The following is a 98,516-nucleotide window of genomic DNA, read 5'->3' on the forward strand; positions in this document are numbered from 1 at the left end:
GAATCAAAATTCTCCGAAAACTGGCCATAACCAAGCATGGAAAATAATGACAGTAAAATTAACAATGTAATTTTTTTCATAATTAGTATTTAGGTTTGTTGTATGTATAATTGTCAAATATAAATGAAATTTAGCGATTTGTTAACACTGTCTGTTAAAATTCACAAAAAATCGACCATTTGTTTCTATTTTTCATAAATCTACTCTCTAATTTGAATTTATTTTACTTATATTTTATTCCTATTTTTGCAAATCAATTGTAAAGAATGTTAGAAAAAGAATCACATAATTTTGAGAAAACTGTAATTGTAGGAATCGTTACGCAACTTCAAAATGAAGACAAACTAAACGAGTATCTTGATGAATTAGAGTTTCTTACGTTTACCGCTGGCGGCGAAGTAATCAAACGCTTCTCTCAAAAAATGGACAAACCCAACCCAAAAACTTTTGTGGGAACGGGAAAATTGGAGGAAATCAATGTTTATATTAAGGAGAACGAAGTAAGCACCGTTATTTTTGACGACGAATTGTCTCCGGCCCAGCAAAAAAACATCACTCGGGAATTAGATTGCAAAGTTTTAGACCGAACCAACTTGATTTTGGACATTTTTGCCCAACGAGCAGAAACGTCTTATGCCAGAACCCAAGTCGAGTTGGCACAATGTCAATACTTACTTCCGAGGCTAACGGGAATGTGGACACACTTAGAACGTCAGCGTGGAGGTATCGGAATGCGTGGTCCTGGAGAAACGGAAATCGAAACCGACCGCCGTATTGTTCGCGACCGAATCGCCTTACTGAAAGACAAAATCAAAACCATCGACAAGCAAATGGCAGTACAGCGCAGCAACCGTGGCGCCATGGTTCGTGTGGCTTTGGTTGGTTATACTAATGTTGGGAAATCAACTTTGATGAATGCAGTTGGGAAAAGCGATGTTTTTGTGGAAAACAAATTGTTCGCAACACTCGACACGACCGTCCGTAAAGTGGTGATTAAGAATTTGCCTTTTTTACTTTCCGATACGGTAGGTTTCATCCGAAAATTACCAACTCAGTTAGTCGAATCCTTCAAAAGTACTTTGGATGAAGTTCGCGAAGCTGATTTATTGTTGCATGTCGTTGATATTTCCCATCCGGATTTTGAAGACCATATTGAATCGGTGAATCAGATTTTAAAAGACATTAAAAGTGATGATAAGCCCACCATCATGGTGTTCAATAAAATCGATGCGTACAAACATTTGCATCTTTCTGAAGAATTTCCGGAAGAAAAAACGACCAAGCATTACACCTTAGACGAATGGAAAAATACCTGGATGTCGAAAGTAGGTGAAAACAAAACCTTATTCATTTCGGCAACCAACAAACAGAATTTTGAAGAATTCCGTGAAAAAGTATACGAAGCCGTGCGTGAAATTCACATTACGCGTTTTCCGTACAATAAGTTTTTATATCCCGATTATAAAGATGCCGTTGATAACGAATAAAAAAAGCCCAACTGAAAGTTGGGCTTTTACTTTTATAATATTCAGATTAGAATCCGTAGTTGAATCCTAAACCGATAACCTGACGCGTTTGAAACCCTCGGAAGGCATTGTCGTCATAAATCGTCTGGAATGCAAAATTCGTTGTCAAATACTTGTTGATTTTCATCACAATGTTCAACTGATAGTCCAAATCTACGTTTTGAGGATCTTCTAAATAATTAGAATACAAGTTCAAGATGTTTTCCACCGAAACATTTTCCATGATATTGAATTTGTAATAGCCGTTCAACGCCGCTCCAAATTCGTAACGTGTAGTTTCGTTTCCTTTAACCCCGAAATAGGTTACTCCATCAGGAAGCCCATCCGTAAAGTGTCCGTGAACTACAATCAGTTTCGAGGTAGCCGGAGCGATGTTTACTTTTAAGTTGTCGCTTTTCTTCCACAACAAACCGGGTCCCGCCTGAAAATAAGCTGGTGAAAAGAAGTGCGAAATGGTTGTTACCTTATCCACAGGATCTACACCGGCATCCATTTGGGTTTTGAAGTTAAAAAACATCGAGTAATACCAATATTTCCCGAATGCTTTACGCCCCGCTAACGAGTTGATTTCAATTCTATCGTCTGTTTTTTGGGTATCAGCGCCTTTGATTTTAGTAATACCATAAGCCGCGATGAACTTGTTGTCCCAAGTCCAGGTAGAATCTTTGTAGTTAAGATCGTAGTTCAAACTCGCGTTACCGGCAAAATTGTCCTGTCCACCCGCTAACCAGTTGTCAAATGAAGATTGACTAGCTAAAAGTGTAAAGTTTCCTTTTTTAAGCCATCCGTTAGGACGTTCTTCTCCCGCTTTTTTAATGGCTTCTTCGTTCTTTTTCAGATTTTCCTTCTCCGTGTCTTGTGCGTTTGCATTCCATAATCCGAAGGAGCAAACCAAAGCAAAAACAATTTTTCTCATCTCTATCCTTTTTAATTTGTTACAAAGTAACGAAATTTCTGAGAAATAGACCGATTTACTGTTTTCGTTTGAAAAGTGGCACCGACGAACAAGCTTCGCCAAACATGATGCTTTTAGCAAATCCCATCAGTTTTTGAGTCGCCAAAACATACGCTTCTTGAGGAACCGGTTTATTAGAACAGCCTTTTAAAATAACCGGCTTATCTTGAAATTCGGAATAATCCAATTGATTCAGAACATCCTGATAATACGAAAGCAACAACTCCTTAGAAGTGCCATTCACCACTTTTAAAGCGTTTGGCTGCAAGTAAACCGAAACCAAAGTATAGGCCCAAGCCGGCAATATCGCATCTTCGGAACAGTACAAAGCAACATAACTGTTCTGGTATTGTGTCCAGTCGTGTTGTTTTAAACTGTCACGGAATTCGGTTTCCTTTAGAATGAATCCACCAAAAAGCCATTGCGATATGTCTAATGCAATAATCTTCTGCTTCGGAAAATAATCTTCCAAATCAAATACTTTTAAGGCACTGTTGGCTACACGGTTTACGATTTCGTCCATAGTTAGTGGTCAGTATTCTGTGGTCAGTATTCTGTAGTTGATAGCAATTCTTCTCCTTAAGAGAACTGCTTACTGAATACTAAAAACTGCTTACTGAAATTAAAGCATTCCTAATTCCAATTTGGCTTCTTCACTCATCAAATCTTTGCTCCAAGGCGGATCGAAAGTGATTTCCACTTCGCACGATTTTACGGCGTCAATCGATTTGATTTTTTCTTCCACTTCCTGCGGTAAAGTTTCGGCTACCGGACAGTTCGGTGAAGTTAAAGTCATTAAGATTTTTACATCGTTGTCTTCGTTGATCATCACGTCGTAAATCAACCCTAATTCGTATATGTCAACAGGAATTTCCGGATCGTAAATGCCTTTCAGCACTTTTACTACGTCTTCTCCTAAATTGATGGTGTCGTTAAATTCTTCCATTGTAATTCTTATTCTGCCTTAGCCTGAAAAGCCAAAGCGTACATTTTAATTTGTTTAATCATAGATACCAATCCGTTGGCGCGGGTAGGCGACAAATGTTCTTTCAAACCGATTTCATCCACAAAATCAGTATCGGCTTCCAAAATCGCTTTCGGTGACTGATTGGAAAACGCTCGGATTAAAATCGCAATAATCCCTTTGGTCAAAATCGCATCGCTGTCGGCGGTAAAAACCACGTTGCCGTTTTGTTCTTCTGCATGTACCCATACCTTCGACTGACAGCCTTTGATGATGTTGTCTTCGGTTTTATATTGTTCGTCAATTATTGGTAAACTCTTTCCCAACTCGATGATGTATTCATAGCGCTGCATCCAGTCGTCGAACATCGAAAACTCGTCTACTATTTCTTCTTGTATGGCTTTTATGGTCATCTTATTCAACTTTACTGCCTATGGCAATAATTTTATTTACTATTTTTTCAATTTCTGCCGGCGGATATCCTCCATCAAATGTAGCAGATTCATAGGTTCTTTCTTTGGTGATTACTCTGAAATTAGCCATAGGCGCACCATCATAAAAACGCTTTTCCGTTGGGGCTTTCAAATTCGCCAAACCTTCTTTATTTACCGTTTGAAACAAAACGTTCAGTTCGTTCCAATCCGCATCACTTATCGCAACCTCAACCGCTTTTCCATCACGTACCGGAATTACCCAAGCTTTCTTATCAGCTATAGTCGTTTTTCGATAAAAGCCTCTTGTGTTTAGCTCATATTCTAATGTTGAAATTGACTTTTCCTGCATGTTAACCGCTTTCGAAGCCAACTCCTTTTCTTCAGCTGCTGTTTTCTGACAATTGCAACTGCTAAGCGTTACAATAACTGAAGCTAGTAATGTAAATACTTTCATGATTTCTAGGTTTTAGGATAACATCATTTGGGCTTTTTTAACCGCTTCCACAAAGATATCAATTTCTTCCTTGGTATTGTAGAACGCAAAACTCGCTCGTATGGTTCCCGGAATATTGAAATAATTCATGATAGGTTGCGCACAATGATGACCGGTTCTGACCGCTACTCCTAACTTATCGATAATTGTGCCAATGTCGTACGGATGAATGCCATCGATGTTGAAGGAAATTACCGAAGCCTTGTTGTCACTGGTTCCGAAGATTTGTAATCCTTCTATTTGTAGCAATTTTTCGGTAGCATAGGCTAACAATTCTTGCTCGTAACTGGCGATGTTGTCAAATCCGATGCCGTTCAAATAATCAATAGCTGTTCCTAAAACGATACCGCCGGCAATATTGGGCGTTCCTGCTTCAAATTTATGAGGCAAATCGGCATAAGTCGTTTTTTCGAAGGTTACTTCTTTGATCATTTCGCCACCTCCTTGATAGGGCGGCAATTGGTTTAACCAGTTTTCTTTTCCGTATAAAATCCCTACTCCGGTTGGTCCGCATACTTTATGGCCGGAAAACACGTAGAAATCACAATCCAATTCCTGTACATTTGGACGTAAATGCGGTGTAGCCTGAGCGCCGTCGATTAAAACCGCTGCGCCAACTTTATGGGCTTTTACAATAATCTGTTTGATCGGATTGATGGTTCCCAACGCATTGGAAATATGATTGACAGCAACGATTTTGGTTTTAGTTGAAAGTAATTTTTCAAATTCTCCCATTATCAATTCCCCTTTCTCATTCATGGGAATTACCACTAATTTCGCTCCGGTTTTTTCACACAAAAACTGCCAAGGCACAATGTTACTGTGATGTTCCAAAGCCGAAACCATCACCTCATCACCTTCCTTAACAAATTTAGCAAAGCCGTTCGCAACCAAATTGATTCCTGCCGTAGTTCCGGAGGTAAAAATGATTTCGTGATTGTGTTGCGCATTCAAATGGTTTTGAATCGTGTTACGCGCCACTTCATAGGCATCCGTAGCCAATTGACTCAACGTGTGAACACCACGATGGATATTCGCATTGATTTCACTGTAATACTGAGCAATTGCATCAATAACCACTCGCGGTTTTTGTGCAGTAGCGCCATTATCGAAATAAATTAACGGTTTTCCGTTTACACTTTGGGACAATATTGGGAATTGTGCTCTTACTTTTTGAACATCAAACATTTTCGTACTTCTAATTTTGGCAAATTTACGGCTTGTTATCTGAAATTGATATAAATAAATGATAAAATATCATTCTTCAGGCAGTTTCTAATACTAAAAAAACCGCCAAAGTGACGGTTTTTTTAATCTTATATTTTACAAATCAAAGCCCATGTTCACATTTAGCTTCGTAGCGATGATTTTGGCAATTTTCGCCTTTAATTCCGGTATTTTGATACTCGCGGTCACTTCGCTGGTAAACGCATACATCAACAGCGCTTTTGCTTCTTTTTTTGGAATTCCGCGTTGTTGCATGTAGAACATCGCGTTGTCATCCAACTGACCAATCGTACATCCGTGAGAACATTTCACATCGTCTGCAAAAATTTCCAATTGCGGTTTCGCGTTGATGGTCGCTTTCTCGCTTAGCAAAATGTTATTGTTCTGCTGGAACGCGTCGGTTTTCTGCGCTTCTTTCTCCACGAAGATTTTACCGTTGAACACGCCTGTCGATTGTCCGTCCAGAATCGTTTTATAGTTCTGGTGGCTTTCGCAGTTCGGTTGTTCGTGATTCACTAAGGTATAATGATCGACGTGTTGTTTGTCGCCGATGATGGTAATTCCTTTCAGCGTAGAATCAATTCGTTCCCCGTGATGGTAGAAATTCAGGTTGTTACGCGTTAAGTTTCCTCCGAAAGAGAACGTATGCACCGCAACACGGCTTTCCTGTTTCTGGGAAATATAAGTGTTGTCGATCAAATTCGCGGTTTGCTCGTCGTTTTGTATTTTGTAATAATCGACAATCGCGCGTTTTTGTGCAAAAATTTCAGTAACCGAATTCGTCAGTACCGGATTGTTGTTCAAACTCTGATGACGCTCCACGATTTGTACGTGTGCGTTTTCCCCAACAATTACTAAATTTCTAGGTTGCACCATCAATGCATCTTCTTTTCCGGTCGAGAAATAGATGATTTCGATTGGTTTTTCCACCACTTTGCTTTTCGGGATGTTGATATAAGCTCCTTCGTAAGCGAAAGCCGTATTCAAAGACGTCAAACTTTCTTCTTTGTTGGCTACTTGGTTGAAATACGTATCAATCACCATTTTATACTTGGGTTTGGTCAATGCCGAAGACATCAAACAAACATCCAATCCATCATGCGTAGTGGACGATAAAAACGTACTGAAAATCCCGTCGATAAAGATCACTTTGTAAGTATCGATATCGTTCAGGAAGTATTTTTTCACATCTTTAATGTCGATGTTGTTTTCCTTTTTAGGAAAGATGCTGAAATCGTTCTTCAAAACGGCATTCAGCGAAGTATATTTCCAGGCTTCCTCTTTTTTGGTTGGGAATCCTTTTGTTTCAAAGTTTTTTAAGGCTTCGGTGCGAAGGTCGTGCAGTTCAGTACCGACGTCGACTTTTTCTTCAAAAGCCATGAACGATGAAATCAGTTTGTCTTTCAATTCCATTGTTTAGCTTTTTAACCAGTCGTATCCTTTTTCTTCTAACTCAAGCGCCAATTCTTTACCGCCCGATTTAATGATTTTTCCGTCCATCAACACGTGTACGAAATCCGGAACAATATAATCCAACAAACGCTGGTAGTGCGTAATTACCACCACCGCATTGTCTTGACTTTTTAATTTATTGACACCATTGGCAACGATACGAAGCGCATCGATGTCTAATCCTGAATCGGTTTCATCTAAAATCGCCAATTTCGGGTTTAGCATCGCCATTTGGAAGATTTCGTTACGTTTCTTCTCTCCTCCGGAAAATCCTTCGTTTAAAGAACGCGACAAGAATTTACGGTCGATTTCCAATAATTCGGATTTCTCACGGATTAACTTCAACATTTCATTCGCCGGCATTTCCTCTTCACCTCTGGCTTTACGACTTTCATTAAGCGCAGTTTTCATGAAGTTCGTTACCGAAACTCCTGGGATTTCCACCGGATATTGGAACGATAAGAATACGCCTTTGTGCGCTCTTTCTTCCGGAGCCAATTCAGAGATTTCCTCTCCGTCAAGGATGATTTCGCCATCGGTTACTTCGTACGATTCGTTTCCGGCAATGATGGAAGATAAGGTCGATTTCCCAGCACCATTCGGTCCCATAATCGCGTGTACTTCTCCCGCTTTTACTTCAAGGTTGATTCCTTTTAATATTTCTTTGTCCTCTACTGAGGCATGCAAATTCTTTATAGTTAACATGCTATCGCTTTCTTATTAATTTTTGTAATGATTATCCAACCGAACCTTCTAACGAAATCTCCAACAATTTCTGTGCTTCCACAGCAAATTCCATTGGCAACTTGTTCAACACGTCTTTACTGAATCCGTTTACGATTAGCGCGATGGCTTTTTCGGTTGGGATACCACGTTGGTTGCAATAAAACACCTGATCTTCTCCAATTTTAGAAGTCGTTGCTTCGTGCTCGATTTTGGCTGTTGTGTTTTTCGATTCGATGTACGGAAATGTGTGCGCTCCACAATTGTTTCCCATTAATAACGAGTCACATTGCGAGAAGTTACGCGCGTTTTCGGCTCTGGATGAAATCTGAACCAAACCACGGTAGCTGTTTTGCGATTTTCCGGCAGAAATCCCTTTGGAAATAATGGTCGATTTGGTGTTTTTACCCAAATGAATCATTTTCGTTCCGGTATCGGCTTGTTGAAAATTATTGGTTACGGCAATCGAGTAGAATTCTCCGATTGAATTGTCGCCTTTCAATACACATGATGGATATTTCCAGGTTACAGCAGAACCGGTTTCTACCTGCGTCCAAGAGATTTTTGCATTTTTCTCACACAAACCTCTTTTGGTCACGAAGTTGAAAACCCCGCCTTTTCCTTCTTTATTTCCTGGATACCAGTTTTGTACGGTTGAATATTTGATTTCCGCATCGTCTAAAGCGATTAGCTCTACCACAGCGGCGTGTAATTGGTTTTCGTCACGACTTGGTGCAGTACATCCTTCTAAATAGGAAACGTAGCTTCCTTCATCGGCAATAACTAACGTTCTTTCGAACTGTCCGGTTCCGCCTTGGTTGATACGGAAATAGGTTGATAATTCCATCGGGCAACGAACGCCTTTCGGAATATAACAGAAGGACCCATCAGAGAAAACTGCCGAATTCAAAGCCGCGTAGAAATTATCTTTCTGTGGCACAACCGTTCCTAGGTGCTTTTTCACCAATTCCGGATGTTCCTGAATCGCTTCGGAAATTGAGCAGAAAATAATGCCTTTTTCCGCTAAGGTTTTCTTGAAAGTTGTGGCAACCGAAACCGAATCCATTACGATATCTACCGCAACACCTGCCAGTTTCTTTTGCTCATCTATGGAAATCCCTAGTTTTTTGAAGGTTTCCAGTAATTCCGGATCAACCTCATCCAAACTTTCGTATTTGTCTTTTTTCTTCGGTGCCGAATAGTAGGAAATCGCTTGAAAATCAGGTTTTTCGTAATGTACGTTCGCCCAATCCGGCTCTTCCATTTCGGTCCAGGCGCGGAAAGCTTCCAAACGCCATTCGGTCATCCATTCCGGCTCGTTTTTCTTTTTGGAAATGGCACGAACAATATCTTCGTTTAATCCCGCAGGAAACGTTTCCGATTCAATATCCGTATAAAAACCGTACTCGTATTCTTTGTTTTCGAGTTCGACTTTTAAATCGTCTTCTGTATACTTTGACATTGTTGAAATTTAAATTATAAAGAGAAAGATTCTCCGCAACCGCAGGTTCTCTGTGCATTCGGATTGTTAAATACAAATCCTTTTCCGTTCAATCCTCCGGAATATTCTAAAGTGGTTCCCACCAAATACAGGAAGCTTTTTTTGTCTACGGCAATTTTTATATCGTTGTCTTCGAACACTTTATCATCTTCACCTAAAGCTTTGTCAAACTTCAAATCATACGACAAACCGGAACAACCGCCGCTTTTCACGCCCACACGAACGTAATCGGTAACTGAATTGAAGCCGTCATCCTCCATCAAAAGTGCAATACGCTTTTTAGCGCTTTCTGAAACTTTAATCATAACGTTAAAACAGATTAATTCTAATTTAGTGCAAAGATATTACATAAAACGGTTATTACCTAACTACTAACATTTTTATAACTTATTCAGGCATAGTCTTTTCTTATCAAGGGATTTAGATTGCGAATTCCCTTAAGATTTAGTAATTTGCCAACACATTTTTAGAACACAAATCATGAAAATTTACCCGATAGAATCCGGAAACTTCAAATTAGACGGTGGTGCCATGTTCGGAGTTGTGCCGAAAACCATCTGGAGCAAAACCAATCCGGCCGACGCCAACAATTTAATCGATATCGCTGCACGCTGCATGCTAATTGAAGACGGCAACCGCCTGATTTTGATTGATACCGGCATGGGCAACAAGCAATCTGAGAAGTTTTTTGGCTATTATTCGCTTTGGGGCGATCATTCGTTAGACAAATCCTTGGCGAATCATGGTTTTCATCGCGATGATATTACTGATGTATTCATGACGCATTTGCATTTCGACCATTGCGGCGGAAGTGTGATATGGAACAACGACCGAACCGGCTACGAAGTAGCTTTCAAAAACGCTACTTTCTGGACCAACGAAAACCATTGGAAATGGGCGACGAAACCGAATCCGCGTGAAAAAGCGTCTTTCCTTGCTGAAAATATTTTGCCGATGCAGGAAAGCGGGCAGCTGAAGTTCATCAACCGTCCGGATACCGATTTTGGAGTTTCAAAAGAATTAAATTTTGACATTTTCTATGTCGATGGCCATACCGAAAAACAAATGATTCCGCACATCAACTACAACGGAAAAACAATTGTTTTTTGTGCAGATTTATTGGCGACGGCGGGACATATTCCGATTCCGTATGTGATGGGTTATGATACGCGTCCGTTACTGACCATGCCTGAAAAAACTAAATTTTTGCATGCTGCTGCTGATAACAACTACTTTTTGTGGCTGGAACACGATGCTCACAATCAAATTGTTACGGTGGAGCAAACCGAAAAAGGCGTTCGCTTAAAAGAAGTGTTTCGTTGTGAAGATATTTTGTAAATTGTAACTGTTTTTCATTCTATAAATTAGTGTGCTGTTAATTTTATATTAATATTTATTTGATATATCAATTATTTCAAAATCCTTTGTACATTTGATTAAATAAAAGTCGTGGAGAAATTAAACAACATCATTTTTTACAACATCGATCACAGTATTCGTTTGTACCGAATGTATGCGCAGAAAAAATTACGGGAACACGGTTTTAAGATTACGATTGACCAATGGCTGGTAATCAAATCCATTTTGGAAAACCCAACCATTACCCAACATGAATTGAGTGCTTTGGTTTTTAAGGACAATGCATCGGTAACCCGAATTATCGATTTATTAATCAAAGCCGAATACTTGGAGAAGGAAATCAACCCGGTTGACCGCAGGAAATTTATGCTGCACGTCACTAAAAAGGGAGAAAAAATTATAAAAGACGTTCAGGAAATTGTGTTGCAGAACCGAAGCGTAGCTTTAAAAGGCATCGATGCTAATGAACTCGAAATTGCCGACAAAGTCTTGCAGCAAATCATCAAGAACTGTAAATAGTATCATCAATCAAAATCATCAATCAAAAAACGAACTGTTATGATTAAGCTTGTTTTACTTCTTATCACAATTGTGATTTCCGCTATCAGCTATATCTTCATTTAAGGAGTATAGCTTTTTCTTTCTTCTGCTAATCTTTACCGATTAAAAATAGTATATTGCTATAACCTAAAACAGTTTTGGTACAAAACTTGTAACATATTGAAAATGTTACGACTAATCTCAAAATAAAAATGCGTATGAACATGTTTAAACCTTATTATTTATGTGCTGCTTTAGCCTTAGCCCTAGCTAGTTGCGGAACTCAGAAAATGGTAACCACACCGGCTGAAAATATTGATAATATGCCAATCAAAGTTGGCAAAATCGCCGATAAAGATTTAAAACGCTGGAGTCACTTAGACTTAGGAAAAGACACCATTCCAGGAATGAGCGTTGACAAAGCCTATTCACAGCTATTAAAAGGAAAAAAAGGAAGTACCGTTATCGTTGGTGTTGTGGATTCCGGTATTGATATCGAACACGAAGATTTGAAACCAGCCATCTGGAATAACCCGAAAGAAATTGCCGGCAACAAAAAAGACGACGACAACAATGGTTATGTGGATGATGTTCACGGTTGGAACTTCTTAGGTGATTCCGATCACGAAAACATGGAGTATGTTCGTATTCTGAAAAAAGGCAACGATGGTTCGGCTACATATTTGAAAGCAAAAGCTGAGCATGAAAAAGATATGGCGGAAGCCAATCAAGGTAAAATGCAAGTAGATTTTATCATGGCAGGAGACAAAGCCATTGCCGACCATTTGAAAAAGAAAAATTACACTTTGGAGGATGTGAAGAAAATCGAAACTACCGATCAGACTTTGTTGCAATACAAAGGCATGATGATGCAGATTTTATCCCAAACTTCGAAAGAAGAATTCGACAAAGAAATTGGTGAATTTAAAGATCATATTTACGGTCAGTTGAATTACCATCTGAACTTGGAATTCGACGGAAGAAAAGCAGTTGGAGACAATCCGAACGATATCAACGATAAAAAATACGGTAACAACAACGTAATCGGTCCTGAGAAAAAAGGCGCCAAACACGGAACACACGTAGCCGGTATCATCGCTCAAACCCGAAGCAATAACAAAGGAGGCGACGGTGTAGCCAGCAACAATGTAAAAATCATGGCATTGCGAGCAGTTCCAGACGGTGACGAATACGATAAAGATATTGCTTTAGCAATTCGTTATGCCGCTGATAATGGCGCGAAAGTCATCAACGGTAGTTTCGGAAAATACTATTCCACACATCCGGAGTGGGTGCACGATGCGATTAAATATGCCGCTTCAAAAGATGTGTTAGTAATTTTCGCTGCCGGAAATGATTCTTACGATTTAGATGTTATCAACAAATATCCGACAGATTCGTACAACGGACAACCGGAAGTAACAGACAACGTACTGATTATTGGGGCAATCACACCACATTACGGTTCTGAAATGGTAGCCGGTTTCTCTAACTACGGAAAAACCAGTGTAGACATTTACGCTCCAGGTGAAGAAATTTACGCAACTACGCCAAGTAATACGTACCAGTATTTACAGGGAACGTCGATGGCTTCTCCGAATGCAGCTGGTGTTGCGGCGTTAATCCGTTCGTACTATCCAAGTTTGACGGCGGCTCAGGTGAAGAAAATCATGATGGATTCCGGAACAACCTTAACGCAAAAAGTTACTGTTGGTGAGGCGAAAGATGTGAAAGGATTCAATGATACCTCAAAATCAGGGAAAATTGTAAATGCTTATAATGCTTTGTTAATGGCAGAGCAGATGGCAAAAAAATAAGTATCTTTGGCTACTGATGTATAATTCGGAAGGGATTTTTCCCTTCCTTTTTATTTAACTACTAATGAAAAAATACTTTTTACTGACGCTGAGCATTTCTTTCGGATTGTTCGCGCAAAACAACCCAAATCCTGGTTATTGGCAGCAACACGCTGATTACAAAATGGACGTTTCCATGGATGTGAAAACCTACCAATACAAAGGAAAACAAACTTTGTTATACACCAACAATTCGCCGGATACCTTACGTCGCGTGTACTATCATTTGTTCAACAACGCTTTCCAACCCGGGAGTGCGATGGATGCTCGCTTGAAAACCATCAAAGATCCGGATGGCCGCATGGTGACCAAAGTAAAAGTAGGCGACAAAGAAGTAAAAGAAAGCCGAATTGCCTCCTTAAAACCGAACGAAATCGGCTATTTAAAAATTACAAACTTCAAACAAGACGGAATTGCAGCCACCAACAAAACCGTTGGAACTATTTTAGAAGTGACTCTGGCTAAACCTTTATTACCAAAAGCTTCCACAACGTTTACATTAGATTTTGACGGACAGGTGCCGGTTCAGATTCGTCGTTCTGGACGCAATAACAAAGAAGGGGTGGAATTGTCAATGGCGCAATGGTATCCGAAATTAGCCGAATACGATTTCGAAGGTTGGCAGGCCGATCCGTACATCGGACGTGAATTTCATGGCGTTTGGGGGAATTTCGACGTAAAAATTACCATTGATAAAAACTATGTTTTAGGTGGTTCGGGTTATCTGCAAAACGGCAACCAAATCGGGTATAATTATCAGGAGGAAGGCATAAAAGTTACTATTCCGAAAAAACAGAAAACCTTAACTTGGCATTTTGTAGCGCCAAACGTACATGATTTTACTTGGGCAGCCGATAAAAATTACATCCACGACAAATTACAAACGGAAGAAGGTGTAACCCTGCATTTCTTATACAAAAACAAACCGGAAATTCTGGAAAACTGGAAAAAATTGCAGCCAAAAACTGCACAATTACTTTCTGTCTACAACAAAACGGTTGGAAAATATCCTTACCAACAATATTCCGTGATTCAAGGCGGCGATGGCGGTATGGAATATGCTATGTGTACTTTAATTTTAGGCGAAGGCACATTCGACGGCTTATTGGGCGTAACCGCTCACGAAATGGCCCACTCATGGTTCCAACACGTTTTGGCGACCAATGAAGCGAAACACAGCTGGATGGATGAAGGTTTCACCACTTGGCTGGAAAACTATGGCTTGAACGAAATTGCCGAAAATAAAGTGGACAATCCGCATAAAGATTCCTACGCCGGTTATTTATCGTTAGTCAAATCGGGGAAAGAACAACCGCAAGGCACACACGCTGACCGTTACGACGAAAACCGTCCGTACAGCATTCAGGCGTACAGCAAAGGAAATATCTTTTTATCGCAGTTGGAATACCTCATCGGAAAGGAAAATCTTTTAAAAACATTAAAACGCTATTATTCCGATTATAAGTTCACGCATCCGACGCCAAACGACATCAAAAAAACAGCGGAACGCGTTACGGGAGCGAATTTAGACTGGTATCTAACCGAATGGACGCAAACCACCAACACCATCGACTACGGTATCAAAGCTGTGGAAGAAAGTGGTGCAGACACTAAAATCACTTTGGAACGCATCGGAAGAATGCCAATGCCTGTTGAATTTTTGGTGGTTTATGAAGATGATTCAATGGAAAGTATTTATGTACCACAAACTTTGATGCGTTGGACAAAAGACAATCCGTTTCCGAACATCAAACGAACTGTAACCGATGCTTGGGATTGGGCCTTCCCTACTTTTGACATTACACTCAAAAAACCAAAATCGGCTATCAAAGTAATTGTCATCGACCCAACGGAACTGATGGCAGACATCAACAAAGCCAACAATATTTACAAGAAATAAAACCAAAGCTGTCTGAAAAGGCAGCTTTATTTTTTGGGCACAAACTTTTCCACTTCCGCCCAAGTAGCCCAAATTTTGGCCAACTGTTTTTTAAAAGCAACGGAAGCGTCACTTTGCTCCAACTGTTTGAAAAGCACATGCATTTCGCCTCGCATCGCCGGAAATTGATCCGTAATCGGAAGCATGTCGATCCAGGCTTTTCGATGAGATTCGTATGCCACAACAAACGCATCCGGACAAGCGTCAGCAGAAATACTTTTCATGGCTTCGGTATAGTTCAAAATGGTCTGACTCAAGGAAAGGGTTTCGCATTGCTTGTTGCGGATTTTTCCAATCTTATCATCTTTCTCAATCAGTCGTGTAATACATTTTAACTGACTCCTGGAAGCAAATTCGTCCGTTTTACCACTTGAACAAGATAAAAGAAACATGGTGAATCCGAATATGAAAAATTTCGAAAATAAACTCATAATACAAGTTTTATAAAGGTAAAGTCAGTACCACTTCAAGGTTTTTAGAATTCAATCCGGCATTGGAAGGTTGCAAACCACCGTTGGAAACGTGTCGTAAACTAGGACGCAAGTCAAAATGAATTCCATCCGATATTAAACTGAATCCTAAAGCTATCACATCTGAAAACGCAAAACCTTTGGTCAGCCGTTCCGTTTCAGTATCCGTCAACATTGACCCAACACTGCCCAAAAGATAAATGTTGAATGACTTACTAATGGCTTTTTCAACCTTAATTCCAACGTTCAAAACATACTGATGCATCGTTTTGTATTTACCAAATTCATTCCGTAGCGCTTCATAATTACTTTCATGAGGTTCTACAAAATACAGATTCAATAGTTGATGTCGTGAGAAATTAATCTCTGGTTCCAAAACTACTGAGAAATCAAACCCTTTGATCTTCTTTACATGACGTTGCAGGTGTACTTTCACAAACTGATTGGCAAGCGAATAATCCTTCTCCCGGATTTCATCACCAAATCCGAAACCTAAACCCAAACGAAAAGACTTCTCTCCTTCTTGTGCAAATGATGGCTGAAAGACAAACCAAAAAACAAAATATTTTAAAACCTTCATCTTCGATTGGTTTGATTACTCCGACAAAAACTTTGTACCTTTGCCGCAACAATGGAAAACACTTACCCAAAACACGAAAAGCTGAAAAGCAAAACGACTATTGACTTACTTTTTTCCGAAGGAAAATCGGTGTCTAAATTTCCGTTGCGTTTGGTTTATGTTCCTGTTCCTGATTCGGATTCGCAAATAAAAATCGGGGTTTCCGTTTCTAAAAAATACTTCAAAAAAGCAGTAGACCGCAATTACTTTAAGCGGGTTCTGCGTGAAACTTACCGTTTAAACAAGGAAATCTTGCTTCAAAACAACCCACAACCGTACGCTTTCATGTTGCTTTATCAAACTAAAGATAAGCTTTCTTTTTCGGAAATTCAGGAAAAGACAGGGCATCTGTTTCGAAAATTCGCCGAAGCGATTGCAAACGATAAATAATTTCTGAATAAAAGACACTTTTTTGACTCACATTTGCGTTATGGGTTTAAAACCAAAAGCTTATGAAAATTCTTGTTGCTCTTTTTTCGTTATTCGTAATTCCGTTGGCTTGTAATTCGAAAGCGGAAGATTCCCAAGCTGTAACCGAAACCACTGAAGCCTATGCTCCGGCTATGAAAGCTGAAGCCAACTATGAAATGGTTGATTCCGCTGCTGCTGCCGTTGAAGAAGGCGAATCCGAAGCAAAAATTGAATCCAAAATCATCAAAACCGGTTCCTTGCGTTTTGAAACGGAGAACCTCAACGAAACCTTTGCGACGATTCAAAAATCAGTCAGCAAACACAAAGGGATTATCCAAAACGACAATTCGGGCAAAGATTACAATTCTTCCTATCGCAATCTGACCATTCGGATTCCGAGTTCATCGTTTGACGCTGTAATTGCTGACATTAGTCAAGGCGTGAAACATTTCGACCGCAAAGAAATTTCCGCACAGGATGTCACCGAAGAATACGTTGATTTGGAAGCAAGAGTTAAAGCTAAAAAAGTGTTGGAAGAACGTTATTTGGAACTTCTGAAAAAAGCCAATAAGGTTTCTGAAATGCTCGAAATTGAACGAGAACTTTCTAATATCCGCGAAGAAATCGAAGCAAAAGAAGGCCGAATGAAATACCTGCAACATCAGGTTTCGATGAGCACGATTCATCTGGAAATGTACACCAACAATCCGTCCGAAAGCGGCGCTACAGTTTCTTATTTCGGCAAAATGTGGAATGCAATTCAAGACGGCTTCAACAATATTGCAACTTTCTTCTTAGGGCTACTGCATATTTGGCCTTTTATTCTTATTTTCGTAGTACTGATCGTTTTCATCAGAAGAAAATTGAAGAAAAAAACGGCTTAACACCATGTTGTCATTCCTTAAAAAAAGATATATTATTCCGGTACTTGCCGGAGGATTTTTGTTTGTAGGCGCGAGTTTTAAACAGGATTTTTTTGAAATCGCCAAACAGCTGGAAATATTCACCACCATGTTCAAAACGGTGAATCAGAATTATGTGGATGAAGTCAATCCAGGCGAAATGATGGACAAAGCCATCAAAAGCATGCTCGCCGATTTGGATCCGTACACTAATTATTTCAACGAGCAGGATGTCGTTCGGTTTAAAATCAACTCGACAGGCGAATACACCGGAATTGGCGCGATGATTAACCGCAAAGAAGGCCGTTTGATTATCGTCGAACCGTACAAAAACTTCCCAGCCGATAAAGCCGGATTAAAAGCGGGTGACGAAATTGTTCAGATTGGCGATGTGAATCTGGTGGATTTTAAAGAAGATGCCGGAACCCTATTGCGCGGTGCGAAAAACACCAAAGTTGACATCAAATACAAACGCCAGGGCAAATTGCTAAGCACACAGCTTGTTCTGGACGAAGTGGAAGTGAAAGCCGTGCCGTTTTACACGATGCTATCCGACAAAACCACAGGTTATATCGTGTTGACGCAATTCAACAGTAAAGCCTCTTCCGAAACCAAAGACGCATTATTAAAATTAAAAACGGAAGGCGCCACCAAAATTATTCTCGATTTGCGCGGCAATCCGGGCGGATTGTTACATGAAGCGGTAAACATCTGCAACTTATTTGTGCCGCAAAACGAGATTATCGTTACGACAAAATCGAAAAACGAGAAACACAACAATACTTATAAAACCCAGAAACAACCGGTAGATTTAGACATTCCTTTGGCGGTTTTGGTTGATGGAAAAAGTGCTTCCGCCTCTGAAATTGTGGCTGGTGCATTGCAGGATTTAGACCGCGCTGTTATCATCGGAACCCGTAGTTTTGGGAAAGGATTGGTGCAACGTCCGTTAGATTTATCCTACGGAACGCAAGTAAAAGTCACCATTTCAAGATATTACACGCCTTCCGGACGCTGTATTCAAGCATTGGATTATGCCCATAAAGACAAAGACGGTAAAGCGACCCGCACCGATTCTAAAAATTACAACGCTTTCAAAACCCGAAAAGGCAGAACCGTATACGATGGCGGAGGAATTCAACCGGATATTGAATTGGCGGAAGCGAAACAAAGTACAGTAGCTTCGGCTTTGGTGAAAAGCGACGGTATTTTCAATTTCGTAACGGAATATTATTATAAAAATCCGACGCTTGGAACGACAATTCCTGCACTAACCGATACTGATTTTGCAAATTTCAAAGCCTTCCTGAAAAAAGAAAACTTTCAGTTGGATACCGAAACCGAAGTGGCGCTGAAAAAAACCATGGAAGCTGCCAAAAAAGAAAAAATCGACGAAAGCATCACGGTTGAATACCAACAGTTGTTGTCTGCACTGCATAAATCAGAAGAAAAAGAACTGGAAAAAAACAAAACCGAAATCAAAAACTTAATACTGGACGAAATTATCAAACGCTACCAATACCGCGAAGGCTTGTACCTTTACTATTCGAAAAGCAACCCGGAAATTACAAAAGCACTGGGAGTTTTGAGCAATACTTTGGAATACAATAAAATACTCAAAAAATAATTGCTGTATTTTGACCGTCGCCCGTTTTTTATGATAATTTTGTGATTTAAAATTTTACAAAAGTGAGTTCAACCCACAACAATCTGAATAAAGTTACCCTTGGAAGTCTAATGGTTACCCTTGGAATTATCTATGGGGATATCGGAACTTCTCCGCTCTACGTAATGAAAGCCATCGTTGGCAAACAGGCGATTGACCATGATATCGTTTTAGGCGCTATTTCCTGTATTTTCTGGACCTTAACCCTTCAGACCACTTTCAAATATGTTATCTTAACGCTTCGTGCTGATAACAAAGGGGAAGGTGGAATTTTTTCCTTATACACCTTAGTCAAAAAACTGAAGAAAAAATGGCTGATTGTACCCGCCATTATTGGGGGAAGTGCCTTGTTGGCCGATGGAATCATCACGCCGCCGATTTCCGTTTCTTCGGCTATTGAAGGATTGAAAACCTATAATCCGGAGTTGAACACGATTCCGATTGTAATTGCGATACTCTTTGTATTGTTCTTCATTCAGCGTTTCGGAACCAAGTTGGTTGGAAAATTCTTCGGACCAATGATGTTGCTTTGGTTTGGAATGTTGGGAACTTTGGGAGTGGTTCATTTGGTAGGCAATATTGAAATTTTAAAAGCATTCAATCCGTATTATGCCATTCATTTGTTGCAGATTCACCACGAAGGATTTTATGTTTTAGGATACGTTTTCTTGTGTACAACCGGAGCAGAAGCGCTGTACAGTGACTTAGGCCATTGTGGGATTAAGAACATCCGCATCAGTTGGATTTTCGTGAAAGCGATGTTGGTGTTGAATTATTTCGGACAAGGCGCCTATTTAATTTCACATCAAGGAAGCTCGTTAACTGATTTAAGTGGTAACGCCAGCAACCCTGGAAACCCATTCTATTTGGTAATGCCGGAATGGTTTTTACCGTTCGGAATTGCTATTGCAACAGCGGCTGCGGTAATTGCATCGCAAGCGTTAATCAGTGGTTCGTTTACTTTGATTTCGGAAGCAATGCGTTTGAATTTCTGGCCAAAAGTGCGCGTAAAATACCCAACCGACATGAAAGGACAGTTGTATATTCCGTCCATCAACTGGTTGTTGTTCATTGGTTGTGTGTTCATCGTATTGCATTTTGAAGAATCCGGAAACATGGAAGCCGCTTACGGTTTAGCGATTGTATTGTGTATGATCATGACAACCATTTTATTAGGGTTCTTCATGGTGTTAAAGCGTTACAATCCGATATTCATCATCTTGGTATTGCTAATGTATTTGTCGATTGAGATTTCGTTCTTCATGGCCAATATTGAGAAATTCTCGCATGGCGGATACGTTTCTGTTTTCATTGCCGGTTTCTTGGCTTTCATCATGGTGATTTGGTTCACGGCGAAAAAAATCAGAAAAGATTATACCGAATTTGTCAAACTGGACAACTTCAAAACCGTTATTGCCGAATTAAGCAACGATCTTTCCATTCCGAAATATGCTACCCATTTGGTGTACATGACCAATGCGAATATTAGTGATGAAATCGAATCGAAAGTCGTATACTCCATTCTGCAAAAACGACCAAAACGTGCTGATATATATTGGTTTGTTCACGTCAATGTAACCGACGAACCGTATGAAATGGAATACCGCGTTCGCGAAGTAATGAAAGACGACATCATCCGTGTGGATTTTTATTTGGGCTTCCGTGTGGCACCGCGTATTAATTTGCTGTTCAAAAAAGTGGTGCAGGATTTGGTAAAAAACGGCGAAGTGGATATTACCAGCCGTTACGAATCTTTAAACCGAAACAACGTTATTGGAGATTTTAAATTCGTTTTAATTGAAAAAATTCTGTCGTACGATAACGATTTCCCTTGGTACGAACGCATCGTATTGGATATTTACTACTTCCTGAAAAAAATCAGTTTGTCGGAAGAAGCGGCTTTTGGTTTGGACAGCAGTTCGGTAAAAGTAGAGCAATATCCGATTGTGATTCACCCGCCAGATGAAATCAATTTGAATCGTATTAACGAACCAAAATCTCATTAAAGTCATGAGAAAATTAGCCTTTATCTTTTTATTTGCTTTCAATTTACTGAGTGCTCAGGAAGAAGTCGTGCATTCTGTGTATTTTGAGTTTGATAAATTCAATTTAGATGACAAACAAGCCAATGATGTCTATTCCTTTGTTAAAAACATTGACACGACCCGAATTGAAAGCATCCAGATTTATGGCTATTGTGATGATCGCGGTAAAGACGCGTACAATTACAAACTCTCAAGCAACCGAGCCAATACCATCAAAACCAAATTGATTGAAAAGGGCATCAAGAATAAAATCATCGTAACTATTGAAGGCAAAGGCCGTATTTTGATTGAAGATGATATTGTGGAAAACCTTCCGGAAGTTCGTCAAAAAAACAGACGTGTTGACGTTGTGATGAACTTTAAACCGGCGCCAATCATCCCAATTCCTGGAGTTTACAATGATTTGAAAAACGATATGGTGGTAGGGGACCGCATTTGTTTTGATAAAATTTTATTCGAAAAAGGACGCAGTGTTTTAACACACAAAGCCCGAGTAGAATTAGACCGAATCGCAAGATTTTTACACAAATACAAAAACATTCATTTTGAGATTCAGGGGCACATTTGCTGTACGCCAACTTTTCAAAAAGAAGCTATTGATAAAGACACTAAAAAAAGAGCTTTGTCGCACAATCGCGCACAAGCTGTATACAAATATCTGATTGCCAAAAGAATTGACAAACGCCGTATGAGTTTTAAAGGCTACGGGAACACCCAGCCTTTAGGCAATGGCTCCGAACAGGACCGAAGAGTAGAATTTTTGATTACCAAGATGTAAAAGCCAATGAAAAAATTACTTACCCTAGTATTGCTTTTAACCCTATCAATGAGTTTTGCTCAGGCGGAATTAACGAAAGTCAAAACGGATAAATATTCTGTGTATTTTGATTTCGACAAGCACAAGCTGACCGATATCGAAGATCAGAAGCTAAAAGACTACGTAGCAAGTTTAGGGGATATCGTAATCCTTTCTATTGGTTTGGAAGGCTTTTGCGATGACCGAGGTTCTATCGAATACAACCGTTTACTTTCCCAACGTCGCGCCAAAACGGTTGAAGATATTTTGGAAGAAATCGCTTCTAAACAGAAAAACGTCGAAGGAAAAGGAAAAATCGATTTGCGTATTACCGAATTGAATGCCGACGAATTGGACGCAACCAGAACCTTAAACCGTCGTGTAGATATTTATTTAGAATACTTCCACAACGATTATATCGACTTGAGTAAACCAAAGGATTCCTTGCCGACGAAAGTCGAATTGGTGAACCGTCAGTTGCGCTTGAAAACCTTTCAGGACAAACCTTTGAAAGTGGGCGATATCATCAAACTGAAAGATTTATATTTCGAAGGCGGACGTGCCGTTTTGTTGCGTAAATCAGAGAAACAGCTTGAAAAATTACTAAAGGAATTACAGGACAACCCGAATTTTAAATTTGAGATTCAAGGCCATGTGTGCTGCATCGATACCGATTATTTTCGTGATGCAGTCGATGAAGATACCGGCATCAACAACTTATCGGAATCCCGTGCCAAAGCTATTTACAAATATTTACTGGCCAATGGAATTCCCGAAGAGCGCATGACCTTTAAAGGTTACGGTCGTGATTTCCCATTGGAAGGCGAAAAAGAGCGCAACAACAAACGCGTAGAAATCGCCATTACGAGCATCAATTAACTAACCACGTCGCATTTCGATGTGCGGAATATCATCTTCCAGATACATTTCGCTCGTTTGTACAAAGCCGTGCGTTTCATAAAATTTTTGCAGATACAATTGGGCTGAAATCGTAATTTTGGTTTCATTAAAACGAGATACAATTCCCTGTATTGCTTCTTCGATTAACAAATGCCCCCACTTTTTATCGCGATGTTTCAGACTCACCACAACTCTACCAATAGACGTTTGTTCAAAATAATCGCCTGCGTCAAATAAACGTGCATAAGCCACAATTTTACCATCAAACACGCCAAGAAGATGAAGTGCTTTCTCGTCTTTGCCATCAATATCCTGATAAACGCAATTCTGCTCCACTACAAACACTTCAGAACGCAATTGCAGTATTTGATACACTTCAACCGAAGAAAGTTCTTTAAATCGCTTTATTTTAAATTCTATTTCTTGATTCATTTTAAAAAGTGTATGGATTTAATGATGGCTTCCAATTCAAAAACAAAATCTCGTTTCGCGCTGGAAGGATTATAAACGAAACCGTCAGCGATAAGATAACACTGATTCGTTGGGTCTTCAATCACATAATTGAGAAAAGGGCCGTTCATAAAACCATTTTCCAATTCCCAGGTTCCGCGTGTTTCGTAAGTAGTTTTGTGGTCTAATCTGATTTTTTGAAAATAAGGCGCATAACTTTCTTCGGTAATCATGCCGGCATTGTTGTACAGGCCTTTTACATATTTTCGTCCGACAGAATCTCTGATGTCAATAATTTTTTGAGCCAAATTATCGTTCTCAGAAAAGGAAGAAAACGGAATTTTATACAACAACAGGTTCAAATTCCCGGAAGGTACATCTTTTTTCAGCCAACAGAAATCCTTATTCCGGATTGCATACTGAAACGTGTTGGGCAATTGCAAAGTAATTCCGAAAGCTTCTTTTATCGATTTATCATTGAACGGAGTAATGGCATTTAAGCGTTGATTTTCGATGATTTCATAATATTTCAGACTTGAAACCAAGGTGTTCGCGTGCAATTCTATCGTGCGGATGATTTCGGAAGACGTATATCCGGAAATATAAAACACATTCTGCGGAAAGGCATATTGATTTTCGACATGTTTAAACTGTGGAATATCGGATTTCGATACAACAATCAGCGTACGACTATTTTTAACCGAGGCATCAAAAATTTTTGGGGAATACTGATTAATGGTAAACAACGGTTCTTCGTCCTGAAGCCCATCGACCGGAGCGGCTAGTTTTTTGCGTAACGTATCCCCGATTTCGCCGTTCCAAAGCACATCGTCCATGATGACAGAAATCGTATTGATTTTCCCGTGGGCTTCCGGCAAACGCAAATCACTCTGTTTCTCGTTAGAAGTACACGACAAACAAAAAAGCAACAGCAACAGCCCGAAAAAAAAATTCGCTTTTCTCACAAGTAACGTTTGAAAAGCGAATTTAAGAAATTATCCTTGAATCTTCAGTTTCTGACCCGGTTGGATGTTGTCTCCTTTGATGTTGTTGAGACGTTTAATCTCCGCAACAGAACTTCCCGGATGTTTTTTAGAGATGCTCATTAAAGAATCGCCTTTCTGAACAACATATTCTTTGATTCTTTCGTATTCTTTTTTACGCTGTTCTTTGGCTTTAGCTTCTTTCGCAGAAGTCTCGGCAACGGCTTCTTCTTTTTCAATGGTTTTAACCACTAATTTTTGCCCTAACTGAATGTTGTCGTTTTCCAACTTGTTCAACTCGCGCAATTCCGCCACTGTTAAATTGTTTTTTACAGCGATTTGGGTAAGATTATCTCCTTTTTGAACCACATAAGTAGTTTCGGCTACTGCATTTTCAACGTCAGCTTCTTTTAACTGATCCACTTTAATTTTAGGTTCCGAAGGTTTAAGGGTATCGGCTTTTTTCTTCTTAATCACTTTATCGACAACTGCTACCTGAACTTTGCTTTCGTATTGGATTTTAAGTTTCTGACCCGCGTTGATTCCAGAACCTTTGATACGGTTCCACTTTCTCAATTCACCGATGCTTACATTGTACTTATCCGCAATTTCCGAAAGATTATCACCGCGTTTTACCGTATGGTATTTGGTACGCATTTTTGTGATGGTACGTGTTTCCACATCTTCATCAGTTGCATCGTTGAAAGCTACAGCGGTAGAATCAGAAGAAAGAACTGCTTTTGGTTTTCTGGTGTAATAATCTTGTCTTTCGCGTTTGCTGTCTTCAAAATCGATATAAGCGTACACTTTTTGTTCGTTAGAAGTAAAAACAGCTAATTTGTCTTTTGGCAAACGCAGGAAATGTGGCTTATCGGATACGAATGGCACTACATCTCGCTTGTAAATCGGGTTTAAAAAGCGCAGTTGTTGTTCCGGCATATCCAATAAATCGGAAATCTGCTTGAACGACATTTGTTTTTTCACCATCACCGTATCGGTTTCGAAATAGGTTAATGGCGCTCTTTTTGGAGTAATTCCGTGTTCTTTTTTGTATTCGTACACATACATCGTTGCATAGAAAGCCGGCAAATAACCTTGCGTTTCTTTGTACATGTATTTGCGGATGTTCCAGTAATTGGTATGTCCGCCCGAACGGCGAATCGCTTTGGCAATGTTTCCAGGACCGGTGTTATACGAAGCTAAAACCAAATCCCAATCACCAAAAATTTTATACATGTTCGTGAAGTACTGACACGCCGCTTCCGTCGATTTTAACGGATCGTAACGCTCATCCACATACGAATTCACTTCTAAATTATACTGCTTTCCGGTTTGGTACATGAACTGCCACAAACCACTGGCGCCAACTCTCGATTTTGCCAACGGATTCAAAGCCGATTCCACAATCGCCAGATATTTAATTTCTAACGGCAAATCGTACTTCGCCAAATGCGTTTCGAACATTGGGAAATAGTATTCGGATAACGCCATCAAACGCTCGAAAGCATCAGAACGGTTTTTCAAAAATGATTTGATAACACTCTCAACAGTCGGATTGTATTCCACATTGAAAGGCGATTTCTGGTTCAGTTTTTCCAGACGGTCTTTTAAAAGCTGAGTGTCTAAATTATAGGAAACCAATTCATCGGAATCTACTTTGGCAATATCAGCCTGCATGTTGTCATACAATTCCTGATTGCTCAATTCCTTCATCCACATTTCATCAATGCAGTTGCTGGTTTCGTGATTTACGAACGTTGCTTTAATAGAGTCGAGATACGATAGCTTTGGGAGCTGTTGAATTTGCTCTTGGTTTTCTGCCGTTTCCTGAGCCGTCATGGCCAAGGATAAGAAGCCGAAAACAAAGGTAAATACTTTGGTTTTGTTCATTCTTAGTTGTTTAATCCGTTATCATTCAATCTCTTACGTCGGTTGCAAACATAATAGCTAATAACTGATAATGTTTAAAAATATTGTTAAAATATAAAATTTTAACGTAATATCGCTGCGATACCTGGTAAAGTTTTTCCTTCCAACATCTCCAACATCGCGCCACCACCTGTAGAAACGTAACTCATTTTAGGTTCTAAACCGAACTGTTTCACCGCGGCCACAGAGTCGCCACCACCTACTAACGAAAACGAACCGTTACTTGTTGCTTCGGCGATAAAATTTCCTAAAGTAATTGTTCCTTCGGCGAATTTTTCCAATTCGAAAACACCCAGTGGACCGTTCCACAAAATGGTTTTACATCCCTTAACAATTGGTTTTAAAGCTTCTAACGTTTTTGGCCCAACATCCAAACCTTGCCAGCCGTCCGGAATATTATTTACATCAACGATTTGAACATTGGCTTCGTTGGAAAAAGCATCCGCAGCAACCACATCCACCGGTAAATGAATCTGAACGTTTTTAGCTTTGGCTTTTTCTAAAATTTCAAGAGCCAATTCCATTTTATCGTCTTCACAAATGGAATTTCCAATCTTACCGCCCAACGCTTTGATGAAGGTAAAAGTCATTCCGCCGCCAATGATCATGTGGTCTATTTTATCTAAAATATTTTCAATTACCGTGATTTTAGAAGACACTTTAGAACCACCTAATACGGCTAAAACCGGTTTTTCAGAATTGTTCAAGACTTTATTCAAGCTCTCAATTTCTTTGGCCAACAACGCTCCAAAGCATTTGTTTTCCGGAAAAAACTGTGCAATAATTGTAGTGGAAGCATGTGCTCGGTGCGCTGTTCCGAAAGCATCATTTACATAGATATCACCTAATTTGGCTAATTTTTGAGCAAAGGCTACATCGCCTTGTTCTTCTTCTGCGTAAAAGCGTAAGTTTTCTAAAAGTAATACTTCTCCAGGTAGTAAAACTCCAGCGTTTACTTCGGCAACTTCTCCGATACAATCGGAGGAAAATTTAACCGGAACGCCTAACACTTCCATCGTTTTGGTAACGATGTGTTTTAACGAATATTTCTCTTCAACCCCTTTCGGACGTCCTAAATGCGACATTAAAATAACACTGCCTCCGTCTTTTAAAATTTTATCAATCGTGGGTTTTGCGGCTTCAATTCGGGTCGCATCGGTAACGTTGAAATTTTCGTCTAACGGCACGTTGAAATCGACGCGAATGATGGCTTTTTTACCTGAAAAATTAAAATCGTTAAGAGTTTTCATTGGTGTTATTTTGTTGAATAGTTATACTTTAATCCGCAAATATACTATTTTTCTGTTTTTGGCATTTTTTTGACTTCTTTTTTAGCAAATTCACAATTTAGAATCCGTTTTAATCTTTGGAACTTTCTGTTATCTTTGCTTTATGCTATTTCAGGAAATTTTAGGGCAACACCATCTTAAAAGTCATTTGACCAAAAGTGCCGATTCGGGTCGCATTCCACATGCTCAATTGTTTGTGGGGCCGGAAGGTTCAGGGACATTGGCAATGGCAATTGCGTATGCCCGTTACCTGTTATGTTCGAATGTTTCGGGAGAAAATTCCGGTGGCAACCAAGCCTGCAATCTAAAATTTGAACATTTTTCACACCCTGATTTACATTTCGTTTATCCGGTAGCCACTACCAGCGAAGTGAAAAGTCATCCGGTAAGTGATAATTTTCTTCCGTTATGGCGGGAATTTATTTCCAAAAATGTTTATGGTAGTTTATTTGAATGGCTGAAATTCTTAGGCGTAGAAAACAAACAAGGTCAGATTGGCGTTGATGAAGCGCAGGACATCGTCAAAAAACTTTCCCTGAAAGCCTACGAAGGCGGTTACAAAGTCATGATTATTTGGATGGCCGATAAAATGAACATCGCGACTTCTAATAAACTTTTGAAACTTCTTGAAGAACCGCCGCAGAAAACCGTTTTTCTACTGATTACCGAAAATCCGGACGACATCATGCAAACAATTTTGTCGCGTTGTCAAGTTTTGGATTTCAAAGGTTTACCCGAAAGTGAAATCGCCGAAGCTTTGCTTTCCCGTGAACAGCTGGACGAAAAGCAGGCTATGAAAATCGCACATCAGGCACAAGGGAATTACAATAGAGCGTTGCAACTTATCCAAAAAGAACAAAACGATTTTCCGTTTGAAGAATGGTTTGTACAATGGGTTCGCGCGGCGTTTCGTGCCAAAGGAAATGCAGCTGCCATTTTAGATCTGACTTCTTGGAGCGAAGAAATTGCCGGCATCGGTCGGGAAGCGCAAAAGCAGTTTTTACATTTTTGCGTGGAAATGTTCCGTCAGGCCTTGTTGCTGAATTACCAATCGCCATCTTTAGTGTATATTGAACCGACAGTCGATAAATTCAAGTTGGAAAATTTTGCACCTTTTGTGAACGGCAACAACATCAACGAGATTTTTCAGGAATTGTCCGATGCAATTTACCATATCGAACGCAACGGCAACGCGAAAATTATTTTAACCGATTTATCCATCAAACTAACCCGTTTAATTCATAAAAAATAAACTTATGTTACCGAATCAAATTTACGCAGTATCGATTATTCTGATTTTTTTAGCCATCACGTTTTTACAATCCGGATACGATAAAATAGCCGATTGGAAAGGCAATGTAGAATGGTTGAAAGGTCATTTTTCGCAAACCTTCATCCGTAATCAGGTGCCGGCTTCATTGGCACTAATTTTAATTACCGAAGTGATTTCTGGCGTTTTATGTGTGGTAGGTGCGCTTCAAATTTTCTTTACAGAAGGACACCGCAGCGAGTTCGGTTTGTACGGCGGTGTAATGTCGTGTGTAACATTGCTTTTCCTTTTGTTTGGACAGCGTATCGCCAAAGATTATGATGGCGCCAGAACGATTGTAATTTACTTTATTCCGGCTGTTTTGGCGGTGTATTGGTTGTAATCTATTTATCCTATGAAGATTACCTTTTTAAAAATTTTACTTTTCTTTTCGGTTTTGGGATTTTCGCAACAACAAACCCTTATAAAAACATTGAATGATGCGTTGAAAAAAGAAGTGGAAGCTCAAAAAAAATTAGGTGATGATTATTACGGAACCCAATTCGAGGTCGTTGAGTATTACACGATTCGCGACAGTGTTGTACGAGTTTATGTTCAACCTTCCAATCCAAATGATCCAACAGAAATTGCCGAAACCAAATTGCCTATTTTAAGCGTTACCATCAAAAAGAAAGATCCTTACGGTTCCGAATATTTTATTGAAAAACAGGAAGTGGATATCCGAAACATCAAAACCATTATCAAAGACATCAATATTATTTTTGAAACCGAGTCGGACGACCAAGTACATACCATAACTACTGATGCGCAAGGAAATGTAGACTACCATCGTAACGATATGTTTTTCCTGCATCTAAGCCATGAGAAAAGCAACGAATACTTTCAAAAAGAATTGGCTACTATCTTTAAAAAAATGAAAATTGAGGTAGAAAAAGGCATTTGGGCAGATTAAATCTTCTTAGGGATTGAACATAAAGTAATAACGTTTGGTTTACTTTCCCAAACTCGCCTTATACAATCGCAATTCGTCCCAGGTAAACGCATCGCCGTGTTGATCTTTGAGTTCACCTAAACTTTCACCTTCATAGTTTTTAAACGCTTTCTGTAAGGCCGACAATTTTTCTTCCGGAAGTAAATCGGACAATTCGACCATATCTTGCTGAATGAGTTTCGTAAAATGTGAAAAAATCGTACCCGCTGTAAGTTTGCGTCGTTTTGCAATCTCATGTATGGATAAGTTTTGTTTCCAAAGTTCTAACGTTTCTTCGATGGTGGCTTTTTTGGGCGCTTTTGGTTTTTTTATAGCGTCTCCGTAATAGGACGCGTCTTCCTCTGCTTCCACTAAAGTAGCGTGTTCTTGACGAAAACGTTCGGCTACGGTAACCAATTTATTGATTTTGTAATAGTTCGCTTCTTCCAGTTTTAAATTGTCTTTGGAAATGGTTTTACCTTCCGAAACAATTTGAATGAGCAATTTGATTTTCTTCAGCTGTAAAACGGTTTTAATCTGCCATTCTTCCAACACCAAAAGTTCTTCATAGAAGGTTTTTACTTTTTTGGTCCGTTTGATTTCTTCCAGTTTCAGCAACAATTCTTCCACCAGTAAATCTAAAGGTTTGAAAAAATAATCGTAGGCCGCCTCAACACGCTGACGAATGAACTCAAAATCGATTGGATCCGTTAAAAACAATTTATACAGCTGACTCTGAAACTTCTCAGACGGATTTTCCAATGCTGCCAAACTTTCGTAATTGCTCTTCGCCCATTCCTGATGTTTGCGTTTTGGCGATTTTGGTGCTTCCTGATTGTAACTGTAGAGATGATTACGCCATTCCTGAGTTACATTTTTAAAATCGAAGCTGAAAATCAAACTCTTAAGAATAAATTTTTTGGTTTCTACCGATAGTGACTGCTCCAAAACAGCCGTAGTCGCTTTCTGATTCGCATATTGCAACACTTCTTCATCGGAAGCAATGCCATTCAATTTGAGCGGAGAGAGCAAAATAAGCCCTTCTAACGAACGTAAACGGGAAAGTGCTACGTAGGCTTGTCCGGGGGCAAAAACCCGGCTTACATCTAACACAGCTTTATCGAATGTCAAACCTTGGCTTTTATGAACAGTTATCGCCCAGGCCAGTTTAATTGGATAGTGCGTAAAAGTGCCTAAAAGCTCTTCTTCGATTTCCTTCGTATTCTGATTGACTTTGTAGCGGATGTTCTGCCATTCGTAGCGCTCTACTTCGATCGATTGGTTCTCTTCTGGAAAGAATACAATGATTTCTTTTTCCGATAAAGTTTTAATTACGCCCATTTTTCCGTTAAAATAGCGCTTCTCAAACGACAGATCGTTTTTGACAAACATGACTTGTGCGCCTACTTTCAATTCCAGTTTTTCATCAATTGGGAAAATTTTCTCGGGAAAATCATCTACAATTTCTGGCAGAAAGGTGTATTTTTTTCCGTTCAATTCCTGCAAAGCATCGGCATTCATCGCATCGGCTTTGGCATTATGCGTCGTGAGTGTGATATAACCTTTGTTAGTTTTGAAATCGAAATCCGGCTGTACAAATTGATTTAAAACAGCAACATCTTCTTTTGCAATCTGATTGTTCCGAAGGTGATTCAAAACCGAAATAAATCGGTCGTCCGTTTGTCTGTAAATCTTATCCAATTCAATATACAACGGCGGAAAACGCTGCACCACATGCGAATGAAAGAAAAACATTCCGGCGTAATATTTTTTGAGATGGAACCATTCTTCCGGCTTCACAATGGGTGGTAATTGTAATAAATCCCCTATAAATAAAACCTGTGCGCCACCAAAAGGCTGTTCGTTATGACGTACTTTCCGAAGCATAAAATCCATGGCATCCAACACATCGGCTCGCAGCATACTGACTTCGTCAATAATCAATAATTCAAGGTTTCTTAACACCGAGCGCTTGGTCGCATTCATACTAAAATGTCGGGTTAAAGACACCTGATTTTCAAACCGTAAAGTATCTGTGAAAGCGGGAACATCTTTGGCATCTGGAAGAAAAGTGGCAAACGGCAACTGAAACATCGAATGGATGGTTACGCCACCGGCATTCAGCGCTGCAATCCCAGTTGGAGCTACAACAATAGTATTTTTATGCGTCGAGCTAAGGATTTCTCGCAGTAAAGTGGTTTTTCCAGTACCGGCTTTTCCGGTGAGAAAAATAGATTGATTGGTTTGGTTGATGAACCGTAAAGTGTAATCGGCGGGTGATAAAATTTGTTCCACGTGGCGTATAGTTTAAAAAGTAAAGGTATAAAAAAAGCCCTCGGTTGAGGGCTTTTCATTATTTTTTTGCTTCTTCTTTCGGAGCTTCTTCTTTCTTTTCAGAACCTTTATACTTGTCGTTCAGTTCTTTAGAAATGGTTGTTGTGATATCGTAAGCTTCTTTAGCATATAAAACCGTAGCAGCATCTCCTGTTCCGTAGATGTAATCGTAACCGTTTTTCTTACCGTAATCTTTTACGTAATCTTTGATGCGTTTTACCAAACTGTCCATTTCTTTACCGCTTTCTTGCTGTAAAGTTTGTAACATCGCTTGTTGTTTCATGCCTAATTCCTGCTCGCGTTTTTGCAATTCAGCACCTTTTGCCTGAGCCCAAGCCTGACCTTTTGCCATAGCATTTTGTTGGAAAGAAGCAGCTTCATTTTGAAAACGACTTGCTTCGGCACGCAATTCGCGACCCATTTCTTCGGATTTCACTTTGTATTTTTCTTCGATATCTTTCGCTTCGTTATTTTCTTCCAACAATTTTGAAGTATCGATATAAGCCGTTTTAACTTTTTCAACAGCTTGTGTTTCTTTATTACAAGAAATCATGGCTAAAGTAACCATGGAAAGTAAAATCACTTTTTTCATTTTCATTAAAATTTATTTGTAAAAATTCAATTTTTTAAACAAGAAGTCAAAGATGCTAATTTTCAGCAGAATTTCACAACTTTATCCTCTTATTTTATATAATAAATATTATTTATCGTTTAAAAATATAATATAAAATTCGATTATTAAAACAAGCGTTCATAAATTCGATTTAAGCCATTCTAAAAAACAAGCATTATTATCTGATGTTTTAGTCTAAAATCATTTAAAGAATCGTTTTATTTTACTTTTTAGCGTTTTCTAATACATAAATATGCGAAGAAAACTCTAAATTTTGCTTTGCTTTTATATTAGAGCGCAAACCGATCCAAAATCCGGCAAAGAAATTCATTTTTCCAGTTTTGTATTTTTCGGATAAAAGCGATACATAAAAACTATCAAAAACCATCGGTAAAACTTTCTTCAATTCAATATCTTCTTTATTAAAAAGTTTTTCAATGGCCGTTTTAGAGAAATGCCATAAATGACGAGGCACATCATAAGCCGCCCAAAATTTTCCGTAATGTTGCGCGTCAAACGATATGAAATTAGGAACGGCGATAATAATTGTTCCTGAGGGTTTCAGCAATCGTTTCAATTCCTGAATTTGTTTTTCCAAATCCGGAACGTGTTCTAAAACGTGCCACATCGTAATCACATCGAACGAATGGTTTTCTAAAGCTTCTAAATTTGCTGCAAAATTAACTCCTTTTGCAATGGCGCTTTGCTTGGCTTTTTCGTTAGGTTCGATTCCGGTAATTGACCAACCTTGATTTTTGGCTTCGGATAAAAAATCTCCGGTTCCGGCTCCGATATCTAATAAGCTTCCTTTTTTTGGTTGCTGTTTGGTAATTAAAGTAACTTTATCACGGATGGCTTTCCGTTTGATAATATGGTACACTTTTTCAAACAACGAACGTTTTCCATCGGTATGTGAAATATAATCATCGCTTTCGTAATAACTCGGAAGTTTTTCCAAAGTGGGCTGCGGATGGGTTTTCAGTAATTGTAATTCTTCATCCAAAAGCAATTCAAACTGCTCGCCAGATACGGAATGATCTTTAACTTGGATAAAAACGTTTTCGGTTGAAAATTGCATTAATATATTTTATTTTTTTACTAATCGCTTTATTGATAAGGCTTCGCACCGTAGTTTCACGTGGAACATTTCTAATATTCAGTGTTCAGTATGCAGTAAACAATAAAAATCAGCTCACTGAGACTGGGACTGTAAACATATTATCTTCCCATGTGAATTAGAAGAATTGAAATATCCGCTGGTGAAACTCCGGAAATTCTCGATGCTTGCGAAATGGTAACCGGTTTGATTTTTTTCAGTTTCTCACGGGCTTCATGCGAAATGGATTTGACCAAATCATAATCGAAGTCCGGACGGATTTTTAAATCTTCCAGCCTATTTAATTTATCGGCGTTGTTTTTTTCTTTTTCAATGTACCCCGAATATTTCACTTGAATTTCGGCTTGCTCTATTACTTCTTCCTCTAAGTTATTTTCCTGAATGTATTTTTGAACCTCTTCGAAACGCAAAATATCTTCCAATTCCAATTGGGGTCTGGAAAAAACTTTGAACATTTTATCGGGTTGAACCATAGGTGAAGAACCTTTTTCTTCTAAAATTGGATTAGCCTCTTTCGGATTCACACTAGTTTCTTTGAAGAATGTTACAAAAGCATCCGATTCATCGCGTTTCTTTTCCATGGTGCGCAAACGGTCTTCTTTGGCTAAACCAATTTCATATGCCATTGGTGTCAAACGGAAATCCGCATTGTCCTGACGAAGTAAAGTTCTGTATTCTGCTCTGGAAGTAAACATACGATAGGGTTCTTCCGTTCCTTTGGTAATTAGGTCGTCAATTAAAACACCGATGTAGGCTTCGTTTCTTTTCAAGATGAAAGGATCACGGCCTTGTACTTTTAGCGAAGCATTGATTCCGGCCATCAAACCTTGGGATGCCGCTTCTTCGTAACCAGTGGTTCCGTTAATCTGTCCCGCGAAATATAAACCTTCGACTAATTTCGTTTCTAAAGTATGTCTCAATTGCGTCGGTGGAAAATAATCGTATTCAATCGCATAACCAGGACGGAAGAATTTTACTTTTTCAAAACCAGCCACAGAACTCAAAGCTTTGTATTGCACATCTTCTGGTAACGAAGTAGAAAATCCGTTTACGTAAACTTCAACTGTATTCCATCCTTCCGGTTCTACAAACAACTGATGACGTTCCTTATCTGCGAAACGATTGATTTTATCTTCGATAGACGGACAATAACGTGGTCCTAAACTTTTGATTCTACCGTTGAACATCGGCGAACGATCAAAACCTTCACGTAATAAATCGTGGACTAATTCCGAAGTATAGGTCATATGACAATCGCGTTGCACCGAAAGCGGTTTGGTAAGTCCTAAATAAGAGAATTTATTTGGATTTGTATCTCCCGGTTGTGGTTCCATTTTAGAATAATCCAACGAACGACCATCAACACGTGGTGGGGTTCCGGTTTTCATACGTCCGGCTTCGAAACCTAATTTTACTAAATCTTCCGTAATTCCATACGCGGCACTTTCTCCAGCTCTACCTCCACCGAATTGTTTTTCTCCGATGTGAATCAAACCATTTAAAAAAGTACCGTTGGTTAATACCACCGATTTAGCTTTTATTTCAATTCCCAACGAAGTTCGAATTCCAGTAACTTTTCCATTCTCGGTTAAAAGACCGGAAACCATTTCCTGGTAAAAATCAAGATTGGGAGTTTGCTCCAACATGGTTCGCCATTCCTCAGCGAACCGCATACGATCCGATTGCACTCGTGGCGACCACATCGCAGGACCTTTGGATTTGTTCAACATCTTGAATTGAATCGCTGTTCTATCGGAAACAATTCCGGAATAACCACCCAACGCATCAATCTCACGAACAATTTGTCCTTTTGCAATTCCTCCCATAGCAGGATTACAAGACATTTGGGCAATGTTCTGCAAACTCATTGTAACCAATAATGTTTTTGAGCCCATGTTGGCAGCAGCAGCAGCAGCTTCCGAACCAGCATGACCCGCTCCCACTACAATTACATCATATACATCTTGAAATAAACTCATTGTTCCACGTGAAACATTTTACTGTTTCAAACTTTATTTTTTAATTAATGTTCCACGTGGAACATTGTAACTTTTTCATCTTCTTTGCTACGCATTAATTGCGCATCTACATCTGACTTATCCTTGTATCCACAGTAATGCAAAATACCATGAATGATAACACGTTTTAATTCGTCATCGAAAGCAACTTTAAAATCAGTAGCATTATCCTTAACTCTTTCTATAGAAATAAAAATATCTCCATGTAAGATATTACTTTCAGAATAATCAAAACTAATGATATCAGTTAAATCATCGTGATTAAGGTACTCCACGTTGATTTTATGTAAATATTCATCGTCGCAGAAGATATAACTTATCTCACCCAATTCTTTGTTCTCAGAGTCAATTACGCGTGAAATCCAATTTTCATACGCAGCTTCATTCTCCAACGCAAAGTCGGTTTCGTAATTAAAACTAATCATTTGATTTAAAATAGGTTTGCACCTTTTGATTAAAATTCGGGCGCAAAGGTAAGCTTTGTCGGTTTAATATTTCAACACTGTTTAAATATTCTTTTAAAGCAGGTGAAATTGGCAATCCTTGACTTTGAAAATCCTTTTTATTGGTTTGCGATTGTCTTTTGTTTTCTTCCCCTTGTTGTTGAATGGCTTTCTCTAATTTTAAAAGTTCATGTTTTAAATTCAGCATCTTCTGAAGGGTTTCATTTTTAAAACCCTTATTCAACAATTGCTTTTCGATATCTTTCATCTGTTGTAAAGCATTCTGACCACTTCCGCCCATGCCATTTTTCTCAAGAGACTTTTGTAAAGCATCGCGTAATTGTTGCTGTTCTTTAAGGATTTCTAATAAGCGACCAGCATCCCCTTCTCCATCCTCACCATTTTGCCCTTGTTGACCCCCTTTTTGTCCCGGATTCTTTTCGCCAGGTTTATTACCTTGTTGCTCTCCAGGTTTCATCCCGTCTTTCATTTTTTGAGACAAACCTTCTTGTTTTTTAATAATGTCCGGTAACTGCATTCCTTGACCTTGACCAGGTTTTGGTTTTCCTTTCCCTTGGCCCTGACCTTGCATCTGCATCATCATTTCCGATTGCATCTGATTCATTGCATCACTTAAAAAATCGGCTAATCTGTTGGAAGAAGTTATCGTATATTGCTGATGTGAAACCCCTTTACCGATGTTATTATCCGCAAAATTATCAATGGATTTATCGACGTTGTATTGCACGTTACCCACTTCTTTCGTAATAGATTCTGATATTTTAGGATTGCGAAGCGAGATAGCAAAAAGACTGTCATCAATATGTTTGAACTGATTTTTTAAATCTTGTTGTTTCTTTAAAAACTTATTAAAACCAACGGCGCGATTCGTAGTTGATTTAAAATTATTCATCAAATCTTCCTGACTGAAAGAAAACGCTAAAAGGTTATCTAAAATCTGACGTAACATTTTGACATCTTCCTGCATTTGATCCATATCGCCACTTTCCATCGAAGCTTGCATTTTCTGACTCATTTGCTGCATTTTTTGAGCAGCTGATTTTTGCTTCGGTTTGGCTTTTGAAGCATTTTGTTTTTGTAATTCGTCGGAAGCTTTTTCTAAATCTTTCTGAATATCTTCTTGCTCTTGCTTATCATTCGGAATATCCATCGGAGCTTTTAACTCTTCGTTTTCCTTATCCAACTCCTGCAACTCTTTCTGAATATCCTCAAATTGTTTGTTGATCTCGTTTTGTTCTTTAGCATTGTTGTCTTTGCTTTCAGAAAGTTTATCTTCTTTCTTAGATAATTCATCCAACTTATTGGCGATTTGTTCCGCTTTTTTATCTACATAAAAACGCTTGGTCAACTCTACCAATTGCTCTAAACTTTTAGTTTGATCTTTAGTATTTTGCTTCAGTTTATCAACATTTTCAAAGAGTTCTTCTTCTTTTAGTTTCTTGGTTAATTCATCCAATTCTTTTAAAAGCTTCTCGTTCTTTTCAATTTCCTTTTCGTTTTTATCCAAACGTTTTAAAAGTTCGTCTTTGAATTCGTCTTTCTTTTCCGGATTGAATTGCTCTAAATTTTCTTCTAATTTTATAGAAAACTCTTTCATCAACTCATCCTGCTGTTTCTGACGGTTGATAAAATCCTGTACTTTTTTCTGATCTTTAAAATCTAAATTCGTTTTCTCTTTTCCCATCTTTTGCAGTTTATCCAATTCTGATAACTGCTTGTCTTGATTCTTAATCGATTTTTCAAGACTGTTGATATTCGAATTCTGCTCTTGTAAATTCTGTTGTTCTTGCTCTTGTTCCGTTAATTCGCGATGTGAAAACACCGATGATTTAGCACTTTTGAAATTATGAATTGCATCATTGTCGAAAATTTCAAAATAATAATCATAATCCACACCAGGCTGAATTTGCAATCCACTTGGAAAAGCATAGACAAACTGATCGAAAGCAGCATTTTTAACAGCTATAGAACCACGTCGCAACTCGTTAGGTTTGTCTTTCGGAAAAAAGACAACATGTAATTTCGTCAAACCGTAATCATCTGAAACTTTTCCAATAATTACATTGTTTTTTAAACGAAGCGAATCCGGAGCAGTTTCAACGGCAATAGTCGGATACTGATCTTTTACAATACTCAACTGGTATTGTAATTTTTCATAATTCTTTACTTTAGAATTGGAAGTAATAATTTGATAATCAGTATTTTGTAAAATAGTTTTAGCTAATTCAAAACCTGTTTCGGATGGTTTGAAATTCATGATTGTTTTATCCGATGCCAACTGAACGGAACTGGTAGCCAAAGCTTTCATTTTCCAAATCACTTGTGTTCCTTCGGGTACTATAGCATTTCCCGTTCCTTGAATGATTTCACTTTTTTTATGTAAATAAGAAGGAAAACGCAATTCCATTTCAAAATTAACGATGGTAGGAACGGCAACTACTTCCAAGGTATACTCTTTGGAACTTACAGAATTGGCTTCCAAATGAAAAGCAACATCTTTCACCGGTTTCTCAAAACGATATTGAAACACTCCGGGTTGAACGGATTCTAAATAGTAACTTTCTTCGCCAATTCGAATCAGTGCATTTTCCGGGATTACTTTTCCAACCGTTTTTACTTGTAATAAGTAGTCTTTTCCTTGTTCTGAAGTTAAAATAGGATTCACCAGTTCGAACGAAAAAGGAGCTGGCGGAGAAAATTGGGTTTGATAATGCACAACTCTACTGAAACTTTGAGTAATCACATTCGAATTACCACTAAAAAGAAAAGCAGAAAGTACTAAAAGTGGAAAAACTGCATACGGAAGATACTTCGAATTTTTCTTATAATTAATAGCATTACTAAATGGAATTGGCTTTAAATTAGCGGCTTTCTGTTCAATAGAAGCTACCAAAAGTTCCGAAGGATTTTCCTGGGAATTCAATTGCAGGAAATTCGTCAGTTTGTCGCTTACTTCTGAAAAGTGATTTCCGATGATTTGAGAAGCTTCGGTATAATTGATTCCTTTTTGTAATTTGAACAATTTAAAAATCGGAAACAAAATAAATCGGAACAACAGAAAAACTTCTACACCAACAAAAAGCCAGAACAGCACGGTCCTCCCTTTGGGTTGTAGCCATAGAAAATGTTCCACGAGCAAAGTGGCCAGAAAATACAATAAGCCTAAACCAATAAAAAGCAACGTACCTTTGAGTAATTCGTTGGTATAGAACTTCTTGATAAAGGCTTCCAGTTTCTGAAAGATGACATTTTTGTTTTCCAAAATCTGCTGTTTAGCTTATAACCGATAAAATTACAATTTTAAAGCCAATCCAAAACTTTAAAATTCGTTAAACTCCAAATTAATTTTTGGAAGACACTTGTTTTCAACAATCATTAAATAAATAAAAAAGAAGAAATTTAAAATTTAATTTTTTTGTTGATTATTATTAGCTGTTAATAGTAGAAATAACTTTATTGAAAACCAGTAGGAAGTTTACTTATGCTTTTTTATACCGAATTATCAACAGGTTTATTTAGCACTAATTTATTGTAAATCAAATGTAAATTTTAAGTTATCAACAGTTGTTTACAATTCGGTTTAAGCGGAAAGTATGAATAAGTAAACTCTAAATTTTATGTTAATAAATCCAAAAATACATTTGATAAATTCTAAAGAAATTTTAAAAACATCCCTTGCTTTTTTCAATCTCATTTTTGATTAGTAAAAAAAGAATAGTAACCCAAAAACAGTTGTCAGATTCTATCCAAAGTTGTTAACAAAAGTTGTTAATCGGTAAAAGCCTGTATTTCAGCGATTCTTTATTTTTAATTAACATTCCTAATTATTGCTGTTAAATTAGTATCAGTTTTTTAAATTTTACTGTTAATTTTTCCATTATTAGAATTCCTTTTTAAAGCTAAATATGCAGCATCTCTTTTAAAATGAAGCAGTTATACAACCTTTACGAAAATTAACAATTGTTGATAATAGCAAATCTTTTAAAAAAACTGTAATCCTAAAAGGTGTAACTCTAAACTTAAAAGTATCTTTGCTTAAAATTTTAAAAAATGGCCAGACCTGTACGTGTGCGTTTTGCACCTAGTCCAACCGGACCTTTACATATTGGTGGTGTTCGTACTGCTTTATTTAATTATTTGTTTGCTAAAAAACACGGCGGAACTTTTTATTTGCGAATAGAAGATACCGATCAGAACCGTTTTGTTCCCGGAGCCGAAACGTATATTATGGAAGCTTTGGAATGGTTAGGCATCGCACCGGATGAAACTGTAGGTAAAAACGAAAAATTCGGACCATACCGTCAGAGCGAGCGCAAAGACTTGTACAAACAATATGCCGACCAGTTGATTAATTCCGGTTGGGCGTATTACGCATTTGATACCGCTGATGATTTGGATCAGTTGCGAAAAAATGCAGAAGAAGAAGGAAAAACATTCATTTACAATCATACGGTTCGCGAACATTTAGACAATTCTTTAACAGTTGCGGCTGATAAAGTAGCTGAACGTATCGCTAACGGTAAAGAATATGTAATCCGCTTCAAAACACCTGTGAATGAAACTTTACATTTAAAAGACATCATTCGTGGCGATATTAAATTCGATACCAATTTATTAGATGATAAAGTATTGTTTAAAAGTGACGGGATGCCAACGTATCATTTGGCGAATATCGTTGATGACCATTTAATGGAAACTTCCCATGTAATTCGCGGGGAAGAATGGTTGCCTTCTCTCCCATTACATGAATTGTTATACAAAGCTTTTGGTTGGGAAGCTCCGGAATTTGCACATTTACCATTAATTTTAAAACCGGTAGGCAACGGAAAATTATCCAAACGCGACGGTGATAAATTAGGATTCCCGGTATTTCCATTAGATTGGACCGATCCGATTTCTGGTGAAACATCATCTGGTTATCGTGAAAAAGGTTTCTTTCCGGAAGCAGTGGTCAACTTTTTAGCGTTATTAGGTTGGAACGACAGTACCGATCAGGAATTATTTTCGTTGGAAGAATTGGTACAAAAATTCGATTTGAACCGCGTCCATAAAGCCGGTGCAAAATTTGATCCGGAAAAAAACAAATGGTTCAACCAACATTATCTGAAACTACAATCGGATGTTTCGTTGGCTGAAAAATTTCTTCCGATGCTTCAGAAACAAGGAATTACAACTGATATGACTTATGTAACCAAAGTAGTAGCTTCGGTAAAAGAACGCGCTACTTTTGTAACGGATTTCTATGAATTGAGTGATTTCTTTTTTGTAGCGCCAACTTCTTATGATGAAAAAGCCGCTAAAAACTGGAAAGAAGAAACGCCAGGTTTGATGCAGCAATTGATTTCGGTAGTAGAAAATATTGATGATTTCACTTCCGTAAACATCGAAACCATTGTCAAAGACTGGATGACGAAAAATGAAATTGGAATGGGGAAAGTGATGCAGCCGTTCCGTTTGAGTTTGGTTGGCGCTTTGAAAGGACCACATCTTTTTGATATCGTAGAAATGATCGGAAAAGAGGAAACGATTAAGCGATTGCAAAAAGCGATTGCAAGTTTATAAAAAAGAAAAACGCTCCATTTGCGGAGCGTTTTTTATTATAAGTTGAATAACACCTGACCCGTTATCACGCCAATATTACCTTTGAAACTTCCTCCGTTTAAAAGTTTTAAATCATCTTCTTTATTCAGATTATTCAAAATATTGTTGACACCATATTGGTAATTGATCAAAGCACGAACACGTCGGTTTCCGGCAGCTATACCTACATAAATATTACCGTTGATTTTGGTAATCTCTTTAATTTGATCAACCGTTAAAGCAGATTCCGTCAAGACATTGTTTTTATATTTGTCCTGAAATTTTATCTTGTCGTTGATTTGCAACACCGGACCAAAATCTAACGAAACATGGTCTTTCACTAAATTATAACTCAATAATAAGCGAATTTGAGCACCCATGATTTTACATTTCACGTCTTCTTTTTGCAATAAAGGTGAAGTTGTTTCCACTGAAAAATTATTTTCCGAAAACTGCATTCCGAAAATCATGCTGAAATCGTTGTAGTAATTTCCTCGAACCTGCATTCCGGCAGACCAGCCTAATTCGGGTTTGGTATTGAAATCCGAAGTAAATAAAGACGTATGATTAACACCGCCGTAAATTCCAATACGGTTTCCGTCACGATAGCCGTGTTGTGCGATTGAAACCATTGAAAATAAAGCAAATAGTAAACTGAGGGCTTTTTTCATTTGTTTAAAAATTTCGGCAAATGTAAACTTATTTTTAAAGTATTTGTAACAATTTTAGCAATCTTGCGTATAATCTTATAAAATCTATAAACTATTTTTTATGATAGCATTTCCAATTTTTATCGTTTTCGGACTTTTTATTTTGTTCGCAGCCTTTTTTACCGTGAAACAGCAAACTGCTGTGGTGGTAGAGCGTTTCGGAAAGTTCAACAGTATTCGTCAATCGGGTTTACAACTGAAGATTCCGGTTTTTGACCGCATCGCCGGACGCGTGAATTTGCGTATCCAACAGTTGGATGTCGTAATTGAAACCAAAACCAAAGACAACGTTTTCGTGAAAATGAAAGTATCGGTACAGTTTAAAGTAATTCAGGAGAAAGTGTACGATGCGTTTTATAAATTGGAATATCCGCACGATCAGATTACGTCGTATGTATTTGATGTAGTACGTGCCGAAGTACCAAAATTAATCTTAGACGACGTTTTCGTTCGTAAAGACGATATCGCAATCGCTGTAAAACGCGAATTAAACGAAGCGATGATGACGTACGGTTATGATATCATCAATACTTTAGTAACCGATATTGATCCGGATACGCAGGTAAAACACGCGATGAACCGTATCAACGCCGCAGACCGTGAAAAAACCGCTGCTGAATACGAAGCAGAAGCACAACGTATCCGTATCGTTGCGAAAGCCAAAGCTGAAGCGGAAAGTAAGCGTTTACAAGGTCAGGGTATTGCCGATCAGCGTCGTGAAATTGCACGTGGTTTGGTAGAATCGGTGAATCAGTTGAATGATGTGGGGATCAATTCTCAGGAAGCTTCGGCTTTAATTGTGGTGACTCAGCACTACGATACGTTACAAGCTGTTGGTGCCGATACGAATTCTAACTTGATTTTATTACCGAATTCCCCGCAAGCAGCCAGCGATATGTTGAACAACATGGTCGTTTCATTTGCAGCGAGTAATCAGGTAGGAGAAGCTATGAAAAAAGCAAGTTCAACTAAGAAAAGCAACAAAGCGCAACAGGCTAACGAAGGTTTTGGTATTGAAGATACGCCAACCAATCCGGAAGCATAATAGTAAAAGAAAGAGGTCGAAAGTCCTCTTTTTTTATTTCATAAAACGACGTACCAAAAAAGGAAGTACAATTTTTTGCAACAAATCATACTTGTTTATCGCATTACCTACATTTCCGATTACATTTTGTAACATGGTTCCGGGTGTAAAACTATCCACGGTTTTTTCTACCGATAGGGATAATTTTTTATAATCGATATCTTTCTGGAGTTTCAGAATCTCCAAATCGCGGTCGATTTCTTCGTACGAAGTATAGATTTTCTTTTCCATGGTTATTCGTTAAAAAAGATTTTGGAAAATTTTTCAAGGATGCTTTTCTCAAACAGCGTATCTTTCAACAGATAAATCAGTAAGGCCAACAACAAGTAAATACCGCTTACCGCTAAAAAGCCTAAGCTGTAACTCTGGAAAATGTCACTCAAAAACATAGCGAAAGCCACTGACGCAAATAGCAGGAACAACGTCAGAAACAAGCCAACCAAAAGAATTTTCAAGGTGGTAACCGTAGATTTTGTAGCAACTTTAAACAACCATAGTTTGTAGTATGCCACATTACTGTCGACGACATTCTTTAATTTTTCCTGTAATTCTTCGGTATTTTCTTTAAGATGATCAAATGGCATAGGCTATTTGGTTGCAGCCGATTGTTTTTTCAGTTCGGCTAGTTTTTTTTCCAAAGCTTCGATGACTTCTTCTTTTTTATGATCGGTTTGGGTAATCAGATGTTCGAATTCTTTTTCCAAATCGACTTTGGCTTTCGAAAATTTTGATTTCAACTGATCGGAAGCTTCGTTGAATTTTTCTTTCAGATGTTCTTTCTCCTGATCAAAACCATCCTTAATTCGCTTTCTGGTTTTCGAACCTTTATCCGGAGCAAACAAAATTCCGATCCCTGCTCCTACTGCTGCACCGGCTAAAAGTGCCAATAAAGTATTTCCCGTGTTGTTTGACATAACGTTGTATTTTTAAATTAATACTTATAAACTTACGAAAACAAAAACCGGTTTTCCGTTAAGATCTCGTTAATACTTTCTTTAAAAATCTTAAAACGGCTTTAAAATCCATTTAAACCATGTTCTTTTAAGAATGATGAGTTTAGTTGTAGTTGGAATTATTCTTCATTTAAATTAAAATATAAAAGACGATTTCAATAAGCAAAAACTATGAATTTAAAATAATCGATATTTAAATTAAATAATAAAAAAATCCGCGGTGAAGCGGATTTTGTATTGATAAGAACTATGGTGTTTTTATTCTTCTTTAGATTCAACTTTCGCCCAAGTATCACGAAGGCCAACCGTTTTATTGAAAACAATTTTAGCCGAAGTCGAATCGCGATCCACACAAAAATACCCTAAACGCTGAAACTGAACTTGGTCACCATCCTGAGCGGTTTGCAAACTCGGTTCTAAATAGCCGGTGATAGTTTTCAAGGAATTCGGGTTGATGTACGTTTTGAAATCCACTTCTTTATCTCCATCCGGATTTTCGTGCGTGAACAAACGGTCGTATATACGAACTTCTGCTTCAATGGCATGCGGTACCGAAACCCAATGAATCGTTCCTTTTACCTTACGCATGCTGGCTTCGCTTCCGCTTCCGCTTCGGCTGTCAGTGTCGTAAGTCGCGTGAATTTCTATAATGTTTCCGTTAGCATCTTTTACTACCGATTCTCCTTTGATGATGTAAGCATTTTTCAGACGCACTTCCGTGCCCAACGTCAATCGGAAAAACTTCTTGTTTGCTTCTTCCTGAAAATCTTCTCTTTCGATGTACAATTCTTTTGAAAAAGGGACTTGACGATACGTCATTACTTCTTCTTCCGGATTGTTTTCCGCTTCCAACCATTCGGTTTTATCTTCCGGATAGTTGGTAATCACCAGTTTTACCGGATCTAAAACACCCATTACACGGGGAGCAGTTTTGTTCAATTCTTCCCGAACACAGAATTCTAACAACGAAACGTCGATTAAATTGGTACGTTTTGCAATTCCGATCGTATTCGCGAAGTTACGGATTGCCATAGGCGGATACCCACGACGACGCATGCCGGAAATCGTACTCATACGCGGATCGTCCCAGCCCGTAACATGTCCTTCCTGAACCAATTGTAACAATTTACGTTTGGAAACAACGGTATGGGACAAGTTTCTACGGGCAAATTCACGCTGCTTCGGACGAACCTTACTTGTGTCGTAAATGTTATCCAAAAACCAATCGTACAATTCGCGGTGTGGCAAAAACTCCAACGTACAAAGCGAATGGGAAATCTGTTCCATATAATCACTTTCACCGTGCGCCCAGTCGTACATCGGATAGATACACCATTGGCCACCGGTTCTGTGGTGATGTTCATGCATGATGCGGTACATAATCGGGTCACGCATCAGCATGTTGGGAGAAGCCATATCGATTTTAGCACGCAAAACGTACGAACCGTTAGGAAATTCTCCGTTTTTCATTTTACTGAAAAGTTCCAGATTTTCTTCCACGGAACGGTCGCGGTTCGGGCTGTTGGTTCCGGGTTGGGTTGGCGTTCCTTTTTGTTTGGCCATTTCTTCGGAAGACAAATTGTCAACATAAGCCTTTCCTTTTTGAATTAAAACCACAGCCCAGTCGTACAACTCCTGAAAATAATCCGAAGCGTAACATTCTCTATCCCATTCAAAACCTAACCAAGTAACGTCGCGTTTGATTGCGTCAACATATTCCTGCTCTTCTTTGGAAGGATTGGTATCGTCAAAACGCAGATTAACCGGCGCCTGATAATCAATTCCCAAACCGAAGTTCAAACAAATCGCACTCGCGTGACCAACATGTAAATACCCATTCGGTTCTGGCGGAAATCGGAAACGTAATTTATCGTTCGGCAAACCATTTTTTAAATCGTCTTCAATGATTTGCTCTATAAAATTCAATGATTTTTCTTTCGTTGACATAGATTTTATGTAATTTTAGCAAAGATAAGTTTAATTAGTCAATTTGAAAATCTGAAATTTTGAAAATGACTGTAAAAGAGTTGTATGGGCGTTATTAAGTTGAAAAATATCAGAACTTTTTCCTACCATGGTTGTTTGTTGGAAGAAGGCAAAATAGGCAGTGATTATACAGTAGATTTGGAAATTAAAACCGATTTGCGCAAGTCGTCCTTTTCGGATGAACTTTCCGATACGGTAGATTACGTCCATCTGAATACCATCGTAGTGGAAGAAATGGCGATTCGCTCTAAATTACTCGAGCATGTGGCCCAACGCATCATTGCGCGTATTTTCAAAGAAATTCCGGCCGTTTCCAGAATCGTGGTTGGTGTTTCGAAAATCAATCCGCCTATTGGTGGTGATGTTGAAGCAGTTACCGTTCAAATGGAGGAATACCGCAGTTAAAAGAATACATTTCTTTAAAAACTTTACAACTCTGCGGCTTTGCAACTATAAAAAAATATTCTATATTTGCCGTCCATAACAATGGCATCGTGTCCGAGTGGCTAGGAAGCGGTCTGCAAAACCGTCTACCCCGGTTCGAATCCGGGCGATGCCTCGAAAAGAGTTACTTGAAAAAGTAGCTCTTTTTTTATGTGGTAATTTTAAGAAAAACTACTTAGGCGATGCCCTAAAAGCTTCAAGTTTCCCTGAAGGTTTTTGTTTTTATGGTTTTGAGAAAATAAAAAAAGCAACCTTTCGGCTGCTCTATTGTGCTTTTTCTTCAATCTTTTCAAGCGTATCTTTTACAAACTCTTTTTCTTTTGGGAACCAGCCTTGCAGCATCAGCACCAATCCGAAAATAATCAATAAAATACTGCTGATCTTTTTGACTTTGATAATGTTGGTTGGCGTTAATTTACTGCGCAATTGTTTCGCCAAAAGCACTTTACCAATATCGGTTACCAAATAAGCACCCAACACTGCCGAGAAGAAAATAACCATTCTTGACGTTTCCATATCGAGTTTCGGACCGAAAGCAATGATAATCGCCAGCCAAAATCCCAACACCCCAATATTGATAAAATTCAGTAAAAAACCTTTGATGAACAAGCTGAAATAATCTTTCTTAATCAGTTCCACTACTTCTTCGTCCGGATCGATGTTTTTATGCGCTTTACGGAGTTTTAAAAAGGTAATCAAACCGTACGTAAACATGATGATGCCGCCGAAAATAAACAAAGCCGGATCATCCTTGATACTCTGAATCAATCGGTAACTACTGAAGTACGCCACAGCAATGAAGAAAATATCCGCCAGAACTACCCCAAAATCAAACGACATGGCCGCACGGAAACCTTTGGTAATACTGGTTTCTATGAGCACAAAAAAAACGGGTCCGATCATAAAACTGAGAAAGAACCCTAATGGGATACCGGTCAGGATGTCTTCAATCATTCAAGAGGTGTTATTCTTACAAAGGTACTCTTTTAATTGGAAACTTTCCCTAAATTATGCTGACGGATGTTCCCACCAGCCACGGTTTTGGTGTTAAGCTGCTTCGGATTTCCGTACACGGTAATGGTTCCGCCGGCACGGGTTTTCGCATCGACTAAATCGGTAGCGGTTACATCGGCTTCGCCTCCGGCATTGACTACAACTACAGTTTGTTCGCCTTCCAAACTACTCGCTTTTACAATAGCTCCTGAAGAAACCACAATATCCTGATTTTGCGCTTTTCCGGTTAAACGCACAACAGCGCCGGAACTTGCTTTTACAGTAGCTCTTTTGGTGTCTAACGTTAATCGGATTTCGGCACCTTCTTTGGCATTTACGTCAAAAGCTATCGCATTAAAAGTAGCCGGGCTCGACACATAAGCGCCTTCACTGGCTTCTACACCTTCCAAACGTTTGTAATATACGATAGCCGTAACTTCTTCACCTTTAAGCAATTTTGGAAACGGCATGCGGATTTTTAATTCGCCGTTTTTGTTGACCAATTCGACGTCACTGCTTCGAACTCCGGACAATTCCACTTTGGTTTCGGAAGCTTCGATTAACTGTACCGATATTTTGTCAAATACTTTTACAGTAGTGAAATCACCAACATTTCGGGTTGTTTTTTCCTGGGCAAATCCGAAAGCGGTGATTAATAAAAAGGCTGCAACTATTTTTTTCATGGGTAAATTTAATTTCGTTTGTTATTCGTTTCTTCTGATAAAATGATAATCCAATTGTTTTTTGACCAAATCGGCGTTTTTAACTTTTACGTAGACTTCATCACCTAATTGTAAAAGGTTGTGTGACATTTCACCGACCAAAGCATATTGTTTTTCATCAAACGTGTAATAATCGTCTTTTATTTCACGGATGCGCACCATGCCTTCACATTTGTTTTCGATGATTTCCACATAGATGCCCCATTCGGTTACTCCGGAAATTACACCCAAAAACTCCTGATCTTTATGGTCTTGCATGTATTTAACCTGCATGTATTTTACCGAGTCGCGCTCAGCATTGGCGGCCATGTTTTCCATTTGCGAGGAATGTACGCATTTTTCTTCGTAATCTTCTTCGCTCACACTTTTACCGCCGTCTAAATAATGTTGCAGCAAACGGTGTGCCATCACATCAGGATATCGACGGATTGGAGACGTAAAATGCGAATAATAATCAAACGCTAAACCGTAATGTCCGATATTTTCTGTGGAATATACCGCCTTACTCATACTTCTGATGGCAAGTGTGTCGACTAAATTCTGTTCTTTTTTACCATTAACATCTTCCAACAACGTATTCAACGATTTGGAAATACTGTCGCGTGATTTAAAGTTTAAGCTGTAACCGAATTTTGAAATCACGGTTTGCAGGTTAATCAATTTGTCTTCGTTCGGTTCGTCGTGAATACGGTACACGAAAGTTTTTTTCTGTTTTCCGATGAATTCTGCTACTTTTCGGTTCGCCAACAACATGAATTCTTCAATCAAATGATTCGCATCTTTCGCCACTTTGAAGTAAACACCGGTTGGTTCATCGTTGTCGTCCAGTTTGAATTTCACTTCCACTTTATCAAAGGAAATCGCGCCGTTTGCCATACGTTTTCTTCGCATGATTTTGGCCAATTCGTCTAATTTCAACGTAGCATTTACAATTTCAGCAGGTACTTGATATGCGGCACCGGTTAAGGAGATTTCATCCGGTATTGTATCGGATTTGGTTTCGATGATGTGCTGTGCTTCTTCATACGCAAAACGCTGATCGGAATACGTTACTGTTCTTCCGAACCATTGGTTTAAGATTTCCGCTTTATCGTTCAGTTCAAAAACTGCTGAAAACGTATATTTTTCTTCATGCGGACGCAGTGAACAGGCGAAATTACTCAGTACTTCCGGTAACATCGGCACTACTCTATCGACTAAATAAACCGAAGTAGCACGCTTATAAGCTTCTTCTTCTAAGATAGTTCCTTCCTGCACATAATGCGACACATCGGCAATGTGAATCCCGATTTCGTAGTTGCCATTTTCCAACACTTTGAACGAAAGCGCATCGTCAAAATCCTTCGCATCTTTCGGGTCAATGGTGAACGTTAAGGTATCACGCATATCGCGACGTTTGGCAATTTCTTCCGCAGTAATCGAAGTGTCTAATTTTTTGGCATAAGCCTCCACTTCAATCGGGAAATCGTATGGCAAACCGTATTCGGCTAAAATCGCATGAATTTCAGTATCGTGTTCGCCCGGTCTTCCCAGTACTTTAACTACTTCACCAAACGGACTGTCGGCTTTTTTCGGCCAATCATCCATACGAACCAAAACGACATCACCGTCTTTTGCTTCTCCGATTTTGTCTTTCGGAATGAAAATATCAGTGTACATTTTAGCATTGGCAGTGGTTAAAAAAGCGAAGTTTTTCTGCACGTCTAAAACGCCTACAAATTCAGTTCGGGCGCGTTCCAGAATTTCCAAGACTTCGGCTTCCGGTCGACGGGAACTTCTGCGGTTGTACACATAAGCACGTACTTTATCGCCATCCAACGCATGGTTAAGGTTTTGAAACGGAATGAAAACGTCGTGCTCCAAATCTGGTGAAATCAGATAACCGGTTTTACGGCTGGTCATGTCGATGGTTCCTTCGTAATATTCGGTTTTCGCGATGATTTTGAATTTGCCGCGCTCGACTTCCTGAATTTTTTCTTTGGAAGTTAAATAACCTAATTCTTTGATAATTTCGTTGCGGCTTTTGGTGTCGTTCAGTTCTAACGCTGCCGCTATTTGTTTGTAATTGAAGGTTTTATTAGGGTCTTGGGATAAAATCTTAAAAATCTTTGCGGAAAAATCTTTTTGTTTTTTTCCGGCTTTGTGGAATTTCTTACTCATTTCGTCATTTCTATAATTGCTGAAAATTACGAATAACAAATCACAAATCAGAATTTAGCTCTAAGATTTATACAAAAAATAACTTTCGTATCTTTAACAAAAGCATTTTAATGAACGACTTTATAACGGTAGCTATTTTTGATTATCCGCATGAAATTACCGTGCTGAAACATTTATTGGAACAGCAAGAAATTCCGTATTTCTTTGAAAATGAAACCATGATGAACATCGCACCGATGTATTCGCAAGCTTTAGGCGGGATTAAACTGAAAGTGCATCAGAATGACATTGAAATCGTTAAAGAAATTATGAAAAAGTTAGACGACGATTCGAATTTAAAAATCGTTTGAACTACCTTTGCTGCAAACAAAACAAACACAACATCATGATTATCTCCATCGGAAACGACCACGCCGGCCCAGACTACAAAGCCGCGATTGTGAAGCATTTAGAAGCACAAGGACATACTGTTATCAACCATGGCACAGACACATTTGACAGTGTGGATTATCCAGATTTTGGACACGCAGTAGCCAACGATGTGGAAACCGGAAAAGCCAACTTCGGCATCATCATCTGCGGCAGCGGTAACGGAATTGCTATCACCGCTAACAAGCACCAAGGCGTTCGTGCGGCACTTTGTTGGATAAACGAGATTGCGGCTTTGGCTCGTCAACATAACGATGCGAATATTATCAGTATTCCGGCGCGTTATACCAACATCAAACAAGCGGTAGAAATGGTGGAAACCTTTTTATCTACAGATTTTGAAGGCGGAAGACACGCCACTCGCGTAAACAAAATTGCCTGTCAATAAGTATAGTAAATCCGGTTTCGAAAGAATCGGATTTTTTTAACCTTTTTTCATGGAACATTCACACGACCACAACCATCGGATTCACAAACACAACGTAGAAGGAAAGAATTTGGTCATTTCTATTTTACTGAACGTACTGATAACTTTAGCGCAGGTTGTCGGTGGAATTATTTCCGGTAGTTTAGCTTTGATTTCCGATGCTTTGCACAATTTCAGTGATGTATTGTCTTTAGTGTTCAGTTATGTGGCGCATAAATTGTCCCGAAGAAAAGCCTCCATCAGTCAGACTTTCGGGTACAAACGAGCGGAATTGATTGCGGCTTTTGTCAACGCTTTCACTCTAGTTTTAGTCGCGATTTACTTGATTTACGAAGCTGTCCTGCGTTTTTTTGAACCTACCGAGATTGCTTCCGGAATCGTTATTTGGCTGGCATTGTTAGGCATTGTAGCCAACGGAATTTCAGTTTTGCTATTAAAAAAAGATGCCGATCACAACCTGAATATGAAATCCGCTTATTTACATTTATTAACTGACATGATGGCTTCCGTAGCCGTTTTGGTGGGCGGTTTATTGATGAAATTTTTTCAGATTTACTGGATTGACAGCGTGATGACGTTAATCATTGCGGTATATCTGATTGTTGTCGGAATCGATTTACTGATTAAATCTACTAAAATGCTGATGCTCTTCACTCCGGAACATATTGATATTAAGGAAATTGTTCGAGAAGTGCATAAAATTCCGGGCGTTAATAAGTTGCATCACATTCACGTTTGGCATTTGAACGAGGAAGAGTTGCATTTGGAAGCCCATTTAGATTGTTCTGACGATATTCGTATGAGCGAGTTTAATAATTTACTACATTTGTTAGAAGAAGTTTTATATGAAAAATTCGGGATAAACCACGTCAATATCCAACCCGAGTTTCATAAAGAAGATCCCAAAGACTTTATTGTTCAAGACTAATTGAATCCATTATCATTGTGATTTTACAGATTGTGTACCTGTACAACAATCCGTAGAAGTTGTTTTTTATTTTAATTTAATATGCATGCATAGTAAATTATTTAATACCTTTAGCTTTTCCACTAACCAACAACAACACAACATTTTATGGAGAATACAACTATTACCAAGCTTTTGGTGGCCAACCGAGGCGAAATTGCCATTCGCGTTTTTCGTGCCGCAACGGAATTGAAAATTCAAACCGTCGCAATTTTCACGTTTGAAGATCGCTATTCCCTGCACCGTTTTAAAGCCGATCAGAGTTTTCAGATAGGCGACGAAACCGAAGCCTTAAAACCTTATTTGGATATCGAAGCCATTATTAAAGTAGCGAAAGCCAATCAGGTAGATGCGATTCATCCCGGCTATGGATTTCTGTCGGAGAATGTAGATTTTGTGCGTCGCTGCCAAGAAGAAGGTATTATTTTCGTCGGTCCGAAACCGGAAGCCATGGAGCGTTTGGGTGATAAAGTAGCCGCCAAAAAAGTAGCTACAGCTTTAAACATTCCAGTAATTACCGATTCCAAAATCGATTTAACAACAGTGGAAATTGCCTTATCCGAAGCCGAACGCATCGGTTATCCGGTTATGGTAAAAGCCGCTGCCGGTGGTGGTGGTCGCGGGATGCGAGTGGTGCGAACGTCCGAAGACATGAAAACCGCTTTTCAAAACGCAAAAGGAGAAGCCTTGAAAGCCTTTGGTGATGATACCATTTTCATTGAAAAATTTATCGATAACCCGAAACACGTTGAGGTTCAGATTTTAGGAGACAATCACGGAAATATTGTGCATTTGTACGAGCGCGATTGTTCGGTGCAGCGCCGTTTTCAGAAAGTGATTGAAATTGCGCCGTCCATACTTCAGCCAAAAACGAAACAGCAGTTGTATGGCTATGCAGTGCGCATTGCCAAAGAAGTGAACTACAGCAATGCCGGAACCGTAGAATTTCTAGTCGATAAAGACGAAAACATTTATTTCATCGAAGTCAATCCGCGTATTCAGGTGGAACACACCATTACTGAAGAAATTACCGGAATCGACATCGTGCGTTCGCAATTGATTATTGCTGCCGGACATCCGCTTACTCACAATCAGATTTTTATCCACAAACAGGAAGACATCAAATGCAACGGTTGGGCGATTCAATGTCGCATCACCACGGAAGATACCGAACACGATTTTAAACCGGACTACGGCACCATCATCGCTTATCGAAATGCCGGTGGTTACGGAATCCGATTGGACGAAGGAAATTGTTATACCGGTGTAACGGTTTCTCCCTTTTTTGATTCGATGCTGGTAAAAGTTTCCTCTAGCGGACGAACCTTAAAAGGCGCTTCCGACCGTTTGCGCAGAACCTTGGAAGAATTCCGAATCCGAGGTGTGAAAACCAACATGCCGTTTTTGTTAAATGTTTTGTCCAACGATATATTTCGCAACGGAAAATGTACCGTGAATTTCATACAAGAGAATCCACAATTGACGATTCCTGATCCGGAATATTTCAACGATCGCGGTACTAAAATGCTGAAATATTTAGCCGAATTGAAAGTAAACGGTCATCCGGATGTTACCAAATTCGATGTCGATAAAGTATTCCGAACCCCAATCATTCCTGAAATAACCAAAAAGGAATATCCAAAAGGAACGAAAGACTTATTAACGGAATTGGGTCGGGATAAATTCATCGACTACATCAAAAACGAAAAGAAAATATTTTATACCGATACGACCTTACGGGATGCACATCAATCGCTATTTGCTACGCGTTTGCGCAACTACGACATTTTAAAAGTTACTGAAGGCATTGCCAAAAATTTTCCAGAATTGTTTTCTTTGGAAGTTTGGGGTGGCGCGACCTTTGATGTGACGATGCGTTTTCTGCACGAAGATCCGTGGGAGCGTTTGCGTTTGATCCGAAAAACCGCGCCGAACGTATTGTTACAGATGTTATTCAGAGGCAGTAATGCGGTGGGTTATGCTGCTTATCCCGATAATGTTTTGGAACAGTTCATCATCAAAAGTGCCGAAAACGGAATCGATGTCTTCCGAATTTTCGATTCCCTGAACTGGATTGAAGGCATGCGTTTCAGTATCAAAACCGTTCGGGAGAAAACCAATGCGATTGCCGAAGCCTGTATTTGTTATACGGGTGACATTCTCAACCCGGAAAGACAGAAATTCAACCTGCAATATTATGTCGATTTAGCTAAAGAACTGGAAGCGGCCGGAGCGCATATGTTAGCCATCAAAGACATGGCAGGTTTATTGAAACCTTTAGCAGCCGAAGTTTTGATTACCGAATTGAAGAAACATATTTCCATTCCGATTCATTTGCATACACACGACACATCTTCCATCCAATCCACAACCTATTGGAAAGCCATTGAAGCTGGTGTAGATGTGGTTGATGTTGCCTTAGCATCTATGAGCGGTTTAACCTCACAACCGAATTTTAATTCTTTGGTGGCTGCCATGCAAGGTTCGGAAAGGGAAAACCCGATGAATCTCAAAAAACTGAACGAATATTCCAATTATTTTGAAGCCGTGCGTGAATATTATTATCCGTTTGAAAGTGAACTCAAAGCCGGAACGGCTGAGGTTTACGACCACGAAATTCCCGGCGGACAGTATTCGAATTTGTTGCCGCAAGCCCGTTCGTTAGGTTTGGAAGACAAATTTGAAACCATTAAACACAATTATGTGGTGGTGAACGAATTGTTTGGTGATATCGTGAAAGTGACACCATCTTCCAAAGTAGTGGGCGATATGGCTTTGTTCATGACCTCGAACAATTTAACGGCGGCCGAAGTGTTGGAAAAAGGCGATACGCTGGCGTTTCCGGAATCGGTGAAGCAGTTGTTCCGAGGAGATTTAGGACAGCCGTTTGGTGGTTTTCCGATAGCACTTCAAAAACTGATTTTAAAGAATGAAATCGCCTATACCGAAAAACCAAACGCACATTTGAAACCGATTGATTTCGAGTTGGAATTGCAATTGTTCCATCAGAAATTTGACGACAAACTTACAGTAGAAGATTTGTTATCCTACATCATGTTTCCAAAAGTTTTTGAAGAGTTTTACAAATTCCGACAGTATTTCGGTAAGGTGGAAAAATTACCAACGCCAAGTTTCTTCTATCCGATGAAAACCAACGAGGAACTCATCATCAATCTGGAAGAAGGCAAAAACATGATGGTTAAATTCCACCACATGGGCGAACCGAATGAAGACGGTTTCCGCGAAGTTCATTTTCAGATTAACGGGCAGATGCGAAACATTGTCATTAAAGATCTTTCCGTAAAATCAACGAAAGAAGCCAACCTGAAAGCTTCCGGAGCTAATGATATTGGCGCGCCGTTACAAGGCAGATTGTTAAAACTAATGGTTACCGAAAACGAAGAAGTGGAAAAAGATACGCCGCTTTTTGTCATCGAAGCCATGAAAATGGAAACCACGATTTGCGCCAACAAAAAAGGCATCATTTCTAAAATTCTGCTCAAAGAAAATTCGATGATTGAACAAGACGATTGTGTCTTACAGATTACGTAACTTTAAGGCTTTTAAGGATTAAAAATGGATGCAGACAAACCATTGCTGAAAAAGAAATACTATCCGATAAACGAGGTGTTGTCGGACTATCTTCATAAGTACAAAAGGGTAACGAAAACCACTATTTTTTATGAAGATTTACTTCGTTTTCAAGGTTCGGTGGTGGTAACAGACAAAAACGATGAAGACACACTTTGGGTACGGGTTTTTCATAATGAATTCGAGCGCAAGGAAATCGATTTGAGTCTGAAGAAGATATACACGTTGCTGCATTCTGACGGAGACGAAAGCAATCTGAAGTTTTTAACGGTGGATTATATCGATTTTTGCACCTTTGGCAATTCGAAGCCATTTCGGATTAAAATTCGGAATACTTTGAATGATAATTACACACATTTTTATGTAAAGAAAGCCGATGCTTCGCGGATATTCGGATTGGAATTAGAGCATATTTTATCTCCCAACAGCATCAACTTTTTGGTTTTCAAAGAAACGTTGATTGAAGAACATATTGTTGGCATTCCAGGGGATGTTTTTCTGAAGCATCATCTCCACAATTGTACCGAACACGAAAAGGCGCAAATCGCCAAAGAGTTTGTGAAATTCAACGAGCGCTGCATGATTGGACTTTTGGGCGACATGCGTTCGTATAATTTTGTGGTTATCCCGATTTACGATTACGATCACATCGTCTTTAAAATTCGTGCGATTGATTTTGACCAGCAATGTTACGAAGGCAGTTTCAAATTGTACAAACCGCATTTATACAAGGAAAATTTTCTGTTTACCCAATTGGTGCACGACAAACTGAAGGAGAATTCCATTGAGCAGTATCAAAAGGAAGAGCGTTCCATTATGGTGCGTCGTCTGGCCGGTTCCGAAGAACGCTTGAAAGATTTACTATTCGCTATGAAATCCAATGAATTGTCGCCAACCTTAAATTTAGAATTACTAAAGAAAGAAACGTTTGAAGTCACTAAAGATAAATACTTCAAAAATGCCAAATCGATGGGCGAACTGGTCGAAGCTGCTTTGAATTACATCAAAAGAAATTACCATCATCTCGAAGATGATGAATAAAAGAGAACTCTAATTTTCTATCAATTATTCCTCAAAATCCAAGTTCATCGGTTCGTCTTTTACTTTAACACGATCGGTTTTTTTACCGGTAGTTGGTGTATTGGTATCCACAACATCAAAATTGAGTTTATCAAACCATATTTGACCCGTTCCACGCAATAGCGCACCATACGAAATTTGGGAAGCGCCTTCGGGAACATCCAATACAATGTCATATTTTTTCCAATCGGTAGTTCCGGTAACGGCGCGATCCATCATGTTGTCGAAAGCCAAAAAACTTTGGGAATTAGGCTGACCGACGCGCAGCCAAAAACCAGCTTTTTCCGAAACATTGGCACTTTTGATATAACCGCTCAAACGGATTCGTTTCCCAATGAACTTTTCGGCGTTTGCACTTTGCATTAAAGTTCCGTAACCTTCAATGGTTTTGTCCATCGATTTGATGCTGGCCGCGTTTTTACCGTCCATCCCGGATCCTTTATCGATGCCCATGTCGTAACTGTCCGATTTGCTTCCGGCTTTAAACCAGCCCGCAGGAATTTCAAAGGAAATCAGAAAGGCGGCAAGGAAAAGCAATAATAAAATTTTAAGAGTAGTGGTTTTCATACGCTAACGAATTAATTCATATTCACTTGAACACTAATAGGTTAATTCGTTTATAATGAAGCAATTATAAATTTACAAAAAATTGAAGGAATGGAATTTATAAGTCTTAAATTCTCTTTCAGCTGCACGATTAATCAGATGAAAAGTAAAATTGATGACAAAACCGTATTTTAGCCTTTTAAATGATACGAATGACCACAACCGAATACATCCTGAAGTTTGTTCCGACCGCTTCTAAAAATATTGAGGCAACCTTACAATTATTAGCCGAAGATTGCACCATTCCCTTCATCGCTCGTTACCGAAAAGATAAAACCGGGAATCTCGATGAAGTTCAGATTGAAAATATTGCCAAATACCACAAACAGTTTGAGGAAATCATCAAACGAAAAGAAAGTGTTTTAAAATCGATAGAAGAGCAAAACGCCTTGTCTCCGGAATTGAAAGCGAAAATTGAAAACAGTTTCGAGTTGCAGGAAATTGAAGATTTGTATCTGCCGTACAAAAAGAAGAAAAAAACCAAAGCCGATACTGCTCGTGAAAATGGTTTAGAACCTTTAGCGAAAATCATCATGGCGCAAAATTCAGACGATGTGGAGTATATCGCTTCCAAATATTTAAGCGATAAAGTAGTCAACGAAGATGAAGCGCTTCAAGGTGCCCGCGACATCATCGCCGAATGGATTAACGAAAACCTATTCATCCGTAAAAACCTGCGCCGAATGTTTCAGCGTCAAGCAGCTGTTACAACTAAAGTAGTGAAAGGCAAAAAAGACGATGAAGCCGCCAAAAAATTCGAACAGTATTTCGAATGGAGCGAACCGGTTTCCAAAGCGCCGGCGCATCGATTATTAGCGATGTTGCGTGCTGAAAATGAAGGATTTGTGAAACTTTCCGTTGAGGTGGAGAAGGAGGAAGCTATTGGTTTTATCGAAGACAATATTATTAAAAACAATAACGAAACCGCCGATCAATTGCGATTGGCGATTAAAGACAGTTACAAAAGATTACTGGAACCCGCAATTTCCAACGAAACCTTGCAAGAAGCCAAAACCAAAGCCGATATCAATTCCATTCAGGTTTTTGCGGCAAATTTGAGTCAGTTGTTGTTGGCGTCACCGTTGGGCGAAAAACGAATTTTGGCGATTGACCCTGGTTTCCGAACGGGTTGTAAAGTAGTGTGTTTGGACGAAAAAGGCGATTTATTGTACATCGAAACTATCTTTCCGCACGCGCCACAAAACGAAACGACTATGGCGATGAAGAAAATCAAGTCGATGGTTAACGCTTACAACATTGAAGCGATTTCCATTGGAAACGGAACGGCAAGTCGTGAAACCGAATTCTTCATCAAGAAAATTGCGTTTGACAAGCCGGTTCAGGTTTTTGTGGTTTCCGAAGCAGGCGCATCAGTGTATTCTGCATCTAAAATTGCAAGAGAAGAATTTCCGAATTATGACGTGACGGTTCGTGGCGCGGTTTCTATCGGCAGAAGATTGTCTGATCCGTTGGCGGAATTGGTAAAAATCGATCCAAAATCCATCGGAGTAGGCCAGTACCAACACGATGTCGACCAAACCAAATTGAAAGAAGAATTGGACACAACAGTAGTTCGTTGCGTGAATTCCGTCGGTATCAATATCAATACAGCAAGCAAAGCCTTGTTGAGTTACGTATCCGGAATCGGGGAGAAGATGGCGGAAAACATCGTGACCTATCGTTCCGAAAATGGTCCGTTCGAAGACCGTAAACAATTGAAAAAAGTGCCGCGTTTGGGTGAGAAAGCGTTTCAGCAAGCCGCAGCGTTTATCAGAATTAAAGATGGAAAAAACCCATTGGACAATTCCGCAGTACATCCGGAAGCATATAGTATTGTGGAAAAAATGGCGAAAGATTTAGGCATCAAAACCAATGAGTTAATCGCTAATAAAGAAAAAATAGCTTCGGTTAAAGCCGAAAATTATATTACCAACGATATCGGAATTTTATCTTTGAAAGACATTTTGAAGGAATTGGAAAAACCAGGTTTAGATCCGAGAAAAGCGGCCAAAGTTTTCGAATTCGATCCGAATGTAAAAACCATCAACGATTTGCGTTCGGGAATGATTTTACCTGGAATTGTGAACAACATTACGGCTTTCGGTTGTTTTGTCGATGTCGGAATCAAAGAAAGCGGTTTGGTACACATTTCCCAACTCAAAGCCGGTTTTGTAAGCGATGTAAACGAAGTGGTGAAACTACACCAACACGTTCAGGTAAAAGTAGTTGAAGTAGACGAAGCTCGAAAACGTATTCAGCTCACGATGATTCTATAAAAACAAAAAGCCCAAACAAAGTTTGGGCTTTTTCATATCGTAAAGCGAAAAGATTATTTGTTTTCTTCCTCTTCTTTTTTGCTCGTTGCTGCTTGGTCTTCCCCTTTAGCTGCATTTTTGAATTCCTTGATTCCGGTTCCAAAACCTTTCATCAATTCCGGAATTTTTTTACCGCCAAAAAGTAAAACGATTACCACTATAATTAAGATTATTTCGGTAGTTCCTAATTTTCCCATGATATTTTGAAATTATGTTTTTGTTGTTTTTATTCTAAACGTATCCGACAAAGGTAGCCATAAAATCGATTTTGCAAACAACTACTCCTTTGTTTTTAAAGAAAGTAGCTCAAATTTAGCTTTTCTTTAACCAAAAGCCCAAAAGGTTTACCGAAACTTGTTATGTTCCAAGGCGATATTACTTATATTTGTAAATCAAACCCGATGCATGTCTGAAAAGCGACTGAAACGCCAGAAAATCAAGAAACAACTCTTCAGTAAAAACCGTTTGGTCATATTGAACGAAGACACCTTTGCTGAAGTTTTTTCCCTTCGTCTGACCTTAATGAACGTTTTTATCGTAGCCACATTGGGTGCGGTTTTGATTATTTTCGTAACAACTTACATTATCGCTTTTACCCCGCTTCGCGAATATATTCCAGGTTATGCGTCCACTGATTTGAAGCGAAAAGCAGTTGAACTTACCTTAAAATCCGATTCGCTGGAACAGGCGATGAAACGCAACAACTTATATGTAGAATCTATTAAAAAGGTTCTGAATGGTGATTTGGAATATGCCAAACTCAACGTAGACTCCATCATCGCTGCGGAACAAATTGATCCGGAATTAATCGAAGTGGATGCTTCCGAAAGCGAACTCGAGTTGCGAAAACAAGTAGAATCTTCAAAAACAAAATAATATGGAATGGTTGCATCAGTTAGTGGAATTACCGATTTTAGGCGGAGTACTTTTCGCTGTGGCCGGAGCAATCCAATATTTTTTTCCGCCAAAGAACATTAATTCGTTGTACGGTTACCGAACCGGAACTTCCATGCAATCGCAGAAACATTGGGATGAGGCACAGAAAATTTCGGCTAAAAAATTAATTGTCAGCGGATTGATTATTATTGTTTTAGGATTAGCACTGAATAGTTTCGCTTTTTCGGATAAAATAAGATTGTTTTCAAGCATCGGATTGGTGCTGTTAACTGTTTTTTACGTCTTGTTCACAACCGAGCAAGATCTTAAGAAAATAAAGTAATTTTAGAAATGTCTTTAAAAGCCTTTTTCGCCAAGCAATTCGCCGCCATCATTCATCAGAAAACCCAAAAATGGGCCAATAATCCTATTGCAACACAGCAAAAAGTGTTTCAGGAATTGCTGAAGGAAGCGAAAAACACACAATTTGGAAAAGACCATCAGTTCGACCAAATTTCTTCTTTTGAAGATTTTGCAACCAAAGTTCCCGTTCGCGATTACGAAGCTTTAAAACCTTACGTTGACCGCGTGGTAAAAGGCGAAGAAAATATTCTGTGGAAAGGCAAACCGATTTATTTCGCTAAAACTTCCGGAACGACTTCGGGAGCCAAATACATTCCGCTTACCAAAGAATCGATGCCGTATCATATCGAAGCTGCGCGCAATGCGATTCTAAGTTACATCCACGAAACCGGAAACGCTGATTTTGTCGATGGGAAAATGATTTTTCTACAAGGAAGCCCAATTTTAGAAGAGAAACACGGCGTCAAATTAGGACGATTGTCCGGTATCGTAGCGCATTACGTTCCGAAATATTTACAAAAAAACCGAATGCCAAGTTGGGAAACGAATTGCATTGATGATTGGGAAACCAAAGTCGATGCGATTGTGGAAGAAACCATCAACGAAAACATGGCTGTTATTTCTGGTATTCCGAGTTGGGTGCAGATGTATTTCGAAAAATTAAAAGAGAAAGGAAACAAACCGGTTGGTGAAATTTTCAAAAACTTCAATTTGTTCATTTACGGCGGTGTGAATTACGAACCCTATCGCGCCAAGTTCGAAAACCTAATCGGACGAAAAGTTGATTCCATTGAATTGTTTCCGGCTTCGGAAGGGTTTTTCGCCTATCAGGATTCCCAAAAGGAAAAAGGCATGTTGTTGCTGTTGAATTCCGGGATTTTCTACGAATTCATCAAAGCGGACGAATTTTTTACCGAAAACCCAAAACGCTACACTATCGGCGAAGTCGAATTGGGCATCAATTACGTTTTGATTCTTTCCACCAACGCCGGACTTTGGGCGTACAATATTGGCGATACAGTGCAATTTACGAGTTTGAAACCGTATCGGGTAATCGTTTCCGGTCGGATCAAACATTATATTTCCGCGTTTGGTGAACACGTGATTGGAAAAGAAGTGGAAGCCGCGTTACAACAAGCGATGGAAGGCACTGATGTACGCGTGAACGAATTCACCGTAGCGCCACAAATCAATCCCGCCGAAGGCTTACCCTATCATGAATGGTTTATCGAATTTGAAAACGAACCAAACAATTTGGATGAATTTGCCTTGAAAATTGACGCCGCCATGCGCCAACAAAATGTGTACTACGACGATTTAATCGTTGGCAATGTGTTGCGAACCGTAGTGATTTCTTTAGTGGTTCCAAACGGTTTTCAGGAGTATATGAAATCCATCGGAAAATTGGGCGGACAGAACAAATTACCGCGATTATCGAACGATCGAAAAATAGCCGATGTCCTGCAAACAAAGTAGCATGAAACCATTCCACCGAATATTGTTTTTTTTAATCTTATTTCCCATTGCTTGTTCGGCACAAATCAGAGGCGTGGTTAAAGACAGCCTTACCGGAAAACCGATTCCGTATGTAAGTATTTGGGTGGAAAATGAAAGTATTGGAACTACTTCAGAGGAAGACGGTTCGTTCCGAATAAACACCAATGGCAATAAGACCTTGATTTTTTCAGCTTTGGGCTATGAGAAAATCAAAAAAGCAATACTATCAGAGAATGTTATACTGATGGTTCAGAAAGCAACAGAGCTTGAAGAAATGCTTATTATTCCAAGAAAAGGAACCAAAATCAAAGAAATTGGCGAGACCGAAAACAGTTTAAGCGAAGCTTTTGACAATGCGCCCAGCATCGATTTGAAATATTTCCCGTATCACGAAAGTTACAAGAAAACCAAATTTCTGAAAAAAGTAATTATTTATACCGATACCCGAATTCCGGAAGCGTTACTCAAACTCCATTTTTACAAGGTGAACCCAGACGGAAGCCCGGGAATAGAGCTTTTGCAGGACGAATACCGCGTAACCGTAAAACAAGGTGTGGGTAAAAGCAGTTTCAACATTTCCGATTTAGGATTGACGATGCCCCAAAACGGAATTTACATCGGCTTTGAAAAACTGATGATTGATGACAACAGAAACCAAGGCGGAAGATTCTATCCGTTAGTATTATACAACCGCGTTCCCCGAACTTTTATTTTTGAATATACGGGTGGAAAATGGCAAAAGAAAATCGTTCAGTCTGCGGCTGAATCGACTGAAAATAAAGTCTACGAACCTGCAATAAATCTACTATTGACCAATTAAAAAATAAACGCCTATATTTGCAGGTTAGAAAAAAGAAAATTTAATGAAAGAATTAAAGAACATTTCGCGCTCACGAGCGCAAGAGTCCTCGGCTGCTATCGAGCGACTGTACATTACGATGCGACACTTGTTTAACCGAGGTTTTTACAAACCAATGGGTGTGTCGGGAGAAACGTTACGCGAAGCCTTATTATCACTTCGCCCTGAAATTTACGGTTCCATAGCCGAAGAAAAAGTCGAACTGAACGGTTTATTGTACGTAATCGAGCGTTTACCGGTAGGGATTGAAGAGTGTCGTTACATCAATTTAACGTCAGACGAAGGCTATTCGAAATCCCATTTCAAACCGATTGTGCCGCCGAAACGAAGAAGAAACTGTTACCGCATTGACGACGAACAGATGAATGTGGAAATCACGCGCGGACGTTCGGACATCTACGACATTTTAACTCACTTGACTTTCATTTTCATCGAATCGCACAAAATCAAAGACCGCGTTTTGATTGATGAAGACGGTCGTTTAACCCGCGATTGGGAAAAACTAGAGCAAGTAGTATTACAGAATAAGAAACTTTCTTTGGTTGACAGAGAGCAAGCAATTTCGCACGCTTCCAACATTTTAGGAAGAACGTTTGCCGAAGTAATCGACATTTATGACGGTTTCGGTACCAAAGAAAAACCAGATCGTTTTTTACACGTTATCTACTGGTTAGGAAAACTAGCTATTGAAGAAGTAGTGGACAATAACAAACGCACCATCACTTTCAGTCCGATTTTGAGAGAACGCTTAGGACATCATATTTACGGTGAAATTTGGGCGAACAATATCAAAGAAGTTTTAGAGAAAAACGATTTATTGGCACGTCCGATTCACATTATCAGTGCGAACATGCACAGTGTGATGAACTCGATTTTTGCGGAGCCGGTTCTTGGAAAAAAATACAAAGACGGAGACGAATTTCAGATTTTTGAAGATTTGAGTAAATCCGGAAATGATCCGTTGCGCAAGAAAGTAGAAGATTTCGCGTTACAACACGGTATGATTTCTTTACCCGACACCTCCGGTACCAACATCGACGTACAAATTTTTGATACGGCTAAAATCGATGTGAAAAAATCGGCCTTTCCGAAAGCAAATTTAGGGAAAGACAAACCGGTATTGATAGTAATGGATTATGCCTTCGGAGAGCAGGCTTACGAAACGATTGATGAATTGTTAAAACCCTATAAATCCGGAAAAGGAAAAGTTTTCTTAAATGTAGAATCCGTTTCCATCATGGGGAAAGCCGGAATTCTGGAAGGCGGGAAAGGCGACATCATGATTCCGAACGCCCACATTAACGAAGGAACCGCAGACAATTATCCGTTTGACAACGAATTGACTAAGGGAATGTTCGACGGAAACGATATTCCGGTATTTGCAGGGCCAATGGTTACCGTATTAGGAACCTCGCTTCAAAACAAGGACTTGTTGAAATTCTTCCACGAATCGACTTGGGGTGCGATTGGCTTGGAAATGGAAGGATCGTACTATCAGAAAGCGGTACAATCGGCTTCTAAAATCCGTAAGAGCATCAACCCTAATGTGAAGGTTCGTTATGCATATTATGCTTCGGATAATCCTTTGGAAACGGGAAGTACACTTGCTTCAGGGGGATTAGGAACGACTGGTGTAAAACCAACCTATTTGATAACTATTAAAATTGTAGAACAAATTTTTAACGTAAAATAACCACACAACTTTATGAGCACAAGTCCTCAAACGAATCCTAATGATCAGGAAATTGATTTAGGATTACTTTCCAAGAAAATAGGTGACGCAATTCAGTCTTTTATCGATTGGATTTTTGACGGAATATTATTTATCCGCAGAAATATAATTGTTTTACTGATATTACTCATAGGAGGTGCTGTTTTAGGATATTTTATAGATAAAAACAATCGAGTGTATGATCATCAGATTATTGTTTCCCCTAATTTTGGAAGCATTAATTATCTATATTCAAAAGTTGATTTAATATCATCTAAGATTAAAGAAAGAGATACTGTTTTCTTAAAATCAATAGGAATAAAGAATCCTAAAAAAGTACTAACAATTAAGATTGAACCAATTGTTGATGTTTTTAAGTTTGTAGAAGGAAATGAGAAAAATTTTGAACTTTTAAAATTAATGGCTGAAGATAGTGATTTGGGAAAAATTGCAGAAAATGATTTGATAAGTAGAAATTACACCTATCATTTGATATCTTACACAACGTCAGAGTTAACAAGTTTAGACAAAACATTCGAGCCATTAATGTCCTTTTTTAACGATAGCGAGTATTATAAAACAATTCAAAAAGGGTATTTGAATAATCTTAATCTCAAAATGAGTGAGAATTTACATACAATTTCACAGATTAATGGTATTTTAGATCAGTTTTCTAACTCAACTTCAAACACAACCCATAGAAACGACAAACTCGTTTATTATAATGAGAACACACAGTTAAATGAAGTAATTAAAACAAAAGAAGAGCTAATTAAAGAGCAAGGGTTAATTCGTTTAGATTTATTTAATTCGAGTAAAATAATAAATGATAACAGTAAGACATTAAATATAAAGAATACAAAAGCGGTAAATGGGAAGATGAAGTTGATATTACCGATACTATTTGTAGGGTTGTTTATCTCATTTGGATTACTTATTAGATTCTACAGACGCCAATTAGCCAAAAGAAACCTAGCGTAATGGAAACCATATTAGTGACCGGTGGAGCCGGTTTTATCGGAGCAAATTTTGTTCCTTATTTTATTGAGAATAATCCGGAGTATCATTTGGTCAATCTGGATTTGCTTACGTATGCCGGAAATTTAGAAAATGTAAAGGAAGTTGTTGAACATCCAAGGTATACTTTTGTACAAGGCGATATTTGTGATAGAACTTTTATTGAAGAATTGTTCCATAAATATCAATTCCACGATGTGATTCACTTTGCTGCGGAAAGCCATGTGGATAACTCCATTTCAGGACCGGAAGCGTTTATCAAAACCAATGTTTTAGGTACATTCAATCTTTTGGATACTGCCCGAAAATTATGGATGAATGGTCCGAACGATTACAAAGAAGCCTTCAAAAACGCTCGTTTCCATCATGTTTCCACTGATGAGGTTTACGGAACTTTAGGCGAAACCGGTTTGTTTGAAGAAACGACGCCGTATGCACCCAACAGTCCGTATTCGGCATCGAAAGCGGGTTCCGATATGATTGTTCGCAGCTATTTTCATACCTACGGGATGAATGTGGTAACTACCAACTGTTCCAACAATTACGGTCCGAAACAACACAATGAAAAATTAATCCCGACGATTATACGTAAAGCCTTATCAGGTGAAAATATTCCGATTTATGGCGATGGGAAAAACGTTCGCGATTGGTTGTATGTCTTAGACCACTGCAAAGGAATCGAATTGGCGTTTCAGAAAGGGAAATCGGGTGAAACTTACAATATCGGAGGGCGAAACGAACGCAACAATTTGTACATCGTAGACAAGGTTTGTTCTCTTTTAGACGAAAAGCAGCCAAAACAAACCGGAAGTTATAAAGACCAAATTTCTTTTGTGAAAGACCGTCCGGGACACGATATGCGTTATGCCATCGATGCTACCAAAATAGAAACCGAATTAGGCTGGAAAGCCGATGAAAATTTCGAAACCGGTATTGAGAAAACCATTGACTGGTATTTAAACAAGTTTCAAGCCTAGGGTTTTAAGCTGTTTTCAACCTCTAACTTCTAACTTTGACTTATGAAAGGAATTATACTTGCCGGAGGATCCGGAACCCGTTTGCACCCGCTAACCTTAGCGGTGAGTAAACAGTTGATGCCGATTTACGACAAACCCATGATTTACTACCCATTATCAACTTTGATGTGGGCTGGAATTCGTGAAATATTGATTATTTCGACGCCACACGATTTACCGTTATTTCGTCAATTGTTGGGCGACGGAAGTAAATTAGGCTGTCGTTTTGAATATGCAGTCCAAGAGCATCCAAACGGATTAGCCGAAGCGTTCATCATCGGAAAAGAATTTGTAGGCAACGATAAAGTAGCTTTGATTTTAGGCGATAATATTTTCTACGGAACTGGTTTAGCCGAATTGCTTCAAGCGAACAACAATCCGGATGGCGGAATCATTTACGCCTATCATGTTCACGATCCGGAGCGTTACGGTGTGGTAGATTTCGACAAAGACGGCAAAGTACTTTCGATTGAAGAAAAACCGGCACAACCAAAATCGAATTACGCAGTTCCGGGAATTTATTTTTACGACAATGATGTAGTGGACATTGCGGCCAACATCAAACCAAGTCATCGTGGTGAATTAGAAATCACCGATGTAAACAAAGAATATCTAAACCGAGGCAAATTACAGGTTAGTATTTTAGACCGAGGAACCGCTTGGCTAGATACCGGAACGTTTCAGTCGTTAATGCAGGCCGGACAATTTGTTGAGGTAATTGAAGAACGCCAAGGTTTAAAAATCGGTGCTATTGAAGAAGCGGCCTATAAAATGGGTTTCATCGATGCCAATCAGTTAAAGACTTTAGCCGAACCGTTGTTAAAAAGCGGCTACGGAAAACACTTAATGAGTTTATTATAATCGAATGAAATTTACCGAAACCAAACTGAAAGGCTGTTTTATTTTGGAACCGACCGTTTTTGGAGATTCCCGAGGCTATTTCATGGAAAGCTTCAACGAGCAGACTTTCGAAAAAGGAACAGGAGAAAAAGTACATTTTGTACAGGACAACCAATCGTTTTCCACTCGCGGCGTTTTACGCGGATTGCATTATCAAACAGGAGACCACGCTCAGGCGAAATTAGTCCGTGTTCTAAAAGGTGAAGTATTGGATGTTGCGGTAGACATTCGTCCGGAATCCGATACTTACGGACACTACGTGGCAGAGGTTTTAAGTGGAGACAATCAGAAACAATTGTACATTCCAAGAGGATTTGCACATGGGTTTTTGGTGTTGAGTGAAACCGCTGTTTTTTTCTATAAATGCGATAATTTCTACAACAAAGAATCGGAAGGCGGAATCATTTACAATGATCCAACCATCGGAATCGACTGGAATTTTCCGTCAGAAGCATTACTAATTTCTGAAAAAGATACTGTTTTACCTACTTTGGGAAACGCTAAAAAAGCATGGTAGTTTTAGTTACAGGCGCTAACGGACAATTAGGACAATCGCTGCAGTTTATAGCAGAAACTTATCCGGAAATGAAGTTTGTGTTTTGCACATCTTCAGACTTGGACATTACCGATTTCGATAATTGTCAAACAATATTCAAACAGTACAAACCAGATTTCTGCATCAATACCGCAGCGTACACCGCTGTAGATAAAGCCGAAAGTGAACCCGAGAAAGCCTTTGCCATTAATGTAACCGGCGCTGAAAATTTAGCAAAATGTTGTTTGGATCATCAAACTGTATTGTTACATGTTTCTACGGATTTTGTGTTCGATGCCAAGTTTTCGGAAGGAACGGCCTATTACGACAAAGAATTGCGACTGCCGCTTCAAAATGAAAAAGGTTTATTGGAAACCGATGTTCCTTTTCCGGGCGGCACGTACGGTTTAACCAAGTTACAAGGCGAACAGGCCATTCAGGCAATAATCGATAATTATTTTATTGTTCGGACTTCTTGGGTGTATTCCCAATTCGGGCATAATTTTATGAAAACGATGTTGCGTCTGGCTTCGGAACGCGATACGTTATCAGTAGTGGACGACCAAATCGGAACGCCAACGCACGCTGTTGATTTGGCAAATGCTTTGCTGACGATTATCCAAAGCCGTAAAACCGATTTTGGTATTTACAACTTCAGCAACGAAGGACACTGCAGCTGGTATGATTTTGCCAAAGAAATCTTCCGCATTAACAAGGTGGTTATTGATTTAAAGCCGATTCCTTCATCGGCTTATCCAACACCGGCGAAGCGTCCAAGCTATAGCGTTTTGGATAAAACCAAAATCAAATCAATATTCGGAATTTCTATTGCTTCTTGGGAAACTTCCCTGTTGGAACATCAAGGATAATTACCGTTTTACAAATTTTTGAGTTTCCCGAATGCCGTCTTCCGTTTGAAAGGTGATTAAATAGATGCCCGAAGCGAGCGTGTTTACCTCAACTTTATCATCAGCCATTCCACTCAAAATCTCTTTTCCGTCTAAAGAACGAATTACATATTGAACTGTAGCAAAGTCATGCAGCAGTTGCAAGGCATTTCCAACAGGATTAGGATAAATGAGAAATCTGTTTTTGGTCACCTCAACATTTCCTAAAGTAATAGGCATTCCCTTGACACTGATATTGTTAAACGTCACCCGTTCTCCGGTATCGGCCATCATATTGGGTCCGGTAAAACGAATCCGAATTTTAAAATCAGCATTGTTATCCGTAGCCGGAATGGATGAAAAATCGGCTTCAATCAGCTGATAGGTTCCGTTAATCGGAAATGCTGAAACCGGCATGCCTGCAGTGGTCCAAGTAGGTGCTCCGACATTTATCGAATAGTCCAGCAATAATCCCGTTGCCGCGCCTTCGTCTTTAACAGCAAATCCGAATTTCATTTTCTCGTGCCCAGAAGAAGCTACGTTGAAAACCATCGTATTTTCAAGATTTCCGCTTTGAAACGGTTGGGTAACTTGAAGCCCTCTCATATTTGAATTAGCAAAATTAAGATTATTGTTGGCAGACGGAATATAATTCAATTCCGTTGGACTGTTGCGGCGTTCCATGGATGCTTTGCGCCAATTTGGATTGCTGTTGTTAAATGGATAACCCACTAAACACGACTGATAATTCAAAACGGCATTGGTGGAAATCTCATAACTCGAATTTAAAGCGGTAAGCGGGGTATCATTCGGAATTGCCGTGTCCATCATCCAAAAGTAAACGACTTCCTGTGACCCAGTTGGTTCGTCCGGACTGAAATGAGCGGTTAAAGACAGATTTCCTGTAGGTGTCAAAGTAATTTCAGCTTCCGTACTAGTGGAATCACCAGACCAATGATCGAAAACATAACCTTCTAACGGAACAGCTTTTACCGTGATCGGAATATTGTGAAAGTAAATTCCCGTCCAAGGATAGGGATTGCCTATAATTCCTGGCGTTCCGTCTTTAATATTTATAGTATTGATTTTTACAAAACCATGATTCGCATCGGATACATTTAAAGTGATATCCAAATTGGAAGCGATACTGAATTTCTCCCGAATATGTGTTCGCTGATGAACAGCCCGTTGGTTGGCAAACAGTTTTTCTTCGTTGATATGGTATTGCCAATCGCCATCGTCTTCCGGACCTTTCCAACGGAAGTACTGATCGTTCATTTCAGGTGCGATTTCGGCTGCCATCACATCGATTTGGCTGTTGATACGATTGGCTAGAAAGTTGGTGTTCATCAAATCGGCGAAACGGTTGATGAATTCGTTTTTAAAAGAGGTATTCGCTAATAATTTTCTTAACAGCAAAGTCGACCAAGGACTGTCGTTGATGGCAATATTGTCCGTGCTGGCATATTCCAACGAATTGAATTCCGGATTGCCAAAAGTACTGGTTACATCGTGATATGCCCAACGCCAGCGACCATCATGCCCATAAGGAGCAGTAGGAATATAACCAGCCGTTTTTTTGCGCCAATACACGATGTTGTTGCTCGGCCAATCGTCGTTTTCGAGATAAATATTACTGATGAAATAATCGATAAAACTATCGGGATCAATGCGGGTTTTAATGTAGTCGTAATTCGCAGGAATGGCTAAATCATTAGTTTCAAAGTAGTTGATGAGTGAAAGATAATCGACATCATCACCTTCTTTAACTTCCCCATCATTTTCTAACAAATCAACATTATTGATATCATACACCAGTTTGAAATAATTATTGTCGTAGCGTTCGCGTAAGGCTAAAATGCCCCAATATTCTCCGTTGATGAAAGTAATAACCTGTTGGCTGGCTTCGGTTTCCATACGCAAATCCTTAACCAGTTCGTTGCACAAAGCGTCCCGAAACATAGTGTTGTAGAAATCACTTCCCGAATTCTTTATAATGACACGTTCATAAGCCGGATACGGTTGGTCTGAGAATAAAGGATAGTCCAATTCTCCTTTTCCGTAGGAAGAACGGGCATATACCCGCATCGATTTACTCGGATATTGTCTCGAATAATCCCCATGAATCCGAATACCTACTTTTTGGTTGATGACTTCCTGTCCGTTGACGAAATAGTTGAGGTTGGCTAAACGTTCATAGGCATCTCCGGAACGGTTGAAATTTCCGAGGTTTTCGTTGACTTCTTCCGTTGGGTTGGCCGCTCGCCAAGTGTCAAAATCAATGCCGGCCACAGAAATACCATCGGTATAATCGTAAAAAGAATTTTCATCCAGACTTACCGAAATCACGGGTAATGTAAACCGATTGACACCTTGAGGCGATATAAAATAATTTTTGGTAACTGTTGGACTGGTCAATGCTCCGGGTTTTATCACTTTTGCTTTCACAACAGTCCCTTTGAAAATCGGTCCGTTCGGGATGTAGGGCGGAACAAAATCCCAAGTCGTAGAAATCGTCGAAATTTTATTGGGTTCCGAAGAGCGGTCAATAATTGGAATAGGAGCACTGTATTGCAAGGAAGTAAAGCTAAACTGTAACAAAGAACCGAAAGCTTGTCCGGGCAATTCCGGATATTGAACTTTATAGCTGTAAGTGGTTCCGGAAAGATTATTTTCATTGGGTTCCGAACCGTCTAAGGTGTAAATAATCGTGGTTCCGACTTCTGCAGAACTTAGCGAAAGATTGAATCCACTGGTGTAAAATCCGGAGTTTTGAGAAAAAACGGGTTCGCTCAGTACTTCGGCATAGGTTGTTGAATTGTTAACAGCATTTGGTGTTGCCGGCAGGAAAAAAGTAAAAGCACCGGTTGCATTGGGAAACCGGCCGTAAGAAACATCACTTTGTAAACTAACAGGATTTACAGTTTGCAAGGTTGTTCCCGAAGGATTGGTCAGCACAACGGTTTCTCCCGAACTGCTGATTTTAAAATTCGTATGCAATGGACTGCCAGGCACGCGGCGGTTTTTATCGGAACACCAAATCAAAAGATATTCGCCCGGATTCAGCGTAACCTGCGGGAAAGTCCATTTAAATGGTGAAGCAGGATCGTCCGTTAAGCCGTGACCTAGCAAACCAATAGGTGACGCACCGTTGTTGTAGAGTTCAACCCAGTCTTCGTGATCGTTGTTTTCATCGGTTAACGAGTTGACATTAGTGGATAAAATTTCATTGATAACCAGATTCTGACTTTGAACAGTAAGAGTATTCAAAAGTATCAAACCCAGTGTTGTGTAAAAAGTAATTTTCTTCATGACTTCCTGTTTAGTAGTGAACGGTTTAATCACTTTCAACAGGAGCAATACTCCATTAAAAAGGATTAAATGAATTGTAAAAAGCGAAAGATTGGGTTACGCACTTATTTCTTAATGAATTTCTTAGTTTCAGTTTTACCGTCGGCTTGTAAGCGTAACAGATAAACACCGCTTGCCAATTGGTTTAGGTTAATTTCTTTATTTTCAAGAGTTCCTTCAAGTATTTTTCTACCTTCCAAGGTGAAAATTTGATAGGCGACCGATGAAAATTCGTGAGCAATATTTAATTTGTCTATCACCGGATTCGGGTAAATCAGGAATTTTTGAGCAGCAATCGGTTCTTCCGTATTTAACGTAATCGCAACACCTTCCACACTCACATTGTTGAATGTGATTCGCGCTCCGGCATCCGCAGTCATGTTAGGACCGGTAAATCGTAAACGCACTTTAAAGTTGGCATTGTCATTAGCTGCCACAATCGGAGTGAAATTCGCTTCAATTTCCTGATAGGTATTTGAAATAGGAAAGGAGGAACTGCTCATGCCTGCGCTTGTCCAAGTCGGACTTCCAGCATTAGTAGCATAATCAATGGTTACGCCAGTTGCGGCACCTTCATCAACCAAGGCTAAGTTGAATTTTATATCTCTGTGATTGGTCGTCGGAATAGTAAAAATCAAAGTATTGACATTATTTCCGCTCTGAAACGGTTGTTTGACTTGCAAGCCTCGCATATTGGAATTTTCATAAGCAATATTGCCGTTTACCAATGGAAAATAATTGATTGGTGTTGGATTGTTTCTGCGTTCCAAGGATGCTTTTCGCCAATTTGGACTCGCGCTTGTGAAGGGATAACCTGCCAAACAAGATTGGTATTGTAACACACCGTCTGTCGCAAATTCATAGGTTGAATTCATCGAAGTTAACGGAGTATCATTCACAATGGCGTCATTCATCATCCAGAAGTATAAAATTTCAGGAGTATTGCCTTGTCCGGAAGGTGAAAAATGTGCCGTTAACGAAAGATTAGCTGTTGGGGTTAAAGTGATTTCCGCATTAGTACTGCTGGATGCGCCACTCCAATGACTGAACTGATAACCGTTATAAGGAATCGCCTTAATTTTCACCGGAACATTGTTGAAATACTGTCCGCTCCAAGGATACGGATTCGCATTCAAACCTGGGGTGCTGCCGAGTATGTCGATGGTGTTCATTTTTACAAAACCCTGAGCTACATCAGAAACATCAAGCGTGATGGTTCGATCACTTCCGGTGATGCCGAATTTACTACGAATATGATTTTTCTGAAAAGCCGGACGCTCGTTCCCGAAAGCATTCATCAAACCGATGCTGTCTTCCCACCAGGCATAATCGGTTGCATTCCAGCGGTCGATATGGTCTTGTATTTCCGGTTGAATTCTAGCTTTCATCGTATTGGAAATGGATTGGAAACGACTTGGCAGAAAGTACGAGTTCATCAAATCCGCAAAACGATTGATGAAATTATTTTCAAACTCCGTATTGGCCAATAAACTTCTTAAAATCAACGTAGAAAATGGAGGATTCGGATATATTGGCCCGTTTGGAGCTGTTGCCACCGCTAAGTTGTTATGGTTGTTGGTTCCGACCGCAATTCCGAAGCAATCGTCGTTGTCTTTCATACCGGCGCGCCATCTTCCGTCATGACCGAGTAAGGCATTCGGTACAAAAGCAGCAGTTCGTTTTCTCCAGAACATTGTGTTCCAGCCCGGCCAGTCGGTATTATCGAAATAAATATTGAAGATGTAATAATCCCGCATGTTTTCCACATCCATCTGGGTTTTGATATAATCGTAATTTGCCTGAACAGCCAAACTGTTGTTTTCCAGATAATTTGCCATGGCTTGATAATGCACAGCGTCACCTTCTTCAGGCTGCAAATCGTCTTCTAGCAAATCGACTTCGTTTTCGGCAAAACCATAAACATTTTTGAAATAGTATTTGTCGTAACGTTCCCGTAAGTTGAGAATTCCCCAATATTCACCATTCACAAAAGTTACGGTAGGTTGATAGGCCTGCGTTTCGATGCCGCTGGATTTTACCAATTCATGGGCAAAAGCATCGCGATACATGGTTTCGATAAAATCACCACCGGAGTTTCTAAGAATTAACCGATTGAAAGTTGTTAATGGCAACTCACTGAAAAACTGATAATTCATCGTTTCATTTCCATAATCGGAACGAGCGACCAAACGGAGCGATTTGCTTTGCCAGGCTCGGGTCATGCCGCCGTTGATTCGGATGCCGATATCCTGATTCATCACTTCGGTACCATTGACCAGATAACTGATGTTTCCGCTACGTTCGGAGGCATCTCCGGAACTTTCAAAATTGGCGTCGAAATTCCCTTCAAAAATATCGGCGTTTACCGTTGGATTGGCCGCACGCCACAAATCAAACTTGTTTCCGGCTACGAAAATTCCGTTGGTATAATCGAAAAACTTATTTTCACTTAAACTGATGGAAACTACCGGAAGTGAAAATTCAGCCACACCAGCCGGCGTCACAAAAAAACTTTTGGTTACGGTAGCACTAGGAATCGAACCACTTTTTATCACTTTGGCCCGAACTACAGTTCCTTTGAAGATATTGCCCGATGGAAAATACCCAGGATTAAAATCAATAGTGGATGACATGGCTGCCAGTTTGTTGGGCTGTGCTGTTCGGTTGGCGATAGCTATTGGTGCCGTATAGGAAAAGGAACGGAAACTGTTTTGTAAAAATGGGCCAGCACTTTGTCCGGCTAATTCCGGATAGCTGTTTTTATAGGAATAGGTTGTTCCGCTCAAATTATTTGGATCTGGTTCGGAACCGTCCACAGTATAAATAATGGTTGCACCTGAAGCCGAAGTCGATAAAGACAAATTGAAATTAGTCGTATAAAAACCACTTTGATGCGAAAATGTCGGGTTGGCTAAAACCGAGGAATAAGTAGTCGTTGAATTCGGAAGCCCCGGGGTTGGCGTTGCAAAATAAAAATAGGAGCCGGTTCCGTTGGGAGATTTTCCGTAGGAGATATTATCCGGTAAGGCGATTGCGGTAACAGTGCTCAAGGTTCCGTTTATTGGGCTGTTCAAGTAAACCGCTTCACCGCTCGCACTGATTTTGAAATTGGTATGCAACGGATTTCCGGGAGCAGTTCGGTTTTTATCGGAACACCAGACTAATAAATATTGACCGGCATTCAAAGTCATGTTCGGAAAAGCCCATTTGAAAGGAACCGCCGGATTGTCGGTAAGCCCTAAGCCATTTAGACTCACGGATGTAGCGCCATAGTTGTAGATTTCTATCCAGTCTTCGTAGTTGCCGTCTTCGTCAGCATTTACAGAGGTATTGGAAGCCAGTACTTCGTTAATAGTAAGACTTTGCGCGTGTAGGTTGAAAAAAAATGAGATTGCAAGGGACAACAGGAACGAGTACAAAACTTTCATAACACAACCTATTGAATATTAAACACATAAATTTATTTAATATTTAAAGGAAGTGTGTTTTTTTTCGGTTAAGGGGGGATTTTTACGATGAAGAGAATGAAATTTACAAGCGAGCAGTCTTTTTATGTTCTACATTCGCTATAGGGGCTCCTAACGAGAAAAAAATAATGATTTTCCAAATCCAGCCAAAAAGAAATTTTCACCTGCAATGAAAACAATGTGGAAATAGAATAAATAGAGCTATATTTGACTTTTCCAGAAAGGAAGTAAAAGGCAAAAGGATAAAGATCTGAGTAACAGCATTTGTTTTCTGAAGATAAAATCTCAAACTGCTTCAGCTCCGATTATAATTTCACATTAAAAGAAAAATGAACTACGAAGACAAACAGGCAGATTATTATTCCAATATAAGGCATGATTTAATAGGGTTAATCGGTAAGCAGGAAAGAAATTTAAAAGTTCTTGAAATTGGTGCAGCATACGGTGCTACTTTGGAGTTCTTAAAAAATAGCGGGGTGGCTCAAGAGACTGTTGGAGTAGATCTTTTTGAAGACAAAGAGCATCAGGAACGGTACAAAAAAGTAGATAGGTTTATATTCGGAAACATAGAGCAAATTGATTTAGCCGAATATGAAGGGTATTTTGATATCATTCTTCTTCCGGATGTTTTAGAACATCTCATTGAACCAAAGAAGGCACTTGAAAAAATAAAAAAATACTTGAAAGATAACGGAAGCATTTATATCAGCATTCCCAACATCAGACATTATAGCGCGATGATGCAAATATTTTTCAGAGGGGATTTTCGCTACGAAGAGAGCGGAATACTAGACTATACTCACCTTCGTTTTTTTTGCAGAAAGAATATTTTTGCATTAGTGCTTAACTCAGGCTTGCAGGTAAAAACGATGGTTAGTGCTATACAAATTTATAAAGGGCGATCTGTGGCAAAAATATTTAATACCGTTACATTTGGTTTGTTTGAAGAGTTTCTTACCGTACAGTATCTTGTAAAGGCTTCTAAATAGCATGCAACACACCAAGAAAAATTTGAGGGTTGCTTTTTTGACAGCAACAGATCCGAACGACAAGCGTTCCTGGTCTGGAATTCATTATTGCATGTTACAGGAACTGCGCCAGCATTTTTTAGTTGTAGAATCTATTGGTCCGATTGATAATTTACTGTTAAAATCCTTAGGGGTTGTAAATAAAATTACCCGTTTGGTTTTTAAAAAAGGATACAACCACAACAACTCTATATTACGGAGTTATCTGCTGTCTTTGGTTATCAACAAGAAGTTGAAACGTGGAAATTATGAAGTTATTTTTGCTCCAGCCGCTTCAACAGAGGTTGCATTTTTAAAGACAGATTTACCAATCCTTTATTTCTCAGATTCGTCTTTCGGTCAACTTAACGGGTATTATCCAGTGTTTTCGGATTTGTTTGACTTTTCTAGAAAAGAATCGAATTATATTGAACAGAAAGCGATAGACAAGGCAGCTTTTTTTGTTTATCCTTCGAGATGGGCAGCAAATTATGTAGCGAAGGAGTATGGGGTTTCGGAGGAAAAACTGGCTATTATTCCTTTTGGAGCCAATGTCGAAGACCAGTCTATATTATATATGGAAAAGCAAACGGGCAACAATCGTGCTTTTAATCTTCTTTTTTTAGGTGTAAATTGGGAAAGAAAAGGAGGAGATATTGTGTACAAAACTTTTCTTTTATTGAAAGAAAAAGGATATAATGTTACGCTGACAGTTTGCGGATGTGTTCCTCCATTTGTTGATGATCAGATTAATATCATCCCCTTTCTTAATAAAAACCTCCCGGAGCATTTAGAACATTTCAAAACTCTAATGCAAGAAACACATTTACTTTTTGTTCCAACCAAAGCAGATTGTTCGCCGATAGTTTTTTGTGAGGCCAATGCTTTTGGGATACCGGTACTAACGAATAATACTGGAGGTGTTTCAGAACTTGTTATCGATGACTTCAACGGATATGCTTTAAATATGAATTCACGACCAGAAGATTATGCTCTAAAAATAGAAACACTTCTCCAGGATGCAGACTTGTATTCCAGACTTAGTCAAAATTCAAGATCTTTTTATCTGAAGGATTTAAATTGGGGTAGTTGGGGTAAAAAAATCAGTGATATTTTATATGAAATAAAAAAATTGTAGAATGTTAAATGATAAAAAAAAATATATAAATTTGCTCAAAAATTTTAATAAAGGTATGAAAACTAAAAAAATTTTAGCGTCACTATTTGCCTTGATGGTGGTTGTGGCTTGTAAAGATAATAAAGAAACTGAAGCGGCAGAAACTAAAGTGGCAGAACAACCAAAAGAAACATTTAAAGTTGCCTTTGATTTAATTATCAAAAAAGATGACAGTCTGCAATTGTATTTCAAAGATGAAACAATGAAAGATTGGGTTTTTGATAAATGTGTTACAACAGTAGTTAAAGGTAGTGATAATGTTCAAAAAGTAGAATTCGCTTTGCCCGAAGACATGATGCCTACAGAGTTACGTTTTGATTTTGGAAGCAATAAAGAGCAAGAGGAAATTCAAATTAAGAATTTTAAAATGCAATATTTCCAGAAATCTTTTGAAGCTAAAGACACCCTTTTCTATCAGTATTTTATTCCAAACGAATATATTGATTATAATAGAAATCAAGCAATTGCCAAGCCTAAAGTTGTGAATGGAAATTATGACCCATTTGCTTTTTCTAGAGAAGTTCTAACTACTCAAATACAAAATATTATCAAGTAGATTTTGAAAATAGATCAGAATTTTTTGAAGCCTAGTATATTTAAATACCTCCTTTCCCAAGGAGGTGTTTCTTTTTTATTTCGAATCATCGGAATGCTCTTGGGCTTCACTAATATCTGGTTAATATCTCATTACTATAGTGCTGAGACATACGGAATATTCTCTTTAGTGCAAACTGTTATATTGATTTTACTGATGGTTTTTACCTTAGGTGTGCAAAATATTCTAATAATTGAAATCAGTAAAGAGAGTTTTAAAGAAAACAATGTACCTGAGTACTTCTTAGGTAAGATAATGAAACTAATATTACTGATTTCAGTGTTACCTGTTTCCGTTTTGTTTTTTGGAAGTGAAATTCTAAGTAGTTTGTTTAATAATTTTGCCCTAACAAAACATTTCGAAATTTTGGCTTTGGCATTACCTTTCTTATTACTTCATGAGGTAGTTTTATATTACTTTATCGCCTTAAAAAAGTTTATTCGTTTTGGTTTTTTTATGTTTTTTTTACCAAGCATTCTTTTCACAATTTTTCTTTTCTCCTTTAAACATTTACTAAAAGATAGTTATTACATCACTGTTTTATTCTGTTTATCTTTTGTGATTACTTTCATAGCAGAATTTTCAATTGTTTTTTTTCGTCGTCCCCATTTGCTTCTAAGTAGTTTGCAGCTTAAGTCTTATGTTAAGATTTTGAAAACCTCTGTTCCGATGATGTTTAGTGGACTTATGGTGCTTCTTTTGAATTGGACTGATATTTTGATGCTGGGAATAATGACTAATGAGAGAGAAGTGGGCATTTACAATGCTGCTTTTAAAATAGGTTTTTTGGTTTTAATAGTTACTGCCACAATGAATGTCATTATAGTTCCAAAAATTTCAGAATTTTATCAGAAAGAGGATTTAAAAGAGCTAAAAAAAATCATTAACAGGACCACACAACTTGTAGTGATCTTAACATTTCCAATCGTTCTTTTTTTGTTTGTGTTTGGCAAATATTTATTAGCACAATTTGGCGCTGATTTTACGGAGGGGTATACAGTATTGCTATTGATTACAGTTTCTGCTTTTTTTAGTTCTCTTTGCGGTAATGTCGATCAAATACTTAATTTAACCAATAATCAGAATATTTTATTGAGGATTAATATTGTTTGTGTGCTTTTGAATATTGTTTTGAACTATGTCTTTATTGGATTGTATGGGATTGAAGGGGCTGCAATTGCCAGTTTAATTGCTACTGTTTTTCTTAATGCAACTTGTGTTGTTTTTATAAAGAGAGAATTAGGATTTTACACTTTTTTTTAAATGAAACCAGAACTTTCTATAGTTATTGTTAATTATAATGGTCAAAGATATCTTCAGGATTGTTTTGACTCTATTTATCTTCAGTTGAAAGGTGTTTCATTTGAAATTATCGTTGTTGATAATGATTCCAAAGATGATAGTTGTAATTTTATTAAATCAAATTACCCAGATGTGCGTCTTTTTGAAACAGGCATTAATTTGGGGTTTGGTAGGGGAAATAATTTGGGTGTAAGTTATGCTCAGGGTGATTTCATTTTGCTTCTCAATAATGATACAATTCTTTTAAATGAGTTATCAGTTGTTTTAGATATTTTAAAAGAGGATGAAAGCATTGGTGCTTTGGGGATTAAAATGTTAGATTCGAACAGCAACTATCTTCCGGCTTTCGGTAAATTTCCAAATTTTTGGAATATGATGGTTTTAAAAAAACTTCTAAAATTTGATTACAAATCAGCAAGCGGGGTTTTTTCAAAAGAAAGGTACGATGTAGATTGGCTTGGTGGATCATTCCTTTTAATGCGAAGAAGTGTTTACAATGAAGTAGAAGGTTTTGACGAGGATTATTTTATGTATGTTGAGGATGTAGATTTTTGCAAGAGAATAGTAAATAAAGGATATAAAATCGTGTTTTCAACAAAGTGTTCATACATCCATTTTGTTGGCTTTGATGTATCCAAGAATAAAATGTTAATCGCAGGATATAAAATTTATATTAACAAGCATTTTCATGGATTTAAAAAGTGCCTGCTGCTGTATGCATTAAAAATTAACGAAACCGTTAAGCATTTGAAACAAAAAGTAGGAATGCGTAATTTTACTTTTTAACAAAACAGAAAGAATGAAGATAAATAAAGTAAAATTTTACACAGCTGTTTTTATATTGTTGCTTTTTGCCCAAATGTATCTACCCTCTTTTAAGGTAAATACTTTCTTGCAGTTGGGGGGTATTAGTTTATTTTTTTTATTGGAAAGAGCAAGAATCACCTATAAAGCTTTATACGTTATTTTGCCCTTGTTGTTGATTTTTCTATTAGGTTTTTTAGGCTCATTTATTCATCATAACCCCTTAACCGAAACCTTAAAGGATATATTTCATTTTATTAAACCAATTTTAGGGGTGTTAATAGGTTATTTTTTTTATCAAGTAATAAATGATAAAAAAATATTTATTAAAACCATTATAATTTGTGGGTTATTATCTGCTTTTGTTCATTTTATTATTCTTTTGTTTTTCAGTAATCTTTCGGAGGGTTCGGTGAATAGTTTCAGAGAGTATGCAAGAGATAATTATTTAGAACTTATAGCTTTGTTTTTTTTACTATTTTATGATCGGTTTTTTAAATTTCCGATTTTTTCTTCTGTAACAAAAAGACAATTTTTCATAGGAATTCTAATCTTTTCTTGTTTTTTGTATTTTTCAAGAACAATGATGGTTGTAGCAATTATTATGACTATTTCAATATATGGTTACACGAAGATTAACCAGAAATCGATAAAAATCATTGCTTTTTTTGTACTTATAATAGGGTTTTTATACGCATACTTATATTCGACAAATATAGAAAGGGATAAGCCTGGATTAGAAGCTTTTTTGTATAAAATTAAAATTGCGCCAGAGGAACTATTTAAAACTAGAATCAATCGCGAAAATCATGAGCACTTGTGGGATCATTGGCGAGGTTATGAAGCGAAGAGAGCTTTGACTTTGATGGCTGATAATAAAAGTAGCTATTTAATAGGGACGGGTTATGGGTCGTTAGTAAATCTTAAATTCAAAGCCCCTCTCACAGATGATGGCAAGGGTATGAGATACATATCTGAGTTACACAATGGGTATATGTACGTTTTTTATAAGATTGGCGTCTTTGGTATAGTGATTTATGTCTTTTTCTTACTTGTTTTGTACCGACAGGTTTATGCACCTTTTTCGTTTGAAAGTGTTTTTATATCGGCTATCAGTTTAATTTATTTCTTTACTACTTTAACAATTACCGGCATCTATAATACGAAAGATATTTTTGTTTTTATTTTGGGAGGGTTATTGTTTTTTAGTTCTAATTCAAAGAAAGAATTGACAGAATCTTAACGCTAGCATTTCCATCTCCATAAGGATTTACTGAGTTAGAAACAGATTGATAATAATCATCATCCTCAATAAGCCTGCTCACTTCTGCTACAATTTTTGTTTTGTTGCTGCCTACTAAAATTGCTGTTCCGGCATCAACACCCTCCATGCGCTCTGTGAGATTTCTCAATACAAGAACAGGTTTTCCCAAGCTTGGGGCCTCTTCCTGTATACCGCCAGAGTCTGTTAATATTAGGTGGCTTTTATTCATTAGCCATATCAATTCAGGATAGTCAAGAGGAGCAATTAGTTTAATGTTATCAGCAATTAATTTATCCTCTGCAATTTCCTTAATGTTGGGGTTTAAGTGCACAGGATAAACAAATTCAAAGTCCTTTTGATATTGGTCTGCTAAAGTTAAAATGGATTCACATATTTCTTGGAAAGGTTTCCCAAAATTTTCCCTGCGGTGGCAAGTAATAAGAATAATTTTTTTATCAAAATTAATGTTTGAATATTTCTTTTTAAAAAGAGCTTCTGTTGAAGCATCAATCTTTCGAAGCCCTTCAAATAAAGCATCTATTACAGTATTGCCAACAACAAAAACATTTTCCTTGATGTTTTCTTTGTAAAGGAATTCTTTTGAGTTTTCAGTTGGACAAAAGTGATAATCTGCTAAATTACTGGTCAAAACACGATTCATTTCCTCAGGAAAAGGTGAGTGTAAATCATGACTTCGCAAACCCGCTTCAATATGAACGATTTTAATTTTTTGATAAAAGGCTGCAAGAGCTCCAGCTAATACAGTTGTCGTGTCTCCCTGTACAAAAACAAAATCAAATTTTTCCTTTACTAAAATCTCATCGGTTATTCTACTTATCAGTGTTGATGTTAGTTTGTGAAGGCTTTGATTGTGAGTCATCACATCTAAATCATAGTCTACCTTGATGTCAAAAAAAGAAATCACCTGATCCAACATTTGTCTGTGTTGAGCAGTAACAGCTACTTTAATGTTAAAATGTCTATCTTCAGAGAATTTAGCAATTAAAGGAGCCATTTTTATTGCCTCTGGTCGTGTTCCAAAAAGGAATAATATTTTTTTCATTAGTACAAGGAATCCAATAAATTAGAAATGTAAAACTAGTAATAAAAACTATATTTGCAATTATTAAAATATACTAATGAGAGTACTGTTTCAAACAAGAACTAATTTATTTGATGCGCCGGGAGGAGACATGATTCAGATGTTGAAAACTAAAGAATTTCTCGAAAAGCTTGGGGTACAGGTAGATATATCTCTTGACTTTGAACCCAATCTTAAAGGATACGATGTAGTACACTTGTTCAACCTTATGGAACCTCAGGATATTTATCGTCAGATGAAAAATGCCAAAAAGCAGAATAAGCCGATAGCGCTTTCAACTATATATGGTCTGTATACGGAATTTGAGCGAAAGGCAAGAGGAGGGTTGTTTCAAAAGCTTGCAAATTGGCTTTCTCCATATCAGATAGGTTATATAAAGGTTCTTGTTAAACATTATAAGGAGAGAAGAATGCACAAAGGTGTTTTATTCATGATGTTTAAAGGCTACCATGGATTGATGAAGGAGATTGTAGACAACACGGCAGTTTTTATGCCTAATTCTCATTCTGAAATGAAAAGAGTTGAGGCAGAATTCAAGTTGAAAAATTACAGATATGTTAGCGTTCCTAATGCCATAGATAAGTCTATTTTTTCAGAGAAAGTGTCTGGTAGAGTAAACAAATATGAAAAATTCCAGGATTGTATTTTATGCGCAGCTCGTATCGAAGGGAGAAAATCAACACTTAATTTGGTTAAAGCGGTAAAAGGAACCGATTATAAATTGGTTTTAGCCGGAAATGAGTCTAAAAACCAAAAAAAATATGTTGAAGAAGTGCACAAAGAAGCCGGAGAAAATGTCTTTTTCTTAGGTGCAGTACCTCACGAAGATCTTAAAGACCTTTATAAAGTTGCAAAAGTACATGCTTTGATAAGTTGGATGGAGACCCCTGGTCTTTCCTCGATAGAAGCTGCAGCTATGGATTGTAACATAGTGGTAACCGCTAAAGGCGATACGTATGATTATTTTGGAGATCAGGCTTTTTATTGTGAACCGGATAATATCCACTCAATAAAAGAGGCATTAGATAAAGCCTTTAATAGTGAGCCTAGCCAAGTATTAAAAACCAAAATCATAAACGAATTTACTTGGGAAAAAACAGCTGAGATAACATTACAAGGTTATCAGTTACTTCAAAAGACTTATGTAACCAAATTTTAGATGATGTTTTAAAAGTTATAAAAATTATTAAACCCACTATTTTTTGACATTTATTAAAAAATCTTTATGAAAATTGCCATCATAGGAACCAGAGGCGTACCCAACTACTACGGAGGATTTGAACAATTTGCCGAATTTTTTACTGTTTATTTAGCCGAAAAAGGCCATGAGGTGTATTGTTATAATTCGCACAATCACCCGTTTCAGGAAAATAATTTTAAAGGAGTAAATATCATACACAAGCACGATCCAGAGTATAAATACGGGACTTTTGGTCAGTTTATCTACGACTACAACTGTATTATGGATTCCAGAAAAAGGGATTTTGATATCATTCTCCAGTTAGGTTACACTAGTAATTCCATCTGGTTTTTTCTCCTACCTAAAAAACCGATTATCATTACTAATATGGATGGTTTGGAATGGAAACGTTCTAAGTATTCCTGGCCGGTACGCCAATTTCTTAAAGTGGCCGAATGGCTCGCAGCTGTTTCCAGCGATTATTTGGTGGCGGATTCTCTTGGAATTCAATCTTTCTTGAAGAAGACATATAAAAAAGAATCAACTTATATTGCTTACGGAGCACATCCGTTTAATACTCCTAATCTAGGTGTTCTGGAGGAATATAAAATTGAACCCGGAAAATTCAACATGGTTATGGCGCGTTTCGAGCCAGAGAACAATCTTGATATGGTTTTGGAAGGTGTCTCGCTCTGCGAAGATAAAACGCCCATTTTGGTTATTGGAAAACATAATACAAAATATGGTGAATATTTAAAGAATAAGTTCAAATATTTTCCGAATATTCGCTTTATGGGTGGAATTTACAACCTAGATCATCTCAATAGCCTCAGGTACTATTCAAAAGTATATTTTCATGGGCATTCCGTTGGTGGAACCAATCCTTCATTATTAGAAGCAATGGCTTCACAGGCTTTGATAGCTGCACATCACAACGATTTTAACAGAGGAGTTTTAAAGGATAACGCTTTTTATTTTTCTGATGCAACAGAAGTAAAAAATCTACTTCAAACTGTCAATAAAAAGGATAACTTGCAAAAGATTCAGAACAATTACAAAGCAATAGAAAACGATTTTAATTGGGGAAAAATAAATGGCGATTATTTACAATTTTTTGAAGAATGTATCGGTCAACATCCGACAAGAAATCAATAAAAACCCTGTTTGTCTTTGGGTTGTATTGTTACTTACAACTATTCCTTTAAAGTTAGGCATCAATAATGTCTGTTTGATTGGGTTAATCATTACTGTTGTATGGAAGCAAAAAATGGAGCGAAAAGTTTCTTTTCCGATGCTCTTGCCTATTTTACTTTATTTGTTAATGCTCTTTAGTTGGTTTTGGAGCATAGACCGGGAAGCAACCCTCAACGCATTGTCAAAAGAGTTATTTCTTATTTTGATACCACTCATTTTTATATTTTTCCCTGTAATTAATGAGCAACAAAAAGCTAAAGCTATTTTATACTATGGCTACGGGATGGCCGGCTATGCTTTTTTCTACCTCTTGAGAGCTTTAATCAGATACGTTGAAGTACAAGACTTGGCTGTTTTCTTTTACCATGAAGAAGAAGGAAGAATGGGTTTTGGTCTTATTCCTCAATTGTTAAACGCCATACATGTTTCGGTATTTGCATCTTTGGCATTTTTTGTGCTTCTAATCAGAAGAGGAAAAAGTGTTTTCGATAAGATTTGCCTGGCGCTTCTGCTCTCATTCATTGTGTTATTATCTTCTAAGAATATCATTGTTGTATTTGTGTTTCTTTTAGCAGTTTACTATTATATGACTTTCAAAGGGAAATTGAACTTAAAAAAGGTGCTTTATTTCTCTCTTTTCAGTCTGATTGTTACCATTGCTTTATTTGGAAAAATGAAAGAAAGAATTTATAAGGAAATAAAGGCGGAAACGGTAAATACCTATGATGAAAACGGGGTTCACTTTGTAAGTTTGTCTGAAGCTTGGAATAGTGAGCGGTTTCATCCTAACGATTTTTTTTCGGGTACCGCATTTAGGGTTTATCAAAGCCGTATTTTTTTTGAGTTACTTGATGAAAATCCTGTTTTTTGGAATGGATTTGGGTTGAATGCAACCACAAATAAACTTATTGAAAAAGAGAAAGTTTATAATTTACATCAAGGATATGGAGGCATGAATTTTCACAATCAGTATTTTCAGTTTTTTGCAGAAATCGGATTTTTGGGTTTTGTAATGCTGGTATTAATGCTTGTTTTAAATCTGAAGTATGCCATAAATAATAAAGATTTTATACATTTTGTTTTCGGAATTCTAATGATAAGCTTATTTTTGACAGAATCGTTTTTAAGCAGACAAAGAGGCGTTGTTTTTTTTATTCTTTTTTACTGCTTGTTTAACTCATATGGAGGGATTCAAACCAAAAAACAAAATTAAATGAAACGAATATTAATAACAGGCGCCGCAGGGTTTTTAGGATCTCATTTGTGCGACCGATTTATTAAAGAAGGTTATCACGTAATCGGTATGGATAACCTCATTACCGGAGATTTGAAAAACATTGCTCATCTGTTCAAGTTGGAAAACTTCGAGTTTTACCATCACGATGTTACCAAATTTGTCCATGTACCGGGTAATTTAGATTATATACTACATTTTGCATCACCGGCCAGCCCTATCGATTATTTAAAAATTCCTATTCAAACCCTTAAAGTGGGTGCCATGGGAACGCATAATCTTTTAGGTTTGGCACGTGTTAAAAAGGCGCGAATTCTTATTGCTTCCACGTCAGAAGTTTATGGTGATCCGTTGGTGCATCCGCAAACGGAAGATTATTATGGAAATGTGAACACGATCGGTCCACGTGGCGTATATGATGAAGCCAAACGCTATCAGGAAGCTATTACCATGGCGTATCATACGTTTCACGGTTTAGAAACCCGTATCGTTCGAATTTTCAACACCTATGGACCAAGAATGCGACTGAACGACGGTCGTGTAATTCCAGCTTTTATCGGTCAGGCTTTGCGAGGAGAGGATTTAACTATTTTTGGTGATGGTTCTCAAACCCGATCGTTTTGTTATGTAGATGATCAGGTGGAAGGAATTTTCAGACTGTTACATTCAGACTACCACTTACCGGTTAACATTGGTAATCCTGATGAAATCACTATAAAGGATTTTGCAGAAGAAATCATCAAATTAACGGGAACCAATCAGAAGGTAGTTTACCATCCATTACCCGTTAACGACCCGATGCAACGTCAACCGGATACAACAAAGGCGAAAACAATCTTGGGATGGGAAGCCAAAGTTAACCGTTCAGAAGGAATGAAAATCACTTATGAGTATTTCAAATCCTTAACTCCTGAAGAATTGGCTAAAGAAGAGCATAAAGACTTTTCAGAGTATATTAAATAATGGTAGCAGCTCAGCGAGGAAGATATTCAAAGTACCTAAAACCGATCAGTATTATCATAGATTTGATTTTATTGATTGGTTTTCCGTTTTTCTTCTTTAGAGAGTTGGGGCTTAATTATTTTTATTTCAATATTTATCAAATAACAGGTTGGTTTATAATAGCGTATTTTTCGGGGTTCTATGAAATTTATAGATACACTACGCCAGTCCAAATTTTTACCAAAATTGCTAAGCAAGCTGTAATTTTCTTATTGATTGTTATTGCTTTTTTTCCTTTCTCCAAAACAACTGTTTTTAGTGGAAAGGCAATTGCTTTATCTCTTACCACTACATTTTCACTCATAATTTTATTTAAGGCGCTAACCTTTTATTACATTAAAAAGTATCGAATTGCTACCGGTAGCAATTATAGGAACGCTATTATTATTGGATATAATAAAGAAGCAATCCGATTAAGTGAGATTTTTCAAAATCGTATTGACTTAGGGTATCGTTTTTTAGGTTTTTTTTCAGACAAAGTCCAAAATCATGAAATTAAAGGAAATCTCAGTGTTTTAGAAGATTTTATTATCAATCAGAAAATAGATGAAGTTTATTGTTCGTTAAATGAATTGTCCGATAATAAAATCAAGGATTTGGTTGAATTTACAGATGCTAACGAGATTGCCTTGAAATTTATACCGGATTCTAAAGAGATCTTTTCTAAAAATCTGAAAATAGATTATTATGAAATGTTTCCGGTACTTTCTTTACAAAAATCGCCATTAGACGAACCTTTTGTCAAATTTGTAAAGCGTTTTTTTGATATTTTTTTCTCAATGCTAGTTATTGTTTTAGTGTTGTCATGGTTGGTACCAATTTTAGGATTGCTTATCTTGATTGAGTCTAGGGGACCGGTTTTTTTTAAGCAGAGTCGTCCTGGCTTAAATGAGGCAGAATTTTTTTGTTATAAATTCCGCTCCATGCTGCCTAATAAAACCACAGAAAAGGAAGCTTCTCGTAACGATCCACGCGTGACTAAAGTAGGACGTTTTATCCGAAAAACCAGTTTGGATGAAATGCCACAGTTTTTCAACGTTTTATTGGGAGATATGTCTGTTGTTGGGCCAAGACCCCACCTTTGGTCACAAAATATAACGTATGGAAATCGAATTAAAAAATACATGGTTCGTCATCATGTAAAACCTGGAATTACCGGACTCGCTCAAGTTAGAGGTTTTAGAGGTGAAATCGAAACCGATGAAGACATGATCAACCGTATCAAGTACGATGTTTTTTACATCGAGAACTGGTCAATGTTTCTAGATTTTAAAATTATTGTCCAAACCGTGGTGAATATTTTTAAAGGCGAAGAAAAAGCATACTAATGAACGATTTGGTTTCCATCATAACCCCAACGCACAATTCTGCTAAATTTATTAAAGAAACGATTCGTTCGGTTCGGGCACAAACGCATTCCCATTGGGAGATGTTAATTGTGGATGATGGTTCTTCAGACGATACCGTTGAAGTTGTTCAAAAGATTTGCCAGACGGAATCACGCATTAAATTTTTCCCACTGCAACAAAATGTCGGTCCTGCAAAAGCCAGAAATGTCGGAATTGAAAACGCTTCAGGTAATTATATGACTTTTCTGGATGCCGATGACATTTGGTTTCCCGATTTTATTGCAAACAGTATTCAAACCATCCAGCAAACCGGAATTCCTTTCGTTTTTTCCTCTTACCGAAGAGCCAATGAGAAGTTGGAATTTGTGTATTCGGATTTTATAGTTCCGCAGAAAGTGACCTATACAGATATCCTAAAAAGTAATTCCATTAGTTGTCTGACGGCTTTTGTACATATCGAAGTTTTGGGGAAAAAATTCATGCCGGAAATCCGCAAACGTCAGGATATGGGGTTGTGGTTGCAATATTTAAAAGAAATTCCGTTTGCCTACGGAATTCAGGAACCTAAAGCGATTTATCGCATCCGTGAAAATTCGCTTTCCCGAAATAAAAAGAACTTGATTAAATACCAATGGCAGTTTTACCGCGAAGTGGAAAAGCTAACTATCGTCCAATCCGCTTATTATATGTTGCATTGGATGTATCGCGGTTTTATGAAATACCGTAATTAAAGTTCGGTCTGAAATTGTTTTAATTTACCGCGTAAGGTGCGTTCCAAAATTTCTTTTCGGTGGTAGGAAAACTGCAATCCGGGTTCTAAGTACGTGTCAATGGCTTTCTGAATCTCCTTTTTCTGTTCTGAAGTCAGTTCCGAATTGGCTACATAATCAATTTCAAAAGTGTCAATTTTAGTTTGTCGGATGATGAATTCCTTCACATTTCCGTCGTCCTCAATAATCGATTTGGTCACATAATAAAAGGTAAGACCAGGTGCTTTTTTTCCGCTCGGAAGTAATGCTACATCATTGGTTCGCCCTATCAGTTTTTTCAGTATCGGTTTTTTTGCTGTGCTTTTTTCATCCAAAACACCCACATCGCCAATATCGTACCGAATAAAAGGATGCGCTTTGTTGTACAACGAAGTAATCACCACACGTCCTTCCTGACCATGAGAAACCGGTTGGTTGTTTTCGTCAAGAATTTCCATAAACAAGGTCTCCGCATTAACCTGCCATTCGCCTTCAGGATTCTGAAACGCTATCAAATCAAGTTCCGAAGCACCATATTCGTTGACAATCGGAATGCCAAATTGTGTTTCCATCAGCGCTTTGTCTTCGTCAAATAACATTTCGGAAGTCACCATGCAAACTTTTAATGTTGGGCAAATGTCTTTTAAAACAATATTTTTTGCTTGTAGAAATTTCGCAAACAAAACGATAGAACTTGTGTAACCGTTGATGTAATCGAATTTTTTGGTTTTGAAATGCACCAGCACTTTTTCCAGAAAAGCATCCGACAAATCAAAAATAGGGAAACGATAACGCTGGCCTAAAAAATCCTTCAAACGTTCTTTTCGGTAGCCGATAAAATCCAACGGAATTCCGTAAAAACGAGCCTGATACGATTGGTTGAAATCGATGCCGTACCAGCCAAAACGGTAAATAATAGAAGCCCAAGTAATGGCGTGTGCTTCTTTGTCTTTGGCAAACACAAACGGATCGCCGCTGGAGCCGGAAGTTTTATTTACAAAAACGGACTTTACCGAATAACCTTCAGAAAGGCGTTCCACTAAAGGTTTTTGTAGATCTTTTTTAGTGAGTACGGGTAAATCGTTCCAACTTGTAAATTCCTTTTTTCCGGTTAGTTGTTGGTAGAACGAATTGTGTTTCAGATGAAATGCTACAATTTTTTCGCATTGATTCTCAACATACTGCGGATATTCGGCTTCTTCAATCTCTAAAACAGTATCAAAAAGCGTTTGGGCCTTCTTCATCGGAAAACCGCTAAACCACAAGGAAAAATCAAACAATCGAAACACGTATCGGGGAATTTTTTCAAAAATACTAAAACCGAAGTTATAAACAGAGCACGGAAACTTTTTTTTCCGTAGAAAAGCGACTATTTTTGCACCCAAATCAACAACACAACAACATGACTATTTTATTGTTAGGTTCAGGCGGAAGAGAACACGCACTGGCTTGGAAAATGCTTCAGAGTTCTCGCTGTTCTAAATTGTTTGTTGCACCCGGAAATGCCGGTACAGCAGCGATTGCTACCAATGTAAACATCAACCCGAATGATTTTGCAGCCGTAAAAAATTTGGTGCTGGCCGAAAACATCGAAATGGTCGTGGTGGGTCCGGAAGATCCTTTGGTAAATGGCGTATACGATTTCTTTAAAAATGATGCTGATTTAAACACTATTCCTGTAATTGGTCCGTCTAAAAATGGCGCGCAATTAGAAGGAAGTAAGGAATTTGCGAAAGAATTTTTGGTTCGTCATAATATTCCAACGGCTCGTTATCAGAGTTTTACGAAAGATACCGTTGAAGTCGGATGTGATTTTTTAACCACTTTAAATGCGCCGTATGTTTTAAAAGCAGACGGATTAGCAGCCGGAAAAGGTGTTTTGATTTTGAATGATTTAGCCGAAGCGCAACAGGAATTGCGTAATATGTTAGTGGATGCCAAATTCGGAGACGCTTCTTCCAAAGTAGTGATTGAAGAATTTTTAGACGGAATCGAATTAAGCTGTTTCGTATTAACGGATGGGAAATCGTATAAAATTTTACCAACCGCGAAAGATTACAAACGCATTGGCGAAGGTGATACCGGACTAAATACTGGTGGAATGGGAGCTGTTTCACCCGTACCTTTTGCAACGTCGGAGTTTTTACAGAAAATAGAAGAACGCATCGTAAAACCAACTATTGATGGTTTTCAGAAAGACGCTATCGAGTATAAAGGTTTTGTCTTCATCGGTTTGATAAAAGTGGGAGATGATCCGTTCGTAATCGAATACAACGTGCGCATGGGCGATCCGGAAACGGAAGTAGTCATGCCGCGTTTGCAATCTGATTTGGTGGAAATTTTCCAGGCGATGGCCAATCAAACTTTAGACCAAGTGGAATTTGAAATCGATCCGCGAAGCGCGACAACCATTATGGTAGTATCTGGCGGTTATCCGGAAGATTATGAAAAAGGAAAAATAATTTCAGGTTTGGAAAACGTAGCAGGTTCGATTGCTTTTCATGCCGGAACAGCTTTAAAAGATGGCGAGATTGTAACTAACGGAGGTCGTGTAATCGCGGTTACGTCGTATGGTGATAATTTTGAAGAAGCGATTACAAAATCTTATGAAAACATTGCGAAACTACAATTTGAGCACATGTATTACCGAAAAGATATCGGTTTTGATTTGTAGCATAAAGTATAAAAAAGAAAAATCCCGATTGTGAAATCGGGATTTTTTTATGTCTTATTTTAAGAAAGAGTGAGCGGTTGTATCTTGCTCATCGTCTCCTTTGTCCTTGAAGATTTTTAATTCTTTGGTCCAGTACCAAGTCCAGTAACAACAAATGATAATGAAAATCCAGTTTAGGGTGTTGGCTGTCCACCAGTTAGACAATTCCATTTCTCTCATCCAATGCATCGGAGCGAAAAGAATTTCTTCGAATAAGTACTGAATTCCTTCAAAAAAAGCTTTCATAGGTTTCGTTTTTTAATTTTATTAGGGAACCAAATGCAGAAAACTTAATGTTGCATAGTGGTCTCTTTTGTACAAATGTTATCTTTACAGACACAAAAATATAAAATATCTGCATGATAGCAAGTCTTTTTAATAAATCGCGTCCAATTAATTATCTTTTAATCGGTTTGATGCTGGTAATTTTCTATTTTTTATACCTGACCAACGACTTGTCTTGGACGGGACACTATCATTTGGTGGCCCAAAAAATCTTTCTTTTATTGGTTTTGGTAGGCTCCATGTTTTTGGTGCGTTTTGTCACCAAACGCAACAGCTTAAGCAAAGACAACAGTTACGCCGCTTTTCTATTCGGCATCTTTTTGATCTTATTTCCAACGGTTTTAGTTAACACCAATGTGATTTTAGCTAATTTTTTCCTGCTTTTGGCAATGCGAAGATTGGTTTCCATGCAGTCGATGATTACACCAAAGGAGAAAATTTTTGATGCTTCCCTTTGGATTTTTGTTGCCTCGTTGTTTCACTTTTGGTGCATTTTGTTTTTGATTTTGGTTTTCATCTCCATCATTTTTCACGTTTCCGGAGATTACCGCAATTGGATTATTCCGATTATTGCTCTTTTTACCGTGGCGGTTTTCTTTTTGTTGGCAGTACTTTTAATTGATCCGACGTTGTTCGATTTTGTTCGGAATCAAATTCAGGTGAGTTTTGACTTTACTTATTTTGAAAACGGCTTTCAAAATGTGGCGTTGGCTTTCTTTTCTTCGGTAGCGGTATTGTTCTTTGCTTCGCAATTACTTTCCTTGCCGAATCGCCCGCTGAATATGCAGTCGTCGTACAAAAAAATTATTTTTACCTTTTTGTTGGGGGTTGGTATTTATGTGTTATCCGCTTCAAAAAACAATAGTTTTCTGATGTTTACCTTTTTTCCGTTATCGGTCATGGGAACCAATTTTTTGGAAAGTCAGGAAAACAATTGGGTAAAAGAAGGCGTTTTAGGCGGAATTGTTCTAACAGCTTTAATTATTTTCTTCGGACAATTATAATTTACTGCCGTAAGCCAAATCGCCAGCATCACCTAATCCCGGAACGATGTAGTTTTTCTCGTTGAGTTTTTCGTCCAAAGCGGCAACCCATAAATGACAGTTTTTCGGAAGATGCTCTTCTAAATAAGCGATACCTTCGGGCGCAGCAATCACAACAGCTATATGAATTTCTTTCGGTTGTTGTTCCAAATGCAACTTGTTCAAAACTGCGACTAACGATTGTCCGGTAGCCAACATCGGATCAATTAAAATCAGGTTTTTGCCTTCAAAGGACGGAGCGGCTTGGTATTCCACCAAAATTTCAAACGCATCATCGTTGTTGTAATGATGGCGATAGGCCGAAACGAAACCGTTTTCCGCATCGTCAAAAAAGTTCATAAACCCTTGGTGTAAGGCTAAACCGGCTCTTAAAATGGAACACAAAACAACAGGTTCGGCAATAGTCGTGGTATGTTTGGTTCCCAAAGGCGTTTGTACGGCAATGGCTTTGTAGTCAAGCGTTTTACTCAATTCGTACGCCATAATTTCCCCGATGCGCTCGATATTTTTACGAAAACGCATGCTGTCTTTCTGAATTGTAACATCGCGCAATTGCGTTAAAAAATGATTCAGGATGCTGTTTTTTTCGGAGATATAATGAATGTGCATAGAATTTGTGTAAAGTTTAAAGACCAAAGTTAAAGGTTCAGAATTTAAAAAACTATATTTGTAAATAAATTTAAAAAATATGTTCGCTGAATTTGCTTTCCCGATTTTTGAACAGAGTATCAAAGAATACCATATTGTAGACGATGTGTACCAACCGGTGAAAAACCCGTTTGAAAAAGGTTCTATCGAATATTTGTTGTTTGCCAAAAACTGGGTGGATACCGTGCAGTGGCATTATGAAGATATTGTTCGCGATCCGAATATCGATCCGGTAGCCGCTTTGGATTTGAAACGTAAAATTGACGCTTCGAATCAGGTGCGTACCGACATGGTGGAATTCATCGATAGTTATTTTCTGCAGAAATACCAAGACGTTCAGGTAAAACCGAATGCAAAAATTAATACTGAAAGTCCGGCTTGGGCGATTGACCGTTTGTCAATTTTGGCTTTAAAAATTTACCACATGCATGAAGAAGCCAATCGTGCAGAAGCCACTCCGGAGCACCGCGCTAAATGTCAGGAGAAATTGAATGTATTGTTGGATCAGAAGAGCGATATGTTCACGTCCATCAGCGAATTGTTGACCGATATTGCCAATGGTGACAAATACATGAAAGTGTACAAACAGATGAAAATGTACAACGACGAGGAATTGAACCCCGTGTTGTATCAGAATAAAAAATAGCATCTTTATTGATGACTAAACCAAAGCATATTGCTGTAATAAGGCTCTCAGCTATGGGCGACGTCGCTATGACGGTTCCTGTACTGAGAGCCTTAGTTTTGCAGTATCCTGAAGTTAAACTTACCGTAGTTTCCCGTCCTTTTTTCAAGCCTTTTTTTGATGGAATTTCTAATGTTGATTTTTTCGCCGTTGATGTAAAAGGCAAACATAAAGGTTTTTTGGGATTGCTTCGATTGTATTCCGATTTAAAAAAATTAAAGATTGATTTTTTTGCCGATTTGCACAATGTACTACGTTCGCAAGTGGTTCGAAATTTATTTGCTTTAAGCGGAATGCAAGTTGCCGCCACCGATAAAGGCAGAGCCGATAAAAAAGCCTTAACAAGAGCCCAAAATAAAATTTTCAAACCATTAAAATCAATGTTTGAAAGACATGCGGATACTTTTAAGAAGTTAGGATATGCAATTGATTTATCGAATCCTGAGTTTCCAAAAAAAGCAGTTTTGTCGGAAGAAATTTTAAAAGTCACCAACGAGAAGTCGGGAAATTGGATTGGAATAGCACCCTTTGCGCAATATCAAAGCAAAGTCTATCCTCTTGATTTGTTGCAACAGGTTATTGATGGATTGGCAGCAGAAAATAACAATACAATTTTTCTTTTCGGCGGCGGACAGCAAGAAATCGAACAGTTAATTCATCTGAAAAAAGAATATGATAACGTAATTGTTATCGCTGGAAAACTCAAATTACAACAGGAATTGGATTTGATCTCCAACCTTGATATGATGCTCAGCATGGATTCCGGCAATGCGCATATCGCTGCAATGTTAGGAATTAAAGTCATCACGCTTTGGGGCGCCACACATCCTTACGCTGGTTTCAAACCGTTCAATCAACCGGATGCTTTTTGTATTATTTCGGAAAGAGAACGTTATCCGTTATTACCAACATCGGTTTACGGTAATAAAAAAGTTGAAGGCTACGAAGATGCCATGCGATCGATTCCACCCGAAACCGTTATCAATACAATTAAAAAGGAGCTTTAAAAGCTCCTTTTTATTTATTATTGTCCTAAGTAGGTTACTTCTATTCGACAAAGATTACCCATGGCGGTGGTTTTACCAATAACATGAGGTGAAGCTGTTGTTAAATTATCGTCAGCAATTCCCCAATAAGAAGCATTTAAAGTACACGTTTGACCAACGGTTAACTGAACGTTATAAATAATTGTTGTTTGGTTGAACAATTCATAAATATCGGTATCTGTGCCCCAAATCCCTCCGTCTTTAAAGAAACTTGTGGCATACGTGTAATTAACTGTATGGATTCCGTTTACAGTTAAACGAAAATTACCTTCAACAAAACCTAATTTAGCATCTGTATCATCAACAGTAGTACCTCCTAAATAACCATGAAGTATTATTTGATAGGTTCCATTGTATGGCGCTACAAAGCTTTTTGCTGTAAGGTTGGGGATGTTGGTGTATGTTGAGGCACTTGTGGCACATGTTAAATTGTTATTTTGAACAAAAGACACATTGTATTTTCGTTGGAACTGTGAAATCCAAGAAGTTCCGTCCCAAAAATAAACTCCTGGAACGACAGAGTACGTTCCTGCTGTTGTAGCGGTATTCCAAACAGAAGTTCCAGCAATTAATGCGCCTCCTTGAGGATTAACCACTGGGGCGGCTACATTGGTGGCGGTAAGCGCAACCCTTGGCAATAAGAAACCGGTTGTTGATGAATTAATCTCAAGAGCACCTCTTGGAGTTGCTGTTCCAATCCCAACCTGAGCGGTCACCGTTAAGTTAAAAAAAAGCAATAGAAGACTGATGAATAACGTATAAATTGTTTTCATTTTCTAGTTAATTTTTTGTTTTTTGGATGTGTTTTTACAAACGCAACGCGAATCTAAATAATTTGCTAACTCATTAATATGTAAAGAGTTAATAATCGATAAAATGAAATAAAAAACCGACAAAATACATTTTGTCGGTTGATTTTATAGGTGAAAAGTATTTTTTAAAGATGAACTACATTACACATCATCGTAATCCACATAAATTTCTGGTGTGGTTGGATGTGCCTGACACGTTAAGACTAAACCGTCAGCAATTTCTTTATCGGTTAAAATAGAATTTTTCGTCATCGTTGCTGAGCCTTTGATAACACGGGCAATACAGCTACTGCAAATACCGCCTTGGCAGGAATACGGAGCATCAATACCTTGTTTTAAAGCAGCTTCCAAAACGGTTTGTTTTTGTGCCATTTCAAAATCGAATTCTTCATCGTCAACCATAACCGTAATTTTGGTATGTCCGCCTAAAGTGTTTTCGGCTGAGCTTTCATTCGGTGTTGTAGAGAACAACTCGAATTTAATGTCTTTTTCCGGAACATTATGCTCTTTCAAAACATTGCTGACCGCAGAAATCATTTCTTCCGGACCGCACAAATAAAATTTGTCAAATTCTTTTTCCGAAT

At 38.4% G+C, this 98,516-nt stretch carries 89 protein-coding genes and 1 tRNA gene; 50 read left to right on the plus strand and 40 right to left on the minus strand.

Annotation, left to right across the window (positions count from 1 at the left end; all coding sequences use genetic code 11):
- Nucleotides 1–266 precede the first annotated feature (266 nt).
- Nucleotides 267–1,487 carry a GTPase HflX gene (gene hflX, locus RUH60_RS04270; protein ID WP_313805771.1) on the plus strand — a complete coding sequence of 407 codons (1,221 nt, stop codon included), beginning with the start codon at nucleotides 267–269 and terminating at the stop codon, nucleotides 1,485–1,487.
- 46 nt (nucleotides 1,488–1,533) lie between these two features.
- Here hflX and RUH60_RS04275 read toward each other — a convergent pair whose 3' ends face one another.
- The 10 genes from RUH60_RS04275 to RUH60_RS04320 all read right to left on the minus strand — a co-directional run bounded on the left by RUH60_RS04275 (nucleotide 1,534) and on the right by RUH60_RS04320 (nucleotide 9,580).
- Nucleotides 1,534–2,442, minus strand: a complete 909-nt coding sequence (locus tag RUH60_RS04275; RefSeq protein ID WP_313805773.1) for a DUF3078 domain-containing protein — start codon at nucleotides 2,440–2,442, stop codon at nucleotides 1,534–1,536.
- A gap of 55 nt (nucleotides 2,443–2,497) precedes the next feature.
- Complete coding sequence (locus RUH60_RS04280; protein WP_313805775.1) at nucleotides 2,498–3,004, minus strand: DUF2480 family protein; 507 nt, start codon at nucleotides 3,002–3,004, stop codon at nucleotides 2,498–2,500.
- A 99-nt stretch (nucleotides 3,005–3,103) separates the two neighbouring features.
- Entirely contained in the window at nucleotides 3,104–3,427 is a 324-nt protein-coding gene (locus tag RUH60_RS04285) for an SUF system Fe-S cluster assembly protein (RefSeq protein ID WP_026980635.1), read from the minus strand.
- 8 nt (nucleotides 3,428–3,435) lie between these two features.
- Entirely contained in the window at nucleotides 3,436–3,858 is a 423-nt protein-coding gene (locus RUH60_RS04290) for a SufE family protein (RefSeq protein WP_313805778.1), read from the minus strand.
- A gap of 1 nt (nucleotide 3,859) precedes the next feature.
- Nucleotides 3,860–4,333: a hypothetical protein gene (locus tag RUH60_RS04295; RefSeq protein WP_313805780.1), complete on the minus strand. Its 474-nt coding sequence runs from the start codon at nucleotides 4,331–4,333 to the stop codon at nucleotides 3,860–3,862.
- Between the two features lie 12 nt (nucleotides 4,334–4,345).
- Nucleotides 4,346–5,560 carry a cysteine desulfurase gene (locus tag RUH60_RS04300; protein WP_313805782.1) on the minus strand — a complete coding sequence of 405 codons (1,215 nt, stop codon included), beginning with the start codon at nucleotides 5,558–5,560 and terminating at the stop codon, nucleotides 4,346–4,348.
- Between the two features lie 135 nt (nucleotides 5,561–5,695).
- On the minus strand, nucleotides 5,696–7,012 hold the full coding sequence (sufD, locus tag RUH60_RS04305; RefSeq protein WP_313805784.1) for a Fe-S cluster assembly protein SufD: 1,317 nt from the start codon (nucleotides 7,010–7,012) through the stop codon (nucleotides 5,696–5,698).
- Between the two features lie 3 nt (nucleotides 7,013–7,015).
- Nucleotides 7,016–7,756 (minus strand): Fe-S cluster assembly ATPase SufC, encoded by a 741-nt coding sequence (gene sufC, locus RUH60_RS04310; protein ID WP_313805786.1) that lies wholly within the window; start codon nucleotides 7,754–7,756, stop codon nucleotides 7,016–7,018.
- A 31-nt stretch (nucleotides 7,757–7,787) separates the two neighbouring features.
- Nucleotides 7,788–9,236, minus strand: coding sequence for a Fe-S cluster assembly protein SufB (gene sufB, locus RUH60_RS04315; RefSeq protein WP_313805788.1), 1,449 nt, complete (start codon nucleotides 9,234–9,236; stop codon nucleotides 7,788–7,790).
- Nucleotides 9,237–9,250: 14 nt separating this feature from the next.
- The gene (locus tag RUH60_RS04320) at nucleotides 9,251–9,580 is read right to left on the minus strand and encodes an iron-sulfur cluster assembly accessory protein (RefSeq protein WP_313805790.1); all 330 of its coding nucleotides are present in this window, start codon (nucleotides 9,578–9,580) and stop codon (nucleotides 9,251–9,253) included.
- 175 nt (nucleotides 9,581–9,755) lie between these two features.
- Between RUH60_RS04320 and RUH60_RS04325 the strand changes: the two genes are divergently transcribed.
- The 4 genes from RUH60_RS04325 to RUH60_RS04340 all read left to right on the plus strand — a co-directional run bounded on the left by RUH60_RS04325 (nucleotide 9,756) and on the right by RUH60_RS04340 (nucleotide 14,930).
- The gene (locus tag RUH60_RS04325; protein ID WP_313805792.1) at nucleotides 9,756–10,613 is read left to right on the plus strand and encodes an MBL fold metallo-hydrolase; all 858 of its coding nucleotides are present in this window, start codon (nucleotides 9,756–9,758) and stop codon (nucleotides 10,611–10,613) included.
- A 111-nt stretch (nucleotides 10,614–10,724) separates the two neighbouring features.
- Nucleotides 10,725–11,153, plus strand: coding sequence for a MarR family transcriptional regulator (locus tag RUH60_RS04330; RefSeq protein ID WP_313805794.1), 429 nt, complete (start codon nucleotides 10,725–10,727; stop codon nucleotides 11,151–11,153).
- A gap of 239 nt (nucleotides 11,154–11,392) precedes the next feature.
- Nucleotides 11,393–12,991 carry a S8 family peptidase gene (locus RUH60_RS04335; RefSeq protein WP_313805796.1) on the plus strand — a complete coding sequence of 533 codons (1,599 nt, stop codon included), beginning with the start codon at nucleotides 11,393–11,395 and terminating at the stop codon, nucleotides 12,989–12,991.
- A 64-nt stretch (nucleotides 12,992–13,055) separates the two neighbouring features.
- On the plus strand, nucleotides 13,056–14,930 hold the full coding sequence (locus RUH60_RS04340; RefSeq protein ID WP_313805798.1) for a M1 family metallopeptidase: 1,875 nt from the start codon (nucleotides 13,056–13,058) through the stop codon (nucleotides 14,928–14,930).
- Between the two features lie 26 nt (nucleotides 14,931–14,956).
- Here RUH60_RS04340 and RUH60_RS04345 read toward each other — a convergent pair whose 3' ends face one another.
- On the minus strand, nucleotides 14,957–15,400 hold the full coding sequence (locus RUH60_RS04345; protein WP_313805801.1) for a hypothetical protein: 444 nt from the start codon (nucleotides 15,398–15,400) through the stop codon (nucleotides 14,957–14,959).
- 10 nt (nucleotides 15,401–15,410) lie between these two features.
- Nucleotides 15,411–16,019 (minus strand): acyloxyacyl hydrolase, encoded by a 609-nt coding sequence (locus RUH60_RS04350; RefSeq protein ID WP_313805803.1) that lies wholly within the window; start codon nucleotides 16,017–16,019, stop codon nucleotides 15,411–15,413.
- Between the two features lie 51 nt (nucleotides 16,020–16,070).
- Here RUH60_RS04350 and rnpA point away from each other — a divergent pair, with 51 nt between their 5' ends.
- The 6 genes from rnpA (at nucleotide 16,071) to RUH60_RS04380 (ending at nucleotide 22,757) form a co-directional block, all read left to right on the plus strand.
- The gene (rnpA, locus tag RUH60_RS04355; RefSeq protein ID WP_313805805.1) at nucleotides 16,071–16,448 is read left to right on the plus strand and encodes a ribonuclease P protein component; all 378 of its coding nucleotides are present in this window, start codon (nucleotides 16,071–16,073) and stop codon (nucleotides 16,446–16,448) included.
- Between the two features lie 62 nt (nucleotides 16,449–16,510).
- A complete protein-coding gene (locus tag RUH60_RS04360) occupies nucleotides 16,511–17,353 on the plus strand; it encodes a DUF4349 domain-containing protein (RefSeq protein ID WP_313805807.1) in 843 nt (280 codons plus the stop codon).
- A gap of 4 nt (nucleotides 17,354–17,357) precedes the next feature.
- Nucleotides 17,358–18,998: a S41 family peptidase gene (locus RUH60_RS04365; RefSeq protein ID WP_313805809.1), complete on the plus strand. Its 1,641-nt coding sequence runs from the start codon at nucleotides 17,358–17,360 to the stop codon at nucleotides 18,996–18,998.
- 110 nt (nucleotides 18,999–19,108) lie between these two features.
- Entirely contained in the window at nucleotides 19,109–21,043 is a 1,935-nt protein-coding gene (locus RUH60_RS04370) for a KUP/HAK/KT family potassium transporter (protein ID WP_313805942.1), read from the plus strand.
- A 4-nt stretch (nucleotides 21,044–21,047) separates the two neighbouring features.
- Nucleotides 21,048–21,860 carry an OmpA family protein gene (locus tag RUH60_RS04375; RefSeq protein ID WP_313805811.1) on the plus strand — a complete coding sequence of 271 codons (813 nt, stop codon included), beginning with the start codon at nucleotides 21,048–21,050 and terminating at the stop codon, nucleotides 21,858–21,860.
- A gap of 6 nt (nucleotides 21,861–21,866) precedes the next feature.
- Nucleotides 21,867–22,757 carry an OmpA family protein gene (locus RUH60_RS04380; protein ID WP_313805813.1) on the plus strand — a complete coding sequence of 297 codons (891 nt, stop codon included), beginning with the start codon at nucleotides 21,867–21,869 and terminating at the stop codon, nucleotides 22,755–22,757.
- Here the strand turns inward: RUH60_RS04380 and RUH60_RS04385 are convergent, their stop codons facing one another.
- From RUH60_RS04385 to RUH60_RS04400, 4 genes are all read right to left on the minus strand, one after another.
- Nucleotides 22,758–23,210: a GNAT family N-acetyltransferase gene (locus tag RUH60_RS04385; protein ID WP_313805815.1), complete on the minus strand. Its 453-nt coding sequence runs from the start codon at nucleotides 23,208–23,210 to the stop codon at nucleotides 22,758–22,760.
- Entirely contained in the window at nucleotides 23,207–24,193 is a 987-nt protein-coding gene (locus RUH60_RS04390; RefSeq protein WP_313805817.1) for a DUF4837 family protein, read from the minus strand. The genes RUH60_RS04385 and RUH60_RS04390 overlap by 4 nt, the downstream gene beginning before the upstream one ends.
- A 30-nt stretch (nucleotides 24,194–24,223) precedes the next feature.
- A complete protein-coding gene (locus tag RUH60_RS04395; protein ID WP_313805819.1) occupies nucleotides 24,224–26,101 on the minus strand; it encodes a LysM peptidoglycan-binding domain-containing protein in 1,878 nt (625 codons plus the stop codon).
- Nucleotides 26,102–26,202: 101 nt separating this feature from the next.
- Complete coding sequence (locus RUH60_RS04400) at nucleotides 26,203–27,390, minus strand: phosphoglycerate kinase (protein WP_313805821.1); 1,188 nt, start codon at nucleotides 27,388–27,390, stop codon at nucleotides 26,203–26,205.
- Between the two features lie 142 nt (nucleotides 27,391–27,532).
- Here RUH60_RS04400 and RUH60_RS04405 point away from each other — a divergent pair, with 142 nt between their 5' ends.
- Genes RUH60_RS04405 through RUH60_RS04415 form a run of 3 tightly spaced genes read left to right on the plus strand, consistent with a single transcriptional unit; the run spans nucleotide 27,533 to nucleotide 29,651 of the window.
- Nucleotides 27,533–28,681, plus strand: coding sequence for a DNA polymerase III subunit delta' (locus tag RUH60_RS04405; protein ID WP_313805823.1), 1,149 nt, complete (start codon nucleotides 27,533–27,535; stop codon nucleotides 28,679–28,681).
- A gap of 4 nt (nucleotides 28,682–28,685) precedes the next feature.
- Nucleotides 28,686–29,081: a DoxX family protein gene (locus RUH60_RS04410; protein WP_313805825.1), complete on the plus strand. Its 396-nt coding sequence runs from the start codon at nucleotides 28,686–28,688 to the stop codon at nucleotides 29,079–29,081.
- Between the two features lie 12 nt (nucleotides 29,082–29,093).
- Nucleotides 29,094–29,651: a hypothetical protein gene (locus RUH60_RS04415; protein ID WP_313805827.1), complete on the plus strand. Its 558-nt coding sequence runs from the start codon at nucleotides 29,094–29,096 to the stop codon at nucleotides 29,649–29,651.
- Nucleotides 29,652–29,690: 39 nt separating this feature from the next.
- On the opposite strand, the gene RUH60_RS04420 is transcribed toward RUH60_RS04415, so the two are convergent.
- From RUH60_RS04420 to RUH60_RS04445, 6 genes are all read right to left on the minus strand, one after another.
- A complete protein-coding gene (locus tag RUH60_RS04420; RefSeq protein WP_313805829.1) occupies nucleotides 29,691–31,964 on the minus strand; it encodes a helix-turn-helix domain-containing protein in 2,274 nt (757 codons plus the stop codon).
- Between the two features lie 58 nt (nucleotides 31,965–32,022).
- Nucleotides 32,023–32,595, minus strand: a complete 573-nt coding sequence (locus RUH60_RS04425; RefSeq protein WP_313805944.1) for an OmpH family outer membrane protein — start codon at nucleotides 32,593–32,595, stop codon at nucleotides 32,023–32,025.
- A 244-nt stretch (nucleotides 32,596–32,839) separates the two neighbouring features.
- A complete protein-coding gene (locus tag RUH60_RS04430; RefSeq protein ID WP_313805831.1) occupies nucleotides 32,840–33,694 on the minus strand; it encodes a class I SAM-dependent methyltransferase in 855 nt (284 codons plus the stop codon).
- A gap of 140 nt (nucleotides 33,695–33,834) precedes the next feature.
- Nucleotides 33,835–35,712: a tRNA uridine-5-carboxymethylaminomethyl(34) synthesis enzyme MnmG gene (mnmG, locus tag RUH60_RS04435; RefSeq protein WP_313805833.1), complete on the minus strand. Its 1,878-nt coding sequence runs from the start codon at nucleotides 35,710–35,712 to the stop codon at nucleotides 33,835–33,837.
- Nucleotides 35,713–35,756: 44 nt separating this feature from the next.
- The gene (ybeY, locus tag RUH60_RS04440) at nucleotides 35,757–36,176 is read right to left on the minus strand and encodes an rRNA maturation RNase YbeY (RefSeq protein WP_313805835.1); all 420 of its coding nucleotides are present in this window, start codon (nucleotides 36,174–36,176) and stop codon (nucleotides 35,757–35,759) included.
- Complete coding sequence (locus tag RUH60_RS04445) at nucleotides 36,169–39,477, minus strand: DUF4175 family protein (protein WP_313805837.1); 3,309 nt, start codon at nucleotides 39,475–39,477, stop codon at nucleotides 36,169–36,171. The genes ybeY and RUH60_RS04445 overlap by 8 nt, the downstream gene beginning before the upstream one ends.
- A 788-nt stretch (nucleotides 39,478–40,265) precedes the next feature.
- Here RUH60_RS04445 and gltX point away from each other — a divergent pair.
- Nucleotides 40,266–41,777, plus strand: coding sequence for a glutamate--tRNA ligase (gene gltX / locus RUH60_RS04450; RefSeq protein ID WP_313805839.1), 1,512 nt, complete (start codon nucleotides 40,266–40,268; stop codon nucleotides 41,775–41,777).
- Nucleotides 41,778–41,812: 35 nt separating this feature from the next.
- On the opposite strand, the gene RUH60_RS04455 is transcribed toward gltX, so the two are convergent.
- Nucleotides 41,813–42,466 (minus strand): PorT family protein, encoded by a 654-nt coding sequence (locus RUH60_RS04455; protein WP_313805841.1) that lies wholly within the window; start codon nucleotides 42,464–42,466, stop codon nucleotides 41,813–41,815.
- A 100-nt stretch (nucleotides 42,467–42,566) separates the two neighbouring features.
- Between RUH60_RS04455 and RUH60_RS04460 the strand changes: the two genes are divergently transcribed.
- On the plus strand, nucleotides 42,567–43,550 hold the full coding sequence (locus RUH60_RS04460; RefSeq protein ID WP_313805843.1) for an SPFH domain-containing protein: 984 nt from the start codon (nucleotides 42,567–42,569) through the stop codon (nucleotides 43,548–43,550).
- Nucleotides 43,551–43,583: 33 nt separating this feature from the next.
- Here RUH60_RS04460 and RUH60_RS04465 read toward each other — a convergent pair whose 3' ends face one another.
- From RUH60_RS04465 to RUH60_RS04480, 4 genes are all read right to left on the minus strand, one after another.
- Entirely contained in the window at nucleotides 43,584–43,820 is a 237-nt protein-coding gene (locus RUH60_RS04465; protein ID WP_313805845.1) for a DUF6327 family protein, read from the minus strand.
- A gap of 2 nt (nucleotides 43,821–43,822) precedes the next feature.
- A complete protein-coding gene (locus RUH60_RS04470) occupies nucleotides 43,823–44,173 on the minus strand; it encodes a competence protein (protein ID WP_313805846.1) in 351 nt (116 codons plus the stop codon).
- Between the two features lie 3 nt (nucleotides 44,174–44,176).
- On the minus strand, nucleotides 44,177–44,503 hold the full coding sequence (locus RUH60_RS04475; RefSeq protein ID WP_313805847.1) for a YtxH domain-containing protein: 327 nt from the start codon (nucleotides 44,501–44,503) through the stop codon (nucleotides 44,177–44,179).
- A 297-nt stretch (nucleotides 44,504–44,800) separates the two neighbouring features.
- Nucleotides 44,801–46,489: a glutamine--tRNA ligase/YqeY domain fusion protein gene (locus RUH60_RS04480; RefSeq protein WP_313805849.1), complete on the minus strand. Its 1,689-nt coding sequence runs from the start codon at nucleotides 46,487–46,489 to the stop codon at nucleotides 44,801–44,803.
- Nucleotides 46,490–46,573: 84 nt separating this feature from the next.
- On the opposite strand from RUH60_RS04480, the gene folB reads away from it, so the two are divergent.
- Together folB and RUH60_RS04490 are read left to right on the plus strand one after the other, a co-directional pair.
- Nucleotides 46,574–46,933 carry a dihydroneopterin aldolase gene (gene folB / locus RUH60_RS04485; protein WP_313805851.1) on the plus strand — a complete coding sequence of 120 codons (360 nt, stop codon included), beginning with the start codon at nucleotides 46,574–46,576 and terminating at the stop codon, nucleotides 46,931–46,933.
- An 83-nt stretch (nucleotides 46,934–47,016) separates the two neighbouring features.
- Nucleotides 47,017–47,087, plus strand: a tRNA-Cys gene (locus tag RUH60_RS04490).
- 149 nt (nucleotides 47,088–47,236) lie between these two features.
- Here the strand turns inward: RUH60_RS04490 and RUH60_RS04495 are convergent.
- From RUH60_RS04495 to rnr, 3 genes are read right to left on the minus strand one after another with little or no spacing between them, the layout of a single operon-like run.
- Entirely contained in the window at nucleotides 47,237–47,926 is a 690-nt protein-coding gene (locus RUH60_RS04495; RefSeq protein ID WP_313805853.1) for a LysE family translocator, read from the minus strand.
- 32 nt (nucleotides 47,927–47,958) lie between these two features.
- A complete protein-coding gene (locus RUH60_RS04500) occupies nucleotides 47,959–48,648 on the minus strand; it encodes a head GIN domain-containing protein (protein WP_313805855.1) in 690 nt (229 codons plus the stop codon).
- 21 nt (nucleotides 48,649–48,669) lie between these two features.
- Entirely contained in the window at nucleotides 48,670–50,847 is a 2,178-nt protein-coding gene (gene rnr, locus RUH60_RS04505; RefSeq protein ID WP_313805857.1) for a ribonuclease R, read from the minus strand.
- Nucleotides 50,848–50,957: 110 nt separating this feature from the next.
- On the opposite strand from rnr, the gene RUH60_RS04510 reads away from it, so the two are divergent.
- The 5 genes from RUH60_RS04510 (at nucleotide 50,958) to RUH60_RS04530 (ending at nucleotide 57,302) form a co-directional block, all read left to right on the plus strand.
- On the plus strand, nucleotides 50,958–51,197 hold the full coding sequence (locus tag RUH60_RS04510; protein WP_313805859.1) for a putative signal transducing protein: 240 nt from the start codon (nucleotides 50,958–50,960) through the stop codon (nucleotides 51,195–51,197).
- 35 nt (nucleotides 51,198–51,232) lie between these two features.
- The gene (gene rpiB, locus RUH60_RS04515) at nucleotides 51,233–51,664 is read left to right on the plus strand and encodes a ribose 5-phosphate isomerase B (protein ID WP_313805861.1); all 432 of its coding nucleotides are present in this window, start codon (nucleotides 51,233–51,235) and stop codon (nucleotides 51,662–51,664) included.
- 49 nt (nucleotides 51,665–51,713) lie between these two features.
- Nucleotides 51,714–52,631, plus strand: coding sequence for a cation diffusion facilitator family transporter (locus RUH60_RS04520; RefSeq protein ID WP_313805863.1), 918 nt, complete (start codon nucleotides 51,714–51,716; stop codon nucleotides 52,629–52,631).
- Nucleotides 52,632–52,778: 147 nt separating this feature from the next.
- Nucleotides 52,779–56,222 (plus strand): pyruvate carboxylase, encoded by a 3,444-nt coding sequence (locus RUH60_RS04525; RefSeq protein ID WP_313805865.1) that lies wholly within the window; start codon nucleotides 52,779–52,781, stop codon nucleotides 56,220–56,222.
- 24 nt (nucleotides 56,223–56,246) lie between these two features.
- The gene (locus RUH60_RS04530) at nucleotides 56,247–57,302 is read left to right on the plus strand and encodes a hypothetical protein (protein ID WP_313805867.1); all 1,056 of its coding nucleotides are present in this window, start codon (nucleotides 56,247–56,249) and stop codon (nucleotides 57,300–57,302) included.
- Between the two features lie 24 nt (nucleotides 57,303–57,326).
- On the opposite strand, the gene RUH60_RS04535 is transcribed toward RUH60_RS04530, so the two are convergent.
- Nucleotides 57,327–57,908, minus strand: a complete 582-nt coding sequence (locus tag RUH60_RS04535) for a hypothetical protein (protein ID WP_313805869.1) — start codon at nucleotides 57,906–57,908, stop codon at nucleotides 57,327–57,329.
- Between the two features lie 191 nt (nucleotides 57,909–58,099).
- On the opposite strand from RUH60_RS04535, the gene RUH60_RS04540 reads away from it, so the two are divergent.
- Nucleotides 58,100–60,223, plus strand: coding sequence for a Tex family protein (locus RUH60_RS04540; protein ID WP_313805871.1), 2,124 nt, complete (start codon nucleotides 58,100–58,102; stop codon nucleotides 60,221–60,223).
- Between the two features lie 53 nt (nucleotides 60,224–60,276).
- On the opposite strand, the gene tatA is transcribed toward RUH60_RS04540, so the two are convergent.
- The gene (tatA, locus tag RUH60_RS04545; RefSeq protein WP_313805873.1) at nucleotides 60,277–60,459 is read right to left on the minus strand and encodes a twin-arginine translocase TatA/TatE family subunit; all 183 of its coding nucleotides are present in this window, start codon (nucleotides 60,457–60,459) and stop codon (nucleotides 60,277–60,279) included.
- Nucleotides 60,460–60,667: 208 nt separating this feature from the next.
- On the opposite strand from tatA, the gene RUH60_RS04550 reads away from it, so the two are divergent.
- The 10 genes from RUH60_RS04550 to rfbD are packed head-to-tail and all read left to right on the plus strand — an operon-like array spanning nucleotide 60,668 to nucleotide 69,905.
- On the plus strand, nucleotides 60,668–61,138 hold the full coding sequence (locus tag RUH60_RS04550) for a peptidase (protein ID WP_313805875.1): 471 nt from the start codon (nucleotides 60,668–60,670) through the stop codon (nucleotides 61,136–61,138).
- A gap of 1 nt (nucleotide 61,139) precedes the next feature.
- Complete coding sequence (locus RUH60_RS04555) at nucleotides 61,140–61,481, plus strand: SdpI family protein (RefSeq protein ID WP_313805877.1); 342 nt, start codon at nucleotides 61,140–61,142, stop codon at nucleotides 61,479–61,481.
- Nucleotides 61,482–61,489: 8 nt separating this feature from the next.
- Nucleotides 61,490–62,977, plus strand: coding sequence for a GH3 auxin-responsive promoter family protein (locus RUH60_RS04560; RefSeq protein WP_313805879.1), 1,488 nt, complete (start codon nucleotides 61,490–61,492; stop codon nucleotides 62,975–62,977).
- Nucleotide 62,978: 1 nt separating this feature from the next.
- A complete protein-coding gene (locus tag RUH60_RS04565) occupies nucleotides 62,979–63,818 on the plus strand; it encodes a carboxypeptidase-like regulatory domain-containing protein (RefSeq protein ID WP_313805881.1) in 840 nt (279 codons plus the stop codon).
- Nucleotides 63,819–63,861: 43 nt separating this feature from the next.
- A complete protein-coding gene (locus RUH60_RS04570) occupies nucleotides 63,862–65,550 on the plus strand; it encodes a DUF6909 family protein (RefSeq protein WP_313805883.1) in 1,689 nt (562 codons plus the stop codon).
- Nucleotides 65,551–65,562: 12 nt separating this feature from the next.
- Nucleotides 65,563–66,549 carry a hypothetical protein gene (locus tag RUH60_RS04575; RefSeq protein WP_313805885.1) on the plus strand — a complete coding sequence of 329 codons (987 nt, stop codon included), beginning with the start codon at nucleotides 65,563–65,565 and terminating at the stop codon, nucleotides 66,547–66,549.
- On the plus strand, nucleotides 66,549–67,562 hold the full coding sequence (gene rfbB, locus RUH60_RS04580; RefSeq protein ID WP_313805887.1) for a dTDP-glucose 4,6-dehydratase: 1,014 nt from the start codon (nucleotides 66,549–66,551) through the stop codon (nucleotides 67,560–67,562). Before RUH60_RS04575 ends, rfbB begins: the two co-directional genes overlap by 1 nt.
- A 42-nt stretch (nucleotides 67,563–67,604) precedes the next feature.
- A complete protein-coding gene (gene rfbA, locus RUH60_RS04585; protein ID WP_313805889.1) occupies nucleotides 67,605–68,462 on the plus strand; it encodes a glucose-1-phosphate thymidylyltransferase RfbA in 858 nt (285 codons plus the stop codon).
- Nucleotides 68,463–68,466: 4 nt separating this feature from the next.
- Entirely contained in the window at nucleotides 68,467–69,018 is a 552-nt protein-coding gene (gene rfbC, locus RUH60_RS04590; protein WP_313805891.1) for a dTDP-4-dehydrorhamnose 3,5-epimerase, read from the plus strand.
- The gene (gene rfbD, locus RUH60_RS04595; RefSeq protein WP_313805893.1) at nucleotides 69,012–69,905 is read left to right on the plus strand and encodes a dTDP-4-dehydrorhamnose reductase; all 894 of its coding nucleotides are present in this window, start codon (nucleotides 69,012–69,014) and stop codon (nucleotides 69,903–69,905) included. The genes rfbC and rfbD overlap by 7 nt, the downstream gene beginning before the upstream one ends.
- On the opposite strand, the gene RUH60_RS04600 is transcribed toward rfbD, so the two are convergent.
- On the minus strand, nucleotides 69,906–73,235 hold the full coding sequence (locus tag RUH60_RS04600; protein WP_313805895.1) for a CotH kinase family protein: 3,330 nt from the start codon (nucleotides 73,233–73,235) through the stop codon (nucleotides 69,906–69,908).
- Between the two features lie 104 nt (nucleotides 73,236–73,339).
- Entirely contained in the window at nucleotides 73,340–76,702 is a 3,363-nt protein-coding gene (locus RUH60_RS04605) for a CotH kinase family protein (protein WP_313805897.1), read from the minus strand.
- A gap of 368 nt (nucleotides 76,703–77,070) precedes the next feature.
- On the opposite strand from RUH60_RS04605, the gene RUH60_RS04610 reads away from it, so the two are divergent.
- The 6 genes from RUH60_RS04610 to RUH60_RS04635 are packed head-to-tail and all read left to right on the plus strand — an operon-like array spanning nucleotide 77,071 to nucleotide 82,869.
- Nucleotides 77,071–77,730, plus strand: coding sequence for a class I SAM-dependent methyltransferase (locus tag RUH60_RS04610; protein WP_313805899.1), 660 nt, complete (start codon nucleotides 77,071–77,073; stop codon nucleotides 77,728–77,730).
- 1 nt (nucleotide 77,731) lies between these two features.
- Nucleotides 77,732–78,886, plus strand: a complete 1,155-nt coding sequence (locus RUH60_RS04615) for a glycosyltransferase family 4 protein (RefSeq protein ID WP_313805901.1) — start codon at nucleotides 77,732–77,734, stop codon at nucleotides 78,884–78,886.
- Between the two features lies 1 nt (nucleotide 78,887).
- Entirely contained in the window at nucleotides 78,888–79,481 is a 594-nt protein-coding gene (locus tag RUH60_RS04620) for a hypothetical protein (protein ID WP_313805903.1), read from the plus strand.
- A 3-nt stretch (nucleotides 79,482–79,484) separates the two neighbouring features.
- Nucleotides 79,485–80,783: a flippase gene (locus RUH60_RS04625; protein WP_313805905.1), complete on the plus strand. Its 1,299-nt coding sequence runs from the start codon at nucleotides 79,485–79,487 to the stop codon at nucleotides 80,781–80,783.
- Complete coding sequence (locus RUH60_RS04630; protein WP_313805907.1) at nucleotides 80,784–81,608, plus strand: glycosyltransferase family 2 protein; 825 nt, start codon at nucleotides 80,784–80,786, stop codon at nucleotides 81,606–81,608. It abuts the gene before it with no gap.
- A 13-nt stretch (nucleotides 81,609–81,621) separates the two neighbouring features.
- On the plus strand, nucleotides 81,622–82,869 hold the full coding sequence (locus RUH60_RS04635) for an O-antigen ligase family protein (protein WP_313805909.1): 1,248 nt from the start codon (nucleotides 81,622–81,624) through the stop codon (nucleotides 82,867–82,869).
- On the opposite strand, the gene wecB is transcribed toward RUH60_RS04635, so the two are convergent.
- Nucleotides 82,838–83,953: a non-hydrolyzing UDP-N-acetylglucosamine 2-epimerase gene (gene wecB, locus RUH60_RS04640; protein WP_313805911.1), complete on the minus strand. Its 1,116-nt coding sequence runs from the start codon at nucleotides 83,951–83,953 to the stop codon at nucleotides 82,838–82,840. The genes RUH60_RS04635 and wecB overlap by 32 nt on opposite strands.
- Nucleotides 83,954–84,029: 76 nt before the next feature.
- Between wecB and RUH60_RS04645 the strand changes: the two genes are divergently transcribed.
- The 6 genes from RUH60_RS04645 (at nucleotide 84,030) to RUH60_RS04670 (ending at nucleotide 90,682) form a co-directional block, all read left to right on the plus strand.
- On the plus strand, nucleotides 84,030–85,151 hold the full coding sequence (locus RUH60_RS04645; RefSeq protein ID WP_313805913.1) for a glycosyltransferase family 4 protein: 1,122 nt from the start codon (nucleotides 84,030–84,032) through the stop codon (nucleotides 85,149–85,151).
- 66 nt (nucleotides 85,152–85,217) lie between these two features.
- Nucleotides 85,218–86,327: a DUF1972 domain-containing protein gene (locus RUH60_RS04650; RefSeq protein ID WP_313805915.1), complete on the plus strand. Its 1,110-nt coding sequence runs from the start codon at nucleotides 85,218–85,220 to the stop codon at nucleotides 86,325–86,327.
- Nucleotides 86,266–87,579, plus strand: a complete 1,314-nt coding sequence (locus tag RUH60_RS04655) for an O-antigen ligase family protein (RefSeq protein ID WP_313805917.1) — start codon at nucleotides 86,266–86,268, stop codon at nucleotides 87,577–87,579. Before RUH60_RS04650 ends, RUH60_RS04655 begins: the two co-directional genes overlap by 62 nt.
- The gene (locus tag RUH60_RS04660) at nucleotides 87,580–88,563 is read left to right on the plus strand and encodes a UDP-glucuronic acid decarboxylase family protein (RefSeq protein WP_313805919.1); all 984 of its coding nucleotides are present in this window, start codon (nucleotides 87,580–87,582) and stop codon (nucleotides 88,561–88,563) included.
- The gene (locus RUH60_RS04665) at nucleotides 88,563–89,930 is read left to right on the plus strand and encodes an undecaprenyl-phosphate glucose phosphotransferase (protein WP_313805921.1); all 1,368 of its coding nucleotides are present in this window, start codon (nucleotides 88,563–88,565) and stop codon (nucleotides 89,928–89,930) included. The genes RUH60_RS04660 and RUH60_RS04665 overlap by 1 nt, the downstream gene beginning before the upstream one ends.
- Complete coding sequence (locus tag RUH60_RS04670) at nucleotides 89,930–90,682, plus strand: glycosyltransferase family 2 protein (RefSeq protein WP_313805923.1); 753 nt, start codon at nucleotides 89,930–89,932, stop codon at nucleotides 90,680–90,682. The genes RUH60_RS04665 and RUH60_RS04670 overlap by 1 nt, the downstream gene beginning before the upstream one ends.
- Here the strand turns inward: RUH60_RS04670 and RUH60_RS04675 are convergent.
- Nucleotides 90,679–91,989: a phenylacetate--CoA ligase family protein gene (locus tag RUH60_RS04675; RefSeq protein ID WP_313805925.1), complete on the minus strand. Its 1,311-nt coding sequence runs from the start codon at nucleotides 91,987–91,989 to the stop codon at nucleotides 90,679–90,681. The two genes, RUH60_RS04670 and RUH60_RS04675, sit on opposite strands and share 4 nt — an antisense overlap.
- A gap of 113 nt (nucleotides 91,990–92,102) precedes the next feature.
- On the opposite strand from RUH60_RS04675, the gene purD reads away from it, so the two are divergent.
- Entirely contained in the window at nucleotides 92,103–93,374 is a 1,272-nt protein-coding gene (gene purD, locus RUH60_RS04680; RefSeq protein WP_313805927.1) for a phosphoribosylamine--glycine ligase, read from the plus strand.
- A 54-nt stretch (nucleotides 93,375–93,428) separates the two neighbouring features.
- Here purD and RUH60_RS04685 read toward each other — a convergent pair whose 3' ends face one another.
- On the minus strand, nucleotides 93,429–93,659 hold the full coding sequence (locus RUH60_RS04685) for a DUF6341 family protein (protein WP_313805929.1): 231 nt from the start codon (nucleotides 93,657–93,659) through the stop codon (nucleotides 93,429–93,431).
- Between the two features lie 113 nt (nucleotides 93,660–93,772).
- Here RUH60_RS04685 and RUH60_RS04690 point away from each other — a divergent pair, with 113 nt between their 5' ends.
- Nucleotides 93,773–94,702: a DUF6427 family protein gene (locus RUH60_RS04690; RefSeq protein ID WP_313805930.1), complete on the plus strand. Its 930-nt coding sequence runs from the start codon at nucleotides 93,773–93,775 to the stop codon at nucleotides 94,700–94,702.
- Here RUH60_RS04690 and upp read toward each other — a convergent pair.
- Nucleotides 94,697–95,350, minus strand: coding sequence for a uracil phosphoribosyltransferase (gene upp / locus RUH60_RS04695; protein ID WP_313805932.1), 654 nt, complete (start codon nucleotides 95,348–95,350; stop codon nucleotides 94,697–94,699). The two genes, RUH60_RS04690 and upp, sit on opposite strands and share 6 nt — an antisense overlap.
- A 79-nt stretch (nucleotides 95,351–95,429) precedes the next feature.
- Here upp and RUH60_RS04700 point away from each other — a divergent pair, with 79 nt between their 5' ends.
- Together RUH60_RS04700 and RUH60_RS04705 are read left to right on the plus strand one after the other, a co-directional pair.
- The gene (locus RUH60_RS04700; protein ID WP_313805934.1) at nucleotides 95,430–96,035 is read left to right on the plus strand and encodes a DUF4254 domain-containing protein; all 606 of its coding nucleotides are present in this window, start codon (nucleotides 95,430–95,432) and stop codon (nucleotides 96,033–96,035) included.
- A gap of 11 nt (nucleotides 96,036–96,046) precedes the next feature.
- Entirely contained in the window at nucleotides 96,047–97,081 is a 1,035-nt protein-coding gene (locus RUH60_RS04705) for a glycosyltransferase family 9 protein (protein WP_313805936.1), read from the plus strand.
- A gap of 17 nt (nucleotides 97,082–97,098) precedes the next feature.
- Here RUH60_RS04705 and RUH60_RS04710 read toward each other — a convergent pair whose 3' ends face one another.
- A complete protein-coding gene (locus RUH60_RS04710; RefSeq protein WP_313805938.1) occupies nucleotides 97,099–97,893 on the minus strand; it encodes a hypothetical protein in 795 nt (264 codons plus the stop codon).
- 180 nt (nucleotides 97,894–98,073) lie between these two features.
- On the minus strand, nucleotides 98,074–98,516 hold a 443-nt coding region (locus RUH60_RS04715), incomplete at its 5' end, for an iron-sulfur cluster-binding domain-containing protein (protein ID WP_313805940.1).

Source organism: Flavobacterium sp., from assembly GCF_032153895.1.
In the GTDB taxonomy this organism is placed as follows: Bacteria; Bacteroidota; Bacteroidia; order Flavobacteriales; family Flavobacteriaceae; genus Flavobacterium.

Bases quoted from the DNA above. Each gene is read 5' to 3' on its own strand.
- hflX (WP_313805771.1), top strand. From the start codon at position 267: ATGTTAGAAAAAGAATCACATAATTTTGAGAAAACTGTAATTGTAGGA.
- RUH60_RS04275 (WP_313805773.1), bottom strand. From the start codon at position 2,442: ATGAGAAAAATTGTTTTTGCTTTGGTTTGCTCCTTCGGATTATGGAAT.
- RUH60_RS04280 (WP_313805775.1), bottom strand. From the start codon at position 3,004: ATGGACGAAATCGTAAACCGTGTAGCCAACAGTGCCTTAAAAGTATTT.
- RUH60_RS04285 (WP_026980635.1), bottom strand. From the start codon at position 3,427: ATGGAAGAATTTAACGACACCATCAATTTAGGAGAAGACGTAGTAAAA.
- RUH60_RS04290 (WP_313805778.1), bottom strand. From the start codon at position 3,858: ATGACCATAAAAGCCATACAAGAAGAAATAGTAGACGAGTTTTCGATG.
- RUH60_RS04295 (WP_313805780.1), bottom strand. From the start codon at position 4,333: ATGAAAGTATTTACATTACTAGCTTCAGTTATTGTAACGCTTAGCAGT.
- RUH60_RS04300 (WP_313805782.1), bottom strand. From the start codon at position 5,560: ATGTTTGATGTTCAAAAAGTAAGAGCACAATTCCCAATATTGTCCCAA.
- sufD (WP_313805784.1), bottom strand. From the start codon at position 7,012: ATGGAATTGAAAGACAAACTGATTTCATCGTTCATGGCTTTTGAAGAA.
- sufC (WP_313805786.1), bottom strand. From the start codon at position 7,756: ATGTTAACTATAAAGAATTTGCATGCCTCAGTAGAGGACAAAGAAATA.
- sufB (WP_313805788.1), bottom strand. From the start codon at position 9,236: ATGTCAAAGTATACAGAAGACGATTTAAAAGTCGAACTCGAAAACAAA.
- RUH60_RS04320 (WP_313805790.1), bottom strand. From the start codon at position 9,580: ATGATTAAAGTTTCAGAAAGCGCTAAAAAGCGTATTGCACTTTTGATG.
- RUH60_RS04325 (WP_313805792.1), top strand. From the start codon at position 9,756: ATGAAAATTTACCCGATAGAATCCGGAAACTTCAAATTAGACGGTGGT.
- RUH60_RS04335 (WP_313805796.1), top strand. From the start codon at position 11,393: ATGAACATGTTTAAACCTTATTATTTATGTGCTGCTTTAGCCTTAGCC.
- RUH60_RS04340 (WP_313805798.1), top strand. From the start codon at position 13,056: ATGAAAAAATACTTTTTACTGACGCTGAGCATTTCTTTCGGATTGTTC.
- RUH60_RS04345 (WP_313805801.1), bottom strand. From the start codon at position 15,400: ATGAGTTTATTTTCGAAATTTTTCATATTCGGATTCACCATGTTTCTT.
- RUH60_RS04350 (WP_313805803.1), bottom strand. From the start codon at position 16,019: ATGAAGGTTTTAAAATATTTTGTTTTTTGGTTTGTCTTTCAGCCATCA.
- rnpA (WP_313805805.1), top strand. From the start codon at position 16,071: ATGGAAAACACTTACCCAAAACACGAAAAGCTGAAAAGCAAAACGACT.
- RUH60_RS04360 (WP_313805807.1), top strand. From the start codon at position 16,511: ATGAAAATTCTTGTTGCTCTTTTTTCGTTATTCGTAATTCCGTTGGCT.
- RUH60_RS04365 (WP_313805809.1), top strand. From the start codon at position 17,358: ATGTTGTCATTCCTTAAAAAAAGATATATTATTCCGGTACTTGCCGGA.
- RUH60_RS04370 (WP_313805942.1), top strand. From the start codon at position 19,109: ATGGTTACCCTTGGAATTATCTATGGGGATATCGGAACTTCTCCGCTC.
- RUH60_RS04375 (WP_313805811.1), top strand. From the start codon at position 21,048: ATGAGAAAATTAGCCTTTATCTTTTTATTTGCTTTCAATTTACTGAGT.
- RUH60_RS04380 (WP_313805813.1), top strand. From the start codon at position 21,867: ATGAAAAAATTACTTACCCTAGTATTGCTTTTAACCCTATCAATGAGT.
- RUH60_RS04385 (WP_313805815.1), bottom strand. From the start codon at position 23,210: ATGAATCAAGAAATAGAATTTAAAATAAAGCGATTTAAAGAACTTTCT.
- RUH60_RS04395 (WP_313805819.1), bottom strand. From the start codon at position 26,101: ATGAACAAAACCAAAGTATTTACCTTTGTTTTCGGCTTCTTATCCTTG.
- RUH60_RS04400 (WP_313805821.1), bottom strand. From the start codon at position 27,390: ATGAAAACTCTTAACGATTTTAATTTTTCAGGTAAAAAAGCCATCATT.
- RUH60_RS04405 (WP_313805823.1), top strand. From the start codon at position 27,533: ATGCTATTTCAGGAAATTTTAGGGCAACACCATCTTAAAAGTCATTTG.
- RUH60_RS04410 (WP_313805825.1), top strand. From the start codon at position 28,686: ATGTTACCGAATCAAATTTACGCAGTATCGATTATTCTGATTTTTTTA.
- RUH60_RS04415 (WP_313805827.1), top strand. From the start codon at position 29,094: ATGAAGATTACCTTTTTAAAAATTTTACTTTTCTTTTCGGTTTTGGGA.
- RUH60_RS04425 (WP_313805944.1), bottom strand. From the start codon at position 32,595: ATGAAAAAAGTGATTTTACTTTCCATGGTTACTTTAGCCATGATTTCT.
- RUH60_RS04430 (WP_313805831.1), bottom strand. From the start codon at position 33,694: ATGCAATTTTCAACCGAAAACGTTTTTATCCAAGTTAAAGATCATTCC.
- mnmG (WP_313805833.1), bottom strand. From the start codon at position 35,712: ATGAGTTTATTTCAAGATGTATATGATGTAATTGTAGTGGGAGCGGGT.
- ybeY (WP_313805835.1), bottom strand. From the start codon at position 36,176: ATGATTAGTTTTAATTACGAAACCGACTTTGCGTTGGAGAATGAAGCT.
- gltX (WP_313805839.1), top strand. From the start codon at position 40,266: ATGGCCAGACCTGTACGTGTGCGTTTTGCACCTAGTCCAACCGGACCT.
- RUH60_RS04455 (WP_313805841.1), bottom strand. From the start codon at position 42,466: ATGAAAAAAGCCCTCAGTTTACTATTTGCTTTATTTTCAATGGTTTCA.
- RUH60_RS04460 (WP_313805843.1), top strand. From the start codon at position 42,567: ATGATAGCATTTCCAATTTTTATCGTTTTCGGACTTTTTATTTTGTTC.
- RUH60_RS04465 (WP_313805845.1), bottom strand. From the start codon at position 43,820: ATGGAAAAGAAAATCTATACTTCGTACGAAGAAATCGACCGCGATTTG.
- RUH60_RS04470 (WP_313805846.1), bottom strand. From the start codon at position 44,173: ATGCCATTTGATCATCTTAAAGAAAATACCGAAGAATTACAGGAAAAA.
- RUH60_RS04475 (WP_313805847.1), bottom strand. From the start codon at position 44,503: ATGTCAAACAACACGGGAAATACTTTATTGGCACTTTTAGCCGGTGCA.
- RUH60_RS04480 (WP_313805849.1), bottom strand. From the start codon at position 46,489: ATGTCAACGAAAGAAAAATCATTGAATTTTATAGAGCAAATCATTGAA.
- folB (WP_313805851.1), top strand. From the start codon at position 46,574: ATGGGCGTTATTAAGTTGAAAAATATCAGAACTTTTTCCTACCATGGT.
- RUH60_RS04495 (WP_313805853.1), bottom strand. From the start codon at position 47,926: ATGATTGAAGACATCCTGACCGGTATCCCATTAGGGTTCTTTCTCAGT.
- RUH60_RS04500 (WP_313805855.1), bottom strand. From the start codon at position 48,648: ATGAAAAAAATAGTTGCAGCCTTTTTATTAATCACCGCTTTCGGATTT.
- rnr (WP_313805857.1), bottom strand. From the start codon at position 50,847: ATGAGTAAGAAATTCCACAAAGCCGGAAAAAAACAAAAAGATTTTTCC.
- RUH60_RS04510 (WP_313805859.1), top strand. From the start codon at position 50,958: ATGAACGACTTTATAACGGTAGCTATTTTTGATTATCCGCATGAAATT.
- rpiB (WP_313805861.1), top strand. From the start codon at position 51,233: ATGATTATCTCCATCGGAAACGACCACGCCGGCCCAGACTACAAAGCC.
- RUH60_RS04520 (WP_313805863.1), top strand. From the start codon at position 51,714: ATGGAACATTCACACGACCACAACCATCGGATTCACAAACACAACGTA.
- RUH60_RS04525 (WP_313805865.1), top strand. From the start codon at position 52,779: ATGGAGAATACAACTATTACCAAGCTTTTGGTGGCCAACCGAGGCGAA.
- RUH60_RS04530 (WP_313805867.1), top strand. From the start codon at position 56,247: ATGGATGCAGACAAACCATTGCTGAAAAAGAAATACTATCCGATAAAC.
- RUH60_RS04535 (WP_313805869.1), bottom strand. From the start codon at position 57,908: ATGAAAACCACTACTCTTAAAATTTTATTATTGCTTTTCCTTGCCGCC.
- RUH60_RS04540 (WP_313805871.1), top strand. From the start codon at position 58,100: ATGACCACAACCGAATACATCCTGAAGTTTGTTCCGACCGCTTCTAAA.
- tatA (WP_313805873.1), bottom strand. From the start codon at position 60,459: ATGGGAAAATTAGGAACTACCGAAATAATCTTAATTATAGTGGTAATC.
- RUH60_RS04550 (WP_313805875.1), top strand. From the start codon at position 60,668: ATGTCTGAAAAGCGACTGAAACGCCAGAAAATCAAGAAACAACTCTTC.
- RUH60_RS04555 (WP_313805877.1), top strand. From the start codon at position 61,140: ATGGAATGGTTGCATCAGTTAGTGGAATTACCGATTTTAGGCGGAGTA.
- RUH60_RS04560 (WP_313805879.1), top strand. From the start codon at position 61,490: ATGTCTTTAAAAGCCTTTTTCGCCAAGCAATTCGCCGCCATCATTCAT.
- RUH60_RS04565 (WP_313805881.1), top strand. From the start codon at position 62,979: ATGAAACCATTCCACCGAATATTGTTTTTTTTAATCTTATTTCCCATT.
- RUH60_RS04570 (WP_313805883.1), top strand. From the start codon at position 63,862: ATGAAAGAATTAAAGAACATTTCGCGCTCACGAGCGCAAGAGTCCTCG.
- RUH60_RS04575 (WP_313805885.1), top strand. From the start codon at position 65,563: ATGAGCACAAGTCCTCAAACGAATCCTAATGATCAGGAAATTGATTTA.
- rfbB (WP_313805887.1), top strand. From the start codon at position 66,549: ATGGAAACCATATTAGTGACCGGTGGAGCCGGTTTTATCGGAGCAAAT.
- rfbA (WP_313805889.1), top strand. From the start codon at position 67,605: ATGAAAGGAATTATACTTGCCGGAGGATCCGGAACCCGTTTGCACCCG.
- rfbC (WP_313805891.1), top strand. From the start codon at position 68,467: ATGAAATTTACCGAAACCAAACTGAAAGGCTGTTTTATTTTGGAACCG.
- rfbD (WP_313805893.1), top strand. From the start codon at position 69,012: ATGGTAGTTTTAGTTACAGGCGCTAACGGACAATTAGGACAATCGCTG.
- RUH60_RS04600 (WP_313805895.1), bottom strand. From the start codon at position 73,235: ATGAAGAAAATTACTTTTTACACAACACTGGGTTTGATACTTTTGAAT.
- RUH60_RS04605 (WP_313805897.1), bottom strand. From the start codon at position 76,702: ATGAAAGTTTTGTACTCGTTCCTGTTGTCCCTTGCAATCTCATTTTTT.
- RUH60_RS04610 (WP_313805899.1), top strand. From the start codon at position 77,071: ATGAACTACGAAGACAAACAGGCAGATTATTATTCCAATATAAGGCAT.
- RUH60_RS04615 (WP_313805901.1), top strand. From the start codon at position 77,732: ATGCAACACACCAAGAAAAATTTGAGGGTTGCTTTTTTGACAGCAACA.
- RUH60_RS04620 (WP_313805903.1), top strand. From the start codon at position 78,888: ATGTTAAATGATAAAAAAAAATATATAAATTTGCTCAAAAATTTTAAT.
- RUH60_RS04630 (WP_313805907.1), top strand. From the start codon at position 80,784: ATGAAACCAGAACTTTCTATAGTTATTGTTAATTATAATGGTCAAAGA.
- RUH60_RS04635 (WP_313805909.1), top strand. From the start codon at position 81,622: ATGAAGATAAATAAAGTAAAATTTTACACAGCTGTTTTTATATTGTTG.
- wecB (WP_313805911.1), bottom strand. From the start codon at position 83,953: ATGAAAAAAATATTATTCCTTTTTGGAACACGACCAGAGGCAATAAAA.
- RUH60_RS04645 (WP_313805913.1), top strand. From the start codon at position 84,030: ATGAGAGTACTGTTTCAAACAAGAACTAATTTATTTGATGCGCCGGGA.
- RUH60_RS04650 (WP_313805915.1), top strand. From the start codon at position 85,218: ATGAAAATTGCCATCATAGGAACCAGAGGCGTACCCAACTACTACGGA.
- RUH60_RS04655 (WP_313805917.1), top strand. From the start codon at position 86,266: ATGGCGATTATTTACAATTTTTTGAAGAATGTATCGGTCAACATCCGA.
- RUH60_RS04660 (WP_313805919.1), top strand. From the start codon at position 87,580: ATGAAACGAATATTAATAACAGGCGCCGCAGGGTTTTTAGGATCTCAT.
- RUH60_RS04665 (WP_313805921.1), top strand. From the start codon at position 88,563: ATGGTAGCAGCTCAGCGAGGAAGATATTCAAAGTACCTAAAACCGATC.
- RUH60_RS04670 (WP_313805923.1), top strand. From the start codon at position 89,930: ATGAACGATTTGGTTTCCATCATAACCCCAACGCACAATTCTGCTAAA.
- purD (WP_313805927.1), top strand. From the start codon at position 92,103: ATGACTATTTTATTGTTAGGTTCAGGCGGAAGAGAACACGCACTGGCT.
- RUH60_RS04685 (WP_313805929.1), bottom strand. From the start codon at position 93,659: ATGAAAGCTTTTTTTGAAGGAATTCAGTACTTATTCGAAGAAATTCTT.
- RUH60_RS04690 (WP_313805930.1), top strand. From the start codon at position 93,773: ATGATAGCAAGTCTTTTTAATAAATCGCGTCCAATTAATTATCTTTTA.
- upp (WP_313805932.1), bottom strand. From the start codon at position 95,350: ATGCACATTCATTATATCTCCGAAAAAAACAGCATCCTGAATCATTTT.
- RUH60_RS04700 (WP_313805934.1), top strand. From the start codon at position 95,430: ATGTTCGCTGAATTTGCTTTCCCGATTTTTGAACAGAGTATCAAAGAA.
- RUH60_RS04705 (WP_313805936.1), top strand. From the start codon at position 96,047: ATGACTAAACCAAAGCATATTGCTGTAATAAGGCTCTCAGCTATGGGC.
- RUH60_RS04710 (WP_313805938.1), bottom strand. From the start codon at position 97,893: ATGAAAACAATTTATACGTTATTCATCAGTCTTCTATTGCTTTTTTTT.